Annotated in this window: 68 protein-coding genes and 2 pseudogenes (1 of these 70 running past the window's edge); 33 read left to right on the top strand and 37 right to left on the bottom strand. The window is 71.4% G+C overall.

The genetic code is table 11. The features are described 5' to 3' along the window. The 4 genes and pseudogenes from ACH34T_RS23250 to ACH34T_RS23235 form a co-directional block, all read left to right on the top strand. Nucleotides 1-707 carry the 3' portion of an ABC transporter ATP-binding protein gene (locus ACH34T_RS23250; protein WP_396023000.1) on the top strand. 301 nt of this gene lie to the left of the window's left edge, so the window shows 707 of its 1,008 coding nt (coding positions 302-1,008); the start codon falls outside the window, past its left edge; the stop codon is at nucleotides 705-707. A gap of 15 nt (nucleotides 708-722) precedes the next feature. After that, on the top strand, nucleotides 723-2,060 hold the full coding sequence (locus ACH34T_RS23245; protein ID WP_396022999.1) for an amidohydrolase family protein: 1,338 nt from the start codon (nucleotides 723-725) through the stop codon (nucleotides 2,058-2,060). A 316-nt stretch (nucleotides 2,061-2,376) separates the two neighbouring features. Further along, nucleotides 2,377-3,564: a cytochrome P450 gene (locus ACH34T_RS23240; RefSeq protein ID WP_396022998.1), complete on the top strand. Its 1,188-nt coding sequence runs from the start codon at nucleotides 2,377-2,379 to the stop codon at nucleotides 3,562-3,564. A 406-nt stretch (nucleotides 3,565-3,970) separates the two neighbouring features. Further along, nucleotides 3,971-4,522, top strand: a pseudogene (locus ACH34T_RS23235) (transposase family protein); the annotation flags it as partial. A 35-nt stretch (nucleotides 4,523-4,557) separates the two neighbouring features. Here the strand turns inward: ACH34T_RS23235 and ACH34T_RS23230 are convergent. After that, on the bottom strand, nucleotides 4,558-4,995 hold the full coding sequence (locus ACH34T_RS23230; RefSeq protein WP_396022997.1) for a MerR family transcriptional regulator: 438 nt from the start codon (nucleotides 4,993-4,995) through the stop codon (nucleotides 4,558-4,560). Nucleotides 4,996-5,013: 18 nt separating this feature from the next. Beyond that, entirely contained in the window at nucleotides 5,014-6,027 is a 1,014-nt protein-coding gene (locus tag ACH34T_RS23225; RefSeq protein WP_396022996.1) for an MDR family NADP-dependent oxidoreductase, read from the bottom strand. Between the two features lie 240 nt (nucleotides 6,028-6,267). Here ACH34T_RS23225 and ACH34T_RS23220 point away from each other — a divergent pair. Further along, nucleotides 6,268-6,441: pseudogene (locus ACH34T_RS23220) on the top strand (IS5/IS1182 family transposase); the annotation flags it as partial. 779 nt (nucleotides 6,442-7,220) lie between these two features. On the opposite strand, the gene ACH34T_RS23215 reads toward ACH34T_RS23220, so the two are convergent. After that, a complete protein-coding gene (locus ACH34T_RS23215) occupies nucleotides 7,221-8,669 on the bottom strand; it encodes a M1 family metallopeptidase (protein ID WP_396022995.1) in 1,449 nt (482 codons plus the stop codon). A gap of 414 nt (nucleotides 8,670-9,083) precedes the next feature. On the opposite strand from ACH34T_RS23215, the gene ACH34T_RS23210 reads away from it, so the two are divergent. Continuing rightward, nucleotides 9,084-11,996, top strand: a complete 2,913-nt coding sequence (locus ACH34T_RS23210; RefSeq protein ID WP_396022994.1) for a BTAD domain-containing putative transcriptional regulator — start codon at nucleotides 9,084-9,086, stop codon at nucleotides 11,994-11,996. A 42-nt stretch (nucleotides 11,997-12,038) separates the two neighbouring features. Here ACH34T_RS23210 and ACH34T_RS23205 read toward each other — a convergent pair whose 3' ends face one another. Both ACH34T_RS23205 and ACH34T_RS23200 read right to left on the bottom strand, forming a co-directional pair. Next, nucleotides 12,039-12,452, bottom strand: coding sequence for a hypothetical protein (locus tag ACH34T_RS23205; RefSeq protein WP_395994311.1), 414 nt, complete (start codon nucleotides 12,450-12,452; stop codon nucleotides 12,039-12,041). A gap of 928 nt (nucleotides 12,453-13,380) precedes the next feature. Next, the gene (locus ACH34T_RS23200; RefSeq protein WP_395994310.1) at nucleotides 13,381-13,743 is read right to left on the bottom strand and encodes a hypothetical protein; all 363 of its coding nucleotides are present in this window, start codon (nucleotides 13,741-13,743) and stop codon (nucleotides 13,381-13,383) included. Between the two features lie 264 nt (nucleotides 13,744-14,007). Between ACH34T_RS23200 and ACH34T_RS23195 the strand changes: the two genes are divergently transcribed. Next, on the top strand, nucleotides 14,008-14,949 hold the full coding sequence (locus ACH34T_RS23195; RefSeq protein ID WP_395994309.1) for a helix-turn-helix transcriptional regulator: 942 nt from the start codon (nucleotides 14,008-14,010) through the stop codon (nucleotides 14,947-14,949). Nucleotides 14,950-15,290: 341 nt separating this feature from the next. On the opposite strand, the gene ACH34T_RS23190 is transcribed toward ACH34T_RS23195, so the two are convergent. Further along, on the bottom strand, nucleotides 15,291-16,613 hold the full coding sequence (locus tag ACH34T_RS23190) for an exo-alpha-sialidase (protein WP_395994308.1): 1,323 nt from the start codon (nucleotides 16,611-16,613) through the stop codon (nucleotides 15,291-15,293). 265 nt (nucleotides 16,614-16,878) lie between these two features. Here ACH34T_RS23190 and ACH34T_RS23185 point away from each other — a divergent pair, with 265 nt between their 5' ends. Continuing rightward, on the top strand, nucleotides 16,879-17,091 hold the full coding sequence (locus tag ACH34T_RS23185) for a hypothetical protein (RefSeq protein WP_395994307.1): 213 nt from the start codon (nucleotides 16,879-16,881) through the stop codon (nucleotides 17,089-17,091). A 778-nt stretch (nucleotides 17,092-17,869) separates the two neighbouring features. Here ACH34T_RS23185 and ACH34T_RS23180 read toward each other — a convergent pair. The 8 genes from ACH34T_RS23180 to ACH34T_RS23145 form a co-directional block, all read right to left on the bottom strand. Further along, nucleotides 17,870-18,259 (bottom strand): hypothetical protein, encoded by a 390-nt coding sequence (locus tag ACH34T_RS23180; RefSeq protein ID WP_395994306.1) that lies wholly within the window; start codon nucleotides 18,257-18,259, stop codon nucleotides 17,870-17,872. Between the two features lie 55 nt (nucleotides 18,260-18,314). Further along, nucleotides 18,315-18,737 carry an STAS domain-containing protein gene (locus ACH34T_RS23175; RefSeq protein WP_395994305.1) on the bottom strand — a complete coding sequence of 141 codons (423 nt, stop codon included), beginning with the start codon at nucleotides 18,735-18,737 and terminating at the stop codon, nucleotides 18,315-18,317. A gap of 129 nt (nucleotides 18,738-18,866) precedes the next feature. Beyond that, the gene (locus ACH34T_RS23170) at nucleotides 18,867-19,208 is read right to left on the bottom strand and encodes a MerR family transcriptional regulator (RefSeq protein WP_395994304.1); all 342 of its coding nucleotides are present in this window, start codon (nucleotides 19,206-19,208) and stop codon (nucleotides 18,867-18,869) included. A 209-nt stretch (nucleotides 19,209-19,417) separates the two neighbouring features. Continuing rightward, nucleotides 19,418-19,858, bottom strand: a complete 441-nt coding sequence (locus ACH34T_RS23165; RefSeq protein ID WP_395994303.1) for an Hsp20/alpha crystallin family protein — start codon at nucleotides 19,856-19,858, stop codon at nucleotides 19,418-19,420. Between the two features lie 624 nt (nucleotides 19,859-20,482). Then, nucleotides 20,483-21,109, bottom strand: coding sequence for a hypothetical protein (locus tag ACH34T_RS23160; protein ID WP_395994302.1), 627 nt, complete (start codon nucleotides 21,107-21,109; stop codon nucleotides 20,483-20,485). A gap of 76 nt (nucleotides 21,110-21,185) precedes the next feature. Then, nucleotides 21,186-21,365 (bottom strand): hypothetical protein, encoded by a 180-nt coding sequence (locus ACH34T_RS23155; RefSeq protein WP_395994301.1) that lies wholly within the window; start codon nucleotides 21,363-21,365, stop codon nucleotides 21,186-21,188. Between the two features lie 248 nt (nucleotides 21,366-21,613). Continuing rightward, nucleotides 21,614-21,850 carry a hypothetical protein gene (locus ACH34T_RS23150; protein ID WP_395994300.1) on the bottom strand — a complete coding sequence of 79 codons (237 nt, stop codon included), beginning with the start codon at nucleotides 21,848-21,850 and terminating at the stop codon, nucleotides 21,614-21,616. 540 nt (nucleotides 21,851-22,390) lie between these two features. Further along, complete coding sequence (locus ACH34T_RS23145; RefSeq protein WP_395994299.1) at nucleotides 22,391-23,038, bottom strand: TetR/AcrR family transcriptional regulator; 648 nt, start codon at nucleotides 23,036-23,038, stop codon at nucleotides 22,391-22,393. A gap of 49 nt (nucleotides 23,039-23,087) precedes the next feature. Here ACH34T_RS23145 and ACH34T_RS23140 point away from each other — a divergent pair, with 49 nt between their 5' ends. Then, entirely contained in the window at nucleotides 23,088-23,543 is a 456-nt protein-coding gene (locus tag ACH34T_RS23140; protein ID WP_395994298.1) for a VOC family protein, read from the top strand. An 896-nt stretch (nucleotides 23,544-24,439) separates the two neighbouring features. Here the strand turns inward: ACH34T_RS23140 and ACH34T_RS23135 are convergent. From ACH34T_RS23135 to ACH34T_RS23125, 3 genes are all read right to left on the bottom strand, one after another. After that, nucleotides 24,440-24,625, bottom strand: a complete 186-nt coding sequence (locus tag ACH34T_RS23135; protein WP_395994297.1) for a hypothetical protein — start codon at nucleotides 24,623-24,625, stop codon at nucleotides 24,440-24,442. Nucleotides 24,626-24,824: 199 nt separating this feature from the next. Continuing rightward, entirely contained in the window at nucleotides 24,825-25,280 is a 456-nt protein-coding gene (locus ACH34T_RS23130; protein ID WP_395994296.1) for a nitroreductase family deazaflavin-dependent oxidoreductase, read from the bottom strand. Nucleotides 25,281-25,286: 6 nt separating this feature from the next. After that, the gene (locus tag ACH34T_RS23125) at nucleotides 25,287-26,291 is read right to left on the bottom strand and encodes an SgcJ/EcaC family oxidoreductase (protein ID WP_395994295.1); all 1,005 of its coding nucleotides are present in this window, start codon (nucleotides 26,289-26,291) and stop codon (nucleotides 25,287-25,289) included. 93 nt (nucleotides 26,292-26,384) lie between these two features. Here ACH34T_RS23125 and ACH34T_RS23120 point away from each other — a divergent pair, with 93 nt between their 5' ends. Further along, nucleotides 26,385-26,780, top strand: a complete 396-nt coding sequence (locus ACH34T_RS23120; RefSeq protein WP_395994294.1) for a MerR family DNA-binding protein — start codon at nucleotides 26,385-26,387, stop codon at nucleotides 26,778-26,780. Between the two features lie 210 nt (nucleotides 26,781-26,990). Here the strand turns inward: ACH34T_RS23120 and ACH34T_RS23115 are convergent, their stop codons facing one another. Then, the gene (locus ACH34T_RS23115; protein ID WP_395994293.1) at nucleotides 26,991-27,389 is read right to left on the bottom strand and encodes a CATRA system-associated protein; all 399 of its coding nucleotides are present in this window, start codon (nucleotides 27,387-27,389) and stop codon (nucleotides 26,991-26,993) included. A gap of 475 nt (nucleotides 27,390-27,864) precedes the next feature. On the opposite strand from ACH34T_RS23115, the gene ACH34T_RS23110 reads away from it, so the two are divergent. Both ACH34T_RS23110 and ACH34T_RS23105 read left to right on the top strand, forming a co-directional pair. Then, nucleotides 27,865-31,305, top strand: coding sequence for a CHAT domain-containing protein (locus tag ACH34T_RS23110; protein WP_395994292.1), 3,441 nt, complete (start codon nucleotides 27,865-27,867; stop codon nucleotides 31,303-31,305). Between the two features lie 359 nt (nucleotides 31,306-31,664). Next, nucleotides 31,665-32,231, top strand: a complete 567-nt coding sequence (locus ACH34T_RS23105; protein ID WP_395994291.1) for a DUF6886 family protein — start codon at nucleotides 31,665-31,667, stop codon at nucleotides 32,229-32,231. Nucleotides 32,232-32,676: 445 nt separating this feature from the next. Here ACH34T_RS23105 and ACH34T_RS23100 read toward each other — a convergent pair whose 3' ends face one another. Beyond that, entirely contained in the window at nucleotides 32,677-33,099 is a 423-nt protein-coding gene (locus tag ACH34T_RS23100) for a MarR family winged helix-turn-helix transcriptional regulator (RefSeq protein ID WP_395994290.1), read from the bottom strand. An 88-nt stretch (nucleotides 33,100-33,187) separates the two neighbouring features. On the opposite strand from ACH34T_RS23100, the gene ACH34T_RS23095 reads away from it, so the two are divergent. Next, nucleotides 33,188-34,186: a zinc-binding alcohol dehydrogenase family protein gene (locus ACH34T_RS23095; RefSeq protein WP_395994289.1), complete on the top strand. Its 999-nt coding sequence runs from the start codon at nucleotides 33,188-33,190 to the stop codon at nucleotides 34,184-34,186. A 445-nt stretch (nucleotides 34,187-34,631) separates the two neighbouring features. On the opposite strand, the gene ACH34T_RS23090 is transcribed toward ACH34T_RS23095, so the two are convergent. After that, nucleotides 34,632-35,441, bottom strand: a complete 810-nt coding sequence (locus tag ACH34T_RS23090; RefSeq protein WP_395994288.1) for an SDR family NAD(P)-dependent oxidoreductase — start codon at nucleotides 35,439-35,441, stop codon at nucleotides 34,632-34,634. A gap of 761 nt (nucleotides 35,442-36,202) precedes the next feature. Continuing rightward, nucleotides 36,203-36,811: a helix-turn-helix domain-containing protein gene (locus tag ACH34T_RS23085; RefSeq protein WP_395994287.1), complete on the bottom strand. Its 609-nt coding sequence runs from the start codon at nucleotides 36,809-36,811 to the stop codon at nucleotides 36,203-36,205. Between the two features lies 1 nt (nucleotide 36,812). On the opposite strand from ACH34T_RS23085, the gene ACH34T_RS23080 reads away from it, so the two are divergent. Then, on the top strand, nucleotides 36,813-37,742 hold the full coding sequence (locus tag ACH34T_RS23080; protein WP_395994286.1) for an MBL fold metallo-hydrolase: 930 nt from the start codon (nucleotides 36,813-36,815) through the stop codon (nucleotides 37,740-37,742). A 762-nt stretch (nucleotides 37,743-38,504) separates the two neighbouring features. Here ACH34T_RS23080 and ACH34T_RS23075 read toward each other — a convergent pair. Beyond that, on the bottom strand, nucleotides 38,505-39,767 hold the full coding sequence (locus tag ACH34T_RS23075; protein ID WP_395994285.1) for a hypothetical protein: 1,263 nt from the start codon (nucleotides 39,765-39,767) through the stop codon (nucleotides 38,505-38,507). A 756-nt stretch (nucleotides 39,768-40,523) separates the two neighbouring features. Here ACH34T_RS23075 and ACH34T_RS23070 point away from each other — a divergent pair. Beyond that, the gene (locus ACH34T_RS23070) at nucleotides 40,524-43,577 is read left to right on the top strand and encodes a BTAD domain-containing putative transcriptional regulator (RefSeq protein ID WP_395994284.1); all 3,054 of its coding nucleotides are present in this window, start codon (nucleotides 40,524-40,526) and stop codon (nucleotides 43,575-43,577) included. Nucleotides 43,578-43,632: 55 nt separating this feature from the next. Here the strand turns inward: ACH34T_RS23070 and ACH34T_RS23065 are convergent, their stop codons facing one another. From ACH34T_RS23065 to ACH34T_RS23040, 6 genes are read right to left on the bottom strand one after another with little or no spacing between them, the layout of a single operon-like run. Then, nucleotides 43,633-44,544 carry an NAD(P)-dependent oxidoreductase gene (locus ACH34T_RS23065; RefSeq protein ID WP_395994283.1) on the bottom strand — a complete coding sequence of 304 codons (912 nt, stop codon included), beginning with the start codon at nucleotides 44,542-44,544 and terminating at the stop codon, nucleotides 43,633-43,635. 38 nt (nucleotides 44,545-44,582) lie between these two features. Next, on the bottom strand, nucleotides 44,583-45,344 hold the full coding sequence (locus ACH34T_RS23060; protein WP_395994282.1) for a glucose 1-dehydrogenase: 762 nt from the start codon (nucleotides 45,342-45,344) through the stop codon (nucleotides 44,583-44,585). Beyond that, on the bottom strand, nucleotides 45,344-46,375 hold the full coding sequence (locus ACH34T_RS23055; protein WP_395994281.1) for a Rieske 2Fe-2S domain-containing protein: 1,032 nt from the start codon (nucleotides 46,373-46,375) through the stop codon (nucleotides 45,344-45,346). Before ACH34T_RS23055 ends, ACH34T_RS23060 begins: the two co-directional genes overlap by 1 nt. Beyond that, nucleotides 46,372-49,707, bottom strand: a complete 3,336-nt coding sequence (locus ACH34T_RS23050) for an amino acid adenylation domain-containing protein (protein ID WP_395994280.1) — start codon at nucleotides 49,705-49,707, stop codon at nucleotides 46,372-46,374. Before ACH34T_RS23050 ends, ACH34T_RS23055 begins: the two co-directional genes overlap by 4 nt. Further along, nucleotides 49,704-50,966 (bottom strand): pyridoxal-phosphate-dependent aminotransferase family protein, encoded by a 1,263-nt coding sequence (locus tag ACH34T_RS23045; protein WP_395994279.1) that lies wholly within the window; start codon nucleotides 50,964-50,966, stop codon nucleotides 49,704-49,706. Before ACH34T_RS23045 ends, ACH34T_RS23050 begins: the two co-directional genes overlap by 4 nt. Beyond that, nucleotides 50,963-55,135, bottom strand: a complete 4,173-nt coding sequence (locus ACH34T_RS23040) for an amino acid adenylation domain-containing protein (protein WP_395994278.1) — start codon at nucleotides 55,133-55,135, stop codon at nucleotides 50,963-50,965. The genes ACH34T_RS23045 and ACH34T_RS23040 overlap by 4 nt, the downstream gene beginning before the upstream one ends. 368 nt (nucleotides 55,136-55,503) lie before the next feature. Between ACH34T_RS23040 and gntD the strand changes: the two genes are divergently transcribed. The 3 genes from gntD to ACH34T_RS23025 are packed head-to-tail and all read left to right on the top strand — an operon-like array spanning nucleotide 55,504 to nucleotide 58,812. Then, entirely contained in the window at nucleotides 55,504-56,595 is a 1,092-nt protein-coding gene (gene gntD / locus ACH34T_RS23035) for a guanitoxin biosynthesis L-enduracididine beta-hydroxylase GntD (RefSeq protein WP_395994277.1), read from the top strand. A gap of 14 nt (nucleotides 56,596-56,609) precedes the next feature. Next, the gene (gene vioD / locus ACH34T_RS23030) at nucleotides 56,610-57,758 is read left to right on the top strand and encodes a capreomycidine synthase (RefSeq protein ID WP_395994276.1); all 1,149 of its coding nucleotides are present in this window, start codon (nucleotides 56,610-56,612) and stop codon (nucleotides 57,756-57,758) included. Nucleotides 57,759-57,795: 37 nt separating this feature from the next. After that, the gene (locus ACH34T_RS23025) at nucleotides 57,796-58,812 is read left to right on the top strand and encodes a TauD/TfdA family dioxygenase (protein ID WP_395994275.1); all 1,017 of its coding nucleotides are present in this window, start codon (nucleotides 57,796-57,798) and stop codon (nucleotides 58,810-58,812) included. A 21-nt stretch (nucleotides 58,813-58,833) separates the two neighbouring features. On the opposite strand, the gene ACH34T_RS23020 is transcribed toward ACH34T_RS23025, so the two are convergent. From ACH34T_RS23020 to ACH34T_RS23010, 3 genes are all read right to left on the bottom strand, one after another. After that, nucleotides 58,834-60,522, bottom strand: a complete 1,689-nt coding sequence (locus tag ACH34T_RS23020) for an ABC transporter substrate-binding protein (protein WP_395994274.1) — start codon at nucleotides 60,520-60,522, stop codon at nucleotides 58,834-58,836. Nucleotides 60,523-60,638: 116 nt separating this feature from the next. Beyond that, nucleotides 60,639-61,595 carry a chlorinating enzyme gene (locus ACH34T_RS23015; RefSeq protein ID WP_395994273.1) on the bottom strand — a complete coding sequence of 319 codons (957 nt, stop codon included), beginning with the start codon at nucleotides 61,593-61,595 and terminating at the stop codon, nucleotides 60,639-60,641. A gap of 22 nt (nucleotides 61,596-61,617) precedes the next feature. Continuing rightward, nucleotides 61,618-61,971: an acyl carrier protein gene (locus tag ACH34T_RS23010; protein WP_395994272.1), complete on the bottom strand. Its 354-nt coding sequence runs from the start codon at nucleotides 61,969-61,971 to the stop codon at nucleotides 61,618-61,620. A gap of 425 nt (nucleotides 61,972-62,396) precedes the next feature. On the opposite strand from ACH34T_RS23010, the gene ACH34T_RS23005 reads away from it, so the two are divergent. From ACH34T_RS23005 to ACH34T_RS22975, 7 genes are read left to right on the top strand one after another with little or no spacing between them, the layout of a single operon-like run. Continuing rightward, on the top strand, nucleotides 62,397-62,621 hold the full coding sequence (locus ACH34T_RS23005; protein ID WP_395994271.1) for an MbtH family protein: 225 nt from the start codon (nucleotides 62,397-62,399) through the stop codon (nucleotides 62,619-62,621). After that, on the top strand, nucleotides 62,618-65,905 hold the full coding sequence (locus tag ACH34T_RS23000; protein ID WP_395994270.1) for an amino acid adenylation domain-containing protein: 3,288 nt from the start codon (nucleotides 62,618-62,620) through the stop codon (nucleotides 65,903-65,905). The genes ACH34T_RS23005 and ACH34T_RS23000 overlap by 4 nt, the downstream gene beginning before the upstream one ends. Nucleotides 65,906-65,924: 19 nt before the next feature. Next, nucleotides 65,925-67,463: an argininosuccinate lyase gene (locus ACH34T_RS22995; protein ID WP_395994269.1), complete on the top strand. Its 1,539-nt coding sequence runs from the start codon at nucleotides 65,925-65,927 to the stop codon at nucleotides 67,461-67,463. Next, complete coding sequence (locus ACH34T_RS22990; RefSeq protein WP_395994268.1) at nucleotides 67,460-68,488, top strand: hypothetical protein; 1,029 nt, start codon at nucleotides 67,460-67,462, stop codon at nucleotides 68,486-68,488. The genes ACH34T_RS22995 and ACH34T_RS22990 overlap by 4 nt, the downstream gene beginning before the upstream one ends. A 31-nt stretch (nucleotides 68,489-68,519) precedes the next feature. Beyond that, nucleotides 68,520-70,799, top strand: a complete 2,280-nt coding sequence (locus tag ACH34T_RS22985) for a pyridoxal-phosphate dependent enzyme (protein ID WP_395994267.1) — start codon at nucleotides 68,520-68,522, stop codon at nucleotides 70,797-70,799. Further along, a complete protein-coding gene (locus tag ACH34T_RS22980; protein WP_395994266.1) occupies nucleotides 70,796-72,004 on the top strand; it encodes an MFS transporter in 1,209 nt (402 codons plus the stop codon). Before ACH34T_RS22985 ends, ACH34T_RS22980 begins: the two co-directional genes overlap by 4 nt. Then, nucleotides 72,004-73,515 (top strand): cation:proton antiporter, encoded by a 1,512-nt coding sequence (locus tag ACH34T_RS22975; protein WP_395994265.1) that lies wholly within the window; start codon nucleotides 72,004-72,006, stop codon nucleotides 73,513-73,515. The genes ACH34T_RS22980 and ACH34T_RS22975 overlap by 1 nt, the downstream gene beginning before the upstream one ends. On the opposite strand, the gene ACH34T_RS22970 is transcribed toward ACH34T_RS22975, so the two are convergent. Next, entirely contained in the window at nucleotides 73,475-74,689 is a 1,215-nt protein-coding gene (locus ACH34T_RS22970; RefSeq protein ID WP_395994264.1) for an ROK family protein, read from the bottom strand. The genes ACH34T_RS22975 and ACH34T_RS22970 overlap by 41 nt on opposite strands. Before the next feature lie 88 nt (nucleotides 74,690-74,777). On the opposite strand from ACH34T_RS22970, the gene nagA reads away from it, so the two are divergent. Together nagA and ACH34T_RS22960 are read left to right on the top strand one after the other, a co-directional pair. After that, on the top strand, nucleotides 74,778-75,962 hold the full coding sequence (nagA, locus tag ACH34T_RS22965; RefSeq protein WP_395994263.1) for an N-acetylglucosamine-6-phosphate deacetylase: 1,185 nt from the start codon (nucleotides 74,778-74,780) through the stop codon (nucleotides 75,960-75,962). Between the two features lie 99 nt (nucleotides 75,963-76,061). Then, the gene (locus ACH34T_RS22960; protein ID WP_395994262.1) at nucleotides 76,062-79,220 is read left to right on the top strand and encodes an ATP-binding protein; all 3,159 of its coding nucleotides are present in this window, start codon (nucleotides 76,062-76,064) and stop codon (nucleotides 79,218-79,220) included. A 28-nt stretch (nucleotides 79,221-79,248) separates the two neighbouring features. On the opposite strand, the gene ACH34T_RS22955 is transcribed toward ACH34T_RS22960, so the two are convergent. From ACH34T_RS22955 to ACH34T_RS22940, 4 genes are all read right to left on the bottom strand, one after another. Further along, on the bottom strand, nucleotides 79,249-80,097 hold the full coding sequence (locus ACH34T_RS22955; protein WP_395994261.1) for an ABC transporter permease: 849 nt from the start codon (nucleotides 80,095-80,097) through the stop codon (nucleotides 79,249-79,251). Then, entirely contained in the window at nucleotides 80,094-81,092 is a 999-nt protein-coding gene (locus ACH34T_RS22950; protein WP_395994260.1) for an ATP-binding cassette domain-containing protein, read from the bottom strand. Before ACH34T_RS22950 ends, ACH34T_RS22955 begins: the two co-directional genes overlap by 4 nt. 26 nt (nucleotides 81,093-81,118) lie before the next feature. After that, complete coding sequence (locus ACH34T_RS22945) at nucleotides 81,119-81,697, bottom strand: NADPH-dependent FMN reductase (protein ID WP_395994259.1); 579 nt, start codon at nucleotides 81,695-81,697, stop codon at nucleotides 81,119-81,121. 113 nt (nucleotides 81,698-81,810) lie between these two features. Beyond that, on the bottom strand, nucleotides 81,811-83,019 hold the full coding sequence (locus ACH34T_RS22940) for a lactonase family protein (RefSeq protein ID WP_395994258.1): 1,209 nt from the start codon (nucleotides 83,017-83,019) through the stop codon (nucleotides 81,811-81,813). A 250-nt stretch (nucleotides 83,020-83,269) separates the two neighbouring features. Here ACH34T_RS22940 and ACH34T_RS22935 point away from each other — a divergent pair, with 250 nt between their 5' ends. Genes ACH34T_RS22935 through ACH34T_RS22925 form a run of 3 tightly spaced genes read left to right on the top strand, consistent with a single transcriptional unit; the run spans nucleotide 83,270 to nucleotide 88,840 of the window. After that, on the top strand, nucleotides 83,270-83,683 hold the full coding sequence (locus ACH34T_RS22935; RefSeq protein ID WP_395994257.1) for a hypothetical protein: 414 nt from the start codon (nucleotides 83,270-83,272) through the stop codon (nucleotides 83,681-83,683). A 36-nt stretch (nucleotides 83,684-83,719) separates the two neighbouring features. Then, entirely contained in the window at nucleotides 83,720-87,634 is a 3,915-nt protein-coding gene (locus tag ACH34T_RS22930; RefSeq protein WP_395994256.1) for a hypothetical protein, read from the top strand. 30 nt (nucleotides 87,635-87,664) lie between these two features. Further along, nucleotides 87,665-88,840 carry an amidohydrolase family protein gene (locus ACH34T_RS22925; protein WP_395994255.1) on the top strand — a complete coding sequence of 392 codons (1,176 nt, stop codon included), beginning with the start codon at nucleotides 87,665-87,667 and terminating at the stop codon, nucleotides 88,838-88,840. Nucleotides 88,841-88,919: 79 nt separating this feature from the next. On the opposite strand, the gene ACH34T_RS22920 is transcribed toward ACH34T_RS22925, so the two are convergent. Further along, nucleotides 88,920-90,290, bottom strand: coding sequence for a M28 family peptidase (locus ACH34T_RS22920; RefSeq protein WP_395994254.1), 1,371 nt, complete (start codon nucleotides 90,288-90,290; stop codon nucleotides 88,920-88,922). Nucleotides 90,291-90,475: 185 nt separating this feature from the next. On the opposite strand from ACH34T_RS22920, the gene ACH34T_RS22915 reads away from it, so the two are divergent. From ACH34T_RS22915 to ACH34T_RS22905, 3 genes are all read left to right on the top strand, one after another. Further along, nucleotides 90,476-104,101 (top strand): type I polyketide synthase, encoded by a 13,626-nt coding sequence (locus tag ACH34T_RS22915; RefSeq protein WP_395994253.1) that lies wholly within the window; start codon nucleotides 90,476-90,478, stop codon nucleotides 104,099-104,101. Nucleotides 104,102-104,136: 35 nt separating this feature from the next. Continuing rightward, nucleotides 104,137-110,706 (top strand): SDR family NAD(P)-dependent oxidoreductase, encoded by a 6,570-nt coding sequence (locus tag ACH34T_RS22910; RefSeq protein WP_395994252.1) that lies wholly within the window; start codon nucleotides 104,137-104,139, stop codon nucleotides 110,704-110,706. 12 nt (nucleotides 110,707-110,718) lie between these two features. Next, nucleotides 110,719-115,343 (top strand): SDR family NAD(P)-dependent oxidoreductase (locus ACH34T_RS22905; RefSeq protein ID WP_395994251.1); only part of this gene is annotated, 4,625 nt, incomplete at its 3' end.

Below are 115,343 nucleotides of genomic sequence, written 5' to 3'. Positions count from 1 at the left end.
TCCAGGTCGTCTTCCAGGACCCGCTGGCCTCGCTCAACCCCCGGCACCTCGTCTCGCAGGCACTGGAGCAGGCGATCGGCCGCCGCGCGGAGCCGGTCCCCCGGTCGCGCCGCCGTGCCACGGTGCTCGAACTGCTCGACCACGTCGGCCTGGCCTCGCACCACGCCGACCGCTACCCGTACGAGCTGTCCGGCGGGCAGCGGCAGCGCGTCGTGATCGCCCGCGCCCTGGCGGTGGGCCCGAGGCTCGTCATCTGCGACGAGGCCGTCAGCGCGCTGGACGTCTCCACCCAGGGCCAGATCATCAACCTGCTGGCCGGGCTGCAACGCGACCTCGGCCTGGCCCTGCTGTTCATCTCACACGACCTGGCCGTGGTGCGCCACATCAGCCATCAGGTCGGCGTGATGTACCTCGGCCGGCTGGTGGAGACCGGGGACGCGGACCGCGTCTACCGCGAGCCCGCCCACCCCTACACACGCGTGCTGCTGGAGTCGGCCCCGCTCCCCGACCCGGCGGCACAGCGGGCGCGCCGCGCCCCGGCGCCGTCCGGGGAACCGGCGAGCCCGCTGTCCCCGCCGTCCGGCTGCGCGTTCCACCCGCGCTGCCCGTCGGTGTTCGAGCCCTGCGCGGGCACCGCCCCGCCGCCGCGCGCGATGCCGGACGGCAGCGTCCGCTGCCACCTGGAAAGCGTCAAGCCCGTCAAGTAAGGAGTCTGCATCAGCATGGCGAACCAGCGACGGACCCTCATCCGAGGCGGCCACCTCGTCACCATGGACGAGTCGATCGGCGACCTGCCGTCCGGCGACCTGCTGGTCGAGGACGACGTGATCGCGTCAGTGACCCCGCAGGAGGGACGGGACGCCGACGACGTCATCGACGCGTCCGGCATGATCGTGCTGCCCGGCCTGATCGACACCCACATCCACCTGTGGCAGACCGTGCTGCGAGGCATGGCCTCCGAGATGTGGAAGGGCGAGTACTTCGAGGAGGTGCTCCCCTACCGGGCCCGATTCCGTCCCGAGGACATGTACGCGGGCGGCCGCGTCGGCGGCCTGGAACTGCTGTCGAACGGGGTCACCACCGCGCTGGACTTCTGCCACTGCATCGTCTCGCCCAAGCACGCCGACTCCGCCGTCGCGGGCCTGGCCGCGTCCGGACTGCGCGGAATGCACGGCTACAGCCTGCGCGCGAAGCCGCCCGGCCACTTCACCACCCACGACCAGCGGCTCGCCGACGCCACCCGCCTGAGCCGCGAGATCGCCGACCGGGGCGAGGGCCGGATCGGGATGATGCTCGCCCTCAGCGACCTGGAGACCATCGACATCCCGACGAGCGTCCGCGAGGTGACGCACGCCCGCGAGCTCGGGCTCGGCATGACGATCCACTCCAACTTCCCAGGCCAGGTCACCGCCATGCACAAGGCCGGCCTGCTCGGCTCCGACCTGGTCCTGGTGCACTGCAACGTGGTCACCGACGACGAGCTGGCGATGCTCGCCGACGCGGGCGCGGCGATCTCCGTCACCCCCGGCGTGGAGCTGGGCCTCGGCTCCCCGTTCACCGTCCTCGGACGAGCCCTGCGCCGCGGCGTGCGCGTCGCCTGGGGCTGCGACATTCCCAGCTTCAACAACGCCGACCTGATCGCGCAGATGCGCCTGGTCTACCAGCTGCAAGGCTTCGTCGACGGCACCGCCGAACGCGCCGAGGGCCGCACCGGACGGCGGCGTCCCGGCATCCCGACGCTGACGCCACGGGACGTCCTGCGGCACGGCACCATCGAGGCCGCGCGGGCGCTCGGCCTGGACGACCGGATCGGCTCCCTCACCCCCGGCAAGCAGGCCGACATAGTGCTGCTGCGCGCCCCGCGGTTCGGCGCCTCGCTCTGCGAACCGGCAGCCCACCTGCTGTTGCAGAGCGGCGTCCAGGACATCGACACCGTCCTGGTCGCGGGCCGGACACGCAAACGCGCGGGTCGCCTGACCGACATCGACACCGACTCCCTCACCGACCTGATCGACCGCTCCCGCGCCCACGTGCTGGCCGAGCCGCCCCAACCGGACTAACACCCGCCGAAGTGGCCCACCGGCCGCACCCGAGGCAGCTCGTAGCTACGAGACCGCCTACTACCGTTCCATCAACACAGCAGCGCTAACCGGCACCAGGTAGGTGGTACGCCCGGCGCAGACCGAATCTCCCGTCCGGGACGCGCTGGCGCGGCAGCGTCAGGACTGGCTGTCCCTCATCTCCGGCGAGCTGCGCCCACGCGATGGAAATCCTCGGCATCACCTTCAGATCGCCTTCGGCGAGCCGGTCGGCACCTCGTCCAGCGGCACTATGGAAGGCGACCGGAGCGCTTCGGACCGACGCTGGGGAGATGCGGTGAGGGACCAGAAAAGGGAACTGCTGGGGCCGGGTTTTGACATTGACCCTTATCCGGCCTACCGGCGGCTACGAGAGGAGGCTCCCGTCCACCGCGTACGTCTTCGCGACGGCTTGTACTGCTGGTGGATATCGCGCTACGAGGACGCCAGGGCGGCGCTCGCCGATCCTCGGCTGAGCCGGGACCCGCGCAGCGCGGTGCCCGAATGGCGCGCGGCCGATCGAGGTCGCAGGCTGGAGGACGAGTCGGAGCTGGGCACCCATCTGCTCACCCTGGATCCGCCCGACCACACCCGGCTGCGCAGACTCGTCCACGAGGCATTCTCCGCCCGCGCCGTCGAGGCGATCGAGGACCGCGTCCAGAAGACGGCCGGCGCGCTGGCCGACCGTTTCCAGGACCGTGGCACCGCCGAGATCATCGGCGAGTACGCCTACCCGCTGGCGGCCGCGGTGATCGGCACGATCATGGGCGTTCCCGCGCGCGACCACCACCTCTTCCGGCAGTGGACCTCGAACGCCGTGCCGGACGCAGGGCCCGGCCCGTCGCCGGGCGCCTACATCGACGAACTGGTCGAGGCCAAGCGCCGCGCCCCGGGCGACGACCTGGTCAACACGCTCATCACCGACGGCGAGCTCAGCGCCGCGGAACTCCGTTCGATGATCTTCTTGCTCCTGATCGCCGGGCACGAGGGCAGTGTCGCCCTGGTCGGCAACGCGCTGGTCGCGCTGCTGCGCCACCCGGATCGGCTGCGGCTGCTGCGGTCCCGCCCGGACCTGCTGGGGCCGGCCGTCGAGGAGGCGCTGCGGTGGGACGGCCCCATGGAGCTGGCCGCATGGCGTTTCCCCAAGGAGCCCGTCGTGTACGGCGGGATCCGGATTCCGGCCGGAGAACCGGTGGTGATCTCCCTGGCCGCCGCGCATCGCGACCCTGAGGCTTTCACCGATCCCGACGAGTTCGACGTCGGCCGTGCCGACAACCCGCACCTGGCATTCGGCCGCGGCATTCACTACTGCGTGGGCGCGCAATTGGCCCGCCTCGAAGGACGGATCGCCATCGGCACGCTGATCAACCGCCTCCCCGGCCTGGCACTGGCAGTCCCCCTGGAGGAACTGCCCAGGCAGCCGAGTTTCATCGTCCGGGGACTCCACGAGCTTCCGGTCACGTTCTCACCAACCGGGCACCGATAACGTGCGGGCCTTGTCCCTCCAACTGGGCGCGGACGCCGCCGGACAGTTCCTCGTCCAGCCGCAGCACCTCCCGCCATCCGTGCCAGGCCACGCCCGAGCATCCCCAAGCGCCGGGCCGGCTCCGCCGGCTCCTGATGTCCGCTGGTGCTCTCGCTGGAGCCGAGAATCGCAGAAGTAGATCGGCATGTCAGTGGACATGGTGATCTCGGTGGTGCATGCGTCGGCAGGACGTGGTCGAGCGAGCCCGCCGACAGGGGCGACGGCCGATTGTCACAGCCGCCGAGGCGCTGAGTATGCACCATTCGACGTGCTGGCGGCACGTCCCCGACGTCGCCCCGCCAGCTGGTCGACCGCGCCAAAGGCACTCGGCCCATCTTCGAGCAAAGCCGAGCCGCTACTGAGAGGGCATGTGGAGGAAACAGTAACGTTGCTGTCGGCGCGTTCACCCAAACTCAGGCAGGCCATGAACAAGGCCCGCGACGACGGGCTGCGCTACCTGGTCTTGGACGGCACGCTGATGCGTACCGACCGGATCAAGGCCGACCGGCCGTACTTCTCCGGCAAGCATCGGGTGCACGGGATGAACGTGCAGGTGATCGCCTCACCTGATGGGACGATTCTGTGAACCTCGGGTGCCTTGCCGGGCAAGACCCATGACCTGAGCGCCGCGCGGATCTGGGGCATCCTGCGTGCGCTGGAACAGGCCGACATCGTCGTCCTGGCGGACAAGGGCTACCAGGGAGCCGGTGGTGTGGTGACCACGCCCTATCGGGGCAAGGGCATGCCGAAATCGCAGAAGCAGGCCAACCGGGCACACGCCCGTCTACGAGGTCCGGGAGAGCGAGCCAACGCCCAAACTCAGAGCTGGGCCATCCTCTGCAAGCTCAGCTGCAGCCCCAGCAAGGCCGGTCGCCTGTGCAAGGCCATCGCGGTACTCCAAAACTACGAGCTCACCAGTCGCGGGGGTCGCCTCTGCCTACGAAGCCGAGCCGCTCACGTCACCGTGAACTCATCGCCTGTCTGGCGTTCACACGGACTCAGTCGGCGTCGCATTGCGACCGCCTGGTCAGGTCCAAGGAACTGTTTTTCGAACCGGTGAGTGAGCGCGTTGGCAAGACGACGGCGCAGTTCGGTCAGCCGCTCGATGCGCTTGTCGAGCTCGGCCAGCCGTCGGTTGGTGATGTCGACGATCGGGCAATCGCCCGGTTGCTTGAGCGGCATGTCCAGTCCTTCGACCACGGCCTGGACATCACTGATCGTCAGGCCTGCCGCCAGCAATTCCCTTACGGTCCGTAGCCGGTGGACGTCCTCCTCGTCGTACTCACGATGGCCCGATGTCGTGCGCCGCGCCGCGAGCAGCCCTCGCTCTTCGTAGAAGCGGAGCGCTCTCGGGGTAAGCCCTGCCGCTGCCGAGGCTTCGCCGATCCGCATTCCTGGTCCTCCCTGGACTTACAGCTCCACAAGCACCGCACCGATATGGCGCCCTTCAAGCAACTCGCACAACGCACGAGGTGCCTGATCGATGCCTGACAGACGCGTGTGGGGGAAGGCAAGCTTCTTGTCGCGGAGCCCACGACCGAACTCCCGCATCGCTTGGGGAATGGCGTCGAGGTGGTCGCTGCCCGCGATGCCGCGCAGTGTGATCCCCCGCAAGATGAGGGCACCCGTGTCGATCTCGACCGGAGCACTGAAGCCACCCGATGTCTGGCTGGACATCGCGCCGACGAGCGCGACGCGAGCGCCGCGTTTGGCACCCGCTAGAGCGGCAAGTAGTTGTTCGCCGCCGACGTTGTCGAAGACCACGTCGATGCCATCCGGAGCCGCCGTGCGCAATTGATCCTCGATAGCGCCCTCACCCCGGATGACGACGGCGTCGTACCCCAGTTGCCCGACCAAGTACTCACCCTTGCGCCGGGAACCGGTGCTGCCGATCACCCGCGTGGCCCCACGCAGCCGAGCGAACTGTCCTGCAAGGGAACCGACACCACCCGCAGCACCGGTGACGAACACCGTATCCCCGCTCCGCACCTCGGCAGCCCGCACAACGCCGAGCCATGCAGTCAACCCCTGAGACAGGTGCGCACCCAGGTCAGGCAACGAGTCGACGTCAGCACGCCGCACCTCAGCCGCGCCGGCGGCGGCGTACTCCCGCCAGCCATGGTTGTGCACGACGAGATCGCCAGGACTCAAGTCAGCGTCCGCCGAAGCGATCACTTCGCCGATGGCCGGTCCCCACAAAGTCTGACCTGGCTCGTACGCCGGCATGGGCAAACCGATGTCGCCATCCATAAGTGTGCGCATCACGGCGGTGACGCTCATCATCCGATTGCGGACAAGCACTTGGCCGGGGCCGTACTCGGGAACGGGAGCCCTGACGACCCGGAGGTGATCGGTCCTGAACGTCCCTTCCGGACGGGCAGCGAGACGCACCTCACGATGGGCGGTAGGCACAGCAATGGTCATGGCGACAACGTTAGGAGTTGACGTATACGTCAAGTGCAAGCCGTGAAGCCCTCAGAGGGCTATTCCCGCAGACGAGCGAGTACTCGATCGAGGGAGCGGGTCGGTGCCCTGTAGGAGGGAGCCCTTTTCATCCTGATGACACTGGTCACGGTGGGGCTGCGTGGAGCGGTGCCGGATGACAGGAGGCTCCCGGTAAGACAGCGGTCGACCAAGATCCGATGCCTCTCCCGGAGAGCCTCGTTGCTGTCATACCGTGCTGCGATTCCGCTGTCCGACCACACCCTGATCCGCTTGGCCGGCCTCATCCGCGCCCAGCGGGCCGAACGCCGCTGCCGGTGGCGGATGTGAGCCCCATCCCAGCAAGCGCTGCTGGTCCTGGCCCACCTGCGTAACGGCGACACCTACGGCGGGCTTTAGACGGTTCTGAGCGATTGTGGTCGCGGCGGCCGCAGTGTTCCACCGGTCCATCACCGCGGCGAAGCGGTCGGGCGTCAGACCGGGCTGGCGGCCGCCGACGTTGGCGATCGGGCGGGCGAGGGGGTCGTCGTAGCTGGCACGGGTGGTGGCGGTCGGACGCTGGCCCAGGTAGCGGTCGACGGCGGCCGCAGGGTGGTGCAGGCGCCGATCGGCCGGGTCGGCCAGGGAGGCGACGAGGGACACGGCGGGACCTCCCGGGCTGATGTGACACACAACGTTGGCGAGTCGCCCGGCGCTCGTCAGGGGTGAGCTGGGCCGGAGGAGCCTGACGGGGGCAAGTGCGACAGGTAATGCCGGTTCTGTGTCACGGCCATGTCCATCTCACCACCACGCAATATCACTAGTCGCACTCATATAACTGCTCTCAGCAACGAACTCACTGCGGCGAGCAGCAGAAAGCGACCGCAACCGACCTGGCCGCCTCTGACCCGAAACGCGAACCGCCCACCACCGACGCACACATGACCGCCATCGACGGACACACCGGCCGCCGTACCGCCAGTCCGGCACGCGATCGTCGTGCGGCCGTCCGACGACGTCCCTGAGGTGGGTTTGTCGGACCCGCGGCCGAGCGGAACGAGACTGTGGATGACGTCGATCGGGGTGATGATCGATCGGCGGTCGAAGGACTCTAGTAGGCCCTCCGGAAGCTGCCCACCTGCCCGGGCTGGCTGTCACCACCGCGAATCCCAGCAGCGAGATCCGAGGACGGTGCGTCACCAGCGTGCGGGAGGTTTGGCGGCGGTGTGGAGCCAGACCTTGAAGAAGTCGCCGAGGTCTCGTCCGGTGATCTGCTCGGCCAGCGCCTCGAAGTCCTCGGTCGTGGCGGTGCTGTACTGGTTCCTCGACAGCCAGGCACGGGTCAGTTCCGTGCACCGCGACTCACCGATCATGTGGCGGAGCGCCTGCAGGGCCATGCCGCCGCGGAGGGCGACCGCGGGGTGGAGCATCTGGTCGCGAGACGGGTCGGCGACGGCGATGTCCCAGAAACCGGGGCGGCCCGGCGGCATGGGTGGCGGATCGTCGTAGATCTGCTTGAACGCCTCCTGCGCGGACTGGCCGCCGTGCCTCTCGGCCCAGAACTTCTCCACCCAGACTGCGAAGCCCTCACTCAGCCAGGTGTCGCTCCAGCGGCCGGGCGAGACGCCGGCGCCGAACCACTGGTAGCCGATCTCGCGCGCCACGTCCGCCTCGTCGGGCGGCGACTGGTAGGTGGGCCGGGTCTGGGTCCCCAGCGCGTCCTCGAGGTTGAGCGGCGGGACGTTGTTGTGCTCGATGATCGAGCCTGTCGTGTCGAACGGATAGGGACCGAACAGGCCGCTCATCTCGTCGGTCGCCGCTTTGGTCCAGGCCCGGGTGCGCGCCGCGGCGGGGTCCGACGCGATCCCCGAGTCGATGGCGTCGAGCTGCGAGATGCCCTCGCGGGTGGTGCTCGTGGTGGTGTCGAACCGTCCGATCGAGCTGGTGACCAGGTACGTCGCCATCGGACTGTCCTCGGTCCAGACGAAGGTGTCGGTGCGCTCACCGCGCGGCTGCTTGACCAGCCGTCCGTTGCCGATCACCTGGAGGCCCTGCGGAACGGTGGTCTCGACCGTGAAATACGCCTTGTCGCGCGGGTGGTCGTTGGAGGGGAACCAGGTGGAGGCGCCGTCCGGCTGGGAGACGATCGTCGCACCGTCCGCGGTGCGCACGAATCCGTACGGCTGGTCGGACTTGATCGGGCCGCGCAACGTCTCGGGGACGCCGTCGTACCGGACGACCACGGTGAACGTGCTCTGCTTCCGCAGGCCTCCGCGCGGCGTGATCTCCAGCTCGCGCTCGCCGGTGCGGGCGAACGAGGCGGCCTCCCCGTCCACCTGCACCGAGCGGACGTTCATCTTGTACAGGTCCAGGTCGAACCGGGACAGGTCCTGGGTCGCGGTCGCGTTGACGGTGGTCGTGGCGGTGAGCGCTCCGGTGTCGGGTTCGTAGGCGATCTTCACGTAGTAGTCCTCGACGTCGTACCCGCCGTTGCCGAGGTAGGGGAAATAGGGGTCGCCGAGCCCGGGCGCGCCGGGCTCGTACCGGACGCCGGCCGCCGCGACCGGCGCGAGCAGCCCGAGCGTCACGGCGCCGACCGCGGCGACCGCCAACGACAACCGGCGCGCGGACCTGAACATCGCCATCGCTGACCTCCCACTTATTACTCGTCCGCCCAATGGGTCCTCTCTGGGAAGCGGCACGGTTTTCGGTTGGGCCTGTGTGACCAAAGACCTGTCGTGCCCGGGCGGGCGAGGGGACGATATCGGCCATGATAGGGCGGATACTGACCTGGGCCGGTGGGCTGACCGTGGCTGATCGGCCGATCATTGGTGACGTTGAAGGACCAGACATTCCTGCTCGGCCCCGCATTCTGTGCGGGATTCGGTAACGGGCTGCTGGTGGCCTACCGGGTGTACAGTCCGCCGCGAATTTCCTGTTCACGGCACCGGAAAACGTCTGGGAAGCATCACTGGGAATCTGGCTCGTCACCAAAGGGCTTCTACTCAGCACATATCACGAACAGCATTGACTAGATTACGTAGTGTTACCATCGGGACGTGTGTGGTCGTTACGAGTTCAGGCTGCTCGGGCCGCTGGAGGTGCGGCGGGACGGGGCGCCGGTGCGGATCGGGGCGGCCAAGCTCCGCGTCCTGCTGGCCGCGCTGCTCATCGACGCCGGTCGCGTGGTCACCCTCGACACGCTGACGGATCGGGTGTGGGGCGAGGAACCCCCTGGCCAGGCCCGCAACGCTCTGCAGAACTACGTCCTGCGGCTGCGTCGCGCGCTGGGCGCGGGCGGCGCCGAGGTCGTGGTGTCCCACCCGTCCGGCTACTCGGTCGTGGTCGAGCCGGACGCGATGGACCTGCACCGGTTCGCCGCGCTGGTGCACCGGGGACGCGCCGTGCTGGAGGACGAGGGATCGCCGGAGCGCGCGGCGGGCCTGCTGCGGGAGGCGCTCGGCCTGTGGCGCGGGGAACCGCTGTCGGACCTGCCCGCCGGGCTGCTCCCGGACGTCGTCGCGATGCTGGTCGAGCAGCACCTGGACGCGCTCGAGCTGAGGATCGAGGCCGATCTGGCCCTCGGCCGCTCCGCCGACGTCCTGCCGGAACTGCGCGCGCTCATCGGCGCGCACCCGCTGCGCGAACGGTTCTGGTCGCAGCGGATGCGGGCGCTCCACCAGTGCGGACGGCGCGGCGAAGCCCTGGAGTGCTACCGCACGGTCGCCGCCCTGCTCGCCGACGAGTTGGGCGTCGATCCGGGAACCGACCTCCAGGTCCTGCACCGGCGCCTGCTCGCCGAAACCGCGGAAACGGAGCCCGCGCCCAGGCGGCGGGCACTGGGCCCGGGGAACCTGCCCGCCGAGACGACCTCCTTCATCGGACGCGAGGACCAGCTCGCGCAGACGCGGCGGGCGCTGGAGGCGTCCCGGCTCGTCACGCTGACGGGAGTCGGCGGGGTCGGCAAGACGCGGCTGGCGCTGCGGGTGGCGGCGGAGGCCGCGCGGGTGTTCGCCGACGGCGCCTGGCTCGCCGATCTGGCGCTGCTCGCGCAGCGCTGCGGGGACGAGCAGGTCCACCGGACGGTCGCCGAGTCGCTCGGCCTTCAGGACCATTCGCCCCGCTCACCCGCCGACGCGGTCGCCAACCACCTGCGCGACAAGCGCCTCCTGCTCGTCCTGGACAACTGCGAGCACCTGGTCGAGGAGGTCGCCGCACTGGCGCAGCGGCTGCTGCGGTCGGCGCCCGGGCTGCGGATCCTCGCCACCAGCCGCGAACGGCTCGCCGTGCCCGGCGAGCACGTCCTGCTGGTCAGACCACTCACGCTCCCGGGCGACACAGAGGACACCGGCGACAGGGTCGGCGGCTCGGAGGCGGTGCGGCTGCTGCTGGACCGCGCCGCCGCGGCCGTGCCCGGCTTCGGCACCACTGGCCGCGACCGGGCCTCGATCGCGCGGCTGTGCCGGCGGCTGGACGGCATCCCCCTCGCCATCGAACTGGCCGCGGTGCGGCTGAGCTCGATGGCGGTGGAGGAGATCCTGGACCGCCTGGACGACCGGTTTCAGCTGGTGTCGGCGTCCCCCACCCGGGTCGCCGGCCGCTACCGGCAGACCCTGCGGGACGTGATCGACTGGAGCCACGGGCTGTGCACCGAGGGCGAGCGGCTGCTGTGGTCGCGGCTGTCGGTGTTCTCCGGCGGGTTCGATCTGGAGGCGGCCGAGGCGGTGTGCACGGGCGGCGGCGTCCGCGGCGAAGAGGTGGTCGATCTGCTGGCCGGCCTCGTGCACAAGTCGATCGTCATGGCCGACGGCGCCGGGGACAGGGCGCGCTACCGGCTGCTGGAGACCATCCGCGGTTACGGCCGCCAGCGGCTGCGCGAATCGGACGGCATCGACGAGTACGGCGACCGCCACAGCCGCTACTACCACGGCCTGACCGTCCGCGCCGCCGAACAGTGGTGCGGCGCGGACGAGGCCGACTGGCTCCGCCGCCTGCACCGCGAACTCCCCAACCTGCGGGTGGCGTTGGAGCGCTGCGCCACCTGCCCGGACCTGGCCGCCGCCGGGCTGGACATCGTGATCAACATGCTGCGGGCGCGGTTCTGGTTCTTCAGCGGCACGCTCGGCGAGGCGCGGCACTGGCTGAACCGGCTGGCCCCGGTCAGGACCGACCACGCGCCGGGCGAGCTGGACGTGGTCGTACCGGCGATGCGGGCCTTCCTGGTGATCGTGCAGGGCGACCTGAGCGCGGTACCGGACGCGATGGCGGCGTGCCGCGCGGCCGCCGCGGCGCGTCCCACGGCGCTCGCAGACTACATCGAGGGCCTCCACGCCCTGCTCTGCCAAGCCGATCCCGCCTCCGTGGCGATGCTCGCCGGCGCCCGCGCGGAGCTGCTCGCCGCGGGCGGGGTGGGCGACGCGCACATGGCCACCATGTTCTGGGCCATGGCGGCCGCCTATCTGGGCGACCGGGACACCGCCTTCCACGCCCGTGACGTGTACCTCGCCGAAGCCGAGACCGTCCGCGCCCCGTGGGCCGCGTCCTGGGCCCTGTGGATCAGCGGCCTCGCGGAGCTGCGGCATGGCGAGCCCGCGCATGCCCTCGCCCCGCTGCGCAGCGCGCTGGTCCGGCAGCACGCCATCGGCGACACCTGGGGACCGGTGTGGGACGTGGAGGCCCTGGCCTGGACGGCCGCCGCCACTGGGCACCACGTCCACGCGGCCGTCCTGCTGGGCGCCGCGCACCGGCTGCGGGAGGCGGCCGGAGTGGCGCTGACCGGTCTCCTCCCGTTCCAGGCCGCCCATGCCGAGGCCGAACGAACGATCCGGGGCGCACTGGCCCGGGACGCCTACACGCGGGCCTGGCACCGAGGTTCCACCGCCGCCGACACCATCGGGTTGGCGCTGACGACGGTGGACGAGATCACGATCCCACTGGAGGGCACCCCGGCTCCCGGAGCCGGGGTGCCTTGACCTGCCGCCGGGGAGGGCGTCAGGCCGGTGCGGCACAAGCGCTCACAGGGTGATGCAGGCCTCGCCCTTGGCGTGGAGGTCCGGCATCTCGTATCCGCGGGCGCAGATCGTCGCACCCGCCGGATAGTTCAGGTGCTCGTTCTGCGTGGCGGGCGGCGGCGGCTTCCCCACCGCCCCCTGGATCGTGGGGTGGCCCATCCTGATCAGATCGATCTTCCCCTCCCAGGGGCCGGTGCGGCCGTCGTGGTAGGCCTGGGCGAAGTCGACCGACGTCCCCTCGCGGGCGAGCTTGAGGCAGACCCCCAGGCCGTCGCCGCAGGTCTGGTCGCCGGCCGCGTGCGCGGCCGACGCGGGAACCGTCAGCAGCACCAGCACCCCGACCGCCGCGGCGCCGACGGCGACGGTGCGCAGGTTCGGGCCGCCCCTCCGGCCCGGCTTTCTGTGTTTGGTCTTCACGTGCGTCCTCCTGTCGGTGAATGACCTTCACCCGACAGGCTTCCCTGGCCCGGTCACCTCCCAGTATCCGCACCGTCACTCCACGCTTGGGGTTCGCGACCGGGGCGGTGGGGGTTGGTGTGGTCGCGGGCCAGTTCGAATGCGGTTAGTCCGACTCGGGAGGTGCCTTTCACCCGCCGGCAGACGGCTTCGAACCGGAAGACACCCTCAGCCCTACCTTTGCGTCCACGACTGCCATCCAGGGCGCGTCCAGGATGGCCGCGGCGTCGTGGAGACCGCCGAAGTAGAGGACCTTCCCCGTGCCGCGGTCGACGCGGTGCCCCAGGCGGGCGCCGATCTCTGCTGGGGCAGACGGGCTCAATCACGGACAGTGGGCCTGAACCGCTGGACGCGCACAAACCACACCCGGCCGCCGCGCTTCTTGTTGGCCGAAGGGGCTGGGTCTTCGCCCTGTGCGGCGTCTACGAGCCAGGTGACAGTGCCCATGACACCGGACTCGATACCGTCTACCTCGGCTCCTGATCCCGCCTTTGCTGGGGATCGGGCATAGCCCAGCCGCCCGGGGTCGATGTCAGTTCGGGCACCGTCGACGCGTGTCTGGAGCAAGCAGCGACGAGAAGGCACTGGCCTGGGTTAGGGGCTTGAGCAGCAACCGAACGGCCAGTGGCGTTAGCGAGCCGTCGGGGCCCGGGCATGGCCACTGGCCGTTCTGATGCTGGTGGGGCGTTGGTGTCCTTTGGGGGCAGACCGATCAGGGCTGGGGGCCGCGGGCTGAGTCGGCGAGGGTAGGAGACCCCGACGTCGAGCGCACGTCCCGGGGCGGCAGGCTGGCGGCCTTGCCTATTGATCGGCCCAGGGATGTCGGATCAGCCGATCACGTGGACGCACACGCCGAGCGGGGTGCTCCAGTGAGTGCGGACTCTGAACATCACCCTGCCGTTGACGACGGTGACGTTCTCGGCGTAGATGTCGGCGTCGCCGATGAACTCCGCCCAGTTGTTCGGGGGCTGGCCTCGGTGGCCGAGGCGACGACGGGCTGTCCCGGCGAGACCGAGACGCCCCACCACAGCCTCTCGCCGTCCACCACGTCGAGGTAGCACAGCGTCTTCCCGAAGGACGGCGCCGCCGCGGCGGCGCTCTGCTTGACGATGGTGGGGGTACGCGGCCTGAACTGACGGGTCGTGGACTTGGACGGGCCGGGCGGGTTCGGCCCCGCGACGGCCGGGACGGCCGTGCCGAGCAGCAGGCTCGCGGCGCCGAGCACGGGGAGGAATCTGATGGACTTTTTCATGATCGCCTTCTTGGTCGGCTGAACGTTCGGCTGGCCTCTCAAGAGTCACTGGACGGCCCGTGCGGTCCCATTCCCAAAACTGGGGGGTTGCCGTCTGCTCGCTGTACGTGGTTCACCCGATGCCGTCCCGGGCGATGGCCGTCCAGACTTGACCTTGTGATGCGATCGCTGGATGGACTGCTCCACAAGCTGCGTACCGCGGCAGGGCAGGGCGCAAGCCCTGACGAGATGGGGGCCGCGATCCATGGCGTGATCAGGCCGCACGTGGCACATGACGCGCTCCGCTTCGTGGTCACGAACCCGGCGGCGGGTCTGATGCTGGGCTCGCTCAGCAGCTGCTGGCACCACTACGAGCCCGAGTTCGTCAACGCGCTCGTGCTGGACCGGTTCGCGGGCGGGGACCCCTGCCGTCCAGAAGACCTCGCCCGGCGACCACTGCCGGTCGGCGTCGTGGACTGCCGAGGCGACCTGCCGCGGCAGCGGCGGACGCGGCAGGTCCTCCAGACGCACGGAGCGGGCAGCGAGCTGCGCCTGCTGTTGCGGGATCAGCGGGGAGTCTGGGGGTTCGTCGGCCTGGCTCGGGCGGAGGGCGGCAAGCCGTTCGGTTCCCATGAGGTCGAACGGGCCGCGCAGTTCGCCCCGGGCATGGTGGGCATCCTGCGCGGCTTCGCCAAGGGCCAGCCGCTGGCGCCGGGCGCCCCGGCACCCCCGGCGGGCGTGATCACGGTCGGCCCCGACCACACCGTCCGGGCGATCAGCCCCGAGGCGCGGACGTGGCTGGCGCATCTGCGCAGGCCGTGGTGGAACACCGCGCCCGACGGGATCCCTGCCCGGTTCGTCGCCGAGCTGTCGCTGGACACCCGAGAACGGGCCCGCGACGGACGCCCCCGCATGCAGCAGCTTTATACGTCCGGCCTGGACCCGGCCCGGCGGATCGCGGTGCAGGGCCAGCCCCTCGGCGACGATGTGGCCATCGTCATCCAGGCGGCCGTCGGCGACCTGCTTCTCCCCTCGTTCTGCCACTGGCACGGGATCACGCGACGCGAACGCGAGGTGATCGAGCACGTGCGCACCGGCGAACCACCCAAACGCATCGCCCGCGTCATGAACATCTCTGCGCACACCGTCAACGAGCACCTAAAGTCGATCTACCGCAAGACCGGCGCCGACGGCCGCGACGAACTCCTCGCCGCCCTCACCCGCTAGCCCCAAGGACCACCTCCCACCAGCGGCGTCCACCGTCGAGACACATCTCCGCCACCCGGCCAAGGGGACGGACCAAGCAAGCGCGACGGGACAACGGCTCGGCCACCCGGCCTAAAAGGTGCTAGGTGACAACTGTCGACCAGAAGCGAGCTGTGGGCAGTGACATCGGTGCCCGGGCAGAGCCCGCTGCTCACCCAGCCGCCTGACCAGCGTCGTCCAAGCCATCCTCACCCTCCGCCGCCAGGCCCGATGAAGTTGGAATGGGCTCACTTTTATCCCGCGGGCCTTCACCACCGCCACAGCCCGGACACGCCACGACCGCGGCGCGGCCCCGTGCCGGGTCAGCAGGTGCAGCCGTTGACGACCCAGGGGATGTTGAACTTGCGGTACAGGATCGAGAAGGTCTCGGTGGTGCTCAGTTCGGCCTCGATCAGGGCCCCGACCATCTCGTCGGCGGTCTTGGTCATGCTGGAGTAGCCGCCTTCCTCGCCGATGTCGACCGGCGGCCATTCCGGGCCCTCGGAGAGCGGGCGGCTGCGCTCCCAGGTCCTGGCGTCCTTGTCGTAGCTGACACGCACCCGCATCTTCGTCCGGGACTCGGTGCTCGCGGAATTAAGGAACAGCGTCCGGGGCGGGGCGTCCGGCTCGGTGTCGTTGTAGAGCAGGGCCGAGCCCTGATTCCTCGGGTCGAGCAGTTTGTCGTCGGGCGCCGACGGCGGGAACCTCTTGGTGATGTCGGGGGTCCGAGAGACCCAGCGCCGCTTGTGTTTGATCCCGTCTCCGTCGTCGGTCTCCCAGGTCGTCCTGGTGGGACGGTCATTGCGGTAGAGCTCACCGTTGGGGAGCTGGGTGACCGTGGCCTCGCTGGTCTTGGCGTCGCTCATCAGCACCACTTTCCACGTCTTGCCGTGGTCGGTGCTGTAGATGTTGCGGTGCTGCGCGGGAATCACCAGCGTGCCGTTCTTGGTGTAGAGGCCGGCGCCCGGGCCGATCGCGTCCCAGGTCCATTTCTTGCCGTCGGGCTGCTTATTGGGGAGCAGTTCGTCGGTCATGTCGGTCGGCTTCGGCTCGCCGTTCATGCCGGTGAAGGTCTGGCCGTCGTCGGTGCTCTTCATGACGAAGACGCGGCGTTCCCCCCACGCGCTGACCTTGCTGGTCTCCTCCCCGGTGTCGGGGTTGGTACCGCCTGACTGGCTCTTGTCCGCGGCGTTCCACGACATGAACAGCCAGATGGTGCCGGTGGACCTGTCGACGACGGGGGTGGGGTTGCCCCAGGTGCCCATCCCCGCGCCGACGGCCTCCTTCAGGCCCGACCAGTCGTCGTGCGTAGCGCCGTTGTTCGTGCCCCGCTTGTAGACGAGGTTGATGTTGCCGTAGTCCTTTTTGCTTTTGGCGCGGCCTTCGGCGAAGGCCAATAACGTTCCGGCGTTCGTCCGGACGATCGCCGGGATGCGGAACGAGTCGTACTTGATGCCGTTGAGTCCTTCCACGTAGTTTCCGCGGAAAATCACGTCCACGATGTGGTACTGTTTTCGGTCTTTCGCCGGGTCCTTTGTTTCGGCGGCGGCCGACGGGACGGAAATCATCATTCCCGCCACCGTCCCGGCCGCCACCACGGACAGCGCGCGGATCACTCCGGAGCGGGTTGTTCTGGTTCGGCGCACGGCGTCTCCAATTCGGGTGCGAAGGCATTCCGGATGGACGCGCCCGAACCTACGTTTCACGGGTGAACGAAGATCAAACTCGTGGGGCGAGCGGTCGATGATCTCGCGGACCGGAGTGATCAAGGTGCTGGTGGCAAGGAGTGGACCGTGGCCGGATGTGGCAATCAGGTCTTGAGGATCGCCGCGGCCTCCGGGAGTTGCTTGTGCGTCAGATACCAGCCTGGCGGCCGCCCGCGCCAACGGAGGGATCGGTAAGTCCGGCCCGTTGGACGCGCACCGCATCGCCGCCGCTGTTCTTCCCTGGACACCAGCAAGCGGCGCCGCTCCCGTGCTACGCGTCGTCGACCCCGGTATGGACGCCCGCAAGCGACTGACCGGCACACAGGTCACCACGGTGGCCCGCCGGCATGCCCGTGACGAAGAACTCGCTCCGGGCACCGCCCGCGCCGAGGCCGTCCGGCTGACCGCCCATGGTTGAACCCAGCCCGAGGTGACATGGGGTGCAAAAGGCTCTCCCGCATGACCGTATCCGGCACTGCCGTGCGCCCCTACTGGGACGAACTACCTGACGGCCTTGACATCCGTCTCGGCAGCATCAGGGTCGTCGACGTCCAGGCCGGAGAGTGCGCCCCAGGCCTGGCCGCACGTCCGCGCCCACGCGGCGGAGACCGCATCCTCGTCAAGGGCATCAAGGCGAACCATCCGCTCGCAGGATCGGCTCGTCGTCCAGGGTCCTTGAGAGCCGCGCGAGATGAGCTTGTGCTGCTGAAGGCTGGATGTCATTGCGGGCATGGTGCATCCGGACTGTCTCGTGGTGCTGTCCGTCCTTGCCGTTCCGTACCCCGCTGCTCTTGAGGGTGATCGGCGCCGCCGAACCACACGGACATCGGCCAGCATGCCGAAAGGATCGGGCTGTAGTTCTCGCTCGGGGACTGGTGGCGTGATCGATTTCGCCGACAATGCGCACCATCTGTACGCGGCCGGCCGGGTCGGGTTCGATGTGCACGGTCAGCGGCTCTGCGAAGGTGGACGGCGGTCGCGTTAAAGCGTCATCGGGCAATCCGATCACCTCCATCCAAGCCCTGGCGGGTCCGGCGCCAACGGCTGGCGGCGCCTGGTTCTGCCAGGGTCGTGGGCCTTCTCGGTATGGAGATCACCGCCCATTCTTGCAGTGGCCGGCATCGCCGATCAGTTTCCTGTAGACCTGGCTGGATGCTTTGAGCGGTGGCGGGCCGGGGTCAGGCGGAGCATGTGTGTCAGGGCGGCGCGGGTTGGGGTGCGTGGCGGGTCCACAGCACGGTGGCCAGCAGGTCGTCCAGGTCGGCCAGGTCGCGGGGCAGCCGGTGGTGGCCGTCGAGGAGGGCGGTGAGGCGGCCGATGTCCGGGTCGTGGGTGTTGGCGCGCAGCCAGTCGGGTCCTGCGCATTCGGCCACGGCATCGAGCAGCGCCCGCAGCGTGGGCGGATCGGCATTGTCGACGGAGCCGTCGACGGGACTGTGGACGGGGCCGTTGGCGGCGGCGTGCACGTCGGCCAGAGCGCGCAGGATGGCGGCGGCGTGACGGCGGCTGGTGCCGCTGGGAGCGTGGGTGTGGACATAGGCGGCGGCGGTCCAGGTCTTGCGCAGGATAACGGCGGGGCGGGCCATCGTGTGTTCACCTCCCAGGCTTTGGGTCGTGGTGCTGGACGGCGAGGTCCGGGGCTCAGTACCGGTCGAGGTCGCGGTCGTAGGGCGGTGACAGTGGCGCCGGCGCGTGGTGTCCGGTGCGGGTGGCGTAGTGGGCGTGGACGGCGACGTCGACCGACCCGTAGATCGGGAAGACCGTGGTGAGCCGGGTGACCCGCAAAACGTCGCGGACGCGCGGGGTGACCCCGGTGAGCGTGACCGGACCCGTGCCCGGGCCGTGGCGGTCGCGCAGGTGATGGTGGAGCGCCAGCAGGACACCGAGCCCGCCTGAGTCGATCAGGGTGACCGCGCTCACGTCCAAGATCAGGTGGCGGGCGCCGGAGGCGACGAGGCGGGTCAGGCTCTCACGCAGCTGCGCGCTGGTGGCCACGTCAACCTCTCCGACCAGGACCGTCACCGTCAGATCCTGGCGGCGGTGGTGTTCGATGGTCAAAGGCATGGCGCTCGTCCTCCCTCCAGCTCCTCACGGTCGGGATCGGCACGGGCTTTGGGAGGCCGGGGTGGTGGCGCCTGTGCCGTCCCGCCGCGGGCAGACCCGCGTTGCTGTCCCGGCACATGGGCCGCGTGCTCACGGTGGGGCGGCCCCGGGGAGGGTGCCCTGCTCGCCCAGTTCGTTCAGGCGGCGGGCGAGTTCGTCGCGTTCGCGGGTCACCTGGGTCAGTTCGTGCTGGAGCTGGAAGATGCGGCGGATGGCCGGCAGGGTCATGCCTTCGCCCACCATGCCGACGACCTGTTGGATGCGTCCGATCTCGTGCCGGGAGTAGCGGCGCTGGCCGCCCGCGGAGCGTTGCGGGGAGACGACCTGGTGGTCGTCGATGCGGCGCAGGAACGCCTGTTGCACGTGGAGCATGTCGGCGACCTGCCCCACGGTGAACAGGGCCGCGTGCTCGTCGTCCATGGGCAGCGTCATCGCCCCTCCCTTCGTGGTGATCCCCGGTGTGTGACCGGGTTCTGGCGTGGCCGGGCCGACCGGTGCGGGAAGGCGGGCGGCCCCGGCTCGGCGAGACGGCGGTGTGACCCTGAGCGCCGTGACTCGCCGAGGCGGGGCCGCGGACCGGCTCGCCGCTGCTGGGATTGGCCGCTGACTGACGCGCAGCGAGCCGGTGGCCTGGACCTGGTTCAGGCGCGGATGGACTGTTGGGTGTCGCCGCTCTGCTGGATGGCGACCTTGCGGGGCCTGGCCTTTTCCAGCACCGGGATCCGGACCGCCAGCACGCCGTTGTTGTAGGCGGCCTCGATCTGGTCGGCGTCCAGGTGATCGGACAGGTAGACGCGGCGGGTGAAGGAGCCCATTGGACGTTCGCGGACGAACACCCGCTCGTCCTCGCCGAACTCCTCCTCGCGCCGGGCGGTCACCGACAGGACACCGCGGTCGACGGTGACCTCGATCGAGCCGGGGTCGATGCCGGGCAGGTCGAACCGCAGCACGACGTCGTCGGCGCGGCGGATGCCGTCCATCGGCATGCTCGCGCCGTTGGCGTGCCCGGTGACCTGGCGCACCGCCCGGTCGAACTGGCGCTCGAACTCCTGAACGAAGGGGTCGATCGACGTCAGCAGCATCGTTGCTTCACCTCCGATGTTCCCCGGGTTCTCCAAGCCCGGGGGTGGTCTTCCTGAAGAGGAAACCTACAACTCGAAGTATAGATAACCGGTGTCTCGGTCTGTCAAACCCCTCGCCGGACTACGCCTGGGCTCGGACCCTCGCCGGTCTCAGAAGATGCCTCTCCCCTCAGCGTTGCCGCTGGCCTGCCCGTCCAGGTGCGGCATTCGAGCGGCTGGCTGGGCAGCCATGCGCCGCTTGTCCACATCGGGTGGGCGGCCAGGCTGAGGCCGTGTGAGAGCTCAACGCCCCGGTTACCTCTAGGTGCGCTTGACAGGTTCCTGGCTCCATGGGTATAGGAATGGTGTATCGGTCGTTGGCCTGGTGACGCTGGCAGAGGTCCCGGGGAGTGATCGAGATGCACGGCCTGGCACCATCACGAGTGGACCGCGAGTTCGCAGAGCTGATCTGCGCCGACGACCAGTGGCTGCGCGACGAATTCGACGCCCTGGTCACGGCAAACTATGGCGAGCCACCCGCCGGGCTCGGGCCGCCCGCGCCCCCACACACCCCGCCATCCGGGCGACCGCCGCAACGTCACCTCGCCCCGTCGGCCACGGCCGGGCCGGGAACGAGCGCTCCCATCACGACAGGCAGCGTCCTGCAACGCCAACGCTCACCTCCGCCCCAGCCGGCCAACAAGACGAACCCTCAGCTTCTCCTGGGCCGGCGGGCTTCCCCACCCGCCGGCCCCGCTGGTGGGAGGGTCGTCGGCTTTCGATGGAATCACCGTCGTCGGCTATGAGGACGCGCAACAACCGAAATCCCGGCATCCGCTCCTCGGGCCAGACTTCAACGGTGAAGCTCTCCGGCTCATCGAAAATCGGCTCACCGTTCGGGCGGCGAGCGTAAGGCACACGGCCGTAGTCGACCCCGTCGGTGATGTCGAAGCTCAGCCAGGTGATCGCTTCTTGTTCTCCGGGGCGGAGCGGATGATTGGACGCCGCCCGGGCGGCGACCTGTCCTGGAGCCACGACCCAGACTCGGGATACGGCGAATACGAAACGGATGGCTTCAATGCGCCGGGCGTGCTCGCCAGCCCTGTCCTCGAAGGCGTGGGCGGCCTGGTCGTCGCGCAGGTAGTCGTAATCGCTGAGCACGAGCCGCCGCTGACTTTCCAGCGCAACGATAGCTGGGCAATCGCGGGACCGGATGGCGCGCTCCAGCCGCGCGGCGACGTCCCGCAGCAGGCCAAAGGTCGTTTCGTTCACCCGGCTGGTCACTCCTCGGGCGACTCGTCACGGATCTTGGCCAGGTCGCGAGCCGTGAAGTCGTGGTAGGTGTCCATCACCTGCACGAGGCGCGGTCTCCCAGGTGGGACAGGTAGAGCAGGGTGCGCGTGAGAGTGGTGCGTTGGCGGTGCCCCGCCCGGGTCGGCGCCTCGTCGATCTCGGTTCCGTCCAGCTCTCGCAGCCCGTTCAGCAGGTCCTCCACCGTCGCCATCGCGTCGTGCAGGTCGATCTTCACGCGACCCACCTCCATGCCTCATCTTGAAGTCGCTCGCATCCGGGCCGGGGAAGAGCGCAGAGGCCGGAGGCTTTCGTCGCTGGGAGGCGACGGCGGCGATGAAGGTCGTCATCTGTTGATGCAGGAGGTTCCCTGCGCTGGCTGCTTCACGCAAGATGGCCAGTGCCGCGTCGACGCCAGTAGCGTCCGGATTGCCCAGATGGTGTAGCTCCTCCGCAGCCGAAGCGAGGACCAGTCGAGCTGGCTCGTCAATACGCAGCAGGTAACGCTGGTATCCGCGGTCCCCCGTCGTCGATGAATTCAAAATCGAGTTGCATATGCTCGGGCCTGGCGATCACGTCGGCTTCTTGTGCGCCACGGATCAGCAGGAACGCGGTGTCTTCCTCACCGACGTCGCGTGGCTGCCAGACCATACCGATCGGCGGAAGTTCAGTACTGCCCAGATCTGTCAGGTCACCCATTTCGTGTGAAACTATGGCTTTCATCAGCCATCGCTAGGCTGGTTCCTCTTTCACTTCGAATGCTCTCGTGGCCGTCTCGTGCACTTTGCCGGTAAGCGTCGCCTCGGTCGGTCGAGGGCTTCATCTGTCCCCAAGCGCAGCCGATGATGCCGATGACCGTGGAGCCGAGTACTCGCGTGGGCGGCCGAGCAGCAGGGCGTTTTGTTCGGGCAGTCGCCGGATCTCGACGCGGAGTTGCTTGTTGGTGTCGGCGAGTTGACGAATGCAGGCATCTTTGGAGGCGTCGGTCATGTGCTGGCGGGCTGACGTGTGGAGCATGCCGGCCGGGCTGAGAAGTTTGTTTCTGAACGGTGATCTTGGCTGCTTGGCCGGGCGGCCGGAGGTTGCCGTCGGGTGCTGGTCACGGTTTGGGTGAGTTCCCGGTGCTGTGGGTGTACGTCTTCTGTCGGCGCTTCCCGGTCTCCGGGTCCGGGCCCGTGTCGACCACGAACCGGTGCCGCGATTCGTTCCGCTTCAGCGAAGCCACAGGCTGGAAGGTGCGCATCAGCGGCGGCCCGCGCTTGTTCACGGGGCGCGGAGGATGGTGCGGGTGATGGTGTGGGTCAGCCAAGCGCGGTAGCCGTCGGGGTCCCAGCCCTGGTGGCGCCGGAGCAGGTGGTGCACCTGCGGCGAGGCGAGGGCGTAAAGCATCGCTGCGGCCTGGTCTGGGTCGAGTTCGTCGCGGAGAAGTCCGTTGTGATGCCAGGCTTGCGCGACGGTCCGGATGTTGGCGGCGGTCGCGGCAGCCCCGTATTCGCAGAATTGGCGCATGTCCGGGTCGGCCCCTGATGACTCGACAGCGGCGATGATCAGGTCGCCGGCGCGTTCGAGTAGCGCGCAGCCGTGGTCGGCGAACTGCTCGGCGGCGCGTCCAGGATCGGGTTCGGCCTGGGTCGCGGTGAACTCGGCGCGTTCGGCCACGGGGACGGGGAGTTCGTCGCCGACGGTGGCGATGTTGATGACCTCGTGGAACAGCGCGGTCTTGGTCGCGAACGCGGTGTAGACGGTGCGTTCGGCCACCCCCGCCGCGGCGGCGACCTGGCGCATGGTGGTCGCGGTGATGCCCTGTTCGACGAACAGCCGCGCCGCCGCGTCGCGGATCAGCCGCCGGGTCTGCGCGGCGGCCTCGGCGCGTCGGGGCGAGCGGTATGCGCGTTTGACGTTGTCACTCATCGCGTGCATAGTAGCAGTATTCATTGCAGTTCCACTGCACGGGGGGATCATGACGACCGCGGCGATCACCGGCATCCATCACGTGAAGTTCCCGGTCAGCGACCTGGCCACCAGCCGCTCCTGGTATGAGCGGGTCCTCGGCCTGCAGGTGCACCTGGAGTTCGAGGACGACGACGGCGTGGTCCGAGGCGTGGCCGGCAGCGTCCCCGGCATGGGCGAGCTCGGCCTGGCACTGCGCGAGAACCCCGAGGCCGCCCGCGGGTTCGCCGGGTTCGACCCGGTCAGCTTCGGTATCGCGGACAAGGCGGCCGCCGACGCATGGGCCGCCCGGCTGGATGAACTCGGCATCGAGCACTCGCCGGTCATCGACGCGACCGCCGGCTGGATCGTGAGCTTCCACGACCCGGACGGCATCGAGATCCGGCTTTACAGCTTCGCCATGCACGGCCGGGACCAGACCGGCCGTCCGGGCTATGGCCGCCCGGTCCGCGTGCGCACCGGCTGACCACTGTACGACCACCCGTCCGACCCAGGCCACATGGCCTCACCTGGTTGTGTTCGGTCGCGGGAAGGCCTACCCGGGCTGGTGAAACGCGCGTGAGATGGACAACCAAGTCGTCAACCGCGTCAACGGCCCACTGCCTGGACGTCGCCCAAGCCGGCGGGATCCCGATGCACCAGTGGGACTGCCACGGCTGAGGCTGTCACGGCGGCGACAACCAGCTGTTCAAGCTGGCCTGAACACCCCACCAGGCTCATACGTCCCCGACCAAGCAGGAGGCTCTGGGATGCCGGAGCCCCGAGGCTCTGTCTCGACTGCCGGAAGGTTGCTACCCGAGGTAGCTACTGCGATATCCATCGGCCGACACCCTTCACCAAGGGCGCCAACGCCAGGGCCGATGGCTCGCCGCCAGGCCGGGGAACTACGAGACCCTCGCACGGAAGTCTCCAGTACCGCCGGTGCACCAGGCCCACCCGGAGTCACCACCACCCGCGTATCCCGTTTGACAATTCGTCGGAGTCGCCCGCGCGACGCTTTGAGGCGGCGCAGCCTGAGCAGATACCGGGCTGGCCATCATCACGCCTGTGACCACCGCGGCGGTCACACCGGCGGCCACCAGCCGCCGAGGTCTCCTCTTGGACTCCACCATTGTTGTGTCCTCTTCGCCTGGCCGGGCCAGTGGCCAGTCCGCGTGCCGACTGCGGATTCTGATGCCTGCCCGCCTCGGCTACTGGCCGCTGCTGCGTTCCTTAGAGGCTGCAGGGCTGCGGCCACGCCCGTCTTCCACCTGAATGCACGGTTCTTTAGCCTGCATGCACTGTTGACTCGCCGCGCTCGCCCTACACGCGCGGGTTGTGTGCAAATTGGGGTGATACGCAGCACCCGCACCGCCGGACTCTTCAGCGGCCCGCCGATGAGGTCGCGAAGGTCTGCCGCCCGTTGTCGACGATCCGCGAGGACAGCGGCAGCGCCGGCCCCGAGTGACGCCGTCGCCGATCGGACGATTTCTGGCCGCGGCCGAAGCCGAGCGGCTTGGCGCGGCCATCGTCGGTCCGGTGCTGTCCGATAGCGGATCCGGACAGCACTCCACTGAATGTGGGTGTCCTTCGGGTGCGGCCGGAATAGGGCAGAGTGGGGCTGCCGGCTGACGTCTTCGATGGTCGGAGTGGCAAGGATCCTGAGGCGGTGGCGTAACGTCCGTTGTTGCGGCGTCGCGCTCATCCGTCCGCGGGGCGCGTTGCCGGCACGGAAGAGGGCGGGCCCTGCGAGAGGGGCGCGCTGGGATCACTCCCTCAGCGGTGTGACGCCTTCCAGAACGACCAGCGGGATGTCTCGCTCAGAGGCTGCCTGGTAGCTGTCGTAGAGAGGGAACACCGACGTCATCACCTGCCACAGAGCGTCCTTCTCGTCCGGGGTCGCGGTACGTCCCCTTGCGGCGAAGATGTCGGCGCCGACCTGCGCGGTCACCTCGGGGTGCGCGCTGAGATTCAGGTACCAGGCGGGGTGCTCGGATGCTCCGCCGTTCGATGCCACCAGTAGGTAGTGATCGCCGTCCTCCCCGTAGATGAGAGCGGTACGGCGCAGCAGACCTGACTTGCGGCCGCGCGTGGTCAGCAGCAGCGTGGGCAACCCTTGGTAGAGGTGCCCTTTCCGTCCACCCGATTCGACGTAGGTGCGGATGTGCTCGGCCACCCAGTCGGTGGGGCTGTCGTGGATCTCTTGTTTCTCGGGCACTGTCATCGGTCTTCAGGACGCCTCCGCAATCGGCGTGTTCTGGCCGCCGGCCAGCCACCAGTGACCGTTCCGCTCGATGAGGACGTACATCGCCATCTCGGCTGACAGCGGGTGGTCCGTCCCATCGTCGGCGACCGGCCGGCGGCGCACGTGCGCGACCGCGACGCCTTGCGCGGGGGCCAGTGTCTGGACGATCTCGTAGCGCGAGGCCGGCACCACCGGCCGGGCCATCAACTGCCGGTGGACGGCGTTGAGGGTGTCGTAGCCGGCCAGCGCGCGGCCGTGCGGGCTGCCCCACAGCACATCGGCGGCGAACATCCCGTCGTAGCGGTCGGCGTCCAGGGCCTCGCCCGCCGCGTTCAGCTCGGCGACAAGCATCTCCACGGCGGCTCGCGCACCGGCGGAGGCCGCCGGGTCGTGCAGCGCCGGCCGGTCGCCGTCGCCGGTGCCGGGACGGGGAACACGCAGCGGCCGCAGGGCCGTCGCCCAGCGCGTCAGGTCGTCCAGCATCCGGTCACGTTCCTCCACCCGGCCCGTCCGCGGCGCGCACTCGTCGCCGTCGAAGTCCTGGAAGATGTTCAGCGTGACGTGCGGCCCGACGCCCGCCATGCCCAGCGCGGCCGTGATCGACCGCAGGTGCTCCACGGCGCGCGTCCCGCCCTGCACGCCGTAACCGACGAAGCCGACGGGTTTGCCGCCCCATTCCGCGTAAAGGTGGTCCAGGGCATTCTTCAGGACGGCCGAGGTCGAATGGTTGTACTCCGGCGTCACCAGCACGTAGCCGTCGAAACCGGCGATCAGTTCCGACCATCGTCCGGTGCTCTCCTGCGTGTACCGGCCGAACATCGCGGGGGCCGGTTCGCTGAGCATCGGAAGTTCGACCTCGGCGAGATCGACCACCGTCAGCTCACAATCCGGGCGCTGGGCGGCGCGGACCCACGCGACGACCGAATCCGCGCGGCGCTGGGGACGGGTACTGCCGACGATGATCGCCAGACGGGTGACAGGAGTGGGCATGCTCGTCTCCGCTTCATTGACGTTGCGTTGCGAGCGAAGCTAAGGGTTCAAGTGCACTTGAGAGCAATGGCCGGGGGCAGGCACGATCGGATCATGGACTTCGACTGGCACACTCCCGGGCTCACCGTCGGCCAGGTGGCCGAGCGCATGCGGATCGCGCCATCGGCCGTGCGCTGGTACGCCGACGAGGGGCTGCTTCCCTGCGAGCGGGTCGCCGGCAACCAGCGCCGCTTCTTCGCCGACGTCCTGTGCCGGATCGCGATGATCCGGGCGGCGCAGCGGGTGGGCCTGACCCTCGCCGAGATACGCGAGGCCTTCACCGCGCTGCCGCCCGGCCAGGTCCCCACGCGGGACGATTGGGAACGGCTCGCCGACCAGTTGCGCGGCGTGCTCAACCAGCGCATCGGCGAACTGCTCAGCCTGCTCGACGAGATGACCCCGCAGGCCGAAGTACCCTCCCCCGGCGGACCGGCCGCCGGTCAGCGCTGACCTGTCTGCCGGTGCACGTCAGCGGCAGAGCGCCGTCATCACCAAAAAGGCTGCGGTGACGGGATGAACAGCCGGCCGTCCCGGAATGGTCTCGGCGTTTCCGGTCTTTCGCTGCAGACTCCGCTTCGCCACACCGTGCGCACGAGCTGGTAGGCCTCGGCGGCGCGAGGACCCACCAGCGGCGCGAAGACGTGGACGACGGAATCCTGATCAACGATCTGAGGGCTGGTCACCGGTGTCTCCGGCGTCGGCCCCGTCCGGCTCGGGGGAGTCCGGTGGGTGTGCCGTGTCCCCACCAAGGGAGTGGATCAGCTCATTCGCCCGCGTTCGGACCCGCCGGGGAGGCGGGACCAGCGGGGTGTCCCCGATCCGGGTGATACGGGTGGGCCCCGCCAGCTCCAGATCCACGGTCGCCTCCACGAGCGCCGCCTCGTCATGGGCGTCGACAGCCTCGCGCATGCGGACGACGATCGATTCGACCCGCTCCCAGCGTTCGGAGGAGAACTTCCACACCAGCAGATCGCCAAGGACCGCCAGAGCGTCGTCAATGGTCTCCGAGGTGACGGGAGATGATCCAGAGGGGTGGAATGCGTCATCGGCGGAACGCATGCCATCGACCCTAGCAACGGAAGAAACCGACTGTCCGGGACACTTGCAAGGCGGTGTCGGACGTCGTGGGAGCAGGTGCAGCCGCAGTTGCGGATCAGGATCGCGTTCCACGATGGGACGCTGACACCCGGCCCGTCCGGGCCCGCCGGTGATGCCCCGTCGCGGTGAGCCGCCTGCCGGACGCCGCGGCACAGCGCAGGGCCCTGGCAAGGCGACGACCGTGATCTGGCACTGATCGTCTCCGGCTTCCTCGGCGAGACATCGTCAGTACCGCTTCTGCGCTCTCGACGCCACGGGCTTTGAGGCTATGAGAACCTCCGTCAAGGGCATCGGATCCCGCGGGCTCGTCCAACCCCGGCGGCGAACACGTCCCGGTATCAGCACCCTCCTCCGCGGAGGCAGGGACGCGACGCCAACGTCCTGGAGCTCTCCCAACGGGCGGCAGGGGACCTTCAGGCGGGAAGGATGAGAGCGGATGAACGAGGGGAATCGGGCGCGGCGAGCGCGCGCGGCGATCGCTGACAGACTTGCCCTGGACGCCTGGCCGGACGGCGCGCCGACCGCGGAACGGCGTGCGCTGGAGCGGATCGGCGATGACCCGTCCGGCTGGCTTCGGGTGGCACGAGGACTGATCGTCCAAGGGAAGGTGCCGAGCCGCTCCGAAGCCCAAATCGTGGCCGCACTCATGGGGCTGGCGTTGGAGGAGACCCCACCGGACGACGGCGAGCGCGAAGACTACGTCCGCTACTACGGCGCCGCGCTGGCGACGCTCGCCGAGCAGTACGGCGACCTCGGCGCGATCCTGGAGCACGAAAGGGTGACGTCGGCGGAGGCGGAGCGGCACCCTCGCGACAGCGGCCTCCGGTGGCTCATCTACAACCTGTCCGAACGGATGGCGAGCCTCTATGTGGAACGGGCCCCCGGTCCTGAGGCGACAGACCTCCTCATCAACGCGAGGCTGAGGCTCGTCGCGCACATGGACCCCGACGATCCCGAGGCGCCCCCGGTCATGGCCATGGTGGGCGACGCGTTCCGCCACCGCTTCGAAGAAGACGGCGACAGGGCCATGGCCTCCGAGGCCGTGAGATGGACGCGGCGAGCGCTCGAATGCGCCGATTCCGATCACCCCGAGCTGGGAGAGCTACTGCACAGTGCGAGGCACGCGCTGAGCGCTCAGTGCCAGAGGACCGACCGGGTGCCGGAACTGACGGAGGCGGTCGCGCTGGCCGGGCGAGCCGTCCAATGGTGCGCCGAGCGCGGGTTGCCCACCTGGAACCTGCGGTTTGAGCTGGCCCAGAGCCTCGCGGATCTCTACGAGGCGAACCACAACCGGGCGGTCATCGACGAATCGATCGGGCATTTCCGGTCCTGTCTCGCGGAACACCCAGACGGAGACGACCTGGCGAGGGCCGACCTTCTCTCGGGATTGGGCAATGCCCTGCGGAGCCGCTACCGAGAGCTGGGGCGTCCCGACGACCTGGAAGACGCGATAGCGACGCTCCGCCGGGCCGTCGACGTTCTACCCGACGGTCATCCGCGCCTCTCCAGTCTGCGCAACGATCTCTCCGGGTTCCTGTACTACAAGCACGAACTCACCGGAGACGAGCGCGTCCACGACGAATCGATCGCAGTCGGCCGCGCCGCCGTCGTGCCGGGAGACCTGTCGCCTCGGGGACTGCGCTCGCTGAACAACCTCGGGGCGAACCTGCTGGCGCGCTTCCACCACACCAGGGACAGCCGCATCCTGGACGAGGCCATCGGCCTGTTCGAACAGTGCGTGGACGCCAGTCCGGAGGGTGACCCCGAGCTGCCCAGCAGGCTGAACAACCTCGGTGAGGCGCTGTCCTCCAAATACCTGCAGTCCGGCGCCCCGGAGGCGCTCGACCGTTCCATCGACCTCGGCCGCCGCGCGCTGGCCTCCCTCTCCTCTCGCGCTCCGCATGACGGGGAGCGATGCGGTTTCGCGAGCAGGCTCGGTGTCCGGCTCAGGGCCCGCTACCTGCGGACGGGCGATCCCGCGGACATCGAGGAAGCCGCGACGCTTCTCAGGAGCGTGGCCGCCGCGTTACCGGAGGCCAATCCGGACAGGCCGATCTTCCTCATGACGACCGTCGCGGTGCTGGAAGGTCTCTACCGGGAAACGCCGAGGCCCGATCTACTCGACGAGGCGATCGCGACGGCACGCTCCGCGCTCGCACATCTGGCGCCCGGCCATCCCTCGGAGCAGGGCTTGACCATGGCGCTCGCCTATCTCCTGTCCACAAGAGCGGGCGAGACGGGCGACCGGGAATGCGCGCGGGAAGCCAGATCTCTGTACCACGCCGCCGTGCGTCTCCCGGCTCCGCCCACCAACCAGATCGCGTGCCATCGGCTGGCGGCGGTACGGGCCATGGAAGACGGCGACTGGAAATCCGCGACCGACCTGCTCGAAGGTGCCATCTCCCTACTCCCCCAGCTAGCCTCCAAGGGGCTGGTCGTGGGCGATCAGGAACGGCTGCTGAAGGACATCACCGGGCTGGCGCAACACGCTTGTGCCAGCGCCATCCGTGCGGGAGACCCGCTGCGCGCTCTCACCCTGCTGGAGCACGGACGCGGCACCCTCCTGGCCCAGCTGCTGGAGACCCGCAGCGACATCACCGAGCTACAGAAGCGCCACCCCCGGCTCACGGAACGCCTAGAGGATCTACGGGTACGCCTGGCCGATCCGCTCGGCTCGCGCACCAGTGCCGACGACCACCACGCGTTGGCGAGACAGTGGGACCGCCTCATCGAGGAGATCCGCACATTGCCCGGCTTCGCAAGGTTCCTGCTCCCCCCGACGGCGGCGGAACTGCTCGCCGCCGCCCGGGAAGGGCCCGTGGTGCTGCTCTCGGTCAGCGAGTTCGGCTCGGACGCCCTCCTGCTCACCGCCGCGGGATTGGATGTCGTCCCCCTGCCCGGAGCCACACCCGCCGCCGTCGACGAGCAGGCCCGGGCGTTCCTGGCGACCAGGGGCGCCGGACCGGCCGCCGAGGGAAGGGACGAGCAGATCGGGCGGACCCTCGAATGGATCTGGGACGTGATCGCCGAGCCCGTCCTGGAGCGTCTGGATCTTCCTGCGGCCACCGTCGGCGACGGTACTCCGTCCCGGTTGTGGTGGTGCCCGACGGGCCCGCTCTCCCTGCTTCCGCTCCACGCGGCGGGACACCACCGAGCATCCCCTTCGCGGCCCGCGCGGACGGTGCTCGATCGGGTGATGTCCTCCTACACCCCCACAGTACGAGCCCTGCTGCACGCCCGCCGACAGCCCTCGGCAGCGGGCGAGGATGGTGGCGATGCGCGATCGGTACGGGTACTCATGGTGCCGATGCCGCGCACTTCGGGCGCCACAGACCTTCCCGGGGTGACGGCCGAGTCTGAGCGGCTTCGGGGGTGGCGGTCCGGACAGGTGACCGAACTGCGCCCTGACGACGTCCATCGTGACCGGGTGCTGGGCATGCTCGCGCACCACGATGCGGCGCATTTCGCCTGCCACGCCCTCAGCGATCCCGATCGGCCCTCCAAAAGTCATCTGCTGCTGAGCGACCACGAGAATCGGCCGCTGACCGTGATGGACATCGCCGCCCTACGGCTGACGGACGCGAAGTTCGCCTACCTGTCCGCCTGCTCGACGGCTCGCGCCGAGGGCCCCTTGGCGGACGAGGCGATCCATCTCGCCTCCGCCTTCCAGCTCGCCGGGTACCGAAGCGTTATCGCGACCCTGTGGCCCACCCTTGACCGTCCGGCCGCACGCTTCGCCGCCGGCGTCTACGACACGATCGGTCGGCACGGAGTGACCGCGGCCGCATACGCCCTGCACGTCACGACCCTGCGACTCCGGGAGCGCTACCCCAGAAACCCGGAGGTCTGGGCCGGATACGCCCACGTCGGCGCCTGAGGCACGGGCCCAACCGTCCCCGGCCTCACGTCATGATCATTGATTAACCGAGGCTTCGTCGCATTCCAAGCCGGACGCCGTCAGTGATCAGATCGCGGAATGTCCCAACAGCGCACGGCTCCTCCAACTCTCGATACCTTGAAACGGCCGTGGTGCGCAGTTTGGCCCGACAGTTCAGACTTACATACCTGGTCCCAACTGGACGATCGTGCCTCTGGGCTTTGTTCACCGGCGCCTCCAAGGCTTTGGTACGCCGATGTCGACCACTGGGGGTTGGCTGAACCGTGGCGCTTCCTCACGTTTGCCCTTGAGGACGTCGGCGTGATGCCGCGAAAACGGCGGTGAGATAGACATACGCCATGCGTCCTGAACCAGGCGAGGTCCTGCATTTTTCCGAGGACCCCACGATCACTCGCTTCATCCCCCACGTCGCCGGGTCGGCCCAACAACCCGAGGCCTACATCTGGGCCGTTGACGCCGCTCGCGCACCGGACTACTGGTTTCCCCGCGACTGCCCACGCGCAATGGCCTGGGCGCTCCCAACAACCACGGCGACTGACCGCGAACGCATCCTGGGCCCGGGCGGCGGACGACGCGTCCACGCGATCGAGTACGGATGGATCGAACCCATCCCCAACGTCCAACTGTTCGCCTATCGGCTCCCAGCAAGCCCGTTCACACCGTTCGGGGAACCCACACCTCATGCCGTTGTCGCCACCGAACCGGTGGAGCCACTGGGCCCGCCGGAACCGGCCGGCAACCTCCTGCAGCTGCACGACGACGCCGGCATCCAGCTCCGCGTCCTGGACAACCTCTGGGAATTCTGGGACGCCGTGACCGCCAGCAGCCTCGGCTGGAGCGCCATCCGCCTGCGCAACGGCCGCCCACGATCTGACACCGCGAGCTCCCGAACAGGACTGGCTTAACCAGACGTGAGATCCGCAGGACCGCCGGATCACCGTCGCGAAGCCGACATCGGATGATGGAGCAGTGATCTGCGGGTGTGGGTCCAGGCGGTTTGGACCTCCTCGAAGACGGGGCGCCGAGGCCGTGGCCGACCGCGGTGGCGTGCTGCAGTTTGACCAAGGTGCTGTCGGAGAAGTCGGCGGCGAGTGTGCAGCGCTTTACCAGATCGGCGTGCAGATCGGTGTCCAGCCGGGACATCACCGAGCAGGGCGCGCGGCAGCGGGCGGCGCAGGCGCAGAGCGGTTGGGCGACCTGGCTGTGCCGGCGGTCCGGGTAGGCCCGCCAGCCCGGCGCCGGTTCTTCGGAAATGCGCAGCGTGCGCTCGCGGACCGCGCGTTGGGGACGTGCGGCCCGGACCCATGAAGCGGTTGGATCCGCCTTGATCGGGTGGGCCGCGGGTGCGTGTCAGCCCAGCGCTTTTCGCAGCAGCGCCGTCAACTGGTCCTGTTCATCGGGTGAGAGTCGTCCGACCGCGGTGCGGGCGAACGTGAAGGCTGTTGCGAACCGTTGGTTGATCGTGTCTCCTCGGGGAGTTCGCGCGACGAGCCGTGCGCGGCGGTCCCGGGGATTCGGTTCGCGGGCCACGAGGCCGAGCGCTTCGAGGCGCACGACGATCTGGGTGATGTTGGAGGCATCGCAGCCGAGCTCCTCGGCCAAGGCGCCCATGCCGCGTGGCTCGTCGAGTCGCCCGAGCACGCACGCCTGCGCCGGGCTGAGCGACAGCTCGGCCGCGGCCGCCTCGTAGGCGCGGTCGTATACGTCGACCAGGTCGAACAAGACGGCCTCGGCCTCGGATGAGGTGGTCACGGGCCCATTCGGCAGCGCCATGGCTCCCAGTCTAGAGGAGTTACTTGATTCGCTCAAGTAACTGTGATCCAATGATCCTTGATCCACTCAAGTAAAACAGGGAGGGCCGATGGACAGCAGAGTCGAGCGCACAACGGGCGGCGCGATCGTGGTGCCGCAGATGAACGCGGTCGTCCTTGACCGGTTCGGCGGAATCGACGAGCTCTCGTCGCGCCGGGTACCGCTCCCGCAGGTCGGCGACGACGACGTCCTCATCCGGGTGGAGTTCGCAGGGGCCGCGTCCTGGGACGCGGTCGAGCGGGAGGGGGACTACGACGGCGCTTTCGGCATCGCGTCGACCTTCCCCTATGTCCTCGGCTGGGACGCGGCGGGCACGGTGGCCGCGGTCGGACGCGACGTCACCCGGTTCGGCGTGGGCGAGCGTGTCTACGCTGCGACGATGCCGGTGCCGCGCGGCGGCTTCTACGCCGAGTACGGCGTCGTCGAGGCGGAGTTCGTGGCGCGCGTGCCCGACCGGATGCCGACCGAACAGGCCGGCGCGATGCCTTGGGATGCCCTGACCGCACTGAGCGGCCTCGATCTGCTCGGCCTGCGGCCGGACGACACGCTCATGGTGTTCGGGGCCAGCGGGGGTGTCGGGCACATGACCGTGCAGCTGGCGCGGCACAACGGCATCCGGGTGCTGGCCGTGGCCTCAGGCGACGACGGCGTCGCCCTGGCCCGGCGGCTGGGCGCCGACGACGCCATCGACGGCCGCAGAGTCGATGTGCTGGCCGCGGCAGCGGAGTTCGCGCCGGGCGGGCTCGATGCCGCTCTGGTCACCGCGGGTGGCGAGACCGCCGAACGGTCTCTTCGCGCGATCAAGAACTCAGGACGGATCGCCTGGCCGAACGGTGTCCTGCCCACGCCCGCGACGTCGCCGGGCGCGACGGTGTCCCACTACGACGGGGATCGAAGCCGCACCGCCACCGATCGGCTGAACGCGATCATCGAGGCGAGCTCCTTCGAGGTCCACGTCGCCCGGACCTTCCCGTTGGAGCGAGTCGCAGATGCGCATCGCGCCCTGAACGATCACTACGTCGGGAAGCTGGCCCTCAAGATCGGATAGGACGCGACAATCGGCCCGAGGCTCCGGCTGTCAACGGGACCAACACTGCTCAGCCTTCCTGACACGCTGGTGGCGGTCGAGGTCCGGCGTTTCAGTTCCAGGTCAGCGTGAAGATGGGCCCGGGTCGTCTGGACGGTGGCGTGGCCGAGCCAGAGCGCGATGCCGCGAAGCCCTCGGCCACGCCGCGTGCTGGGCTGAACGTTGATTTTTCGCTGGAGACCACGACTGGCCGACCGACACTGAGATACGGCCCTGACCACCTCGAACGCCTCCCGCCGACGGCCGGGATCCATGCTGTGACCTGCGGCCACCGGAAGGCGGATGCCGATACCCGATCACGGAATGAGTGCCAGAGCCACGATTGGCCCGCCGTTGACAGGCCCGGCCGATCTTGCTGCTCTGCTGTGCAGGGCGCTTCCATGACAGCCAGCAGGACGTTCGCAGGTCAGAGCGGAGCACGCCCCCCGGCCATCATGCCGCGCAGCCCCTGACACGCGTCCGCGCTCCACCCGCCGTCCACGAGCAGGGTGTGGCCGGTGATGAAGGCCGAGGCATCACTGGCCAGGAAGATCGCGGGCCCGGTCACATCGTCAACGGTGGCCCATCGCCCAGCGGGCACGGCCGCGATGATGGTCTCGGAGACGACTTCCTCGGAGGTGAACAGCCGGGTCAGGTCGGTGTCGGTCCAGCCCGGCGCCAGCGCGTTCACGCGCACTCCGCGTGAGGCCCACTCCACCGCCAAGGTCTTGGTGAGGGAGATCGTCGCCGCCTTGCCCGCGCTGTAGTGAGAGGCCATCGGGATACCGGCGGTGCCCGCGACCGACACCATGTTGATCACCGAGCCGGATCGGCGGTCCAGCATGTGCGGGGCCACCACACGGCAGACGCTGACGACGGAGTTGAAATTGACCGCCATCGCCTGCTCCCAGTCGGCGGCGGTCAGCTCCGTGAAGGGCCCGACGTGGTCGGCGCCGCCCGCGTTGTTGACCACGACGTCGATACCATCGTGTTCGTCGATGGCGGTGGTGACCACGTCGGCGACGTTCTCGGGGTCGGTGACGTCACACCGACACACGCTGGCTGTGCCGCCCAGGTCGCGGATGTGCCCGGCGACTCCCTCCAGGCCCTGTTGATCTCGTGAGGTGAGGATGACGTGTGCGCCGGCCTCGGCATAGGCCAGGGCGACGGCGCGGCCGATGCCTCGGGAGGCTCCGGTGACCAGTGCGGTAATTCCTTCCAGGCTAAAGCGGGTCATATCCCGAGCATCACTTGGCGGCCACGCTCCATCAAGAAACCGGAGGGTGCGCTTGAGGTATCCGGCAGGCCCGGCGCGGTCTGACCCGTCCCAGTCGAACGACGCTTTGAACACAATAGGGAACATTGCCACCGGGTGCGTGCCGGCGTTGGCGCGCATTTGCGGCCTTGAATTTCTCGTTGGCACGCTTGAGTCGACGAGGAGCCACACTATGATCCCGGCGACGATCGCATAGAAGAGTGCGCCGAGCTTCGATGACGGATTCGGCCAGGGCAGGTCGTGGCGGCGTGCTCATAGCATCCGCCTCCTCTCCCCCGCCAGCACTGGTGCGCCGGTCACCAGGATCTATTCACCGTTCTTTGGCGCCGAGTTCTCGCAGAGGCGTCCGAGGACCACCCGGACACAGGGAGATCATCACTGCGGCCAGCGCTACCGCTAGCCAGTACGGCTCTTGATCGCACATCTTGACTAGCAATTCGGTGGGTGTGGGTGCGACGAACGCGGTCGGTCGGAAGACCTCGCTGAAGGGCGTATCCATCGAGACGTTGAGCCTGGTCGTCCGGGAGGGGTGGCGCAAGGCGCTGATGCGCAAAGGAATAGATGATGCCGGCGACGCGCCGCGTCGGGTCATTGCCCGCACTCGTCAGGCGCAAGGATGACCGGGCAGCGCGTACCGCGGCCGGGAACGTGGCGGTGGTGTCGGCGAGCTCCCGGTTCTGCCGAGTGAGGGCCTTGTTCTCTTCGCGCTGCTCGGCGGCCGATCAGGTTCTGCGCGAGATGACCATGATGTATTCGCAGGGAGCGTTCGCTCGGTTGGCGAAGCCGTGGTCCGCGTCGGCCTGGAAGAACAGGGAGTCGCCTGTGTTCAGGGTCTCGCTGATACCGCCGATCGCGACGGTGAGGGTGCCTTCGAGCACCACGAGTTGTTTCTCCGTACCCGGCGGATATGCGGGCAGCAGCCCGGTGGAGACCTGCGCGGGGAGGTAGTGCACGACCATCTCGGCTCCTGCCGCGCCCGGGGCCGCTGACACCATGTGCCGCTCGAAGCCGGTTTCCGGGTCACGGAAAACGGGCCGATCCCTCTTGCGCATGGCAACGGCCACACCAGACGCGGCAGCGGCCGGCGCACCGATCAGGTCCGAGAGCGACGCGTCGAGCGCGTGGGCGATCCTGGACGCGACGCCGATCGTCGGGCTCTTCTCACCGCGTTCGACCTTGGACAGCATCGCCCGGCTGACCGACGAGTGTTTGGACAGCTGCTCCAGCGTCAGGCCCGCCTCCTCGCGGCGTCGCCGCACGTTACCGCCGAACGCGCCGGCCAGGTCGTCACCGTGCTGTGGTTCGGCCGCGTTTCCGTCTTGCTCGACCACCGTGCTCCTCGATCGATGGGTGCCTCGCCGCCCACAGTGTAGAGTTTCTCCTAAAGAAGACAGGATCTTCTATCAGAGACACGCGGTGTGCGCCCAACACGACGGAGGTTCCATGCGTTTGATCTCGAGTGGCCGGCACCATGCGACGTTCGAATTCGGCGACCTGCAGGTGATCTCGTTGCGAGACGGATACATCGACATGCCGCCGACACGGCTCCGCGACGAGGACGGGCGCACGCTCGATGAGTTGCCGGCCACCGTCCCGCTGGCCGGCGACAACCTGCGGCTGTCGGTCAACGCCTTCTACGTCACCGACGGCACGCGGTCGGTTCTCATCGACACCGGCGCGTCCAACGCCTGGCACGACCCCACCATGGGATTGATCTACGACGCGCTCGACGAAGCGGGGATCAACCGCGCGCAAGTCACCGATGTGGCCATCACCCACAAGCACGAAGACCACGTGAGCGGCCTGATCGCGCCGGACGGCTCAGAGGCGTTCAGCAAACTTGAGCGCGTGTGGATCGGCGCGGGCGACACCTCGGTGTTCACGGGGCGGCTCAAGCCGATCCGCGACCGGGTCGTACCCGTGTCGAAGAGGGTCGCGATCAACGACTGGACCACCGCGATCCCGACACCAGGCCACACACCCGGTCACACCGTCTACGAGGTCGGAAGCGGCACCGGCCACCTTCTCGCCTGGGGCGACACCGTTCACGTTCCCACGCTTCAATTCGACCAGCCGAACGTGTCCTGGGAGCTCGACGGCGACCAGTCCCAGGCCCGCGCCGCGCGAGCGGCCCTCCTCGAACAACTGACCCGACCACACCACTTCGTAGCCGGCGCCCACCTCGACTCACCGGGCATCGCCCGCGTAACCCCCTCCGGCGACGGTTACGCGCTGGAATACCTCGCACCCCGGATCGGCTGATCGAGCTCGTCGACTCCGGGGCCGCGCTCGCGATAGCGCCCGAGTAGGCGACAACCCCGCGGTTCCGAATGAGCTTCGCACGGCTCGTCACCCATTACTGGCGACACACCGCCTGGCGCCTGGCCCGATGCACACTCTCACGCTCATCGGCCAAGCCGGACACGGCGCACACCAGACTGACATCACCACAATTCTCATCGCCGCCACGGACGACTTCGCCAATCACCAGTGAAAGCGCGTCGCCGCCCCATTCAGAGAGTTGCGATATCCGACGTCGCCAGAGCACGTCACCGGCACCCATGTCGAAGGCGCGTGGATCTCCGGTCAGCAATGCGCCGCCATCCCTCTGAAGGGACTGGCGCGATGAGGTGGAACTGCGCCTGGCGGCAGCCAACCGTGGCATCTGACGGCTCACCGGCCCAGCCGTCATTGGCCACTGGGACGAAGAAGACGAACTGGCCGAAGGGGAGGCTCTGTGAAACTCGCCGACCTTTTGGAGCAGATCAGGCTGCTCGACCCCGCCTTTGGCGACCACCTGTTTCTGGCCAGCGGTGCTCGACCGATGGCTCTGCTAGGCGAGGCAGACTCCTGCCGCGGAGAGCGCGCTGGCGCTGGTCGTCTGGTCAATGCGCGCGGTAAGCGATCCACTGACGATTACCAGCCGTTGTTGCCGCGGTGGCCCACGCCCAGTCCACCTGGGGCAGCCACGCGCGGTGAGTACGCGGCGATGTGCTGATGGCTTTCATTGGCGTGGTTGCGCGGTCAGGGGCGGCGGTGGGGGTCGAATCGGTCCGCGAGTTCTGTCAGCACCGAAGATCGGCGCTGCTCACGCGCGGCAGCCGTTTCGTCGGACTGGGCTGTCAGGCGGTCGCCGGCGAGCGCGGCCTGGGCGGCCAGCGTCCGCAGCCGCGGCCCGAGCCGGGCGAGTCCCTTGTCCGGCTGCGCGGCCCGGGACAGCAGATGCACGACCTCCACGTCCTCGTTGTCCAGCGCCCGCGTCACGGTGGTCGCATCGATCGACGCGCCTCGGTCAAGAAGGTTGCGGGCAAGTTCCACGTCGACGGCGTGCGCGCCGACCCGCAGGGTGTTCTCGACCGGAACATTCTGTTCGAGGAGCCACTGGATGACCGCGGAGGCCCGATGGAGCAGGGCCACGTCGAGCGGGCTCAGCCCGCTGCGGACCTCCTCCGCCGGATCACAGCCCATCGCCGCCAGCCGTGCGAGCAGCGCCACATCGTCGTCGGACGCCGCCCGTTCCAGGGCCAGACGCCGGAGCCGGCGCTGCGCGGCGAGCGTGCCCTCGTTCAGCGCGCCGCGCCAGTCGAGCACGGTCGCCTGGACGAGCCGGCGCAGCTTCGCCGCGGCCGACCGGGCGTCCGGGTCGCCACTGTTTCCCAGTTCGTCGACGGCGTCGCGCATCGCCGCGCCTGTGCCGTCCTGCGTCTCCCAGGGATCCCGCTCCAGGACGAGCTGGCCGAACAGCCCACGCAGGTCGCCCGCGAGGCGTCCGGCACGGTCGCCCGTGGACAGCTCCCATCCGGGCGGCAATCCCTGCTGCCAGCAGAAGATGGCGCCGTGGTCCGGGCCGGCGGCAGTGTCCACGTAGACGCGCTCAAGGTACTCGAAACCACCGATCGGCAGGTGGACGAGCCGGCCGGACGAGTCCGGCTGGTTCTCCTCGTCCAGTTCACACTCGTGATCGATCCAGCCCCACAGGTCGTGGTAGCCGCCGCTGTCCGGATAGAACAGCTCGGCGAACGACAGCGGGACGTCCTGGCCGCCGAGATCAGTGCGCAGGTCGTAGTCGAGTCGTCCACCAAAGGTGGTGCGCCACAACGCGATGAGCGGATCGGGGAGCGGTCCGGCGCAACGCTCCGTCACCGCATCGAGTACCGCGTCGTCGATCGGCGGCTGCGCGTCCAGGACCAGCCGTCCGGCGAACAGCGCCAAGCCGGCCTCGCCGAGGACTCGAAGTTCCCGGTCAGAAAGCGGACCAGGCAGCGCGTTGTCCGATACAGCCGTCACCCCGCGCAGCCTAAGGGTCGGGCGCGCTGCCGATCCACCCGAGACCAGCGACGAGCCCCCGCGCCGGCGGCGAGCCTGCCGGCAGACTGAGTGGTCGGGCCGCGGACAATACGGGTAGCCGCTCACGGGCACCCGTCGCCGGCGCTCGATACCTACCGCCCGGACCGCAAAAGCTCATCGAGCGTGATGAGTGACCGCGGTCGCCCATTCGGCACGGAGAAGGTCGGACACTCGACGTCCATGGATGCGACCACGCTATTGTCAGCGAGTTCGACTTCCCTGCCTTAGGGCCGGTCGTCCTCCAGCCGTGCGCTAAAGGGGTCAGGCGGTTGCCGTCATCGTTTTCGTAAGGTGATTACCGGTCAGCGTGCCGGCCTGTTCGGGGCTCGTCCTCCGGGTACGTTCGGCGGCGTCAGAGCCCCCGTTCGGCGCCGGCTCACGGATCGTCGTCCGAGCCGTGCGCCGTGACCAGCCCTTACTACTCGGCGAAGCACCGACCAACGGCGGATGAACGCCCCGCGCCGCCCCGGCCCCAGGGGAGAGACGCCATCTCCGCGCCGCGAATGTGCAGGCGAACCGGGCGTGAAAGGATTCAATGAAATAACCGCCACGAGCTTGATCGCCACACAGCCTTTACACGGCATAGGGGGAGATATATTATCGATGGTCGATCAAGTATAAATAATGCATGGTTTCCCGACCACCCGCCCCTTGACGTCACTTTTTCGGACTGACGCTTTCTGTGATTGGGTTCTCATGAGGCTTGAGTTCAGAATACTCGGACCTCTCGCCATCGACCACGGCGGGAAGCCGGTGATCATCAAGAGCCGTCGCCAGCGCGTCATCCTTTCGCTCCTGCTGCTCCAGCCCAACCATGTCGTCTCGACCGAGCGGCTCATCGACGCGCTCTGGGAACACGAGCCCCCGGCGACCGCCCGTGCCCAGATCCACGTGTGCGTCTCCGCGTTACGGGCCAGATTCGCCGAGGTCGGGGAACCCGACATGATCGGCACGCGGCCCCCGGGGTATCTCATCGCCGTCGACGACGACGCGGTCGACGCGCAGCGATTCGAGGCGCTCGTCGCGGCCGGGCGGTCGAGCGCCGCGGACGGACGCCCGGAAGCGGCGATCGCCCGGTTCACCGAGGCGCTGGCGCTGTGGCGGGACGAGGCGCTCGCCGGCTCGGGCAGCCCTCTCGTCGAGAGCGCGGCCGTCGGGCTCGGCGAGCGGCGCGCCGCCGTCGAGGAGGAGTGCATGGCGCTCGAACTCGAGATGGGGCGCTACGCCGACGTACTGGCCAAGGTCGTGCCGCTGGCGGCGCGCTACCCGCTGCGCGAGGGCCTGCGCCTGACCCACATGAGGGCCCTGTACCGCGCGGGGCGCCGCGCCGAGGCCCTTGAGGTCTACCAGGACGCGCGGCGGCTCTTCATCGACGAGATCGGCATAGAACCCGGCCCGGAGCTGCGCGAACTGGAGGAGACGATCCTCGCGGAGGACCGCGCGGCCGACCCGGCCCGCGACCGGCCGGGGGCCGGTGCCGGCGACGGCCGGTCACTGCCGATCGTGCCCCGGCAGCTTCCCGCGCCGGTCGCCGACTTCACGGGGCGGGAACAGCTGCTGGCCGGGATCGACGCCGTGCTCACGGACGTGTCCGACGGCCCCACTCCCGTCGTCGTCATCACGGGCGCCGCCGGCACGGGCAAGACCGCCGTCGCGCTCCGCGCGGCGCACCAGGCGGCCTCCGCCTTCCCCGACGGCCAGCTGTTCATCGACCTGCACAGCGGCGACCTCTGGGAGAGCGACGACACCGCGTCCCGCGTGCTCGGCCGTTTCCTGCGCGCGCTCGGCGCGCCGCCCGCGATGATCCCGGCGGACGTCGAGGAACGCGCCAAGCTGTACCGCAGCTTCCTGGCCGGGCGGCGCCTGCTCGTCGTGCTGGACGACGTGCGCGCGGAGGAGCAGGTGCTGCCGTTGCTGCCCGGCGGCGGGAACTGCGCGGTGATCATGACGAGCAAGAGCCGGCTGTCCCGGCTGCCCGGGGCGCACCGGATGGAGGTCGGTACGTTCGACGCCCGCGAGGCCACGGAGTTCCTGCGCAAGTCGATCGACGCCGGGCGCATGCTCGGCGATCCGCAGGCCGCCCAGGACATCATCGACCTCTGCGGCGGGATTCCCATCGCGCTGAGGATCGTCACGGCGAAGCTCGCGGCGCGTCCGCACTGGTCGCTCTCCTACCTGACCCGGCTGCTGGGGAACGAGAAGGACCGGCTGAACCATCTCCTCTTCGAGGAGCTCGACGTCCGGTCGAACCTCTCGCTCGCCTACCGGAACCTGCATCCGCGGACGCAGGTCCTCTACCGCAGGATCGGGCTGCTCGGCCATTCGGAGTTCCCGGCCTGGGTCACCGCGGCCCTGACGGACACCTCTCCCGAGGAGGCCGGGGAGCTGCGGGACCAGCTGGCCGAGGCACGGCTGATCGACATCACGGCGCCGGCGCGGGGCGACGGCGAGTTGCGCTGCTCGATGCTCAGCCTGATCCGGGACTTCGCCCGCGAACGCCTGATGGACGAGGAGTCGCCGCAGTCCCGGACGGACACCGCCCGGCGGGTGGCCGGTGTGTGGCTGGCCCTGGCGCAGGAAGCGCACCGCCGCACCTACGGGGGCGATTTCGCGACCGTGCAGACGATCGAGGAGCGCTGGCCCTACGGGGCCGACGCCCTGACCCGGATCCTCGCCGAGCCGCGGGGATGGTTCCAGACCGAACACCCGGGGCTCGTCGCGGCCGTCAGGCTCGCGGCCGACCACGGGCTCGACGAACTGTGCTGGAACCTGGCGCTGGCCTCGGCCACCTGCTTCGAGGCCGAGGGACTCTACGACGACTGGGAGAGGACACATGAGATCGCGCTGCGCTGTGTGCGCGCCGCGGGCAACCGCCACGGTGAGGCGGCCGTGCTGTATTCACTGGGGTCGCTCGGGGTGTTCCGCGGTCATTTCACCGTCGCCGCCGAGCACCTCGCCGAGGCGATGGCGCTGTTCCGCGAACTCGGCTCCGACCACGGCAGCGCCCTGGCGATGCGGAATCTGGCCTACATCGACCGGTTGAAGGGCCGGTACGAGCACGCGCTGGAACGTTATGAGGACGCGCTAGCGGCCCTGCGGAAGGTCGACGACCGCGCGGTCGAGGCGCATGTGCTGAGCAACATCGCCGCCGTCCATCTGGACACCCACAACGAGGACGCCGCGGACGCGCTGCTCAACCAGGCCGCCGCGATCTGCGAGGACCTGCCGAACAAACGGCTCCTCGCCCAGGTGCGGCATCGCTTCGGCGAGCTCTACCTGCATGTCGGGCTGAACCACGCCGCGGAGCGGTCGTTCGAGTCCGTGCTCGCCCTGGTCCGGGAGGCCGACGACCCCGTCGGCATCACGCACGCCCTGTACGGGCTGGGGCTCGCCCGCACCGCGGACCGCCGCTACGCCCAGGCCCGCGCGGACTTCGAGGAGGGATTCCGGCTCGCCGGAGAAGCCGGTGACCCGTTCGCGGCGGCGCGGATAGCGCTGGCCTACGGCCGGATGCTGAGTCTCGACGACTCCGAGGACGAGGCCGCGCGATGGCTGTGGGACGCGCTGACCACCTTCCGTACGATCGGGGCGCCGCTGTGGCAGGCCCGGGCGCTGGGCGCGCTCGACGAGCTCAGCCTGGACGTGCACGGCCGGTCACGGGTGGAGGACGCCCGCCGTGAGCTGCAACGGCTCCTTGAGGGGATCGATGTCAACCTCGACCCGGATCTCGAACGGCTGATGCTGCGCTGAGACGGGCGGCGAGGGCGGCGAGGGCGGCCGGGTGGCCGGGTGGCCGGGTGGCCGCTCAGTATCCGCGCGTCCGGTCGATCACGCCGAGCAGCGGCCGGCCCTGGATCCAGTTCGCGACGTTCGCACCGACCTGGCGGTCGAAGGCCGGGTACGCCACGGACAGCTCACCGGCGCAGTGCGCGGTGATGAAGCAGCCCGGCGCCCGCCACAGCGGGTGGCCGGGGGGCAGCGGCTCGGGATCGGTGACGTCCAGGCCCGCGGCGGCGATCCGGCCCTCGGTCAGCGCGCGGACCAGGGCGCCCGTGTCGACGAGCGCGCCGCGCGCCACATTGACCAGGCATGCGTCGGAACGCATGACCCCCAGCCGGCGGGCGTCGATGAGCCGGCGCGTGGCCGGCGTGAGCGAGGCGGCGAGCACGACCACGCGCGCGGCGGCGAGCGCCGCGTCCAGGTCCCGGTACGGCACCACCGCGGCGCCGGGCAGGGGCGACGCGGCGCGGCGGACGACGGTCACGTCGCAGCCGAACGGTTCGAGCATCGGCAGCAGCGCCCTGGCGATCTCCCCTCCCCCGACGATCGTGACGGGCTGACCCGTCAGGACGGCAGGCGGCCGCGGCGACCACCGGCCGGACCGCACGCTGCGCGCGGCGTCGCGGAGGCAGACCATGGCCAGCATCAGCGCGTGCTCGGCCACCTGGACGCCGTACACGCCGCGCGCCCGGCACCACTGCCGGTGTGCGTCGACATAGGGCAGGTATTCTTCCACGCCCGCCCACGGCAACTGGACCCACCGCACGCCGGGCAGACGGGCGAGCGCGGCGCCGAGGGCCGCGGGCTCGGTGCCGAGCCACACCAGTCCCACGGCTTCGTCCGGGGTCGTGACCGTGCCCCCGGCGGCCCGGACCGCGTGCGCGAGGGAGCCGGTGGGCGGGTCGGGAAGGGTGGCGACCGGGCATGCGCGCGGCATTGGCCTGCTCCTTTGTTCGTGTTCACCGTGATGGACGGTCACATGACGATGCCGCCGTTGGGGCTGAGCACACTGCCCACGAAGTACCCGGCGTCGTCGGAGGCGAGGAAGCAGATGGCGGCCGCGATCTCCTCGGGCCGCCCCCACCGCCCGGCCGGGATCGCCGCCGCCACCCGCGGGTCGTAGGCGGTCGGACTCGCCTTGAGCATCGGTGTCTCCGTCATTCCGGGCGCCACCGTGTTGACCGTGATGCCGTGGCCGATGAGCTCCCGGGCCAGCGCCCGGGTCAGCGCGAGCACCCCGCCCTTCGCGGCGCAGTAGTGGACGAGCCGCGCCTCCCCGGTGAACGCGAGGTCGGAGGAGATGTTGATGATCCGGCCGCGTCCCCTGGAGACCATCCCGGGGACGGCGTACTTGCAGCAGAGGAAGCAGCCCTTGAGGCTGGTGTCCACCACCCGGTCCCATTCCCGCTCCGGCAGGTCCACGCAGTCGTGCCTGGAGAGCACGCCTGCGTTGTTGACCAGGACGTCGACGCCGCCGAGCCGATCGCCGATCGCCGTCACCATCCGCGCGACGGCGGCGGCGTCGGTCACGTCGGCCTCGAAGGGGGCCGCCCGCCCGCCCGCGTCGGTGATCTCCGCCGCGACCCGGGCCGCGTCGTCCGGGGTGCGGTGATGGTTCACCGCCACGGCGGCGCCGTCGCGTGCCAGCGCGCGGGCCGTCGCGGCGCCGATCCCGGTGGCGGCGCCGGTGACCAGCGCCACCCGCCCGGTCAGCCGCTGCGCGGGGGCCGCGGTCATCACACCGCTCCCACCGGCCGCGACCGGCCGGCCCGGGCGAACTCCGCCAGCAGGTCCGCGTACGCCAGCCGGTAGGCGATCCCGTACCGGTCCGCACGGGTGTGGGCCTGGCCGTGCACGTCGAGCGGCGCCTCGCGGGGCCACTGGTTCTCCACGATCGGATGGTCCTCGGCGAAGATCTGCCGCTCGTACTCCCACATCTCCGGCAGCGACACGCCGTGCGCGCCGGCCACGACGTCGTCGATCCCGACGACCCAGAACTGCCGCACGGTCCGGCCGTCCGCGCTGATCGGCGTGGCGAACTGGGCGACGAGCCGATGGCCGCCGTCCGGGAACCGGGTGCGGATGTAGGCGAACATCGGGAGGCTGACGTGGTAGGTGAGCGTCTGGCCGGCGCCGAGGGCCTGGTTGCCGTCCAGCGCCGTCCCGCCCAGGTCGGTGGAGAGTTCCCATTCGAGTTCGAACCCGTCGCGCCGGACCTTGTAGGGGGCGACCTCCCGGCGCACGTTCGGCCCCATCGATCCCTCGTGCACGAACGGGAAATGCGCCATGTCACGGAAGTTCTCCGTGAGCTGCCGCATGCCGCAGCGCAGGTCCACCGGACGCCCGTACCCGAACTGCCAGCCGGGCGCGCCCGCGCCGGGCAGTTCCGGAAGCGGCCGGAACGGCTGCTCCAGGCAACTCCACACATGCCCGTAGGCGCGGACCGCCGGGTACACGGTCAGCACCGCGGGCGGGGGCGACGCGCCGCGGGGCAGCGACGGGACGGCGACGCAGCGGCCGGTTCCGGCGTCGAACCGCCACCCGTGGTAGGGGCATTCCAGGGTCCCGCCGCTCACCCGGCCCTGCCACAGGGCGGCGCCGCGGTGCGGGCAGGCGGCGTCGGCGACGCGCACCTCGTCCCCGGCGCGGAAGACCACGAGCGGGACGTCGAGGATCCGGCCCTCGACCGGGCCGTCGTCCAGGTCGTCGGCGCGGGCGACCGGGAACCAGGTGTGGCGGAGGAACCGGTATTCGAGGTCGTCCATCATCGCCGCCGCGCCTCCTCCTCGTCCGCCTCCTCCGCCGCGTCCGGGCCGAGCGTTCTGGGGCGCACGGCGGGGCCGGGCGGCGGGTCCAGGTCGTCCAGTGCCGTCTCCGGGGAGGCCAGCGACGCGCTGAGCACCGCGCAGTACTCCTCGGCGACGCGCGCGGCCGCCGCCCGGCCCAGCGCGGAGGTGCGGTACTCCACCCGTCCGGCGACGCCGTCGGCGCGCTCGATGAAGATCAGCGACAGGTCGAACTTGGCCGTGCCGGTCGGGATGTCGTCGACCGGGCCGAGCCGGATGCCGGGCCAGGCGATGTCCGCGGACGGGTCGCGCTGCAGCGCGAACAGGATCCGGAAGGGGTTGCGCCGCAGCGGCCCGGCGCCGAGCCGCTCCATCACCTCGTCCAGGGGCACGTCCTGGTGGGCGTAGGCGTCGAGCGCGTCCTCACGGACCCGGGCCAGCAGCGTGCCGAACGAATCGTGCCCGCCGACGCCGGCGCGCAGGACCGCGGTGACGATGAACAGCCCGATCACGTCGGCGGCCGCCGGCACGGTGCGGCCGGCCATCGGCGTCGCCACCGCGATGTCGCGTTCGCCGGACCACCGGTGCAGCCACGCGACGTAGGCCGTGAGCAGGACCATGTACGGGCTGGCGCCGCGGGTCCTGGCGAACTCCCTGACCTGGTCGAACAGCTCGGGCGGCAACCAGAAGTCGTGCACCGCCCCGTCGTACTCGCCGGCGGACGGGAGCCCGCCCGACCCGTCCGGGATCGCCAGCGGTCTGACGCCGGCCAGCCGGGACGTCCAGTACCGCATGCCGTCGTCGAGGTCGGCGGGCCGCCGGGCGCTCTGGTACCGCACGCTCAGGTCGGCGTACTGGGGCCGGTGCGCGTCCCGGCCCGCGTAGGGGTCGCGGTAGAGCGCGCCGAGCTCGCCGAGCAGCAGATCCAGGGAACGGACGTCGAACACCAGATGATGCACGTTGCAGACGAGCAGGTGGTCGTCGTCGGCGAGCCGGACCAGCAGGAAGCGCAGCAGCGGACCGGCGGCGACGTCGAAGGGCCTGCACCCCCACGCCGCGGCCAGTTCCCGTGCCCGTCCGGCCCGACCGGCGGGGTCCGGCAGGGAGCGCAGATCGACCTCGTGCCACTCGGGGACCTCGGCCTCGCAGGCGACCTGCACCGGACGGCCGTCGAGCTCCGGGAACGCCGACCCGAGCACCTCGTTGCGGCGGACCAGTTCCACGGCCGCGCGGCGCAGCGCCGCGGCGTCCAGCGGGCCCCGCAGCCGGCACTGCCACGGCGAGTTGTTCGCCGGGCTGCCGGCGAGGAGCAGGCTGAGCAGCCACATCCCCTGCTGCGCCGGTGAGACCGGGCCGATCACGGGTCGTCCGGCCGCCTCGGTGAGCGCCGCGCCGGCGAGCAGCCGTTCCCGCCGGAGCGCGGCCGTTCCGTCGGGGAGATCGCGCGCGGCGGCGTCCCGGACGGTCACGGCGACGCGGCGGACCGTCCGCGCCTCGAACACCGCCCGCGGCGTGAGCCGCACGCCGAACGCGGCCTCGACGGCCAGCAGCATCCGGGTGACCAGCAGCGAGTCCCCGCCGAGCGCGAGGAAGTCGTCCGTCGCGCCCACCCGGTCGAGGCCCAGCAGATCGGCCCAGATGGCGCACAGACGTTCCTCGTCCGGTCCGTCCGGGGCGGCGTAGGGCTGATCCAGCGGCGGCCGGGCGCGGCCCGGCGCGGGCAGGGCGGCGCGGTCGACCTTGCGGTGCGCGGTCAGCGGCAGCGCGTCCATCCGGACGATCGCGGACGGCACCAGGTACGACGGGAGGCGACCGGCGAGGAAGCGGCGCAGCTCCGGCGCCGTCACCGTGCCGGGGGCGGCCTCGACGTAGCCGACCAGCCGCCGGCCGTCCGGTGTCTCCGGCGCCGTGACCACCGCGCGGGAGACGTGGTCGTGCTCCTCGATCGCGGCCTCGACCTCGGCGGGCTCGACCCGGTAGCCGCGGATCTTGACCTGGTCGTCGGTGCGGCCGAGGAACTCCAGCCGCCCGTCCGCGCGCCGGCGGACGAGGTCGCCCGTCCGGTAGAGCACCTCGCCCGGCAGGCCGGAGAACGGATCCGGGCCGAACCGCTCGGCGGTGAGGTCGGGCCGGCCGAGGTAGCCGCGGACGACCGAGTCCCCGCCGACGTACAGCTCGCCGGGCTCCCCGTCGGGGACGAGGCTCATCCGCTCGTCGGCCACGTACAGGCGGGTGCCGGCGATGGCGCCGCCGATCGGGGGCCGCTCGTACCGGGAGGCGTCGGCGGGCGGGATGGTGCAGTAGGTGGCGGTCGCGGTGGTCTCGGTCGGGCCGTAGACGTGGACGAGCGGCAGGCCCAGCCGCCGCCAGAGCGCGTACGCGCCCGGCGTGCAGCGTTCACCGCTCATGCCGACCATGCGCAGCGACTCCGGCGCGGGCCGCCCGGTGCCGGCCAGGTGCCGGACGAGCACATCCCACAGCGCCGTCTGGACGATCACGTGCGACACGCGGTGCGCGGCGATGGTGCCGAGCAGCTCGGAGATCGACGACAGGGCCGCCCGGTCCGGCGGGAAGACCGCCGTGGCCCCGCGGGTCAGCGGCGGGAACAGTTCCTCCAGCGAGGCGGAGAACGACGCCGACGCCGACATGAGGAACCGGTCGCCGGCGCCGAGCCGGAACTCCTCCCCGGCGGCGGCCGCGAGGTTGGCGAGGCCGCGATGGGTGACCAGCGCGCCTTTCGGACGGCCGCTCGAACCGGAGGTGTAGATCACCGCGGCCAGCTGCGCCGGATGCGGCGCGGGCCGTGGACGGGCACGACCGGACGCCGGATCGACGCCCTCGACGCCCACGCCCTCGACACCCACGCCCTCGACACCCGCGCCTTCGACGTCGACGCTCTCGATCCGCTCGACACCGGGCGGCACCCGATCGCGTACGGCGTCGTCGGCGATCATGAGGGTGATCTCCGCGTCGGCGGCGATGTGGGCGAGCCGCTCGGCCGGATAGTCCGGGTCCAGCGGGACGTAGGCCCCTCCCGCCTTCAGCACCGCCAGCATGGCGACGAGCAGTCCGGGACGGTGCCGCAGCATGAGCCCGACCCGCTGCTCCGGGCGGACCCCGAGCTCGGTCAGGTGCCGGGCGAGGGCGTCCACCCGGCGTGCGAGTTCGGCGTAGGTGAGGGCGCGGGCGGTCCCGTCGACGGCGATCGCGTCCGGCGTGCGCCGGGCGACCCGGTCGATCGTGACGGTGACCGGCGTCTCGCACGCCGGGGCGGGCCGGGTGGGCGCCGTCTCCGCTCCGCACGTGGCGGTCATCGTCCACCTCGCGCGCTCGTGGCGAGCACGGCCGGTTCCGGCGCGCCCATGCCAGCGGCCTCCAGGGCGAGGTCGCCCGCCTCGCCGGCGGCGCCGAGGCCGGGCACGGCACCGGAGTGCCGGGCGGTGGCCTCCACCGCCGCCGCGACACCGGCCCCCGCGGGTATCGGGACGGCCAGGGAACGCAGGGTGAGCTCCAGCGCCGCGATCATGGTGATGACGTCCAGGGCGTCGACGTACCCGCAGTGGCCGAGGCGGACGACACGGCCCGCGAGCGGCCCGTGCCCGCCCACGATCTGCGCTCCGTACCGGTCCCCCATTTCCAGCACGATCTGGTCGGCGTCCACCCCGTCCGGCATGAAGACCGTGGTCACGGCCGCGCTCCTGTCGTCGTCGGGCGACAGCGTCGTCAGCCCCATCGCGCGGACGGCGGCCCGGGTGACGCGGCCGAGCACCAGATGCCGGTGCAGGACCCGCTCCAGCCCCTCCTCCCGCAGATGGCGCAGCGCGGCGTCCATCTGGACGAGCAGGGTGATGGCCGGCGTCCACGGGCTCTGCGGGACCTCGCGGTCGAACGCCTTCCACGCCGCGGTCCAGTCGAAGTAGAAGCGGGGCAGCCCGGCGCGGCGGTGGAAGTGCCACGCGCGTTCGCTCAGGCTGGCGAACGCCAGGCCCGGCGGGGTCATGAGCGCCTTCTGGCCGCCCCCGACGACCACGTCCAGGCCCCAGTCGTCGGTGCGCAGGTCGCAGGCGCCGGCCCCGGACGTGGTGTCCACGATCGACAGGACGTCGCGGGTGACCGCGCCGAACCCCGCCATGTCGTTGACGACGCCGGTCGACGTCTCGGAGTGCACGGCGACGGCGGCCACGATGGACGGGTCGCCGTCCAGGACGGCCGCGACCCGCGCCGGAGAGATCTCGTCGCCCCAGGGCGCCGACAGCTCCACGACGTCCAGGCCGAACACGCGGCACAGGTCCACCCAGCGGGCGCCGAACGCGCCGTTGTTGAGCACCAGCACGCGGTCCCCCGGGGAGAACAGGTTCTGGATCGCGCCCTCGAACGCGCCGGTCATGCTGGAGGTGAACACCAGCACGTCGTTGCGGGTGCGCAGCACCTCCCGCAGCCCGTCGATCACGCGGACGAACAGCCGGGCGAACCGGGGGGTGCGCTCGTCCTCCAGCGGCCAGGTCGCCGCCGCCGTGACCTCCGGCGGCAGCGGGGTAGGCCCGGGGACCATCAGGCGATGCTTGTATCTCATCGGGTCTCCTCCATCACAGTGGCGGTCATCGCTTCCGGGGGCACGGGGCGGTCGGCGGGTTCCGGGTGGCCGGCGGGTTCCGGGTGGCCGGCGGGTTCCGCGAGCGCCCGGCGGACGAGGGCCGCCGTCTCCGTGAGGATCGGCGCGCGCATGCAGCCGTAGTGGTCGCCGGCGACGCGGCGGGTGCGCAGCGTCCCGGCGATCTCGTCCGCCCAGCCGTCGGTCATGGCGCGGCCGTGCACGGGCTTCGTGCCGTCCGCGCTGATCAGCGTCACCCGGCCGCGGTACCGGCTCGCGGGCCGGTAGGCGGACATGGCCCTGGTGTGCGCGGCGAACACGGCCGCCGCGCGGCGCAGGTACGCCACCTCGGCGGCGTCCGCGGCGAGGCCCGCGGAGCGGATCCGGTCGAAGACGAACGGTTCACGCCGCCGCGCCGGGAGCCGCCGCAGTTCTTCCGCGGTGATCCCGAGGTCGGTGCCCGTGCCCTCGGCGAGTTCGCGGACGAAGTCCTCCAGCACGTCGCTCTCGTCGAGCGTCACCGACCGCAGCACCGCCGGCGACGCGCTGTCGATCATGATCACGTCCGGGGTGAACCCGCGGTCCTGGCACTGCCGGGCCATCTCGAACGCGATGACGCCGCCCATGGACCAGCCCGCCAGCGCGTACGGGGGTTCGAGGCCGGCGTCGCCGAGCGCCTCCAGGTAGGCGGAGGCGATCTCGGGTATCCGCTCGCGCGGGGCGGACCCGTCGGCGAGGCCGGCCGCGGACACCCCGTAGACCGGGCGGCCGCCGCCGAGAAGGTCGCGCATCGGCGCGTAGCACCACACCGTGCCGCCCACCGGATGGATGAGCACCAGGGGCGGCCCGTCGCCGCCGTCTCGCAGGCACGTCAGCGCGGCCGCCGGCCCGGCCCCGGCGGACGGCGCGCCACCGGAGGTCCGGTCGACGAGGTCGGCCAGCGCCTCCAGCGTCGGGTACTGGAACAGGTCGGCCGGAGTCAGCTTCAGGCCGAGTGACACCTCCACCTCGGCGGTCAGCCGGAGCACGTCGAGCGAGTGCCCGCCGAGGTCGAAGAAGCCGTCGCCCGCGCCCACGCGGTCGACGCCGAGGACCGTGCACCACGCCTCGGCCAGCCGCGCCTGGGTGCCGGGGCGCGGCGGCACGTACGCGCCGGACGCGCGGCGCGCGTCGCCGGGGGCCGGAAGCGCCCTGCGGTCGATCTTGCCGTTCGGGGTCAGCGGGACGGCGTCCAGGACCGTGATCGTGTCCGGCACCATGTACGCGGGGAGCCGTCCGGCGGCCGCCTCGCGCAGCCGGGCCGGGTCGCACGCGGCGTCCGGCTCCGCGACGACGTAGCCGGCGAGCCGCCGCCGGCCGCCCGGCGGATCGTGGACCACGACGACGGCCTGCCGCACCTCGGGCTCGGCGGTGAGCGCCGCCTCGACGTCGCCGGGCTCGATCCGGTAGCCGCGCAGTTTGATCTGGTGGTCGAGGCGCCCGAGGCATTCGATCTCGCCGCCGGGCAGCAGGCGGGCGCGGTCCCCGGTGCGGTACATGCGGGCACCGGGCGCGCGGCCCGTGACGTCGGGCCGGAACCGGTCCGCGGTCAGGTCGGGTCTGCCGAGGTAACCGCGGGCGAGGCCGTCCCCGCCGATGTAGAGCTCGCCGGGCACGCCGACGGGCTGAGGGCGCAGATCGTCGTCCAGCACGTACAGGTAGGTGTTCGCGGTCGGCCGCCCGATCGGGACGCGCTGCGGCGCGTCGTCCACGACCCGGTGGTGGCTGGCCCACACCGTCGCCTCGGTCGGACCGTACAGGTTCCACAGCTCGTCGAGGCGCGGCGCCAGGTCCGCGGCGAGATCGGGAGGCAGGGCCTCGCCGGTGGAGATCCCGCGCAGGCCGGGCGAGCCCGTCCAGCCGGCCTCGATCAGGAGCCGCCAGGTCGCGGGGGTCGCGTCCAGGACGGTGACGGCGTGCCGGTCGAGCAGGTCCCGGAGGACGGTTCCGTCGCGTGCCTCGTCCTCGGTGGCGACGACGACGTGCGCGCCGACGGTCAGCGGCGCCACCAGCTCGTACAACGAGATGTCGAAGATCGCGGTGCTGACCGCCAGCAGCGTGTCCCCGCCGCTCAGGCCGGGGGTGTCGCGCACGTACCGGACGAAGTTCCGCAGCGCCGAATGCGGGATCTGCACGCCCTTCGGCCGTCCGGTCGATCCGGACGTGAAGATGGTGTAGGCGAGCCCTTCGGCGCGCACCGCCGGAACCGGGACGGCGTCGTCGTGCTCGGCGATCACCGGGTCTTCGACGGTGGCATCGACGGTGATGACGTCGACGCCGGAGCCGGCGAACCGCGCCGCCGAATCCGCGTCGGTGATCAGCGCGTCCATCCCGGTGTCCTCGATCATGACGGCGAGGCGCTCGTCGGGGAAGCCGGGGTCCAGCGGCACGTAGGCGCCCCCGGCCTTCAGCACCGCCAGCATGGCGATGGGCAGTTCGGCGCCGCGGCGCAGGCACACCCCGACCGGCGCCTCCGCACCGATCCCGTGGTGTCGCAGCCGGCGGGCGAGGCGGTCCGCGCGGCCGTCCAGCTCCGCGTAGGTCACCGTCGTGCCCCCGGCGGTCAGCGCGGGCGCGCCGGGGACGCGTGCCGCCTGCTCGGCGACGAGCTCGTGCGCCAGGCCGGGTGACGGCCACACCCGCCGCGTGTCGTTCAACCGGACGAAGGCCGCGCGGTCCGCGTCGCCGAAGGCGGTCAGCTCGCCGACGGGCGCGTCGGGACGGTCCAGCACGGCGGCCAGCAACGCCCGGAACACGCGCCCGGCCTGGTCGACCGTCGCGCGGTCGAACAGGGCCGAGTTGTACTCGACGGTGATCGACGCGGTGCGGCCCGTGGTCGTGACGGCCCAGGTCAGGTCGAACTTGGCGGTACCGGTCCAGATCTCGTCCACGGACTCGACGGTGATCCCCGGGACCGCCGCGGGCGGCTCGTCCCCCTCCTCCACCGAGAACAGCGTCTGGTACAGGGGGTTGTGGCTGAGGTCGCGATCCAGATGGAGCCGCCGGACGAGCTCGTCGGTCGGCACGTCCTGGTTGGCGAAGGCGCCGAGCGCGACGCCCCGGACCTGGCGCAGCAGGTCGCGAAAGGTCATGTCCGGGGTGACGCGGGTACGCAGCGGCAGCGTGTTGACGAAGAGTCCGATGAGATCGCGCAGGTCGGCGCTGGTACGGCCGGCGAACGGCACCCCGACGGTCAGGTCACCGAGCCCGGTGAACCGGTGCAGCAGCAGGTCGAACACGCCGAACACGGTCATGAACAGGGTGGCGCGCTCGGACCTGCCGAACTCGCGCGCCCGGTCGACGAGCGCGACGTCCAGCGGCAGCGTGACGGTCTCGCCGCGGTAGGCGTTGACCGCCGGTCGCGGACGGTCGGTCGGCAGCTCGACGACGGGCGGACCGCCGGCGAGGTGATCCGTCCAGTAGTCGATCTGGCGGTCCAGCGCACCGCCGTCCAGTTGCGCGCCATGGCGTCGCGCGTGCGCGCCGTACTGGATCGGCAGCGGCGCGAGGTCCTCGGGACGGCCCCGCGTGTACGCCGTGTAGAGCGCCCACAGTTCCTCGGTGAACACCTTGGTCGACCAGGCGTCGAAGACGATGTGGTGCACGTTCACCACGAACGCGGACCGCCGGTCGGGCAGCCGGACCAGGTGGCAGCGGACGAGCGGCCCCGTGTCGAGCCGGAACGGACGGGCCGCGGCGTCACCGGTGATCCGGTCGAGCCCGGCGGCCCAGTCCGCGCGTCCGCGCAGATCTGACTCGTCCCATTCGGGCGGCAGCTCCGCCGCGACGACCTGCACCGGGACGCCGTCGTCGTCGACGATGCGGGTGCGCAGCACCTCGTGGCGCCGGACGACGGCCTCCGCCGCGCGGCGCAGCGCCGGAACGTCGAGGTCGCCGCTGATCCGGTACATCCACGGGACGCTGTACAGGGCCGTCGGCCCGATCAACCGGTCCAGGAACCACATGCCCCGCTGCACCGGCGACAGCGGATGGCGTCGCGGAGCGGCGGCGTCCTCCATCCGCTCGATCATCTCCAGCAGCCGCCGGCGTTCCTCGTCCGGCAGGGCGCTGATGCGGCCCTCGATGGCGCCCGCCGTTCTCGGCTCGGTCAAGACCATCCCTCCTCGGTTCGACGCCGCGCGGGACCGGTCCGGCGGCGCGCGGGACCGGTCCGGCGGCGCGCGGAGCGGATGACGCGCGCCGCGGTTTCGGCCGGCCGTTCACGGATGCGCCACCTCGCCGGTCGCGGTCGTGTTCGTCCGCGTCGTCCTGGCAAGCGTGTGCACGGCGGCTATCGGCCGGCTTCCGCCGCGATATCGCGGCGCCGCGCGGTCCTCGCGGGAGCGGTCGCCGCCGCGACGGCCCTCGCGGGCGCGGCGGCCACCCGACAGGGCGCCGGAAGCCGGACGATATCCGCCCGTCGCAGCGTGAGATCCGGAAGGTACGAACGCGCCCCCCAGACACAGGTGAGGTTCGGAAGATGAGTGATGATGCGGCCGGCACGGTCACCGGGACAGCCGCCGGGACGGCGACGATCGACGCCGAGCCGCGCCGCGGCGGACTGCTGGGCTTCGATCTGTCTCCCGGGGACGCCCGGCGGTTGATGGGCCTGGCCCGCTTCTGCGCGACGCGGTTCGCCGGCGTCGCCGACGCCGACTTCCTGGGTCGCGTCTCGTTGCTGACGCACGACATGCCCCAGTCCGTGCGGGAGTTCGCCCAGGTCGCCAGGCTCGACGCCCGCAAGCACGCCGTGCTGATCAGCGGCAACGACATCGACGACCTGGCCATCGGCGACACCCCGCTGCGCTGGCGGGACGCCGACACCGAACGCAGCCGGCCGTACGCGTTCCTCGCCATGCTCTACGGCGCGCTGTTCGGCGACGTGATCGGCTGGGCGACGCAGCAGAACGGCCGCCTGGTCACCGACGTGGTCCCGACCCCGGGCGAGGAGCACGGCCTGGTCAGCTCGTGCAGCGAGAGCCCGCTCGGCTGGCACACCGAGGACGCGTTCTCGCCGTACCGCGCCGACTACGTGGGCCTGCTCTGCCTCCGTTCGCCGGAGGAGGTCGGCACCACGATCTCGTACGTCGACCCGGAGGACGTGCCGGACGAGGTCGCGGCCCTGCTCCGCCAGCCCCGGTACGTGATCCTGCCCGACTCGTCCCATGACCCGGACCACAACTCGGCGGCCGGGGACGAGGTGACGGCCTCGGCGTTCGGGAGGCTGTCGGAGATGCGCTCGGATCCCCCGAAGGTGGCGGTGCTCAGCGGCCATCCCGAGGCGCCGGTGCTGCGCATCGACCGCGACTTCGTCGTCCCGGCCGAGGGCGACGCGGCGGCGGCGCACGCGCTGGCCTGGCTCGTCGACCATCTGGACGCGCACACCTACGACGTCGCGCTGCGCCCCGGTGACATGTGCTTCATCGACAACCGCAACGTGGTGCACGGCCGCAGGGCGTTCCGCGCCCGGTTCGACGGGCGGGACCGCTGGCTGAAGCGCGTCAACGTCGTCACCGACCTGCGCCGTACGCTGCCCGGCCGGGTGTCGGTCGCCAGCCGCGTGATCGGCTGAGGGGACGGCGGGCGATGAGCGCACCGGCCGCGAACCTGCGGGGTATCGAGCCCGCGCTGCTGGAGGACTGGCTGCGCGACCGCTACTTCACCGCGAAGATCGACATTTCCTGCTCGGGGGTCCGCGAGTACTCCCTCGGCGAGCTGCTGCGGCTCACCGACCTGGACCATCCGGCGCTGGAGGGCGTCGAGTTCCGGGACGCCCCCTCGCTGGGCGGCGAGCGTCCGCGCGCGGCGGTCGCGAACCGGTACGCGCCGGGCCGCGCCGACCGCGTGATGATGACCAACGGGTCCAGCGAGGGCATCTTCCTGGCGCTCGCCGCGCTCATCCGGCCCGGCGACGAGGTGATCGTGCCGCGGCCCGCCTACCAGTCGCTGACGTCCATCGCCGCCGCTCTCGGAGCGCGGCTGCGCGTCTGGGAGCTGCCCGCCGGCGACGGCTTCGCCGCGGACCTCGATCGCCTGACCGCGCTGATGAGCCCCGCGACACGGATCGTGGTGGCGAACTTCCCGCACAACCCGACCGGCACGACGCTCGGCCGCGACGAGTACGAGCGGCTCGTCGAGCTCGTCGCGCGGCACGGATGCCATCTCTTCTGGGACGGCGCGTTCGCCGAGCTGGCGCACGACGCCCCCGCCCTGCCGGATCCGGTGAACGACCTGGAGCGTTGCGTGTCGTTCGGCACCCTGTCCAAGGCGTTCGGGTTCCCCGGCCTGCGGGCCGGGTGGTGCTTCGCGCCGCCGGAGCTGCTGACCGAGATGGTGCGGATCCGCGACTACCTGACGCTCGCCCTGTCGCCGCTGAACGAGGCGCTGGCCGCGGCGGTCATCGAGCACGCGGACGCCGTCATCGGACCGCGGCTGGCCGAGGCGCGCCAGGGGCGGGAGATCCTGCTCGCCTGGGCCCGCGACAACGGCGACGTCGTCTCGCTTCCGCCGCCGCGCGGCGGCGTCACCGCGTTCCCGAAGATCATCGGCCTGGACGACGTCACCGCGCTGTGCGCGGACCTGGCGACGCACGCCGGCGTGCTCGTCGTCCCCGGCGCCTGCTTCACCCACCCCGACCGCATGCGCATCGGTTACGCCGTGCAGGACGACCACCTGCGCTCCGGCCTCGCCGCGGTCACCACGGCGATCCATGACGCGGTCGCCGCGCGACGCTGAGCGATCCAGATCCCGAGCCGACGTGAAAGGGCCGCCGATGTCAGCACCGCCCACCCTGGCCGCGCAGTCGGAGGGAGCCGCCGCAGCGGGACCGCCCGTCGTCCAGCTGAACGCCGCCGATCCGCACGCCCAGGCCGAGGCGCACCGCGCCGAGCTGCGCGCGATGGTGCGGGAGCACGGTGCCGTCCTCGTCCGCGGCCTCCGGATCGCCGACGCGGAGGACGCCCGCCTGGCCTGCTCGGCGATCGGCGTCGAGCCCGTCACCGAGCGCGAGGGCTTCGCGCCGCGCTCCGTCCTCGGCGACCGGATCTACTCGTCGCTGGAATGGCCGCCCGACCAGCCGATGTGCATGCATCACGAGCTCAGCTACGCGGACACGGTGCCGTCCCTGCTGATCGTCATGTGCCTGGTCGCACCGGCCGGCGGCGGCGAGACCGCGCTGGCCGACGCCACCGAGGTCCTCGCGGCGCTCCCGGCCGAGCTGACGGAGGAGTTCGCACGCACCGGCTGGCTGCTCGAACGCAACTACCACGCGACGCTGGGCATGACCTGGCAGCAGGCGTTCGGCACCGAGGACCCGCAGGGCGTCGAGCGCTACTGCCTGGCGCACGGCGTCGACGTCGAGTGGCGGGCGGACGGCGGGCTGCGGACCCGGCAGCGGCGCGACGCGATAGTCCGCCATCCGCGGACGGGCGCACGATGCTGGTTCAACCAGATCGCGTTCTGCAACCGGTGGACGCTCGACCCGGACGTCCGCGCGTACCTCACGATGGAGTTCGGCGACCGCGGCCTGCCGTTCGACACGTTCTACGGGGACGGCCGCCCGCTCACCCCCGGCACGGTCGAGACGATCAACGCCGCCTATGACGCCCACACGCGGCGCGTCCCCTGGCGGGCGGGCGACATCATGATCATCGACAACATCCGGACCGCGCACAACCGCGAGCCCTACCGGGGCGACCGGCGGATGGCCGTGATCCTCGCCGACCCCATCCGGCCCGTTCCGGGGGGTGTGGGGGGTCGTCCCCCCACAGGGGACCGGACCGGCCGCTGACCACGGCCACCCGTCCATCCGTTACCAGTCCTTCGTGTCATCCAGCCGGATGTGCGTCGGGTCTCCGATGTGGCACGGGTACCCGGTGAAGCCGCGGACGCGGGACGCGCGCAGGGTCACGCTCTTCTGGAAGAGGACCGGGATCACCGCGACGTCGTCCAGGATCCGCAGTTCGGCCTCGCGGCACAGCTTGCCGGCGTGCTCCGGCTCGGACGCCGTCGCGGCGGCCTCAAGGAGCCGGTTGACGGACGCGTTCCGGTAGTAGCCGTACACCACGCCCCAGGTGGGGTCGTCGCGGTTCAGCCCCGCGCTGTAGAAGTGCGGCTGGAGGTAGGTGCGCGCGTTGTTGCCCTGCCAGTCCGGCAGCCAGCCCTGCGCCATCAGGTCCCATTCGCCGCGGCGCGCGTTCTCCGCGTTCTCCAGGACGTCCGAGTAGAACTCGGCCGGCGGCACCGCGCGCAGCCGCACCTCGATCCCGGCCTGGGCCAGGCTGTCGCGCACCGCTCGCGCGACGGCCGGATGGCTCCCGCCTTCGCGGTGGAGCATCGTGAGCGACAGGCCGTCCGGGTAGCCCGCCCCGGCGAGCAGGGCGCGGGCCCGCCCGGGATCGGCGGTCGCGTCGGGGTCGTCCGCGCCGCCAGGACCGCCCGGTGCGGCCACGGCGCCCCATGGGGGCAGCAGGCGCCCGGTGACCTCGTTGATCGGTGCGCCGCCGTAGATCTCCGCGATCCGGTGCTTGTCGAGCGCGGCGCGGATCGCCCGGCGCACCGCCGGCCTGCCCGTGGCGGCGCCCGAGTTCGGGCTGACGAGGTTGAAGACCAGGCACGGGTTCAGCATGCCGTGCGCGACGGCCTCCAGCCGGGGGTCGCCGTCCAGCTCCGCGATCAGCTCCGCCGAGGGCGACAGGTCCCACAGCAGGTCCGCGGCGCCGGACAGCACCCGCGCGGTGGCCTCGTCCCGGCTCAGGCCCTCGATGACCTCGATCCGGTCGACGTGCCGGCCGCGCACGTCGTCACCGTCCGGGCGCCAGGCCGGGTTGCGCTCCATGCGGAGCCCGGCGCCCGGCTCGTAGCGCGCGAACCGGTACGGGCCGTTCGAGATGATCCGCTGCTCCAGTTCGGGGCTGGCCGGGAGATGGTCGAGGTACTCCCGGGGGACGGCGGAGGCGGACGGCAGGGTGAGGATGTTCAGGAAATCGGGTGTGGGCTGGTCGAGGGTGAACACGACCGTGCGCTCGTCCAGCGCCCGCACCCCCTCGACGTCGTTCTCCAGGTACCCGGCGATCCCGGCGACCGTCGGCGGGCACGCCCGGAAGCCTTCGGCGAAGTCCCGCAGCCCGCGAATCGATCCGGTGAAGTACGACAGCAGCGGCGCGGGGGCGATCGGATTGCACATCCGCTTGATCCCCCGCACCACGTCGTGCGCGGTCACCGGGCGCGGTGGCGCGGTGTCCCACAGCACGCCGTCCCGCAGGGTGAACCGGTAGACCGTCGCGCCGTGGTCGACGCCGCCGTTGGAGAGGGTGGGGACGGAGGCGGCCATGTCCGCGACGATCCGGCCGGCCGTCCCGATCTCCCTGGTGGCGGGATAGGTGACGAGTTGCCGTGTGTAGGCGCGTTGCAACGCCAGGGTGGAGGTGTAGTTCGCGCACGCGGTGTCGAGATGGTCCACGTCACCGCGGCCCGCGTAGCGCAGCGTTCCGCCGCTCATGTTCCGCCTTTCGTTCGGTGCCGCCCGTGCTCGGGGCGGCCTGACGCGAAATGAGCCCGCCGCCGCCTCCGGATCGCATATCGCGGGAGGCGCCGGCGAGCTTGCGTTGAAGTGGGTCACCTGGTGTGGAACGGACGGCCCCGGGTCGTCGTCGTGGCGATGGGGTTGTGGCCGTAGGCGTCGACGCCGCTGACCAGCACCGCGCCGTAGCGGTCCAGCGGCACGCTGCCGCCGTACTCCTCGATCACGTCGGTGTCCGGGTAGAGGCGCACGCACGTCGGGACGTACCGCGACGCGAACGCCATGCGCATCTCGTCGGTCTTGCCCGCGTGGGGGTACGAGGCGTGCATCAGGGTGGAGGAGAACATGATCGCCTCTCCCGGACGCATGATCATCGGTACCGCCCTGGCCTCGTCGGGCTCGAAGTCGGGGTCGATCAGCAGATCGCGGTAGTCGTATCCGAAGAAGCCTCGCTTCATCCCTCCCTTCTCCGTGCTGTTGATCGCCTCCGGGTCGTACCGCATGGTCTTGTCCTCGTCGTAGACCATCTGCTCGTGCGTGCCCGGAATGAACTGAAGGCAGGCGGTGTCCTGGTTCACCTCGGTGAAGGCGGTCCAGACGGTGAGCGTCCCGCCGTATTCCTTCAGCTCGTCCGGCCAGACGATCTGCGGCTTGCCCGAGGCGTTGGCGAAAGTGTCCGCCTGGTGCCAGTCGGTGCCTTCGTCACCGGGGTACTTCGGGAAGAACTCGGTTCGCCAGCACAGCAGATCCGGGCCGAAGACGCTGGACACCCGGTCGACGATCTCCGGCCGGCTGATGTGGTCGGCGAGGGCGTCGGAGTCGAGGTGCCGGTCGTAGTTGGCGATGTTGGTGTTCCCGGCCTGTGCGCGTTCGTCGTTGTATATCGCGTGGCTGCGGTCGAGCAGCCGCAGCCGTTCCCGCCGCCAGAGCCGTTTTGCCTCCTCGACCTCGTAGACCTTGAACGGACCGAAGTATCCGTTGGCCTTGAAGAAGGCCAGCTCCTCGTCATTGAGCGCGAATTTCCGCTCGGTCACCGTTTCCCGCACTGTCATTTTCCCTGACCTCCGTCCCGCGTCACGCGTCCGCTTTCCCGGCCGCCTCCACGCACGCCGCCAAGCGGCTCGCGGACGCGGTGTCACCCAGCTCGACGCCGGTCAGCTGAGTGCCGAACCGACTGTTCACCTGCAACAGGACGCGGATCAGACCGAGCGAGGTGACCCCCGCGTCGAAGAAGTCGTCGTCCGGCCGGATGTCGTCCCGCCCCAGCACGTCGTGGACGATGCGGAGCACCTCGGGCGCCGGGCCCGCCTCCCGGCCCGTTTCCGGGTCGGCCTCGGGGCCCGCCATTCGCGTGGCGACGGCCCCGATCGTTTGATCGGCCATTGCGTTCTCCTCCATTGCGTCGTGCCGTTGCGTCGTGCCGTCCATGCCGGATCGGTCGCCGGATGCCGTTCGATGACCGCCGGCGGTGCATCACAGCGGCAGGCTCAGCCCCAATGCGTGTTCTTGTCGTCGTCCGCGTACATGTCCTGTTCCTTTCGGCTGGAGCAAATTCCGAGAGTTGCTCTGTTGACCGGGCATCTGTGGCTTGGTGCCACTTCTTACCTGCCTGGCCAGCAGATAACAGGACGGTTTCAGTCGCCTATCGGCGCGCCACTGCCGCGCGGGCCGGGCGCCCGGTGAAATCCCGCGGCGGGGCGCCGTTCGCCGCCGACGCGCGCGTCCGGGGCGCGCTTTCGGGGGCCTCTCCGTGATCGGCGGACGGTGCTGATGGCGGCTCGAAAGGCGCCCGATAGGACGGTCCGCGACGGTGTGCGGCAGGAAGCCCAACGCAGGAGGCGGGTGAACACGAGATGGCCGATTCCGCTACGACCGACCGCGCCTACCGAGTGGTCGTCAACGACGAGCAGACCTATTCGATCTGGCCGGTCGCGCGTGAGCTGCCGCCGGGCTGGGCGGCGGAGGGCACCGCCGGCGACAAGGACGTGTGCCTCCGGCACATCCGCGAGGTCTGGACGGACATGCGCCCGCTGAGCCTGCGCCGCGTGCTGTCCGGCACGACCGAGGAGGACGTGTGACACAGACGATGGCCGGACCCGCCGTTCCCGTGGCCGACCCGGCGCCCGGCGTCACCGCCGCGCACCGGATGATCCCGCGCTGGCGCGCGCTGGACGCGCCCGCAGCCCAAGGCTGGGGTCACCACGAGGTCCTCCTGCCCGCGGGCACGACCGCCGCCTTGGAGCGCGTCGCCGCCGAGCGCGGCCACGCGCTGGAGGACCTGCTGCTGGCGGCGCACCTGAAGGTGCTCGGCGTGCTGTCGCAGGAGCGCGAGGTCGTCAGCGGCTACGTCCCGCACACGGCCGGCGAGCGCACCTCCGGCACCGTGCTGCGGTGCACCGTGGCCGACGGAACCTGGGCCGAGCTGACGGCCGCCGCCGTGGCGGCGGCCGGCGCGCGCACCCGCTGCACGAACTGCGAGGCCACGCTGGACCTGTCGTGCCTCGACCGGCCCCGCGGGGACGAGCCGCGAACCGCCGGTGGCCTCTGGCACCTCACCGTCCTTCGTGACGACACCGTCCTTAGTGGCGACCGCGAGCTGCTCCTGCGCGCCCGCCACAGGCTCGACCTCATCGACCGCGCCCACGCCGAACGCCTCCTCGGATACTTCCGGACCGCGCTGGTCCTGCTGGCCCGCGAGTTCGACCGGCCGCACGACCGGCACGTACTGCTGCCGCAGGAGGAGATCCACGCTCAGGTGGACGGCCTGGCCGGGCCGGCCGAACCGGCGCCCGGCGCCTCGTTCGACGAGCTTTTCCGGCGCCAGGCGGCCGACCGTCCGGACGCGACCGCGGCGCGGCACGGTGACCTGCGGTGGAGCTACCGCGACCTGGACGCCGCCGCGGACCGGGTGGCCGGCGCGCTGCTGCGGAGCGGCGTCGCCCCCGAGGACGTCGTCGCCGTGGTCATGGACCGCCATCTCGACTGGCTGGCGGCGATCATCGGCGTGCTGCGCTGCGGCGGCGTCTACCTGCCGGTACGGCCGGACTTCCCGGCGGAACGGGTGGCCGCGCAGCTGCGCCGCAGCCGCTGCCGGCACGCGCTCGCCGACGCTCCCGGCGCCGAGGCCCTGGCCGCGGCCCGCGCCGTGGCCGGAGAGGAGTGCGCCCTCGTCACCCCCTCCGGCGACGACGCCACCCCCCGGGACCTGGACGCCGTCCGTCCCGACGGCCTCGCCTACGTGTACTTCACGTCCGGTTCCACCGGTGAGCCGAAGGGGGCCATGTGCGAACACGCCGGGCTGGTCAACCACCTGTTCGCGAAGATCGCGGACATGGGGGTCGGGCCGGGCGACGTCGTCGCGCAGACCGCGTCGCAGTGCTTCGACATCTCGCTGTGGCAGGCGATCGCGCCGCTGGCCGTCGGCGCCAGCACCTACATCGTCGACACCGGCACGCTGCTGGAGCCGGACCGGTTCATCGCCGAGGTCGCGGCGCGCGGCGTCCACGTCCTGCAGCTCGTGCCCTCCTACCTGGACACGCTGCTGTCGCACGTGGACCGCCACCCGGTGGACCTCGGCGCGGTCCGCTCCGTCTCGGTCACCGGCGAGGCGCTGAAGTACGAGCTGGTGCGCCGCTGGTTCGCGCGGTTCCCGGGGATCACGCTGGTGAACGCCTACGGGGCGACGGAGGTCTGCGACGACACCATGCACGAGGTGCTGTCCGCCGTCCCCGAGCGCGACTTCGTGCCGGTCGGCCGGCCGCTGCGCAACGTGCGGGCGTACATCGTCGACGACCGGCTGCGGCCGGTGCCGCTCGGCTCGCCCGGCGAGATCGTCTTCGCCGGGATGAGCGTCGGGCGCGGCTACATCAACGACCCGGAGCGCACCGGGCAGGCGTTCGTCTCCGATCCGCACCACCCCGGCGAGCGGATGTACCGGACCGGCGACTACGGCCGCTGGCTGCCGGAAGGCAAGATCGAATACCTTGGCCGCCGCGACGAGCAGGTGAAGATCCGCGGGTTCCGGATCGAGATTGGCGAGATCGAGAGCAGGATGCTCGCGATCGCGGGGGTGCGCGAGGCGACCGTCGTGATCGTCGCGGGCGAGGGCCGGGACGCCGGGCTCGTCGCCTTCTTCAGCGGGGAGCCGTCCGTCGACGGCGCCCGGCTGCGCGACCGGCTCGCCGAGGCGCTGCCCGAGTACATGCTGCCGGCGTACTGCCACCGCCTGGAACGGCTGCCGCTGAACGAGAACGGCAAGGTCGACAAGCGGTCGCTGACCGCGCTGGCGGCGGCGCTCGGCCACGCGGACGCGCCGTACGCGGCGCCGCGCACCGACGCCGAGATGCTGCTGGCGACCGCGTGGGCGGAGGTGCTCGGCGTCCCGCTGGAGCACATCGGCCGCGACGACGACTTCTTCGGCCTCGGCGGCACCTCCCTCGCCGCCGTCCGGCTGGTCGTCAAGGCGGATCGCCGCGTGTCGCTGCAGCAGATCATGGACAGCCCGGTGCTGCGCGACCTCGCCGCGGAGATGGAACGGCCCGGCGGGGACGGCGCGGGCGGCGCCGGGGGAACGGCCGGGCGGCGGATGCTCCAGCGGCTCACCGCCCCCGACGGGACCCGCACGGCCACGCTCGTCTGCGTCCCGTACGCGGGCGGCAACGCGATCAACTTCCAGGCGCTGGCGCGGGAACTGCGGGAACGCGATCCCGGTGTCGAGGTGTACGGCGTGGAGCTGCCGGGGCACGACTTCGCCGACGGCCGTCCCGAGACCGAGGTGGCCGAGATCGCCGGGATCCTGCGCGACGAGATCGCCGCGCTCGGGACCGGACCGATCGTGCTCTGGGGGCACGACGCGGGCGCCGCGCTCGCCGTGGGCGTCGCCCGCCTGCTGGAGGACGGCCGGCACGACGTGCGACGCGTCTTCCTCGGCGCGCCGCCTCGGCTGGACGCGGAGCGGATCGGAGCCGAGTCGGCGGCGATCGCGGCGCAGAACGACCAGGAGATCGTCGCCCGGCTGCGCGACGCCAGCGCGTTCGTCATGCTCGACCACCTCAACCACGAACGGGTCGCGCTGGTGGCCGCGGCCGTCCGGCAGGACGTGGGAGCGGCGGGCCGGTTCCTGCGCGCCGCCGTGGACCGGCCGGGCGAGCACCGGCTGCGCGGCCGGATCGACCTGGTGACCGCGGCGGACGACGCCCGGTCCCCGGACGCGGCGGAGCACCAGCGCTCCTGGCTGCCCCTGGCCGAGCTCGGGGTCTGCGCGCACGTGATCGACCAGGGCGGCCACTATTTCGTCCGCACCCAGGCCGCCCAGGTGGCGCGGATCATCCGCGCCGCGCTGGACGACCCCACCGGCGGCTGAGGTAGCGGAAATGTGTGCCATGTCCGGTCTCCCACGCGGGGACGAACGGCCCGGCGTCACGGCGCTGACCGGCCGTATCGGCGCCGATCCCGGCGCCGTCATGACCCAGGAGGTCCTGCGGCCGCAGTTCGACTACGAGGTCCGTCACCTGCTCCCCTGGTACGTCCGGCTGGAGCAGGTGCTCGTCCTCGAATACCTGCGGATGGACCTGATCAGCGCCGCCGACGCGCGCGCCGTCGCGGCCGCGCTCGCGTCCGTGACCGGACCGGCGATGGCCGGCGGCGCGGCGGACGCCATGACCGACGCCGCCTTCACCCTCGAACGCCGGGTGGCCGCTCGCGTCCCCGAGCTGCCCGCCCGCTGGCACGTGGACCGCAGCCGCAACGACCTCCAGGCCTCCGCGCAGATGCTGCACTTCCGGGAACGCCTCCGGGTTCTCGCCGAGACGCTGCTGTCCTTCGCGACGCGGCTGCACGACCTGGCGGACCGGACCGTCGAGATGGTCATGCCGGGCTACACGCACCTGCAACCGGCGCAGATCATCAGCCCGGCGTTCTATCTGACCGCCGTCTCCGCCCAGGTCCTGCACACGGCGCACCGGCTCGAAGCGGCCTACGACTCGGCCGACCGGCTCCCGCTGGGCGCGGGCGCGATGGCCGGTCAGGAGCTGGCATGGGACCGGGACGTCATGGCGCGCCTGCTCGGCTGCGCGGCGCCGCGCGAGCACGCCCTCCAGGCGGTCGCGGGCCGGGACTGGGCGCTGGAGTCGGTGGCGGAGATCTCGAACTTCGGCGTCGTGATGAGCCGGTTCGTGACCGACCTGATGACCTGGGGCGGGGCGGGCCACCAGTTCATCGACCTGCCCGACGAGTGGTCCGGCATCTCCTCGGCGATGCCGCAGAAGAAGAACTTCCCCGTGCTCGAACGCATCCGCGGCCGCACGGCGCGGCTGTCCGAGGCGTATCTGGGCGTCGCGCTGGCGCAGCGCTCCACCCCGTACAGCAATGGCATCGAGGTCTCCAAGGAGGCGGGGAGCGCGGTCGCCGACGCGTTCGACCGGGCGGAGTCGGTTCTGCGGCTGCTGACCGGGGTAGCGACCCATCTGACGTTCCGTGACGAGATCATGAGAGCGGCCTGCCTGCGGGAGCACTTCGGAGGATTCACGCTGGCCAACCTGCTGACGCTGCACGAGGACCTGCCCTGGCGCGAGGCGCAGATTGTGGCCGGCGCCTTCATCGTCGCCTCGGTCCGCGCCGGGCGCCCACCGGACCGTCCGGACGCCGCCCTGCTGAGCGCGGTGGCACGGCGGCACGGGCACGCCGTCCGGCGGCCCGGGCGGTGGCTGGACGAGGCCTTCGACGTCGACCGTGCGCTGCTGACCAAGCGATCAGCGGGGTCGACCCGTCCGGACGCGGTCCGGGAAATGCTGGCCGGACAGCGTTCACGCCTGGCCGGGCAGCTCGACCGCTGGCGGGAACGCCGGCGACGTGTGGACGCCGGCCTCGCCGAGCTCGACCGGCGCCTGGCCCTCGTCCCGGCGGAGGGAGCGCGGCCATGACCACGGGAGAGACGGGCACGGCCGGCGGGACGTCCGGCACGCTCATGACCACCGTCCCCTACTCGGGGGTGACCGGCGTCAGCACCGCCTTCGGCACCTTCGGTGAGCTGCTTCAGGGGACGCTGCCGGAACGCGACGGCGACTTCCTCGTGACCCTGCCGGTCGCGCGCTGGTCCCAGGTGACGTTCTGCGGCGACGCCGGCACGACCGAACTGCGGGTCGTGCCGAGGGTGAAGACGAAGGCGCTGCGGCTGACGCGGATGATCCTGCGCAGCGCCGGTATGGCCATCGGCGGGACGCTCCGCGTGGTCAGCGACCTGCCGGAAGGCAAGGGCATGGCCAGTTCCTCGGCGGACCTCGTCGCGACCGCGCGCGCGGTGGCGAACGCCTGTGACCTGGAGATGCCGCCGACCCGCATCGAGGCGTTCCTGCGCCGCATGGAGCCGACCGACGGGGTCCTCTATCCGGGCGTCGTGGCCTACCACCATCGAAGCGTCCGGCTCCGCGCGTATCTCGGCTCCCTGCCGCCGCTCGCGATCGTGGCCCTCGACGAGGGCGGCTCGGTGGACACGGTCGCCTTCAACCGCATACCGAAGCCCTTCACCGCCGCCCAGCGCGCCACGTACGCGGACCTGCTGGACCGGATGGCGACGGCGGTGGCCCGCGGCGACCTCGCCACGATCGGCGCGGTGAGCACGCGCAGCGCCGAGCTCAACCAGGAGCTGCAGCCGAAGCGGACGCTGGACGCGATGGTCGACATCTGCGCCCGGCACCGCGGCGCCGGTGTCGCGACCGCGCACAGCGGCACCATGGTCGGCGTCCTGCTCGACCCGTCCGATCCGGCCTACTCCGACAAGATCATCAGCATTGCGGCCGAGTGCCGCGAGCTCGCGGGCAACGCGAGCCTCTTCCACACGCTCACCTTCGACGACGCACGACCACCCGAGCACGGGCCGGGCGGCGCCGGACAGCGGTCCCTGACCCCCTGGGACGCCCGGCGGCCGCGGGCCGACGACGTCGCATGACCGACAGGAAGACAAGGAGGCGGAGGCAGCCATGTACGCCGACAGCCTGCTCGACGCCATAGGAAACACCCCGCTGGTCCGCCTTCGCATCCCCGCGGCCGAACACGCCGAGGTCTACGCGAAGCTGGAGGCGCAGAACCTCTTCGCCATCAAGGACCGCATGGCCAAACACGCGCTGCAGGAGGCGCGCCGCCGCGGGGAGCTCCGGCCCGGCGCGCCGATCGTGGAGAGCTCGTCGGGCACCATGGCCCTCGGCGTGGCGCTCGTCGGCACGCTGCTGGGCCATCCCGTGCACATCGTGACCGACCCGCGCATCGACCCGGTCACGCTGGCGAAGCTCAACGCGCTCGGTTGTGTCGTGCACATCGTCAAGGAGATGGACGACCGCGGCTGGCAGGGCGCGCGCCTGACCCGTCTGGCGGAGGTCATGGACGCCAACCCCGGGGCCTACTGGGTGCGGCAGTACGAGAATCCCGAGAACCCGGCGTCCTACGCGCCGTTGGCCGGCGAACTGGCCGCCGACCTCGACCGCATCGACATCCTGGTCGGCGCGGTGGGCAGCGGCGGTTCGCTGTGCGGCACCTCCCGCGCGCTGCGCGAGCTGATGCCGGACCTCTACACGGTGGGGGTGGACGCCGTGGGCAGCGTCATCTTCGACCAGCCGGACACTCCCGGCCGGCGGCAGTCGGGGCTCGGCAACAGCCTCCATCCGCCGAACGTCGACCGCTCCACGATCGACGAGGTGCACTGGCTGAACGACCATGAGGCGTTCGCCGCCACGCGCGAGCTCGCCGGTGAGCAGAAGCTGTTCTACGGCAACACCTCCGGCTCGGTCTACAAGGTGCTGCGCGGCCTGGCGGCGCGTGCCCGTCCGGGCACCAGAATCGTCGGGATCTTCGCCGACCGCGGCGACCGGTACATCGAGACCGTCTACAGCGACCATTACTGGGACGAGTGCAAGCTGAAGGCCGAACCGGTGGCGCGCAGGCCGCGCCAGGTGGAGCCGGCGACACCGGTGTCGGGGTGGTCGTACGCCGTCCTCAACGAGCGGCGGCGGTCGAGGACCTTCGTGTTCATCGAGTCGAACACGACCGGTTCGGGGATTCTGGCGCTGCGCCGCGCCCGCTCGCTGGGCTTCGAGCCTGTGCTGGTCACCAGCGACCCCGGCCGGTACCGCGGGCTTGAGACCGCGGCGCCGCGCATCGTCGACTGCGACACCAACGACCTGTCCGCGCTCCGCGAGACGCTGAACGCCGAGTTCGACCGCGGCGCCATCGCGGGCGTCTCCACGACCAGCGAGTTCTACCTGGACGCGGCGGCCTCGCTGTCCGCGGAACTCGGACTGCCGGGCGACGCCCCCGGCGCCGTCGCGACCTGCCGCGACAAGGCCGCGCTGCGCGAGGCGCTGCGCAAGGCGGGCGTCCGGCAGCCCGACTACGAGGTCATCACCGACCCGGGCCAGGTGGACGCCGCGTTCACCCGCCTCGGACCGCCCTGCGTCGTCAAGCCCGTCAACGACTCCGGGTCCACCGACGTGCTGCGCTGCGAGACCGTCGAGGAGGCCCGGCGGCAGGCGGCCCGCATCCTGGCGCGGACGACCAACGGACGCGGCCAGTCCGCGGCCCGTAAGGTGCTGGTCGAGGAGCTGCTCGACCACCCGGAGTACAGCCTGGAGATGTTCGGCGCGGACGGTGTGCACTCCCTGGTGACCGCCGTTGAGAAGACGTGCGGCGAGCCGCCGCACTTCGTCGAGCGGCGGCACATCCTGCCCGCGCCGCTGCCGGAGCCGGTGGTCGCCGACATGGCCGCGATGGTCCGCCGCGCGCTCGTGGCGGCGGGCGTCTCGCATGGCGCGACGCACACCGAGGTCAAGCTGACACCGGACGGGCCCGCGATCATCGAGATCAACCCCCGGCTCGCGGGCGGCATGATCCCCGAGCTGATCCGGCTGGCCACGGGCGTCGACCTGATCGAATGCCAGCTCAAGTCGGCCGCGGGCGCGGAGTACACGCTGCCCGACCGGATGGACGGCTGCGCCGGGATCGAGTTCCTGCTCCCGTCCGGTCGCGGCGTCGTGCAGGAGATCCGGGGCCTGGACGAGGCCCGTTCGGTGCCCGGCGTGGTCGAGGTCAGGATCACCGCGGAACGGGGCACGCCGGTCGGCCCGGCGGTCGACGCCTACGGCCGCGTCGGCTGGTTGATGGCCCGGGGCGACACCTGTGACGAGGTGGCGGCCGCCCTGAGCGCGGCGCGGGACGCCGTCGAGATCGTCCTGGGGGCCGATGGGCGCGGCCAGGCCGGACCGCGATGACCGCCAAGGACCCGCCGGCCGACACCGGCGCCGCCGGTCCCGGCCCGTGGCCGCTGCTGCGGAACACGGCCTGCCTGCAGTGGTACGCCGGGGCCCAGCTCACGCGGCTGCCCATCGCGATGGCGCCGCTGGCGTTCACGGCGCTGACGGCCGCGGTGACCGGCTCCTACACCACCGGAGCCGCGATGGTCTCGGCCATCATGATCGCTGAGGTGGTGTGCGCGATGCCGGTCGGCCGGCTGCTCGACCGCTTCGGCATCGCGCGCCCGCTGCGGGTTCTGCTGGTGTTCCGCGGGGCGGCCTACCTCGGCCTGCTCGCCGCGTCCCTGGGCGACATGCCGCCCGTGGTCCTCATCGCGCTGGCGGTGCTGGTGGGCGCGCTCGGGGGCGGGCTGCTGGGCGGCCTGCGCGCGCTGCTGACGGCCGTGGTCGGGGAGTCGCTGCTGGCCAGGGCGGTCGCCGTCAACGCGATGCTGGTGGAGGGAGTGATCGTCGGCGGTCCGCTGTTGGTGGCGCTGCTGACCCAGATCTCGGCGACCACCCCGATCCTGATCATGGCGATGGCGTCCGCGGCGGCGGCGCTGTTCGTCCCCGGCGGGCAGGCCGGGGCCAGGACCGGGCGGCGCGTGGGTCCGGCCGGCGCGCTGGTGAAGCCGCTGTTCGGCTGGGCGTTCGGCGTGTTCGCCCTCGGGCACCTGCTGAGCACCATCGAGGTCGCCGCGCTGCCCCTGGCCGACCGCTACGGCGGGGGCACCGGGCTGGCCTCGATCCTCGTGGCCACGCTGTGCGCCGCGGCCATCGGCGGCGGCGCGGTGTACTCCCTGCGCGACCGGCGGGCGACCGTCGGCCTGGCCGTGGTGCTGCTGCTGGTCCTGGCCGGCGGCGGCCTCACGGTCACGCTCGCGCCCAACCTGCCCGTCATGCTCGTGGGCGCCGCCGCCGCGGGCCTGTGCACGGCCCCGCTCAGCGCGGTCAGCTCGGTCGCCGCCGAGTCCCGGGTACCGCCCACGCGCCGCGCCGAGGGATTCGCCCTGCTGAACACCGCGCAGGGGCTCGGGTTCGGCGTCGGCGCCAGCACCCTGTCGGTTCTCCCGCTCTCCGCCGTCGGCCTGCTCGGCTGCGCGTCCGCGGTGCTGGCGGCGCTGGTGATCGCGACCACGCAGGGCCGCGAGCCTGACGCGGCCGACACCCCGGAGACACCGTGATGACCGCCGGCCAGGACCCTCGGCCCGCGACGGCCCGCCGATACCGCTCGGCCATCGCCTACACCGTCGTGGTGATCGTCCCCCTCACCGCCGTGTTCCTCCTGATCAGATACGGGACGCACAACACGGGGACGGCGCCGGCCGACACCACGACCACCTCCGGCACGGTCTTCCGGTTACTGCTGTCCGCGTCCATCGTGATCCTGACCGCGCACGCGGGCGGCCTGCTCTGCCGGCGGCTCGGCCTGCCCCGGCTGGTCGGCGAGATGATCGCCGGCATAGCGCTCGGCCCCTCCGTCCTGGGCGCGCTGCTTCCCCGCGCCCAGACCGCGCTCTTCGGCCACGAGACCTACGACCTCATCAACGTCCTCGCCCAGCTCGGCGTGCTGCTGTTCATGTTCGTCATCGGACTCGAACTGCCGGTGACCCTGCTCCGCAGATCCGGCACGACCCCCCTGGTCATCGGACACGGCACCCTGGCCCTCCCGCTCCTGACCGGCGCGCTCCTCGCCATGTGGCTGCCCGCGAGCCTGCGTCCGCCGGACGCCCCCCAGGCCGCGTACACGTTGTTCGTCGGCCTCGCGCTCAGCGTGACGGCACTGCCGGTGCTCGCCCGGATCCTCACCGAGAGCGGCCGGATCGGCACCCGCACCGGCGCCCTCGGACTCGCCGGCGCGGCCGTCTGCGACATCACCGCCTGGGCGATCCTCGCGCTCGTGATCGCCCTGATCCACGGCGACGGCTACCACGGCCCTGTCCTGACACTGGCGCTCACCATGGGCTTCGCCCTCGTCATGTGGTTCGCCGCCCGCCCGCTGGTCGCACGCCTCGCCCGCGCCGCCCAGCACGACCACCGGTGGTCCGGCGCGCTCGTCGCCTCGTGCCTCGGCGGGCTGGTCGTCTCCGCGCTGATCACCGAACTCGTCGGCGTCCACATGATCTTCGGCGCGTTCCTCGCCGGACTGGTCGCGCCGCGCACGGCACCGGTGATCACGCGCCTGGCGACGACCGTCAACAGCCTCACCTCGTGGTTCCTGCTGCCGCTGTTCTTCGCCCTCATCGGGCTCAAGACCGACCTCGGCGACCTCGCCGGGACCACCAACATCGCGCTCTGCGCCGGCATCGTCACCGCCGCCGTCGCCGCCAAGTGCGCGGCCACCGCCTCCAGCGCCCGGCTCACGGGCCTGAGCTGGCGCGACACCAGAGACCTGTCGATGATGATGAGCGCGCGCGGCGTCACCGAGCTGGTGATGCTGAACATCGGGCTCACGCTCGGCCTCATCACCGAGCGCCTGTTCGCCATGCTCGTCGTGATGGCCCTCGCGACAACCGTCCTGTCCAGCCTGACCCTCAAATCACCCCCGCGCGGCACACCGGAACCCGAGGGGAAACCGCCACGCCCCCGCAACGCCCCCGAACCGGCCGCCGTCCCACCGGCCTCCCGAACCGATGAACGCCGGGTCTTCGGGCTCATGACGGGGCGGCGGGCAGGGCCGTGCGCGGTTCTCTGAGCAGTGGGGCGAAGGCTCGTTCGGCCGCGCCCACGAGGGCGGGGGCTGGGAGATCGCCTGTGACGATCTGAATGTGGCCGGTGCGGGCGACGACGGACGACGCCATCAGCCCGTCGCGCACGAAGTCCCCGGCGGCGCGGTACAGGTCGGCCAGAAAGCCCATGAGCACCACGCGTTCTGGAGCGAGCGTGTTGACGAGACTGGTCAGGCCCGTGACCAGGTGACCGGCGGTGACGCGGACCGCCTCCCCCGCGGCGCGGTCACCGGCCGCGGCGGCGTCGAAGACCTCGGCGACGGTGCCGGCATGGCCGCGGTCGGGGCGACGTCCGGCGGCGCGTGACAGCGCGCGCGCGTCGGCGTGCATCTCCAGGCAGCCGCGTGCACCGCAGGGGCATCGCAGGCCCCCGGGCTCCACGATGATGTGGCCGGCCTCCAAGGCGTAGCCGGCGCCGGTGAGCGGTATGCCCGCGTCGACGAACCCGCCGCCGATGCCGACATGCTCGCAGCTCAAGGCCAGCATGCTCGTGGCGCCGCGTCCGGCCCCGTAACGGAACTCGGCCAGGACGGCCAGCGTCGCGGCTCGTCCCACGGCAATGGGGATGGCGGTCGGCATCGTCCCGGCCAGGTGCCGCGCCAGCGGTACGCCGTCCCAGCCCAGGTTCAGGGCGGACCGGACGAAGCCGTCAGACTCCCTGATGAAGCCGGGCATCGCGATACACACCCCAGCGCATCGGCGGTCGGTCCGGTGCGCGGCGTCGGAGACCGCGCCGGCCAGTATCGGTATGAGGACGCCGGGGTCCGTCTCGGCCCTGCTCAGAACGCGTTCGCGGACGTGACCGATCCTGCGGTCGAGTCCGACGAGGCCGACCGTCATCCTGTCCGCGCTCAGCTGGAGGGCGACGGCCACGGGCCCGTCGGGATTCACCTCGACGACGGGAGACGGCCTGCCGCGTCCGGCCGGGGCGCCGGGGGAACGGCGTGGCGGTTCGCCGACGCGGACCAGATCCAGCTCCGTCAGGTCGCTCAGGGCGGCGCCCACCGCGCTCGCGGCCAGCCCGAGTTCGGCCGTGACCGCCGCGCGGGTCAGCGGGCCGGACCGATGCAACAGAGTGAGGACTCGCGCCGCCGCCGACCCGCCGTCGTCGCCGACACCTCGCCTACCGATCGCGACCAAGAGTCCCGTCCCTGCGCCTAGATTATTTTCTCTGAGAGAAGATAATATCCCTCCCAGCAGCCGACGACACCCGACAAAGGGGAAGGCCATGATCCTCGCCAACGCCCGCGTAGTGACACCCGACCGGCTACTGGATCCCGGATGGGTCGCTCTGGACGGTCTCCGGATCACGGCCGTGGGAGCCGGAGACCCGCCGCGATCGGCCGACGGCGAGGTTCACGATCTCGGATCGGACTACGTGCTGCCCGGGTTCGTGGATCTGCACATGCACGGCGGCGACGGCGCTCAGGTCACCACGGAGGATCCACAGGAGATCCTGCGGGCGATCGCCTTTCACCGCCGTCACGGAACCACGCGCACGCTGGCCAGCCTCGTCACCTCACCGGTCGAGGAGATGGCGGCCGCGGCCCGCACGGTGGCCGCCCTCATGCGGTCACCCGATCCGCTGCACCGGTCGATCGCCGGGATCCACCTCGAAGGGCCGTTCCTCAACCCGGACCACCGGGGCGCCCATCACAACGACTACGTCCTCGCGCCGGACGTCGGCGCGTTGCGGCACCTGCTCGCCAGCGGCGACGGCGCCGTCCGCACCGTCACCCTCGCGCCCGAACTGGACGGCGGGATGGACCTCGTCCGCGAAGTCGTCGCCTCGGGCGCGGTCGTGGCGGTGGGGCACACCGACGCCAGCTACGACGAAGCGCACCAGGCGTTCGAGGCGGGCGCCAGCATGGCCACCCACCTGTTCAACGCGATGCGGCCGTTCCACCATCGAGAGCCGGGTCCGGCCGGCGCCGCGCTCACCCACGACAACGTCACATGCGAGCTCATCAACGACGGCGTCCACCTGCACAGCGCGACCACACGCCTCGCGTTCGCCGCCGCGGGCGCCGAACGCATCGCCCTGGTCACCGATGCCACCCCGGCGGCCGGGGTCAGCGACGGACGGTTCAACCTGGGGCCACTGCCCGTCCTCGCCCGCGACGGCAAGGTCACGCTGCTCGACGGCGTCACCAACGCGGGCAGCACCCTCACGATGGACCGCGCGCTGCGCCATGCCGTCCGCTGCGTCGGAGTCCCGATCACCCAGGCCGCCGTCGCCGCCGCCACCACGCCGGCGCGCATGCTCGGGCTGGGAGGACAGACCGGGAGCATCGAGCCCGGGAAGGACGCCGACCTCGTCGTCCTCACGGACGACCTGCACGTGCGCACGGTCATTTCCTACGGCACGGTCGTCCACGGGACGCTGGCGTCGACCGCCGACCTCCTCCCCTAGGTGGAGCAGGCGCCCTCCCGCTCTGGTGGTCCACGACAGGTGACGGCTTGACCGGATACCGTTTCGGCAAGCGCCGCCGACGAAAGCCGACCGCCCAAAATGACACCAGTGCTGATCGGGAGGGACCACCCCGCCGGTGTCCTGCGCGCCGAGATCGGCCGGGCCGCCGACAGTCACGGCGGGCTGGTCCTGATCACCGGCGAGGCCGGGATCGGCAAGACCACGCTGGTGACCGAGGCCGTGGAGGAGGCCAGACGGCAGGGCGCGCTCGTGCTCAGCGGATCGTGCTGGGATTCCGACAGCGCCCCCGGCTACTGGCCGTGGGTCCAGGTGATCCGGTCGCTGCGCCGCGTCGCCGCCCCTGAGGAGTGGGCGGAGGTGGAGGGCGCGACGGCCGGCGGGCTGTCGGTGCTGCTGGGCGAGTCCGGGACCGGCGACCCCGCCGAAGGGTTCCGGCTGTACGACGCCGTGACCACTGCGCTCGTGTCGGTCTCACAGTGCCGACCGGTGGTGGTCGTCCTCGACGACCTGCACTGGGCCGACCCGGCGTCCCTCAAGCTGCTGGAGTTCGCCGCCCAGCACACGTGGTTCGAACGGCTGCTGCTCGTCGGCACGTACCGGGACGTCGAGGTCGAGTGGGCCGAGCACCCGCTGCGGTCGCGGATGCTGACGCTGGTGGCGAAGGCGACCACGGTGACGCTGACCGGCCTCGACCGGGACGCGGTCGGCGCGCTGATGTCCCGGACGGCCGGGCGGCCGCCCGACGACGGCCTCGTCACCGAGGTGCACCGCCGGACCGGCGGCAACCCGTTCTTCGTGGAGCAGACGGCCAGGCTGTGGCGCAGCGGCGGTTCGGTCACGGCGATCGCCCCCGGCGTGCGGGAGGCGCTGCGGCGGCGGCTGTCGCTGTTGCCCGCGGCGGTCACCCGGCTGCTCACCGACGCGGCGGTGCTCGGACGGGAGTTCCACCGCCAGGTCCTCGCGGCCTGCGCGGCGGCGCCGGTGGCCAGCGTCGACCGGCTGCTCGACCAGGCGTCGTCGGCCCGGCTGGTGACGTCACTCGGCGGGGGCCGGTTCGCGTTCGCGCACGACCTCGTCCGCGAGACGCTGTACGAGTCGCTCGACGAGGACGCGGCGCGGCGGCGGCACGCGGCGGTCGTCGAGGCCGTCGACGCCGCCCCGGCCCTGCGCGACAAGATGCTGGTGACCGAGCTGGCCCGGCACGCCCACCTGTCCGGCGACGAGTTGGAGACCGCGCGGGCGGTGGAGCTGCTGGAGGCCGCGGCCCGCGACGCCGGCGACCGGCTGGCCTTCGAGGAGGCCGCCGGGCACTACCGCCGGGCGCTGGAGCGGGCCGGCCCCGACTCGACCGCGGGCCTGCGGGTCGCGCTGGACCTGGGCAGACAGCTGCGCGCCCTGGGCGACCATGACGACAGCCGGCGGATCTTCGACGAGACCGTCACGGCCGCCCGCTCGTTCGGCACCCCCGAGATGCTCGCCCGGGTAGCGCTCGGCCTGTACCTCTACGACGAGGACGCCGAGCGGGCCGCGCTCAAGGTGGACCTCCTGCACGAGGCCCGCGACCTGCTGGTCAGCACGGGCAAGGCGTCCGGCGACGAGGTGCCGGCGGGCCCCGGGTCCAGCGACCGCCTCGCTCAGGAGCTGGCGGTCCAGCTGGGCTCGGCGGCCGAGGAGGCGGGGGACGACGAGGCGCTCTCGTTCAGCCTGTGGGCCCGGCACGCCCTGATCTGGGGGCCCGGAACCGCGGTCGAGCGCGAGGCGCTGACCAGGGCGATGACCGAGGTCGGGCGCCGTACCGGCGACCACGTGATGGAGCACTTCGCCGGGTCGCTGCGCTGGGTGGCGCTGCTGGAGCAGGGCGACCCGCGCTTCCTCGACCAGTACCACGAGTTCGTCGCCCAGGCCGAGCGCAACGGGCGGCCCCGGTTCAGCCTCGCCTCGATCGCCGACCAGAGCATCATCACGGGCTTCCTCGGCCGGTTCGACGCCGCCGACGACCTGCTCGACCAGGCGGACGCCTTCGGCACGCTGCTCCCCGGCGAGTGGGCGATCATGTTCCGGCACCTGCGGTGGGCGCTGCGGCTGCTGGAGGGCCGGTTCGACGATTCGGACGCGGTGCACCGGGCCCTGACCGACGTCGCTCACCCGTACGCGCGGCTGCTCGAAGCCCTGACGGCGGTCCAGCGCGGCGAGGTGGATGCGGCGCTGGCCCACGTCCAGCGGTACGAGGATGTCGCCGAGCCGTATCCGCCCACCATCATGCCGATGTGGCTGCGGCTGAAGGCGCAGGTGGCGGCGGCTCTGCGCGACCCGGTGCGCTGCGCGAAGGCGCGCGCGGACCTCGCGCCGTACGCGGGGTTGTGGGCGGTGTCGATGTGGGGCTGCGACATCGGCGGGCCCATGATCCACTGGTCGGCGCTGGCCGACCTGGCCGAGGAGCGCTGGGACGACGCGATCGCGGGCTTCACCGAGGCTTCCCGGTCCGCCGACCTGCTCAAGTCGCGTCCCTGGTCGGCCGAGGCCAGGTCGCGGCTGGCCGAGGCCCTGCTGGGCCGTGGCGGGCCGGGCGACGCGGAGGCCGCCGCCGAACTGCTGGACGAGGCCGCCCGGGTGGCCGCCGAGATCGGGATGCGGCACGTCCGGCAGCGCGTCCAGGAGCTTCGGGCCGAGCCCGCGGTTCCGGCGGAGCCGGGGAACGTGTTCCGCTTCGACGGGCAGGTCTGGACGCTCACGTACGCCGGCCGGACGGTCCACGTACCCGACGGCAAGGGCCTGCACGACCTGCACACGCTGCTGGAACGTCCAGGCGCTGACGTGCCCGCCGTGCGGCTGCTGAGCCCGGAGGGCGGCGAGGTCGTGATCGCGGCGCGGCGGATGGGCGGCGACGCCGTGCTCGACGAGGAGGCCAAGGCGCGGTACAAGCGCCGCCTGGAGGTCCTGGACGAGGAGATCGACCAGGCCGCGTCCCTCGGCGACGACCGGCGCGCGGCCGAGTACGACCGGGAACGGGCCGCGCTGCTGGACGAGCTGCGCGCCGCCGCCGGCCTGGCGGGACGCACCCGGCGCCTGGGCGACGAGGCCGAGCGGGCCCGCAAGACGGTCACCGCCCGCATCAAGGACACGCTGCGCAAGCTCGACCAGCGGCACCCCGAGCTCGCCGCCCATCTCAGGGACGCGGTCTCCACCGGGTCGTCCTGCTCCTACCGGCCGGAACGCGAGATCGCCTGGCGCCTGTGAGGGCGGCCAGGCGATCTCGGTGTCCCGACTACTTGCGGTTGTAGAGCCGCATCGTGACCGTTCCGAAGGCCGCGACGAGCACGATCCCCCAGACGAGCACCCACATGAGCTCGCCGCCGTCGGCGTCGCCCGCCATCAGGCCGCGGACGGAGTCCACCACCTGCGTCACCGGGTTGACGTCGACGAACGCCTGAAGCCAGCCGGGCATGGTGTTCGGATTGACGAAGACGTTGCTGAGGAAGGTGAGCGGGAACAGCACGAACATGCTGACCGACATCACCGCCTTCTCGCCGCGCATCAGCAGGCCGACCATCGTCCAGATCCAGGAGAAGGCGAACGAGAACGCCACCAGCACCGCGATCCCGGCCACCACCCCGATCGGGCCGCCGTCCGGGCGGAAGCCCAGGATCAGGCCGAGGACGAGGATCACGATCGACGCCATGGTGTAGCGGAACATGTCGCCGAGCAGGTAGCCGACCATCGGGGACGGCCGCCAGATCGGCAGGGTGCGGAACCGGTCGAAGACGCCCTTCTCGATGTCGATGTTGACCGCGACGCCGGTGTACATGGTGGTCATCACCACGCTCATCACCATGATCCCCGGCAGCAGGAACTGCAGGTACTCCTTGGTCGACCCGGCCAGCGCGCCGCCGAACAGGTAGGTGAACATCAGCACCATCATCACCGGGAAGATGGTGACGTCGAACAGCTGCTCGGGCACGTGCTTGATCTTCAGCATGGCCCGCCAGCCGAAGGTGATCGAGGTCGACAGGGCGCCCGGTCTCGCCGGACGGTCGCCCCTCGCCAGCACCGTGCTGAGGGTCTCCGCCGACGGGACGTACGGCGAAGCGGTCGTCTCGTGTGTCGTGGTGCTCATGCCGCCACCTCTGCTTCCTTCGCGTCGTCCTCGGCGGGGTGACCGGTCAGGGTCAGGAACACCTCGTCCAGGCTGGGCTGGCCGAGGGAGAAGTCGTCCACGGTGATCCCGGCGTGGGACAGTTCGGCCAGGGCGCGGGACGCCTGCTCCGCCGCGCCGAGCTTGGTCTCGTCGCCGGAGATGCGGGCGGTGAGCGCGACCGGGTCGGCCTCCAGCTGCACGGACGCGCCGAGTTCCCGGGCCAGCACCTCCTCGGCCTGCGGACGCTGCGCCGCGTCCCGCAGCCGGACGTGCACCGCGCCGGCGCCGATCGAGGACTTCAGCTCTCCCGGCGTCCCCTCGGCGATCACCTTGCCGTGGTCGACGACCGCGATCCGGGCGGCGAGCTGGTCGGCCTCGTCGAGGTACTGCGTGGTCAGCAGCACCGTGGTGCCGTGCGCCACCACCAGGCGGACGATCTCCCAGACCTGGTTGCGGCTGCGCGGGTCGAGGCCGGTGGTGGGCTCGTCGAGGAACAGCAGGTCGGGGGTGTTCAGGATGCTGGCCGCGATGTCGATGCGCCGCCGCATCCCGCCCGAGTAGTTCTTGACCTGCTTGTCGGCGGCGTCCGTCAGCCCGAAGGCCTCCAGCAGCTGGCCCGCCCGGTCCCGGGCCGCCGGCTTGCGGTGGCCCAGCAGCCGGCCGAGCAGGATCAGGTTCTCGGTCCCGGTGAGGTCCTCGTCGACCGACGCGTACTGCCCGGTCAGGCTCACCTTGCCGCGGACGGCGTCGGCCTCCTTCTTGACGTCGAGGCCGAACACCCGGGCCTGGCCGCCGTCGGGCCGCAGCAGGGTGGCCAGCACCCGCACGGCCGTGGTCTTCCCCGCCCCGTTGGGGCCGAGCACGCCGTACACCATGCCGGTGGGCACCTGGAGGTCGAGGCCGTCCAGGGCCCGTGTCTTCCCGAAGGTCTTGACCAGCCCCTCGGTCTCGATCGCCAAATCGTGCTGACTCATGATGTGTCCTCTCCGTGTGTGGGGGTTCAGGAGACGTAGGGGCGCGCCGCGCGACCGGCCCGCAGGGCCAGGCCCCACCAGGTGAGCTGGTCGAGCATCGACCTGACGCTCTGCGCCGGCACGTCCGCCTGGCACGGGCGGCCGCAGTCGTCGACGCTTCCGTCCAGCAGGTCGAAGCTCACCCAGCAGGGCATGGTCACGCTGTGCAGGCCCGTGAAGACCGTGCGGAGCTGCTCCACCGCGTACAGCCCGGTGGAGCCCATCCCGTACGACACGAAGCCGACCGGTTTGGCCTGCCACTCGTCGTAGGCGTAGTCGATCGCCTCCTTCAAGGCGGCCGGGAAGCTCCGGTTGTACTCCGGGGTGATCACCACGAAGGCCTCCGCGCCGCCCACCTGGGCGGTGAACTCGGCGACCCCCGGGGTGACCGTCCTCGGGTACCGGGCCGGGAACCGGGCGTCCAGCAGGTCGATGACGGCGACCTCAAGGTCGTCACGCCGCCGTGCCTGCTCGGCGAACCAGCAGCCGATCCGGTCGCCCACCCGTCCCTCGCGAGTGCTGCCGACGATGACCGCCACCCGCAGGGGCGCCGCGTCATGGGTCATCGGGTGCCTCCCCCTAGATCCTCGGGTGTTCACCCGGAAGGCGCCAGAACCCGCGCGGCACCCCGCTAGATCGGATCTAGCACACGAATACCACGAAGTCAGGCACCGGTCTCCTATCGCGGGGCGCGGGACGCGGTCCTGCGCGAGGGCAGCACGTTGATCGAGTGGAAGGCGGGGCGCGGGCCGTTCGAGGCGGCCGTCTGGACGAGGTCGAGCGTGCCGTCCGGGGCCACCGCGAACGCGTTGACGATGCTCTCGGTGTAGTCGCTGACGTACATGTGGCGCCCGTCCACCGAGAATCCGACGCCGATCGGACTGGCCATCGTGACGCGCCGGGGCTTTTCGGTGAGGCTCCCGTCGTCGCCGATCGTGAAGCCCAGCACCTGGCCCGCGCGCGCGTCCGGGTCGTTGCCCTCGACGCCGACCGCGGCGACGTACAGGCCGCGTCCGTCCGGGCTTATCCCGGCGCCCTCCGGGAAGTCGCCGCCGCCGACGGGTGAGCGCGGCACGGGCGTGAGAGCGCCGCCGGAGCCGATGCGGAACCCGTGCACGTCGTTCGAGATCTGGTTCACGACGTAGACGAAACGGCCGTCCGGGGTGATGACGGTCTCCGCGCCGGAGATCCCGATCTCCTTCCGCGCGACCTCGCGGCCGACGGAGCCGTCCGCTCGCAGGGCGAAGCCGGTCATCACGGTCGGCGTGGTGTCGCGTGTCGAGCCGTGGCTGACGTACACGAACCGGCCGCCCGGGGTCACGGCGACGCCCTTGGCGGCCTCCGCCCCGGTGTCCACCGGGCGCAGCGGCGTGAGCTCGCCCCTCGTCCCGACCGTGAACGGCGACAGCAGGCGGGTGCCCGAGTTGCTCACGTAGATCGTCTTTCCGTCCGGGGCGATCGCCATCGCGAACGGCCCGGGGGTCTCGACCTCGCCGAGGCGTTCGAGCGCGCCACCGGACCCGATCCGGAACCTCACCACCCGGTTGACCAGGGTGTTCGCCAGGAAGGCGAATCGCAGGTCGGGCGTGAAGACCATGCTGCGCGCCCCGCCGCGGTCGCCCAGCGTCACCGCGTCGACCGGCGTCAGGGCGCCGGTGCCGCCGATCGAGAAGCGGGTGACGTTGGCGATGCCGCCGACGTTCGCGCTGTTCGTCACGTAGACCGTGCGCCCGCCGGGGGACGCGGCGCTCCACCGCGCCGCCGCCCGGCTCGGACCAGCCGCAGCCCCAGCCGGTCCGGCCGCCGATAAGGGCACGGCCACGGCCGCGACGGTAAGCAGGCCGACGGCGGCGTCGATCGCCACCCGGCCACGAACGAGTCGTCGCATGAGGGAACCTCCCACGTGTGTTCACCAAACCGGCGCCGGTCGCGCCGTCACACCACCCACGTACCGCGCGGAGAATCGGTTCAGGAGCCGAGGAGTGCGCCCGGACGGACGGTCGACGACCTCGCCCTGGAGTCTCCGGGTTTGACTGGGCGTGTCCAGTGTTGGTCAGGGAGTGAAGGCCGCCCCGCGACGGGTCAAGATGGGGCAGACGCGATGGGGCCGCACGGCCCTCGACTGTGGGGATACCGGCATGGATCCGTTGGTGATGGCGGCAGGGACGGCGTTGGTGACGGCGATCGCCACCGACGGCTGGCAGCAGGCACGGGCCGGGGCCGCGGCCCTGTGGCGGCGGGTCCAGCCGGAGCGGGCCGCGGTGATCGAGGCGGAGCTGGAGGAGGTGCGCGGCGAGGTGCTCGCCGCGCGCCAGGCCGGCGACCGGCAGGCCGAGGAGCACCTGGCGGACGAGTGGCGACGCAGGCTGGCCCGGCTGGTGGCCGCCGACCCGGCCGCAGGCGCCGAGATCCAGGAGGTGCTCGACCAGGTGTGGAAACCGCTCCTGACCGAGGAAGAGCAGGCTCGCGTGCAGCACATCACGATGCACGCGACCGCGAGCGGTGACGCCCGCGTGTACCAAGCCGGACGGGACCAGCACATCACCGGGTAACCGCCCGGAAGCGCCGCACGGCCGCAGGGATGACAGATGAGCCCGCCAGAGGAAGCCGACGACGTGGCCGGCGCGGACGAGCCCGCGCCCCGGAGCGTCCATCTCCAGGCCCACGCCTCCGACCAGGCCGCCGTCTACCAGGCCGGACGGGACCAGCACTTCCACTACGGCGACGGCGCACGCAGGCGCACCACGCCCGGCGAGGTGGTGGACGAATGCCCCTATCCGGGACTGGCCGGGTTCGGCCCCGACCAGGCCCGCTGGTTCTTCGGACGTGACCGCCTGATCGCCGACCTGATCGCGCGGCTGGACCGCCGGCTCTCGGCGGGCGGCGTCCAGATGGTGGTGGCGCCGTCCGGGGCGGGGAAGTCCTCGCTGCTGCACGCGGGTCTGCTGCCGCGCCTGAGCGAGTCCGCCCTGCCCGGCTCGCGCCGCTGGCCGCGGCTGGCCCTCACCCCCACCGCGGCCCCGCTGCGCGCCCTGGCCGGCCGGCTCGCCGCGCTGACCGGCGCCGACCCGGACGAGGTGGCCGCGACGCTGGCGGCGGACCCGCAGGCGGGCGCGACGCTGCTGCGCGCGGCGCTGGACGCGACCGCGGGCGAGGACCCCGGCGCCCGCGTGGTCGTGGTCGTCGACCAGTTCGAGGAGCTGTTCACCCTCTGCACCGACGAGGCCGAGCGGCGCACCTTCGTGGACGTGCTGACCTGCCTCGCCGCCGTCCCCGCGGACGCCGTCCCCGCGGGCACCGGGCCGCCGGCCCTGGTGGTGGCCGGGCTGCGGGCGGACGCCTACCCCGCCTGCGTCGACCACCCCGCGCTGCGGCGGGCGCTGCAGGACGACCAGCTGCTCGTCGGCGCGATGGAACGGGACGAGCTGCGTGAGGCGATCGTCCACCCGGCTCAGGACGTGGGGCTGGAACTGGAACCGGGCCTGGTTGAGGTGCTCCTCCGGGACCTGGGAGCGGCCACGGACGCCGACGGCGCGGACGGGCCGGGCTACGAGGCGGGACGCCTGCCGCTGCTGGCCCATGCCTTACGCGCCTGCTGGCAGCAGCGGAACGGCGCGACCCTCACCGTCGCCGGCTACCAGACGACCGGCGGCATCCAGCGCGCCATCGCCCAGACCGCCGAACACGTCATGGACGGCCTGGACACGGCCGGGCAGGACATGGCCCGCACGGTCTTCCTGCGCCTGGTCAAGATCGGGGACGGGTCCGACGACACCCGGCGGCATCTGTCCCGGGCCGCGCTGGTGGACGCCGCCGCTCCAGCCACGGCCGCGTCGGTGGTGGACGCGTTCACCCGCGCCCGCCTCCTCACCCAGGACCGCGACACCGTCGAGATCACCCATGACGCCCTGCTGCGCGGCTGGCCCCGGCTGCGCCGCTGGATCGACGACGATCGCGCCGGACGGCTCACCCACCAGGACCTGGAGGAGACCGCGGCCGACTGGGACCGGCGCGAGCGCGACACGTCCCTGCTGTACCGGGGCAGCCGCCTGGAGAGGGCGCGCGCCTGGGCCGCGACCGCGGCGCACCATGATCTGAGTCCGGCGGCGCGCTCGTTCCTGAAGGCGTCCGTCCGGCTGCGGCGGCGCGGCGCGCGGCTGCGGACCGGCATCATCGCCGTCCTCACCGCGCTGGGCCTGGTGGCGAGCGGCGCCGGGGTCGTCGCCGTCCAGCAGCGGCGGACGGCGGACGAGCAACAGCGGGTCGCCACCGCCCGGCAGCTGCTGGCCAAGGCCGACGCGGCGCTGGAGTCCGATCCCGTCACGGCGCTGCGGCTCAACGTCGCCGCCCACCGGGTCCATCCGGACGCCGAGACCTACGCAGCGCTCCAGCAGGCGATCACCACCACCCCCTACGCCGGGCAGCTGACCGGCGTGGACAGCCCGGTCGTCTCGGTCGCCTACGCGCCGAGCGGCCGGTACCTCGCGGCGGGATTCACCTCCGGCGCGGCCATGCTGTGGGATCTGCACGACCCGCTGCGGCCCCGTCCACTCGGCCGGCCCCTCCCGGGATCCGAGTCGCCGGTCCGGGTGGCGTTCGCGTCGGGCGACACCCGTCTCGTCACCGCGAGCTCCAACGGCGCCGTCGCCATCTGGGATCTGACCGACCCGGAGCACCCCCGCCAGATGGGCGATCGGCTGAACGGCGAGAAGGACGCGGAAGGACGGCACGCGTGGCTGTCTTCGGACGGCACCGTCCTCGCGACCTCCGGCAAGAAGAAGTCCCAGCTTCAGCTCTGGGACCTGGCCGATCCCGCGCGCATCCGGCGGTTCGGGCCCGCGCTCGACGCCCACCCCACCGGAGTCGGAGCCGTGACGTTCACCGCGGACGGCACCATGATGGCTACGTCCGGCGAGGCGCACACCGATCAGGTGAAACTGTGGGACGTCCGCCGGCGGGAGAGGCCGCGGCTGCTGGGCCGCATCAAGCCCGACCCCGCCGACGTCGTCGACAGCCTCTCGTTCTCCGGCGACCGCAAGGTCCTGGCCGTCGGCGGATCGTCGCGCGGGACCGCGCTGTGGCAGGTGAGCGACCCGGCCAGGCCGCGCCCCGCCCGCGATCTCATCCGCGTCGACTGGTTCTCGGAAGCGGTGTTCGCGCCCCAGGGCACCACGCTGGCCACCACCGGCGGCCGCGGCACCGGGCTGCTGCTGTGGGACGCCGGCGACCTGGACTCCCCGGAGCAGATCGAGCGGCTCGTCGCGGGAGAGAACGACCGCACCCTCGCGTTCTCGCCGGACGGCCGGATGGTGGCCAGCGGAAGCGAACGGGGCCGGGTCACCCTCTGGAACCTGAGACGGGCGGGGCGCCCCGGTGCCTTCGGCCCGCCGTTCGTCGGTCATACGAAGAAGTTGCAGAACGATGTCTACGCCCTGGCCATGTCGCGGGACGCCGGGATGCTCGCCACGGGCGGCGAGGACGGGACGGTCGCGCTGTGGGAGACCGCCGATCCCGCGCGGCCGCGCCGGCTCGGCACCCTCACCGGACACGGCACCCTCACCGGACAAGGCGCCAACGGTGTCAACGCCGTCGAGTTCGCACCGGAGGGCGAGGTCCTGGCCACCGGCGACGCCAAGGGGTCCGTCAGCCTCTGGGATCTGGCCGACCGCCACCGGCCCCGCCGGTCCGGGCCCCCGCTCACCACCGGCATCGGAGTCGTCCGGGAGCTCGTGTTCGCCGCCGGCGGCGGCACTCTCATCGTGGGCGGTGACAGCGCGACCCAGTTCTGGGACGTCCGGGACCCGGCACGGCCCCGCCGCGTCGCGCAGGTGCTGGACGGGCAGGGCGTTCTCGGGATGTGGCGCGTGCGCGACGGCCGCGTCCTGGCCCTGGTCAGGGGGCTCAGGGCCCCGATACGCGGCCCGGAGGACGCGAAGGGCGCGCGCCTGTGGGACATCACCGACCCCGGGAGCCCCCGCCAGCTCGGACAGGGGCTGACCGGCCACGAGGACGCGGTGAGGAGCGCCGCCATGTCCCCGTCCGGCAACCTGCTCATCACCGGGTCCGGCGACGGGGCCGCCATTCTCTGGGACGTCAAGGACCCTGGAAAGGCCAGGCGCCTCGGCGATCCCCTCGTCCCGCACAGCCTCAACTCCGCGATGCACATGGCGTTCGCCCCCACGACGGACCTGATGGTGACCGGAGGGATCGAAGGCGACGCCTACCTGTGGGACCTCGGCAACCGGATCCTCCCGAGGCGCCTGGGCACGGCGCTGGACGACAACGTGGACGCCGTCCTGCACGTGGCGTTCTCCGCCGACGGCAGGATCCTTGCCACCGCGGGCTCCGAGGGCGACGTCGTCCTCTGGAACCTGCGGCCGACGTACGAACTGCGCCGCCGCCTCGGCGAGACGACCTGCCTGGTGACCGGCGGCGGCCTGAACCGCGAGCAGTGGACCCGCTATCTGCCGGCACTGGACTACCAGGACGTCTGCGCCCGGTGACCGTCCTCGCCAACCGAGTACCTTCACTGGGTGAACAGAATTGCGATCGGCGTGAATGGCGTGTTCGACGGCGAACGGTCGCTTGACGCACCCGCCCTGGTGTTAGTGGAGAACGGACGGATCGCCGGCGTCGAGCAAGGCACGGACGCGCCCGACGGTTGGCCGACGCGGCGCTACAACGGGACGGCGCTGCCGGGTCTGATCGATGCGCACGTGCACCTGTGTGCCGACGGCGGCCCTGGCGCACTCGACCGCGTCGCGGAGTTCACCCAGGAAGCGCTGCACGACACGATAGAAGCGTCGCTGCGCCTGCATCTGGCCGCGGGCGTGACCACCGTCCGAGACCTGGGCGACTACCAGGACGCGGTACTGGAGTGGAGGTCGCGGGACCGGCCCCGGCTGCCCACGGTCGTGGCCTCCGGGACGCCGATCACCAGCGCCGGCGGACACTGCGCGTCGCTGGGCGGGGAGGCGCGCGGCGCGGCGGAGATACGGGCGGCGGTCCGGGGGCGGGCGGAACGCGGCGCGGACGTCGTCAAGATCATGGCGAGCGGCGGTGTGCTGACGCCGGGCACCGACACCATGAGCCCCCAGTTCACCGACGAGGAGATGCGCGCCGCGGTCGACGAGGCCCACCGCGCCGGACTGGCGATCACCGCGCACGCGCACGCCCTCGACGCGGTCCGGCAGGCCTTGGCCGCAGGCGTCGACGGCGTCGAGCACTGCACCTGCCTGACTCCCGACGGTGTGCGCATCGACGACGCACTCCTCACCGCCCTGGCCGATTCGGAGACCGCTCTCTGCGTCACGATCGGGGCGGATCCCGGCATCGTGGTCCCGCCGGAGATCATCGCCGTCGCCGCGCGCGCCGGTATCACCATGGCCGCTCTCCGTGAGGCCGCCGCGCGCCTCCACCAGGGCGGAGCCCGGCTGGTGGCGGGCTCGGACGGGGGCATCGGCCCGGCCAAGCCGCACGGGTTGCTGCCCTTCACCCTGGAGGAGTACGTGCTCGCCGGGCTACCGTCGACGGCCGCCTTGCGAGCCGCCACGTCGTCCGCCGCCGAGGCGTGCGGCCTGGCCGGCCGCAAGGGACGCCTTCAGACCGGACACGACGCCGACCTGCTGATCGTCCAAGGCGACCCGGCCCGTGACATCACCGCCTTGAGGAACCCCCTCGCCACCTACCTCGCCGGCCTGCCCCAGTAGCCCGGACCACAGGCCCGCGCTCTGGGGTCGGGTCGACGGGCTTTGGTGTCCACCAGGCCCGAGTCCGTGCGCGGAGGGCTCAGGTTTCGGTTCTGAGGTCGCCCGGGGTGAGGCCGGTGGTGCCGGCGATGATCCTGGCCGCGGCCCTCGTCAGCGGTACGAGGCTCGGCTCATGGATCTTCTCGATGGTGTCGGACGGGTCGAGGAGGTACATCGGCACCGAGATGTGCTGTACCAGCGGCACACCCGCCGGGTAGAAGTAGGCGCCGTCCGTCAGCGGCATCCGCTCGAACGCGTTGGGCGGCAGGATCCAGGAGCGCTTCAGGTCCTCGGCGGCGATCGACTCCGCCACCAGCTTCTCCAGCCGGGGCGTCTCGGTGGTGAACCACCACCGCACCTCCGGGTCGTCGGTCGGCACGATCTCGCCGTCCACCACCTCGCAGTGGCGCGCCGCGTGCTCCAGGTGCACTTCCAGGACGACGTCGGGAAGCAGGTCCCGGCGCGATTCGAGGAACGCGCGGCCGCCCGCGACCCCGGCCATATGCCCCGAGGACAGCAGGAACAGCAGGTTGTGCGGCCGCTGCTCGCGCGGAACCGACGCCCAGTACTTCGCCTGCGCGAGGACGAGGGAGACACCGGACGCGTCCTCCACCGCGGACGCGTAGGGCCCGTCGTGGTGGGAGCCGACGATCACCCAGTGGTCGGAGGCGCCCGGCAGCGTCCCGATCACGTTGTGGGTGGTCTCCTCGGTGATCTCCGCATCGGAGACGATCCTCGCCTCGCACTCCCCCGCGGCCATCAGGGCGAGGACCTGCTTACCGTCCCCGGCGCTCAGGTAGATCGTGGGGATGGGCCGCCGGACGGCGTCGATCGGCCAGTAGTAGTCGTGGGTCTCCCATGGGACGCCGGTGAGCAGACCGACATAGGCGGCCGCCTCGGCCTTCACGGCGGCGTTGACGTCCATGGCGTGCGGAAGGTCGAACGGCACCGTCTGGACGAGCTCGTCGAACACGTTCTCGGGGTCGTAGGAGCCGCTGGCCTTGGCCCGCATCACCGTCCCCTGCGGGACCCTGGTGAAGGCCAGTTCCTGGACGGCGATCGCGCCCGCGGCGCCCTCGTCGCCGAGCCGCGCCAGCCGCGCGGTCACCCCGTCGGCGGGGCCGGTGGGACGCGTGTAGGGGATCGCCGAACCGGTGAAGACCCGGGCGTCGCCCGGACGGCCCGCGGGCCACACCTCAAGGGTCGCCGACCGCGGCCGCCAGCACGGCGTGTCCAGCGGCTCCAGCCGCGCGTCCGCCAGCCCGAACTCCTCGAACCGCCGCAGCGCCCACCGCTCGGTCCACTGGTCGGCGGCATGACCCGGCCTGCGGACGCCCTGCTCCACGACCTCGCGGATCCACGCCGCGATCTCGTCCGTCTCCGGCACCCGACCCGGGGGGTAGTCGCCCATTGTCCGTCCGTCCCTTCCGACCGCGCGTGGCTCGGCTGAGCGGCCAGCATCCGCACGGCGCCTAAAGGCCGCCTAACGGGAGGGCGGACGCCGATGGGTTAGGGGGGCTTTAGGCCGGTCGGCGACTCTGCGAACCGGCGGGGGGCCACTACGCCTGCTCTCGTGGAGGGATGTGCGTTCCGACCATGTCTGACAACGAGGAGAAGCTGCTCGACTACCTCAAGCGGGTGACGGCGGACCTGCGCCGGACGCAACGCCGCCTGAAGGACGTCGAGTCGGCGGACCACGAGCCGGTGGCCATCATCGGGATGGCCTGCCGCCTCCCCGGCGGGGTACGGTCGCCCGCCGACCTGTGGGAGCTGGTCGCCTCGGGACGTGACGCGGTCGGCGCGCTGCCCGCCGACCGGGGCTGGGACCTGGACGCGCTCCACGTCCCCGACCCGCGGGACCCCGGAACCGTCCGGGCGCCCGAGGGCGGGTTCCTCTACGACGCCGCCGACTTCGACGCCGCGTTCTTCGGCATCAGCCCGCGCGAGGCGCTCGGCATGGCCCCCCAGCAGCGGCTGGCGCTGGAGGTCTCGTGGGAGGCCATCGAGCACGCCCGCCTGGACCCGACATCGCTGCGCGGCACCCTCACCAGCACGTTCATCGGCTGCGACCACCTGGACTACGTCGAGGACGTCGCGCAGGTCCCGGACGGCTCCGCCGGGTACTTCACCATCGGCAACACGGCGAGCGTCGTGTCCGGACGTGTCGCGTACGCGCTCGGCCTGGAGGGCGCCGCGGTGACGGTGGACACGGCGTGCTCGTCGTCGCTGGTGGCACTGCATCTGGCCTGCCAGGCGCTCCGCCGCGGCGAGTGCACGGCGGCGCTGGCCGGGGGCGTCGCCGTGATGTCGTCGTCCGCCCCGTTCATCGGTTTCAGCGACCTGGGCGCTCTCGCGCCGGACGGACGGTCCAGGGCGTTCTCGGCGGACAGCGACGGCATGACCCTGTCCGAAGGCGTCGGTGTGCTGCTCCTGGAGCGGTTGTCGGACGCGCGGCGCAACGGCCACCGGGTGCTGGCGGTGGTGCGCGGCTCCGCGGTCAACCAGGACGGGACGAGCAACGGGCTGACCGCGCCGAACGGCCCTGCGCAGCAGCGTGTGATCCAGCAGGCTCTGGCGGACGCGCGTCTCGCGCCGTCGGACGTGGACGCGGTCGAGGCGCACGGCACCGGCACCACGCTGGGCGACCCGATCGAGGCCCAGGCCCTTCTGGCGACGTACGGTCAAGATCGCCCCGATGACCGGCCGCTCTGGCTGGGGTCGATCAAATCCAACATCGGTCACACCCAGATGGCGGCGGGCGCCGCCAGCGTGATCAAGGTGGTGGAGGCGCTCCGGCACGAGACGCTTCCCGCGACCCTGCATGTCAGCGAACCGACACCTCACGTCGACTGGTCCTCCGGCGCCGTCCGCCTCCTCACGGAACCCGAAGCGTGGCCGGAGCGCGAGCGTCCAAGGCGCGCGGGCGTGTCGTCCTTCGGCATCTCCGGCACCAACGCCCACGTGATCGTAGAGTCGGTGCCCGCACCCGACGCGGCGGAGCCTGCGCGGGTGGACGGTCCGGTGCCATGGGTGCTATCAGCCCGCACCCCCCAAGCCCTACGCGACCAGGCCCGCGCGCTGGCCGACCTGGACGCCCCCGACATCGCCGGTGTCGCACGGGCCTTGGTGGAAACTCGCGCGACCTTCGAGCACCGCACCGTCGTCCTGGGCCGCAGCCCCCAGGAACTTCGGACGGGCCTACTGGAAGTGGCCCAGCAGGACGATCTACCAGCCGTGCCCGGAACCGCCGACGCGGGCCCCTTGGTGTGGTTGTTCCCCGGCCAAGGCAGCCAGCGTCCCGGGATGGGCGCCGGGCTGTATGACCGCTACCCGGTGTTCGCCGCCACCTTCGACCAGGTCTGCGCCCTGCTGGACCCGCACCTGCCCGAACACCCGCTCAAGCAGGTGGTGTTCGAGGGTGAGCCGGGCGGGTTGCTGGATCACACCACCTACGCCCAAGCCGCCCTGTTCGCCCTGCAAACCGCCCTCGCCCGCCTCCTGAACGACCACGGCCTCCACCCCGACGTGGTGATCGGGCACTCGATCGGAGAGATCACCGCCGCGCACATCGCCGGCGTCCTGGACCTGTCAGATGCGTGCCGGCTGGTCGCCGCCCGCGCCACCCTGATGGGCGCCCTCCCCCCCGGCGGGGCGATGGCCACCATCCACGCCACCCCCGACGAGCTCACTCAGCCCCCCGGACTGCCCGACCAGGTCAGCATCGCCGCGCACAACACCCCCACCACCACCGTCATCTCCGGACCCGCACCCCACATCACCACCCTCACCACCCACTGGGCCAACCAAGGACGCAAAACCCGAACCCTCACCACCAGCCACGCCTTCCACAGCCCACTCATGGACCCCATCCTCGACGACTTCGAAACCGCCATCCGCGACCTGACCTACCACCCCCCGGCCATTCCGCTGATCAGCACCCTCACCGGGCAGCCCGCCACCAGCGACATCGCCACCCCCCACTACTGGGTGCGGCAGGTCCGCCAACCCGTCCAGTTCCACCACGCCCTCACCCACACCGACCCCAACCCCACCTTCCTCGAACTCGGAGCCGACCCCACCCTCACCACCGCCGTCCAGCACACCCTGGACCAGCCCACCACCATCACCACCCTCACCGCCAAGCGTCCCGACACCGACGCCTACCTCCACGCCCTGGCCCACCTGCACACCACCGGCACCCCCATCAACTGGACCCACCACCTCCCCACAACCACCCACACCACCACCGACCTGCCCACCTACCCCTTCCAACACCAGCGCTACTGGCTGGAACTCGCACCCAAAGTCGCACAAGGTTCGGCCGAGACCGAATTGTGGGATGCCATCGAGAGCCTGGACGTCGAGGCCCTCACCGCCACACTGCGAACCGACGACAGCCAGACCATCGACACCCTTCGCCCGGCACTGCCAATCCTGGCCAACTGGCGGCAGCGGCAACGCGAACAAACCACCATCGACAACTGGCGCTACCACATTCACTGGACGCCACTGCCCGACCCCACACCGCCACACCTCGACGGCACCTGGCTCGTCCTAGCACCCAAAGGCCACAGCGACCATCCTGCCGTCCAAACCACCATCCAAGCCCTGGAAGATCACGGCGCCACCGCCCTACTCGCCGACACCCCGGCACCGTCCGATACGCCGCTCAGCGGAATCATCAGCCTCCTCGCGCTGGACGAGACACCACACCCCGACCACCCGGCCATCCCAACCGGACTGGCAGCCACCATCGAACTACTCCAAAACCACCACCACACCACCCCGCTCTGGTGCCTCACCACAGGCGCCGTCAACGCCGCACCCACCGACACCCTCCCCCACCCAGCACAAGCACACCTCTGGGGACTCGGCCGCGTCGCCGCACTCGAACACCCCCACCAATGGCGCGGCCTCATCGACCTCCCCACCACCCTCGACCACCACACGCCCAATCGCCTGGCGGCACTTCTCACCGACCAACACCACCCCGAAGACCAACTCGCCATCCGCGCAACCGGCACGCTCACACGCCGCCTCGCACGCGCACCACAACGTCTCGCCCCCACCACCTGGCGGCCCGAAGGCACCACCTTGATCACCGGCGGCACCGGCGGCCTCGGCGCCCACATCGCACGCTGGCTCACCGCCAACAACGCACCCCACATCATCCTGGCCAGCCGACAAGGCCCCAACGCCCCAGGAGCCAACGAACTACAAACAGAACTCGGCGACACCGTCACCATCACCACCTGCGACGTCTCCGACCGCGACGCCCTCCGCGACCTCATCGACCAGATCCCCGAGGAACGGCCACTCACCACGGTCATCCATGCCGCCGGGGTCGTCGAGAACGACCCCATCGATGAGTTGGACAACACGCTCATCGAAAGAGTCCTGCGCCCCAAGGCACTCGCCGCCGGTCATCTGCACGAGCTGACCCGTGACCTCGACCAGCTGAAGACGTTCGTCCTGTTCTCGTCGAACGCGGCAACCTGGGGCAGCGGACGACAAGCGTCATACGCCGCCGCCAACGCCTACCTCGACGCCCTCGCCGAACACCGCCGCGCCCAAGGACTACCTGCCACCAGCATCGCCTGGGGCCCCTGGAGCGGCGAAGGCATGGCCGCCGACGAGGAGACGCTCGACTACCTCGCCCGCCGCGGTCTTCTGCCGCTGGATCCCGATCTCGCGATTCGGGCGCTTGAGCAGGCGCTGAGCCACAACGACGCCACGGTCACGATCGCCAACCTCGACTGGGAGAAGTTCCCGACCGCCTTCACCGCGCAACGCCCCAGCCCCTTGCTGGACGAACTCGTCGCGCCCCCCGAAACGCCGGGCACTGACACGGACGCGGCGGACGGCGGCGACAACGCGCTGCGGAACCGGCTCGCATCTCAGACCTCCGACCAGCAGATCGCCACCCTCCTTGAGCACGTTCAGGCCCGGACGGCCGCCGTGCTCGGCCACGACTCGGTCGAGGAGATCTCGTCCGCTCGGCCGTTCCAGGAGATCGGCTTCGACTCGCTGACGGCCGTCGAGCTGCGCAACCGGCTGGCCGCGTCCACGGGGCTCGGCCTTCCGCCGACCCTCGTGTTCGACCACCCGACGCCCAAGGCGCTCGCCGCCCATCTCCAGGCCGAGTTGAGCGGACGCCGGCAGGCGGTGACGGGACATGTCACGGTCGCGGCCGTCGACGACGAGCCGATCGCGATCATCGGGATGGCCTGCCGCTTCCCCGGCGGCGCCCGCTCACCCCAAGCCCTCTGGAACCTGGTCGCCTCCGGCCACGACGCCATCAGCGAATGGCCCACCGACCGCGGCTGGAACCCCCACACCCACTACAACCCCGACCCCGAACACCGCGGCACCAGCTACACCCGCCACGGCGGCTTCCTCCACGACGCCGCACACTTCGACGCCGCCTTCTTCGGCATCAGCCCCCGCGAAGCACTCGCCATGGACCCCCAACAACGCCTCCTCCTCGAAACCGCCTGGGAAACCATCGAAAACGCCGGAATCAACCACACCACCCTCCAAGGCACCAACACCGGCATCTACGCGGGAGGCACCTTCCAGGGATACGGCGCCGCCGCGCTGGGATCCGGGAGCGACGAGTCCGAGGGCTACCTCCTCGCGGGCGGCACGACGAGCGTCCTGTCCGGGCGTGTCGCGTATGCGCTCGGTCTCGAAGGCGCAGCCGTCACCGTGGACACGGCGTGCTCGTCGTCCCTGGTCGCGATACACCTCGCCGCCCAGGCCCTGCGAAACGGCGAGTGCTCGCTGGCGCTGGCCGGAGGCGTGGCCGTGATGTCGACCCCGGCCACCTTCGTGGAGTTCTCGCGACAGCGCGGCCTCGCCGCGGACGGACGCTGCAAGCCCTTCGCGGCGGCCGCCGACGGCACGGGCTGGGGCGAGGGCGCCGGTCTCGTGCTTCTGGAACGACTGTCGGACGCGCGACGCAACGGCCACAGAGTACTGGCCGTCGTGCGCGGTTCGGCCGTCAACCAGGACGGGACGAGCAACGGGCTGACCGCGCCCAACGGCCCGTCCCAGCAACGCGTGATCCAGCAGGCTTTGGCGAACGCGCGCCTGTCACCGTCCGATGTGGACGCCGTCGAGGCGCACGGAACCGGCACCACCCTGGGCGATCCCATCGAGGCGCAGGCTCTCCTCGCCACCTACGGCCAGAACCGCGACCGGCCCCTCTGGCTCGGCTCGATCAAATCCAACATCGGTCATACGCAGGCCGCGGCCGGGATCGCGGGGGTGATCAAGATGGTCATGGCGATGCGCCACGGCCGCCTGCCCACCACCCTCCACGTCGACGAACCCAGCCCCCACGTCGACTGGTCCTCCGGAGCCGTCCGCCTCCTCACCGAACCTGTCGACTGGCCCGAAAACGGCCACCCCCGCCGCGCCGGAGTCTCCTCGTTCGGCATCTCCGGCACCAACGCCCACGTGATCGTAGAGTCGGTGCCCGACCCCGAGCCGATCGAGCCGCCCGAGCCGATCGAGTTGGACGGTCCGGTGCCGTGGGTGCTGTCAGCCCGCACCCCCCAAGCATTGCGCGACCAGGCCCGCGCGTTGGCCGACCTGGACGCCCCCGACATCGCCGGCGTGGCGCGGGCCCTGGTCGACACCCGGGCGACGTTCGAGCACCGCGCCGTCGTGTTCGGCCGCACCCACCAACAACTCCGCACCAGACTGGCCGAACTCACCGAGGCACCCGACACCCCGGCCGCGAGCACCGGCCCTCTGGTGTGGCTGTTCCCCGGCCAAGGCAGCCAGCGTCCCGGGATGGGCGCCGGGCTCTACGACCGCTACCCTGTATTCGCCGCCGCCTTCGACGAAGTGTGTGCGCTGCTGGACCCGCACCTGCCCCATCCGCTCAAACAGGTGGTGTTCGAGGGTGAGCCGGGCGGGTTGCTGGATCACACCACCTACGCCCAAGCCGCGCTGTTCGCCCTGCAAACCGCCCTGGCCCGCCTCCTGAACGACCACGGTGTCCACCCCGACGTGGTGATCGGGCACTCGATCGGAGAGATCACCGCCGCGCACATCGCCGGCGTCCTGGACCTGGACGATGCGTGCCGGCTGGTCGCCGCCCGCGCCACCCTGATGGGCGCCCTGCCCGACGGTGGAGCGATGGCCACCATCCACGCCACCCCCGACGAACTCACCCAACCCCCCGGACTACCCGACCAGGTCAGCATCGCCGCCCACAACACCCCCACCACCACCGTCATCTCCGGACCCGCACCCCACATCACCACCCTCACCACCCACTGGGCCAACCAAGGACGCAAAACCCGAACCCTCACCACCAGCCACGCCTTCCACAGCCCACTCATGGACCCCATCCTCAACGACTTCGAAACCGCCATCGGCGACCTGACCTACCGCCCTCCGGTCATTCCGCTGATCAGCACGCTCACCGGGCGGCCCGCCGCCAGCGACATCGCCACACCCGACTACTGGGTGCGGCAGGTCCGCCAACCCGTCCAGTTCCACCACGCCCTCACCCACACCGACCCCAACCCCACCTTCCTCGAACTCGGAGCCGACCCCACCCTCACCACCGCTGTCCAGCACACCCTGGATCAGCCCACCACCATCACCACCCTCACCAGCAAACGGTCCGACACCGACGCCTACCTCCACGCCCTGGGCCACCTGCACAGCACCGGCACCCCCATCAACTGGGCACCATTTCTTCCCGCGTTCACCCACCTCGCAGCCATCGAACTGCCTAGCTATCCCTTCCAACGCGAGCGCTACTGGCTGCAATCCGCACCCAAAACCGCGCAAGAATCGGTCGAGACCGAACTGTGGGATGCCATCGAGAGCCTGGACGTCGAGGCCCTCACCGCCACATTGCAAGCCGACAACAGCCAGACCATCGACATTCTTCGCCCGGCACTGCCAATCCTGGCGAACTGGCGGCAGCGGCAACGCGAACAAACCACCATCGACAACTGGCGCTACCACATTCACTGGACGCCGCTGCCCGACGCCGCACCGCCACACCTCGACGGCACCTGGCTCGTCCTAGCACCCAAGAACCACAGCGACCATCCCGCCGTCCAAACCACCATCCAAGCCCTGGAAGATCACGGCGCCACCGCCCTACTCACCGACACCCCGGCACCGTCCGATACGCCGCTCAGCGGAATCATCAGCCTCCTCGCGCTGGACGAAACACCACACCCCGACCACCCGGCCATCCCAACCGGACTAGCAACCACCATCGAACTCCTCCAAAACCACCACCACACCACCCCGCTCTGGTGCCTCACCACAGGCGCCGTCACCGCCACACCCACCGACACCCTCCCCCACCCAGCACAAGCACACCTCTGGGGACTCGGCCGCGTCGCCGCGCTCGAACACCCCCACCAATGGCGCGGCCTCATCGACCTCCCCACCACCCTCGACCGCCACACGCCCAATCGCCTGGCGGCAGTCCTCGCACACCCCCAACCCGAAGACCAACTCGCCATCCGCGCCTCGGGCGTTCTCACACGCCGCCTGACACGCGCACCACAACGCTCCACCACCAGCGCATGGCGGCCCGAGGGCACCACCTTGATCACCGGCGGCACCGGCGGCCTCGGCGCCCACATCGCACGCTGGCTCACCGCCAACGGCGCACCCCACATCATCCTGGCCAGCCGACAAGGCCCCAACGCCCCCGGCGCCAACGAACTACAAACAGAACTCGGCGACACCGTCACCATCACCACCTGCGACGTCTCCGACCGCGACGCGTTGCGGCGGCTGCTGGACGAGGTCCCCGCTGAGCATCCGCTGACCGCTGTCTTCCATGCCGCGGGACGCCCTGAGAGCACGCCCATCGAGGAACTCGATCCGGCCCACGTTGAGGACGTCATCCGGCCGAAGGCGTTCGCGGCCGGTCATCTGCACGAGCTGACCCGTGACCTCGACCTGAAGACGTTCGTCCTGTTCTCGTCGAACGCGGCCACCTGGGGCAGCGGACGCCAAGCGTCATACGCCGCCGCCAACACCTACCTCGACGCCCTCGCCGAACACCGCCGCGCCCAAGGACTACCCGCCACCAGCATCGCCTGGGGACCCTGGAGCGGCGAAGGCATGGCCGCCGACGAGGAGACGCTCGGCTACCTGACCCGGCGCGGCGTGTCCCCGCTGGAATCCGGCCTGGCGATCCGGGCGCTTCAGGACGCCCTCGACCAGAACGACGCAACGGTCACGGTCGCCAACCTTGACTGGGAGAAGTTCCCGGCCGCCTTCACCGCGCAACGCCCCAGCCCCTTGCTCTCCGAGATCTCGGAAGGCGCACGCGAGAACGCGAAGGCGCCCTCCAGCGGTGACGAGGCCCTGCTGCGACTTCTCGCCGACGGGACGCCGGAGCAGCAGCATCAGATCGTCGTCCAGCTCGTCAGGACGCGCGCGGCGACCGTCCTCGGGCATTCCGGTTCCGAGGCCATTCCGGCAGGGCGGCCGCTTCAGGAGCTGGGCCTGGATTCGTTGACGGCCGTCGAGCTGCGCAACCGGCTGACCGAGGCCACCGGACTCCAGTTGCCGCCCTCCCTGGTCTTCGACTACCCGACGGTGAACGCGCTCGCGACGCACCTGCGCGAGGAGTTGACGGGTGAGCGGAGCGTCGTGACGGGACACGCTGCGGCGACCGCCACGAACGACGAGCCGATCGCGATCATCGGGATGGCCTGCCGCTTCCCCGGCGGCGCCCGCTCACCCCAAGCCCTCTGGAACCTGGTCGCCTCCGGCCACGACGCCATCAGCGAATGGCCCACCGACCGCGGCTGGAACACCCACACCCACTACAACCCCGACCCCGAACACCGCGGCACCAGCTACACCCGCCACGGCGGCTTCCTCCACGACGCCGCACACTTCGACGCCGCCTTCTTCGGCATCAGCCCCCGCGAAGCACTCGCCATGGACCCCCAACAACGCCTCCTCCTCGAAACCGCCTGGGAAACCATCGAAAACGCCGGAATCAACCACACCACCCTCCAAGGCACCAACACCGGCATCTACGCGGGCGTCAGCTCGCAGGACTACCTCCAGCTCGTGGGCCAGGCGGACGACGACGTGGAGGGGCACCTCGGCACGGGCAACATCGGCAGTGTCGTCTCCGGGCGGGTGGCGTACACGTTCGGGTTGGAAGGCCCGGCGGTGAGCGTGGACACGGCGTGCTCGTCGTCCCTGGTGGCGACACACTTCGCCACCCAGGCCCTGCGAAACGGCGAGTGCGACCTTGCCCTGGCGGGCGGCGTAACGATCATGGCCACGCCGGGCGGGTTCATCGAGTTCTCGCGACAGCGCGGCCTCGCGGCGGACGGACGCTGCAAGCCGTTCTCGGCGGCCGCCGACGGACTGGCTTGGGGCGAGGGCGCCGGTCTCGTGCTGCTGGAACGGTTGTCGGACGCGCGACGCAACGGCCACCGGGTGCTGGCCGTCATCCGGGGCTCGGCGGTCAACCAGGACGGTGCCTCCAACGGGCTGACGGCTCCCAACGGCCCGTCCCAGCAACGCGTGATCCGCCAGGCGTTGGCGAACGCGCGCCTGTCACCGTCGGACGTGGACGCGGTCGAGGCGCACGGCACCGGCACCACCCTGGGCGACCCGATCGAGGCCCAAGCCCTTCTGGCGACGTACGGTCAAGACCGCCCCGATGACCGACCCCTCTGGCTCGGCTCGATCAAATCCAACATCGGTCACACGCAGGCCGCGGCCGGGATCGCGGGCGTGATCAAGATGGTCATGGCGATGCGCCACGGCCGCCTGCCCAGCACCCTCCACGTCGACGAACCCAGCCCCCACGTCGACTGGTCGCCAGGCACGGTACGGCTCCTCACCGAATCCCAAGAATGGACGAACGGAGAACGTCCCCGACGCGCGGGCGTCTCATCCTTCGGCATCTCCGGCACCAACGCCCATGTGGTGCTGGAGTCGGCGCCCGCCCCCGAGCCGGTCGCGCCGGTTGAGCCGGTCGGTCCGGTGCCGTGGGTGCTGTCGGCCCGCACCCCCCAAGCATTGCGCGACCAGGCCCGCGCGTTGGCCGACCTGGAGGCCCCCGACATCGCCGCTGTCGCACGAGCCCTGGTCGACACCCGGGCGACGTTCGAGCATCGCGCCGTCGTGTTCGGTCGCACCCACCAACAACTCCGCACCGGGCTGGCCGAACTCACCGAGGCACCCGACGCCCCGGCCGCGAGCACCGGGCCCTTGGTGTGGTTGTTTCCCGGGCAGGGCAGCCAGCGTCCCGGGATGGGCGCCGGGCTGTATGAGCGGTATCCGGTGTTCGCCGCCGCCTTCGACCAGGTCTGTGCGCTGCTGGACCCGCACCTGCCCGAACACCCGCTCAAGCAGGTGGTGTTCGAGGGTGAGCCGGGCGGGTTGCTGGATCACACCACCTACGCCCAAGCCGGACTGTTCGCCGTGCAAACCGCGCTGGCCCGGCTGCTGCAGAGCCATGATCTCCACCCGGACGTGGTGATCGGGCACTCGATCGGGGAGATCACCGCCGCGCACATCGCCGGCGTCCTGGATCTGTCGGATGCGTGCCGGCTGGTCGCCGCCCGCGCCACCCTGATGGGCGCCCTGCCCGACGGCGGGGCGATGGCCACCATCCACGCCACCCCCGACGAACTCACCCAACCCCCCGGACTACCCGACCAGGTCAGCATCGCCGCCCACAACACCCCCACCACCACCGTCCTCTCCGGACCCGCACCCCACATCACCACCCTCACCACCCACTGGGCCAACCAAGGACGCAAAACCCGAACCCTCACCACCAGCCACGCCTTCCACAGCCCACTCATGGACCCCATCCTCAACGACTTCGAAACCGCCATCGGCGACCTGACCTACCACCCTCCGGCCATTCCGCTGATCAGCACCCTCACCGGGCAGCCCGCCGCCAGCGACATCGCCACCCCCCACTACTGGGTGCGGCAGGTCCGCCAACCGGTCCAGTTCCACCACGCCCTCACCCACACCGACCCCAACCCCACCTTCCTCGAACTGGGAGCCGACCCCGTCCTGTCCACCGCCGTCCAGCACACCCTGGATCAGCCCAACACCATCACCACCCTCACCAGCAAGCGTCCCGACACCGACGCCTACCTTCACGCCCTGGCCAACCTGCACACCACCGGCACCCCCATCAACTGGGCACCATTTCTTCCCGCGTCCACCCACCTCGCAGCCATCGAACTGCCTAGCTATCCCTTCCAACGCGAGCGCTACTGGCCGAGGACGGCGTCCGCGGAGGCGACGGAGGCCGACATCATCGGCGGATGGCGCTACAGCAGTGGGTGGACGCGCCTACCTGAACCGGACGAGGCGAGGCTCGACGGCACCTGGCTCGTGGTGCGCGCACGGCGGCATGAGGATCACCGCGCCGTCCAGGCCGTGGTCCACGCGCTGGAGGAACACGGGGCCACCCCGCTGGTCGGAACCGAGCTGCCCGAGAACGCGCACCTGACCGGGATCATCAGCCTTCTGGGGCTGGACGAGACGCCGCATCCCCAGCACCCCGCGGTCACCTCGGGACTGGCGGCGACCGCGGAACTCGTCCAGGCACTGTCCAACGCGGACGTCACGGCGCCGCTGTGGTGCGTCACGCAGGGTGCCACGGCCGCCGCGTCGCCCGCCGGTTCCCTGCCCAACCCGGTCCAGGCCCAGATCTGGGGGCTGGGACGGGCCGCCGCCCTGGAGCATCCCCACGTCTGGGGCGGGCTGATCGACCTTCCCGCCGAGCTGGACGACCGCGTCCACCGCCACCTGGGCACAGTGCTCGCCGAGAGCCGGGGCGAGGACCAGATCGCCATTCGCGACACCGGCGTCTTCGGGCGGCGTATCCAGCGGGCGCCCGAGTCTCAGGCCGCCACCACCTGGCGACCCGAGGGCACCACCTTGATCACCGGCGGCACCGGCGGCCTCGGCGCCCACATCGCACGCTGGCTCACCGCCAACGGCGCACCCCACATCATCCTGGCCAGCCGACAAGGCCCCAACGCCCCAGGAGCCAACGAACTACAAACAGAACTCGGCGACACCGTCACCATCACCACCTGCGACGTCTCCGACCGCGACGCCCTCCGCGACCTCATCGACCAGATCCCCGAGGAACGTCCGCTCACCACCGTGATCCATGCTGCGGGGAAGTCCGAGAACATGCCCATCGAGGCGTTCGACGTCCCGCACGTGGAGGGCGTCGTCGGCCCGAAGGCGTTCGCGGCAGGTCACCTGCACGAGCTGACCCGTGACCTCGACCTGAAGACGTTCGTCCTGTTCTCCTCCGCCGCCGCGACGTGGGGCGGTGGACGGCAGGGTTCCTACGGCGCCGCCAACGCCTACCTGGACGCCCTCGCCGAGCACCGCCGCGCCCAAGGGCTGCCCGCCACCAGCATCGCCTGGGGACCCTGGACGGACGGCGGCATGGCCGCGGACGACGGCGCCCTGGACTACTACCGCCGCCGCGGGATCAGCCCCCTGGTGCCGGAACTCGCCGTCAAGGCCCTCCAGCAGGCGCTCGATCACGACGAGGCGACCGTCACGATCGCCGACGTCGACTGGGAGAGGTTCTCCGCCGCCTTCACCGCGCAGCGTCCGAGCGCCCTGCTGTCCGAGCTCACGAAGACGACGGACGACGCGGCCGCCGACGCGGACGGGGACGATGCGCCGCCACTCCGGCAGCTCATGGACGGCGCTCCCCCGGCGCAGCGGCGGCACGCCCTGCTGCGCCACGTCCAGACGCAGACCGCGAGCGTGCTCGGGCACGCCGATCCCGACGCGGTCACGCCCGGCCGCCCGTTCACGGAGCTGGGCTTCGACTCCCTCACGGCCATCGAGCTGCGCAACCGGCTCATCGCCGCGTCCGGCCTCCCGCTGCCGCCGACGCTGATCTTCGATCATCCCTCTCCGGAGGACGTCGCCGCCTTCCTCCACGCGCAGCTGGACGGCGGGGCGGAGCCCTCCGCCGCGCGGATGCTGTCCGACCTGGAGAAATGGGACGCGGCGTGCGGACCAGGGGAGGTGGACGAGGCCGCCCGCCGCAGCATCCAAGGACGGCTTCAGACGCTGCTGGCCAAATGGAGCGAGCCGGGAGGGGACGCCGACCGGGATCCCGCCGCTCAGCGCGACCTGGAGACCGCGACGGCCGACGAGATCTTCGACCTCATCTCCGACGAGTTCGGGAAGGCGTGAGCGCGTTGGCCGCCGAGGGAAGGAGCCCGGGGCAGATGCCGAACGAGGAGAAGCTGCTCGACCACCTCAAGTGGGTCACGGCCGAGCTGCGGGAGGCGCGGCGGAGGCTCGGCGACGCCGAGTCCGCGCTGTCGGAGCCGATCGCCGTCGTCGGCATGGCCTGCCGGTACCCGGGCGGGATCCGCTCCCCCGAGGACCTGTGGCGACTGGTGCGCGACCGCGGCGACGCCATCTCGGAGTTCCCCGGCGACCGCGGCTGGGACCTCGCGCGTCTCTACGACCCCGACCACGAGCGGTACGGCACGTCCTACGTGACCGAGGGCGGCTTCTGCGACGACGCGGCCGGCTTCGACGCGGGCTTCTTCGGCATCAGCCCGCGCGAGGCCGTCGCGATGGACCCGCAGCAGCGGATGCTCCTGGAGACCGCCTGGGAGGCGTTCGAGCGCGCCGGGCTCGCCAAGGAGGCCCTGGACGGCAGCGAAACCGGCGTGTTCGCGGGCGTGAGCTCGTACGACTACCTGTCGTACATCGGTGACATGACCAGCGAGGTCGAGGGCTACGTCGGCACCGGCAACCTCGGCAGCGTGGCGTCGGGCCGGATCGCGTACACCTTCGGCCTGGAGGGGCCCGCCGTCACCGTCGACACGGCCTGCTCGTCGTCGCTGGTCGCCATCCACCTCGCCGCGCACGCGCTGCGGCGCCGCGAGTGCGGCCTGGCGCTCGCCGGGGCCGTCACCGTGATCGCGACGCCCGGCGCGTTCATCGAGTTCTCCCGGCAGCGCGGCCTCGCGGCGGACGGGCGCTGCAAGCCGTTCGCGGCGGCCGCCGACGGCACCGGCTGGGGCGAGGGCGCGGGCGCGCTCGTCCTGGAGCGGCTGTCGGACGCGCGGCGCAACGGCCACCGGGTGCTGGCCGTCATCCGGGGGTCGGCGGTCAACCAGGACGGCGCCTCCAACGGGTTGACGGCGCCCAACGGCCCGTCGCAGCAGCGCGTCATCCGTCAGGCCCTGGCGAACGCGCGTCTGTCGCCGTCCGATGTGGACGTCATCGAGGCGCACGGAACCGGCACCACGCTGGGCGACCCGATCGAGGCGCAAGCCCTCCAAGCCACCTACGGGCAGAACCGCGACCGGCCACTGTGGCTGGGGTCGATCAAGTCGAACATCGGTCACACGCAGGCCGCGGCCGGGATCGCGGGCGTGATCAAGATGGTCATGGCGATGCGCCACGGCGTCCTGCCCGCCACCCTCCACGTCGACGAACCCACCCCGCACGTCGACTGGTCATCGGGCACGGTACGGCTCCTCACCGATCAGATCGACTGGCCGGACACGGACCGTCCGCGGCGAGCGGGGGTGTCCGGGTTCGGCATCTCCGGGACGAACGCCCACCTGATCGTGGAGCAGGCCCCCGAGCCCGAGGCGCCGGACGAGCGAATCCCGCCGACTCCCGGGACGGACCGTCCGGTGCCCTGGACGCTGTCCGCCCGCAGCCCGCAGGCGCTCCAGGCGCAGGCCAGAGCCCTGGCCGGGCACCTGGACGCCGTCCCCGACGCGACCGTGGCCGACGTGGGCTGGTCGCTGGCCAAGACGCGGTCGGCGTTCGAGCATCGCGCGGTCGTGATCGGCCAAAACCGCGCGGACCTGCTCGCCGGGCTGCGCGCGCTGGCCGATGACCGGCCCCACCCCTCCGTAGTGACCGGCAAAGCCACCACCGGGCCAGGACCGGTGCTGGTATTCCCCGGCCAAGGCTCGCAATGGGCCGGGATGGGCGTCCGCCTCCTGGACGACTCCCCCACCTTCGCCGTCCGCATCGCCGAATGCGAACAAGCCCTGGCCCCCTACACCGACTGGTCTCTCACCCACGTCCTGACCAACCCCGCCGACCTGGACCAGGTCGACGTCCTGCAACCCACCCTGTGGGCGGTGATGGTCTCCCTCGCCGCCGTCTGGGCGCACCACGGCATCCACCCCGCCGCCGTCATCGGCCACTCCCAAGGCGAAATCGCCGCCGCCTGCGTCGCCGGAGCACTCACCCTCGACGACGCCGCCAAAATCGTCGCCCTGCGCAGCCAAGCCCTCCGCAAACTCTCCGGCCACGGCGCCATGGCCTCACTCGCAACCAGCGAACACCACACCCACCACCTACTCACCAGCCTCGACCAAATCACCATCGCCGCCGTCAACGGACCCGAGAGCACCGTCATCTGCGGGCCACCCGACCAAGTCGCCGCCGCCGTCGGCATCAGCGAGGAACAAGGCGTCCGCGCCCGCCTCATCGACGTCGACTACGCCTCCCACAGCCCCCACGTCGACCAGATCGCCGACCACATCAAGGGCCTCCTGGCCGACGTCCAGCCCCGCCCCACAGAGATCCCCTTCTACTCCACCGTCGCGGCCGCGCCGATCGACACCACCACACTCGACGCCGACTACTGGGTCACCAACCTGCGGCAACCCGTCCGCTTCGCCGACACCGTCCAACACCTCCTGCACGACGGCCACCGCACCTTCATCGAAACCAGCCCCCACCCCGTCCTGACCATCGGCATCCAACAAACCATCGACCACCACAACCACCACACCGCCACCACCATCCCCACCCTCCGACGCGACCACGACGACCACACCCAACTCCTCCACGCCCTCGCCCAAGCCCACACCACCGGCACCCCCACCGACTGGACACCCACCCTCCCCACCGCCAACACCATCGAACTCCCCACCTACGCCTTCCAACACCACCGCTACTGGCTGGAGAAGCGACCCACCGGAGGCGACCCCGCCGACCTCGGACTCGCGGACGCGGGACATCCCCTCCTCGGCGCGGCGGTCGAGCCGGCCGACGAAGCGGCGGACCTGCTGACCGGGCGGTTGTCCCTCCAGTCCCATCCGTGGCTCGCCGACCATGCCGTCCTCGGCGCCGTGCTGCTCCCCGGGACGGCGTTCGCCGAGCTGGCGCTGCACGCCGCGGCCCGCGCGGGCTGCGACGAGGTCGCCGATCTCGCCCTCGAAGCACCGCTGGTGATCCCGGACGGGGCGGGCGTCGAGGTTCAAGTGGCGGTGGCGGCGGCCGACGAGGCCGGACGGCGGTCCTTCACCGTCCACGCGCGTGCCGCGGGCGGCGGCGACGGTTCGCCCGCGTGGACGCGGCACGCCTCGGGCACCGTGGCGCCCTCCTCATCGGATCGCCCGGCCGCGCCGGACGGCGCCTGGCCGCCGCCCGGTGCCGTGCCGATCGACGTCGGCGGCTTCTACCCGGGCCTCGGCGACCACGGGTACGGTTACGGCCCGGCGTTCCAGGGACTGACGGCCGCCTGGCGGCTGGACGGCGACGTCTACGCCGAGGTCTCGCTCCCCGAGGTGGTGCGCGCGGACGCGTCCGGCTACGGGATCCATCCCGCACTTCTCGACGCCGCCCTGCACGCCCACGCGCTGGCCGCCGACGCGGAATCCGGCGGGCCGGTCCGGCTGCCGTTCTCGTGGCGAGGCCTGCGGCTGCACGCGGCTGGGGCGACGGCGCTCCGGGTCCGGATCGGCGCCGCCGGGGACGACCGCCTCACGCTCACCGCCGCCGACCCCGAAGGCGCACCCGTCGTCACCCTCGACACGCTGGTCATGCGGCCCGCGCCGGCCGGGGAGCTGTCGCCGGCGGCCGCCATCACGAGGAACCGCCTGTTCCGGGTCGGCTGGCTTCGCCGGCCGCTGCCGCAGGACGCGCCGCCGCCCCGGCTGGCCGTCCTGTCGTCCTCCCGGGACGATCCGCTGGCGGCGGCGCTGCCGGAGGTCCCGCGACACCGTGACCCGCGTGCGCTCAGCACGGCCATCGCCGGCGGCGGCGCTGCGCCCGACATCGTCCTCGCGCCGTTCACCGGCGGAGGCGACGAGATGCGGGACGTCGTCCGCGACGCCCTCGCCCTGCTCCAGTCGTGGCTGGCCGACCCCCTGCTCTCCACCGTCAGGCTGGCCGTCGTGACGAGGGGCGCGGTCGCCGCCGACGCCTACGACGTCCTGAGCGACCTGCCCGCGGCGGCGCTGTGGGGCCTGGTCCGCAGCGCCGATTCCGAGAACCCCGGCCGGTTCGTGCTGCTCGACCTCGACTCAGCGGAGGCCTCCGTCCGGGCGCTCCCCGCGGCGCTGGCCTCGCACGAGCCGGAGCTGGCGCTGCGCGAGGGCCACCCGTACGTGCCGCGCCTCGACCACGAGGACACGGCGAAGCGGCTCTCCCCGCCCGCCGGCGCGGCCGGATGGCGGCTCGGCCTCGTCGGCGGCGGCGGCAGCGTCGACGACCTCGCCCTGGTGGAGAGCCAGGACGCCGACCGGCCGCTCGGGCCGGGCGAGGTGCGCGTGGCGCTGCGCGCGGGCGGCCTGAACTTCCACGACGTGCTCATCACGCTCGGCATGGTCGACGACGGGACGCCGCCCGGCTGCGACGGCGCGGGGATCGTCGTCGAGGCGGCCCCGGACGTGGACGGGTTCTCGCCCGGCGACAGGGTCATGGGCCTCTTCGACGGCATCGGCCCCGTCGTCACCACGGACCGGCGCCTGATCGCGCCCGTCCCCCCGGGCTGGACGTTCGCCCAGGCGGCGGGAGCGCCGTCGGCGTTCCTGACCGCCTACTTCGGCCTGTCCGACCTGGGGCGGCTGCGGCCCGGGCAGCGGCTGCTGCTCCACACCGCCACGGGCGGCGTCGGCCTCGCCGCGCTCCAGCTCGCCCGGCACTGGGGGGCGGACGTGTTCACCACGGCGAGCCCCGGCAAGTGGGGCGCGCTGCGCGAGCGCGGCGTCGACCCGAGCCGCATCGCGTCGTCCCGCACGCTCGACTTCGAGGAGGCCTTCCGGGAGACGGCGGGCGCGTTCGACGTGGTGCTCAACTCCCTGGCCGCCGAGTTCGTTGACGCGTCCCTGCGGCTGCTCGCCCCCGGCGGCCGGTTCGTCGACATGGGCAAGACCGACGTCCGCGACCCGGACGAGGTCCGCGAGCGGTACGACGGGGTCTCCTACACCGCGTTCGACCTCCTGGAGACCGCCGGTCCCGACCGTGTCGCGGAGATGCTCGCCGCGCTGTCGGACCTGTTCGAGGACGGGACGCTCCGGCCGCTCCCGTTGACGACGTGGGACATCCGCCAGGCCCCCGAGGCGTTCCGCCACTTCACCCAGGCCCGGCACATCGGCAAGATCATCGTCACGATCCCGGCGGCGGCGCCCGATCCCGGCGGAACGGCGCTGGTCACAGGCGGCACGGCGCTGGTGCCCGGGGGCACCGTGCTGGTCACCGGGGGCACCGGGACGCTCGGCGCCGCCACCGCCCGCCACCTGGTCGCCCGGCACGGCGTCCGGAACCTGCTGCTCACCAGCCGGCGCGGCCCGGACGCACCAGGCGCGGCGGAGCTGGCCGAGGAGCTGACGGCGGCGGGCGCGCGCGTCACCGTCGCCGCCTGCGACGCCGGCGACCGGGCCGCGCTGGCCGCCCTGCTGGACGCCGTCCCCGAGGACCGCCCGCTCACCGGGGTCGTCCACGCCGCGGGGGTGCTCATGGACGGCACCGTCCAGGCGCTGACCCCCGAGCGGTGCGACGCCGTGCTCCAGGCCAAGGCGGTCGCGGCGTGGAACCTGCACGACCTCACCCGCGACCGCGACCTGTCGGCGTTCGTCCTGTTCTCCGCGGCGGCGGGCCTGCTCGGCGCGGCCGGCCAGGGAAACTACTCGGCCGCCAGCGCCTACCTGGACGCGCTCGCGACGCACCGCCACGCCCAGGGCCTGCCCGCGACGTCCCTCGCCTGGGGGTACTGGGTCCAGTCCACCGGCATGACGGGCGGCATGACGGACGCCGACCGGGCCAGGATGGCGCGCACCGGCATCGGCGGCCTGGACGCCGAGCTGGGCCTCGCGCTGTTCGACGCGGCCCTCGAAACCGGGCGTCCTCTCGTCGTCCCCATCGCGCTGGACCTGCCCGCCCTCCGCGCGCACGCGGAGAAGGCGGAACCGCCCGCGATCCTCCGGCAGCTCGTGCGGAAGGCGAGGCCCCAGGCCGCGGCCGCCGCCGCGCCCTCGTCGGCGCCCGGCGGGAGGTTCGCCGCCATGCCCCCCGAGGAGCGCGAGGCGGCGCTGCTCGATCTGGTCCGCACGCACGCCGCGGCCGTGCTCGGGCACGGTTCGGACGAGGCCCTCCACCCCGAGCAGAACTTCCGCGACCTCGGCTTCGACTCGCTGACCGCCGTGGAGCTGCGCAACCTCCTCGGCGCCGCCACCGGGCTGCGGCTGCCCGCCACGCTCGCCTTCGACCATCCGACCCCGGCGGCGGTCGCGCGGCTCCTCGCCGAGGCCGTCGCGCCGTCCGCGCGGACCGCCGCCCCCGCGCCGGACGGCCGCTCGCTGCTGACCGACCTCGACCGGATCGCCGCCGCGGTCTCGGCGCTCGACACCGAAGCGGGCGGCGAGGAGCGGGCCGAGGTCGCCGAAAGGCTGGCGGACATCCTGCGCGACCTGCGCCGCGGACCGGACGACGCCGCCGCCGACGACGCCGATCTGGAGTCGGCCACCGACGACGAGCTGTTCCAGGTCCTCGATCAGGAACTGAACCACGACCCGGGCCCCGTCGAGTGAGGTCGATCAACCTTGGCTGCTGATGACGAGAAGCTGCGCACCTACCTCAAGCGCGCCACCACCGACCTGCGCCAGGCGCGGCGGCGGCTCCGCGAGGTGACGGACCGGGCCCGGGAACCGATCGCCATCATCGGGATGGCGTGCCGGTACCCGGGCGGCGTGACCACCCCCGGCGAGCTGTGGCGGCTGGTCGCCGACGGCGTGGACGCCATCGTCCCCTTCCCCGGCGACCGGGGCTGGGACCTCGACCGCCTCTTCCATCCCGACCCCGGCCATCCCGGCACCAGCCACACCCGCGAGGGAGGGTTCCTGTCGGACGTCGCCGGGTTCGACGCGGAGTTCTTCGGGATCAGCCCGCGCGAGTCGCTCGCGACGGACCCGCAGCAGCGGCTTCTCCTGGAGACCGCCTGGGAGGCGTTCGAGCACGCCGGGCTGCGGCGGGACGAACTGCCCGGGAGCGCCACCGGCGTGTTCACCGGCGGGACGTTCCAGGGCTACGGGGCATCGGGCGGGCCATCGTCCGACGAGGTCGAGGGCTATCTCCTCGCCGGCAGCACCACCAGCGTCATGTCGGGCCGGATCGCGTACACCTTCGGCCTGGAGGGGCCCGCGGTCACCGTCGACACGGCCTGCTCGTCGTCGCTCGTGGCGCTGCACATGGCCTGCCAGGCGCTGCGGCAGGACGAGTGCACGATGGCGCTCGCGGGCGGCGCGACCGTCCTGGCCACGCCCGGCGCGTTCATCGAGTTCTCCCGTCAGCGCGGCCTGGCGCCGGACGGGCGCTCCAAGGCGTTCGCGGCTGCGGCGGACGGCGCGGGGTTCTCCGAGGGCGTGGGCCTGGTGCTCGTGGAGCGGTTGTCGGACGCACGGCGCAACGGTCACCGGGTGCTGGCCGTCATCCGGGGGTCGGCGGTCAACCAGGACGGCGCCTCCAACGGGCTGACCGCGCCCAACGGCCCGTCGCAGCAACGTGTGATCCGCCAGGCGTTGGCGAACGCGCGTCTGTCGCCGTCCGATGTGGACGCCGTCGAGGCGCACGGCACCGGCACCACGCTGGGCGACCCGATCGAGGCGCAGGCCCTTCTCGCGACCTATGGCCAAGACCGCGATCGCCCTTTGTGGCTGGGGTCGATCAAGTCGAACATCGGTCACACGCAGGCCGCGGCCGGGATCGCGGGCGTGATCAAGATGGTCATGGCGATGCGCCACGGCGTCCTGCCCGCCACCCTCCATATCGACGAACCCACTCCGCACGTCGACTGGTCCGCCGGGGACATCCGGCTCCTCAGCGAATCCCGGGAATGGGCGAACGGGGAACGCCCCCGGCGCGCGGGCGTGTCGTCCTTCGGCATCTCCGGGACGAACGCCCACCTGATCGTGGAGCAGGTACCCGAGACCGAGGCGGAGACCAGGCCGCCGGACGAGCCCGCCCTCGATCGGCCCGTGCCGTGGCTCCTGTCCGCCGACGGCGCCGAAGCCCTGCGCGGACAGGCCGAGAAGCTCGCCGCCCACGTCGAGGACCATCCCGAGCAGGCGGTGACGGATGTGGGCTGGTCGCTGGCCAAGACGCGGTCGGCGTTCGAGCATCGCGCGGTCGTGATCGGTCAAAACCGCGCGGACCTGCTCGCCGGGCTGCGCGCGCTGGCCGATGACCGGCCCCACCCCTCCGTGGTCACCGGCAAGGCAACGACCGGGCCGGGACCGGTGCTGGTGTTCCCCGGCCAAGGCTCGCAATGGGCCGGGATGGGCGTCCGCCTCCTGGACGACTCCCCCACCTTCGCCGACCGCATCGCCGAATGCCAGGACGCTCTGTCCCCCCATGTCGACTGGTCCCTCACCCAGGCGTTGACCAGTCCCGCCGACCTGGACCAGGTCGACGTCCTGCAACCCACCCTGTGGGCGGTGATGGTCTCCCTCGCCGCCGTCTGGGCGCACCACGGCATCCACCCCGCCGCCGTCATCGGCCACTCCCAAGGCGAAATCGCCGCCGCCTGCGTCGCCGGAGCACTCACCCTCGACGACGCCGCCAAAATCGTCGCCCTGCGCAGCCAAGCCCTCCGCAAACTCTCCGGCCACGGCGCCATGGCCTCACTCGCCACCAGCGAACACCACACCCACCACCTACTCACCGGCCTCGACCAGATCACCATCGCCGCCGTCAACGGACCCGAGACCACGGTCGTGTCCGGTCCACCCGACCAGATCGCCGCAGCCGTCGCCGCGTGCGAAGCGCAGGGCGTCCGCGCCCGCCTCATCGACGTCGACTACGCCTCCCACGGGCCCCAGGTCGACCAGATCGCCGACCACATCAAGGACCTGCTCACCGGGATCCAGCCCAGGCGCACCGACGTCGCGTTCTACTCCACTGTCGCGGCCGCGCCGATCGACACCACCACACTCGACGCCGACTACTGGGTCACCAACCTGCGGCAACCCGTCCGCTTCGCCGACACCGTCCAACACCTCCTGCGCGACGGCCACCGCACCTTCATCGAAACCAGCCCCCACCCCGTCCTGACCATCGGCATCCAACAAACCATCGACCACCACAACCACCACACCGCCACCACCATCCCCACCCTCCGACGCGACCACGACGACCACACCCAACTCCTCCACGCCCTCGCCCAAGCCCACACCACCGGCACCCCCACCGACTGGACACCCACCCTCCCCACCGCCAACACCATCGAACTCCCCACCTACGCCTTCCAACACCACCGCTACTGGCTGGCCCAGGGCAACACGCCCGGCTCGCTGCCGGACGCCGTGGACCTCGCCGACGGGGGGCTCCTGCTCACCGGGCAGGTGGCGGAAAGCGGCTGGCTGGGAGACCACGGCGTGGGCGGGACGGTGCTGGTCCCGGGTGCGGGCATGGTCGAATGGGCGCTGCGCGCGGCGGACGCGGCGGGCTGCTCCGGCGTCGAGGAACTGGTGCTGCGGGCCCCGCTGATCGTCCCCGAGACGGGCTCCCTGCAGGTGCAGGTCGCGGTGGACGCCGCCGGGCCCGACGGACGGCGCGGCGTACGCGTGTTCTCCAGCCAGGACCCCGACGCCGAACCGGACCGCGAATGGAGCCTCCACGCCGAGGGCGTCCTCACTCCCGAGGCGCCCGCGGACGGCACGGGCCTGACCGGCGTCTGGCCTCCGCCCGGCGCGCAGGCCGTCGACGTCGCGGGGTTCTACGAGCGGGCCGAGGACGCCGGGTACGGGTACGGCCCCGCGTTCCGGGGGCTCCGCGCGGTCTGGCGGGACGACCGCGACCTCCTGGCCGAGGTGGCGCTGCCCGAGGCCGCGGGCGAGCACGGCGCGTTCGGCATCCATCCCGCGCTGCTGGACGCGGCGCTGCACCCCGCGCTGCTCACCGGCCGGGACGACGACCCGGACGGCGGCGGCGAGGTGTGGTTGCCGTTCGCCTGGAACGGCGTGACGCTCTGGGCCACGGGCGCCTCCACGGTCAGGGTGCGCCTCAGCCCGGCGGCGGGCCGGGGGTGGGCGATCACCGTGACCGACCCGGCGGGCGCGCCCGTGCTCACGGTGGACTCGATGGTCCCCCGCGCGACCACACCGGAGCGGATCCAGCGGGACCGGAACGCGGCCCAGGGGAAGCGCGGCCTGTTCACGATCGATTGGGAGGTCCTCCCCGTCCCGTCGTCCGGACGGACGGAGGACTGGCCGGTCCTGGAGAGCGTCCCGGCGCTGCTGGAGGGCGACGCGCCGCCGCCTCCGGTGGTCCTGGCTCGCACGCCCGACGTGGAGGCCGGGGACGGCTTGTCCGCGCTCGAAGAGCTCTTGGCACTCGTCCAGGAATGGCTGGCCGAGCCCAAGCTCGACGACACCCGGCTCGTCTTCCTCAGCCAGGGCGCCGTCCCCACCGGCGATGACGTCGACACGGTGAGCGCGAGCGCCTGGGGCCTGCTGCGCAGCGCGCAGTCCGAGAACCCCGGCCGCTTCACCCTGATCGACCTCGACTCCGACGGCCGGCTCGACCAGGTGGGCACGGCCCTTGAGCAGGACGAACCGCAGATGGCGATCCGCGCGGGACGCATTCTGGTCCCCCGCCTGAAGCGCGCGAGCGACCCCGCCGGGGAAGGCGCCCCGCTCGATCCGGAGGGGACGGTTCTGATCACCGGCGGCACCGGCACCCTGGGCGGCCTGGTCGCCGAACACCTGGCCCGCACCTGGGGCGCCAAACACCTCCTCCTGGTCAGCCGCCGCGGCCCCAACGCCCCCGGCGCCGACACCCTGAAGACCAAACTCACTGATCTGGGCGCGCAGGTCCAGATCGTCGCGGCCGACCTGACCGACGCGGCCACCGTCACCGACCTGGTCCACGACCTCAACCTGACGGCAGTGATCCATACCGCCGCAGTGCTGGACGACGCGACCCTCACCACCCTCGCCCCCGACCAACTCCGCCGGGTCTGGCACGCCAAGGCCACCACCGCCCGCCACCTGCACCACGCCACCCGACACCACGACCTGGCCGCGTTCGTCCTGTTCTCCTCCGCCGCCGCCACCCTCGGCAGCCCCGGACAAGCCGCCTACGCCGCCGCCAACGCCTACCTCGACGCCCTCGCCCACCACCGCCACACCCACCACCTCCCCGCACAATCCATCGCCTGGGGACTGTGGCA

It is taken from the genome of Actinomadura sp. 9N215 (genome assembly GCF_044326345.1).
GTDB lineage: Bacteria > Actinomycetota > Actinomycetes > Streptosporangiales > Streptosporangiaceae > Spirillospora.
The sequence above is the reverse complement of the archived record's forward strand: the minus strand, read 5'-3'. Positions and strand labels throughout refer to the sequence as shown.

Excerpts from the sequence above, each read along its gene's own strand:
- ACH34T_RS23245 (WP_396022999.1), top strand. The coding sequence starts at position 723 with ATGGCGAACCAGCGACGGACCCTCATCCGAGGCGGCCACCTCGTCACC.
- ACH34T_RS23230 (WP_396022997.1), bottom strand. The coding sequence starts at position 4,995 with ATGCGGATCGGCGAAGCCTCGGCAGCGGCAGGGCTTACCCCGAGAGCG.
- ACH34T_RS23225 (WP_396022996.1), bottom strand. The coding sequence starts at position 6,027 with ATGACCATTGCTGTGCCTACCGCCCATCGTGAGGTGCGTCTCGCTGCC.
- ACH34T_RS23215 (WP_396022995.1), bottom strand. The coding sequence starts at position 8,669 with ATGGCGATGTTCAGGTCCGCGCGCCGGTTGTCGTTGGCGGTCGCCGCG.
- ACH34T_RS23200 (WP_395994310.1), bottom strand. The coding sequence starts at position 13,743 with ATGAAAAAGTCCATCAGATTCCTCCCCGTGCTCGGCGCCGCGAGCCTG.
- ACH34T_RS23180 (WP_395994306.1), bottom strand. The coding sequence starts at position 18,259 with ATGGCCCGCCCCGCCGTTATCCTGCGCAAGACCTGGACCGCCGCCGCC.
- ACH34T_RS23175 (WP_395994305.1), bottom strand. The coding sequence starts at position 18,737 with ATGCCTTTGACCATCGAACACCACCGCCGCCAGGATCTGACGGTGACG.
- ACH34T_RS23170 (WP_395994304.1), bottom strand. The coding sequence starts at position 19,208 with ATGACGCTGCCCATGGACGACGAGCACGCGGCCCTGTTCACCGTGGGG.
- ACH34T_RS23165 (WP_395994303.1), bottom strand. The coding sequence starts at position 19,858 with ATGCTGCTGACGTCGATCGACCCCTTCGTTCAGGAGTTCGAGCGCCAG.
- ACH34T_RS23150 (WP_395994300.1), bottom strand. The coding sequence starts at position 21,850 with ATGAAAGCCATAGTTTCACACGAAATGGGTGACCTGACAGATCTGGGC.
- ACH34T_RS23145 (WP_395994299.1), bottom strand. The coding sequence starts at position 23,038 with ATGAGTGACAACGTCAAACGCGCATACCGCTCGCCCCGACGCGCCGAG.
- ACH34T_RS23140 (WP_395994298.1), top strand. The coding sequence starts at position 23,088 with ATGACGACCGCGGCGATCACCGGCATCCATCACGTGAAGTTCCCGGTC.
- ACH34T_RS23130 (WP_395994296.1), bottom strand. The coding sequence starts at position 25,280 with ATGACAGTGCCCGAGAAACAAGAGATCCACGACAGCCCCACCGACTGG.
- ACH34T_RS23125 (WP_395994295.1), bottom strand. The coding sequence starts at position 26,291 with ATGCCCACTCCTGTCACCCGTCTGGCGATCATCGTCGGCAGTACCCGT.
- ACH34T_RS23120 (WP_395994294.1), top strand. The coding sequence starts at position 26,385 with ATGGACTTCGACTGGCACACTCCCGGGCTCACCGTCGGCCAGGTGGCC.
- ACH34T_RS23115 (WP_395994293.1), bottom strand. The coding sequence starts at position 27,389 with ATGCGTTCCGCCGATGACGCATTCCACCCCTCTGGATCATCTCCCGTC.
- ACH34T_RS23110 (WP_395994292.1), top strand. The coding sequence starts at position 27,865 with ATGAACGAGGGGAATCGGGCGCGGCGAGCGCGCGCGGCGATCGCTGAC.
- ACH34T_RS23105 (WP_395994291.1), top strand. The coding sequence starts at position 31,665 with ATGCGTCCTGAACCAGGCGAGGTCCTGCATTTTTCCGAGGACCCCACG.
- ACH34T_RS23100 (WP_395994290.1), bottom strand. The coding sequence starts at position 33,099 with ATGGCGCTGCCGAATGGGCCCGTGACCACCTCATCCGAGGCCGAGGCC.
- ACH34T_RS23095 (WP_395994289.1), top strand. The coding sequence starts at position 33,188 with ATGGACAGCAGAGTCGAGCGCACAACGGGCGGCGCGATCGTGGTGCCG.
- ACH34T_RS23090 (WP_395994288.1), bottom strand. The coding sequence starts at position 35,441 with ATGACCCGCTTTAGCCTGGAAGGAATTACCGCACTGGTCACCGGAGCC.
- ACH34T_RS23070 (WP_395994284.1), top strand. The coding sequence starts at position 40,524 with ATGAGGCTTGAGTTCAGAATACTCGGACCTCTCGCCATCGACCACGGC.
- ACH34T_RS23065 (WP_395994283.1), bottom strand. The coding sequence starts at position 44,544 with ATGCCGCGCGCATGCCCGGTCGCCACCCTTCCCGACCCGCCCACCGGC.
- ACH34T_RS23060 (WP_395994282.1), bottom strand. The coding sequence starts at position 45,344 with ATGACCGCGGCCCCCGCGCAGCGGCTGACCGGGCGGGTGGCGCTGGTC.
- ACH34T_RS23055 (WP_395994281.1), bottom strand. The coding sequence starts at position 46,375 with ATGATGGACGACCTCGAATACCGGTTCCTCCGCCACACCTGGTTCCCG.
- ACH34T_RS23050 (WP_395994280.1), bottom strand. The coding sequence starts at position 49,707 with ATGACCGCCACGTGCGGAGCGGAGACGGCGCCCACCCGGCCCGCCCCG.
- ACH34T_RS23045 (WP_395994279.1), bottom strand. The coding sequence starts at position 50,966 with ATGAGATACAAGCATCGCCTGATGGTCCCCGGGCCTACCCCGCTGCCG.
- gntD (WP_395994277.1), top strand. The coding sequence starts at position 55,504 with ATGAGTGATGATGCGGCCGGCACGGTCACCGGGACAGCCGCCGGGACG.
- vioD (WP_395994276.1), top strand. The coding sequence starts at position 56,610 with ATGAGCGCACCGGCCGCGAACCTGCGGGGTATCGAGCCCGCGCTGCTG.
- ACH34T_RS23025 (WP_395994275.1), top strand. The coding sequence starts at position 57,796 with ATGTCAGCACCGCCCACCCTGGCCGCGCAGTCGGAGGGAGCCGCCGCA.
- ACH34T_RS23020 (WP_395994274.1), bottom strand. The coding sequence starts at position 60,522 with ATGAGCGGCGGAACGCTGCGCTACGCGGGCCGCGGTGACGTGGACCAT.
- ACH34T_RS23015 (WP_395994273.1), bottom strand. The coding sequence starts at position 61,595 with ATGACAGTGCGGGAAACGGTGACCGAGCGGAAATTCGCGCTCAATGAC.
- ACH34T_RS23010 (WP_395994272.1), bottom strand. The coding sequence starts at position 61,971 with ATGGACGGCACGACGCAACGGCACGACGCAATGGAGGAGAACGCAATG.
- ACH34T_RS23005 (WP_395994271.1), top strand. The coding sequence starts at position 62,397 with ATGGCCGATTCCGCTACGACCGACCGCGCCTACCGAGTGGTCGTCAAC.
- ACH34T_RS22995 (WP_395994269.1), top strand. The coding sequence starts at position 65,925 with ATGTCCGGTCTCCCACGCGGGGACGAACGGCCCGGCGTCACGGCGCTG.
- ACH34T_RS22990 (WP_395994268.1), top strand. The coding sequence starts at position 67,460 with ATGACCACGGGAGAGACGGGCACGGCCGGCGGGACGTCCGGCACGCTC.
- ACH34T_RS22985 (WP_395994267.1), top strand. The coding sequence starts at position 68,520 with ATGTACGCCGACAGCCTGCTCGACGCCATAGGAAACACCCCGCTGGTC.
- ACH34T_RS22980 (WP_395994266.1), top strand. The coding sequence starts at position 70,796 with ATGACCGCCAAGGACCCGCCGGCCGACACCGGCGCCGCCGGTCCCGGC.
- ACH34T_RS22975 (WP_395994265.1), top strand. The coding sequence starts at position 72,004 with ATGACCGCCGGCCAGGACCCTCGGCCCGCGACGGCCCGCCGATACCGC.
- nagA (WP_395994263.1), top strand. The coding sequence starts at position 74,778 with ATGATCCTCGCCAACGCCCGCGTAGTGACACCCGACCGGCTACTGGAT.
- ACH34T_RS22960 (WP_395994262.1), top strand. The coding sequence starts at position 76,062 with ATGACACCAGTGCTGATCGGGAGGGACCACCCCGCCGGTGTCCTGCGC.
- ACH34T_RS22955 (WP_395994261.1), bottom strand. The coding sequence starts at position 80,097 with ATGAGCACCACGACACACGAGACGACCGCTTCGCCGTACGTCCCGTCG.
- ACH34T_RS22950 (WP_395994260.1), bottom strand. The coding sequence starts at position 81,092 with ATGAGTCAGCACGATTTGGCGATCGAGACCGAGGGGCTGGTCAAGACC.
- ACH34T_RS22945 (WP_395994259.1), bottom strand. The coding sequence starts at position 81,697 with ATGACCCATGACGCGGCGCCCCTGCGGGTGGCGGTCATCGTCGGCAGC.
- ACH34T_RS22940 (WP_395994258.1), bottom strand. The coding sequence starts at position 83,019 with ATGCGACGACTCGTTCGTGGCCGGGTGGCGATCGACGCCGCCGTCGGC.
- ACH34T_RS22935 (WP_395994257.1), top strand. The coding sequence starts at position 83,270 with ATGGATCCGTTGGTGATGGCGGCAGGGACGGCGTTGGTGACGGCGATC.
- ACH34T_RS22930 (WP_395994256.1), top strand. The coding sequence starts at position 83,720 with ATGAGCCCGCCAGAGGAAGCCGACGACGTGGCCGGCGCGGACGAGCCC.
- ACH34T_RS22920 (WP_395994254.1), bottom strand. The coding sequence starts at position 90,290 with ATGGGCGACTACCCCCCGGGTCGGGTGCCGGAGACGGACGAGATCGCG.
- ACH34T_RS22915 (WP_395994253.1), top strand. The coding sequence starts at position 90,476 with ATGTCTGACAACGAGGAGAAGCTGCTCGACTACCTCAAGCGGGTGACG.
- ACH34T_RS22910 (WP_395994252.1), top strand. The coding sequence starts at position 104,137 with ATGCCGAACGAGGAGAAGCTGCTCGACCACCTCAAGTGGGTCACGGCC.